Here is a 109237-nt window from a genome sequence, read left to right as displayed (position 1 = left end):
TCACCTAGCGCCCGGCGCGCAAGCCTACTATCTGTATAGCATGCGCTATTTTCGCAGAGTGAACCCCGTCGGGGGCATTTCCGATTTCTGGAGCTATATCCGGCAGCCGCAGCCCTACCGCTGGGCTTTCCTGCTGGTTTCGCTGCTCGCCTGCCTCGGCCTCATCTCCATCCTGACGCATGAACGGGTCTTCATGCCGCCGGAACAGCCCGAGGTAGAATATATACGTACCTTCGCGGCGGATCGCACAGACGAGGAAATTCGCCAGTCGAATCTTGAAAACCAGCGCCTGAAGGAAGAACGCCAGGCCGAACTCGACCGGATCGAACAGGAAAAGCGCGACCTGTATCGCCGCGTCGGCGCAGCAACGGGAATCGACACAACCGAAGCGGAAGCCAGGGCCGAAGCGGAACGCGCCGCTGCCGAGCGGGCCGAACGCGAGCGGTTGGAGCGATTGTTCGGCGAACAGAACCAGGAAACGGATGCAGCGGTTGCCGACGAAGGGGAGTGACATCCGCTGGCTGAATGCGGCAGCGCGTCTGGCTGCGCGCGGTCGACCGGTATCGCACCCCAATCCGGCAGTCGGCTGCCTGATCGTCAAGGATGCACGCGTCGTCGGTCGCGGCTGGACTCAGGCTGGCGGGCGCCCCCATGCGGAAGCCGCGGCACTCGGAGAAGCGGGGGAAGAGGCAAAGGGCGCAACCGCTTTTGTCACGCTCGAACCATGCGCCCACGTCTCGGCGCGCGGACCTGCCTGTGCGGACCTGCTGCGCGAAGCTGGGATCGCGCGCGTCGTAGTCGGCCTGCTCGACCCGGACCCCCGCACGGCTGGCGAAGGGATTGCAAGGCTGCGCGGAGCCGGGATTCCGGTAGACATCGTCACGACGCCGGAAGTGGAATTCAGCTTGGCCGGGTATCTTACGCGCGCGCACCATGGTCGACCCTTTGTGACGCTGAAGCTTGCTGTCTCGCTGGACGGACAGATTGCCACGGCTGCTGGCGAAAGTCAGTGGATCACCGGTGAAGTCGCGCGCGACCATGTGCATTCCCACAGAGCCATCCACGACGCGATCCTGGTCGGCGGTGGCACGTGGCGGGCGGACCAACCGCGCCTGAATGTGCGCCTGGCCGGCCTCGAGCAACACTCGCCGCGCCGGGTATTGCTGTCGCGCGGCATTGCGCCCGACGGCGTCACCGTCATCAACACCCCGTCGCAGATCGACCGGCTGGACCAGGTTCAATATCTTTACGTGGAAGGCGGGGCGCAGACGGCGGGCAGTTTCCTTGGCGAGGACCTCGTCGACCGGATCGAGCTCTACCGCGCTCCGATTCTGATCGGCGAAGGCCGCTCGGCCCTCGGAGACATCGGCCTCGAAAGGCTTGCGGATGCACACGGACGCTGGACCCTGACCGAACGCCGCCAGCTTGGCAGCGATAGCTACGAAGCCTACAGCCGCTCGCGTCCAGAGGAGAATTGACCGCAATGTTTACCGGCATCGTCACGGCGATTGGCACTATCGAGAAGATTGAGAAGCGCCAGGACACGCGCGTCACAGTCGCTTGCCCCTTCGATCCTGCATCGATCGACATCGGCGCCTCGATCGCCTGCTCCGGCGTCTGCCTGACGGTGGTGGAGCTCGCCGGTGAGGCGGGCGCGGCGAAGATCGGTTTCGACGTCTCCGACGAAACCATCCGCCGCACCGTTCCTTCGATGTGGCAGGAAGGCCGCTCTCTCAATTTGGAACCTGCGCTGCGGCTGGGCGACGAGCTGGGCGGCCATCTCGTGACCGGTCATGTCGATACGGTCGGACAGGTCGTGGCGGTCAAGGATGCTGGCGGATCGACCATGCTGGCCATCCGCATCTCGCGAGAGTTTGCACCTTTCGTGGCCGAGAAGGGTTCGATCACTGTCGATGGCGTATCCTTGACGGTGAACGACGTGCGCGACCGCGAGGACGGCGCGTGTGACTTCGCGCTCAACATCATCCCGCATACCGGCGAGGTCACGACGCTGGGCACTCTTCGCCAAGGTGACAGCGTCAATCTCGAGATCGATGTACTCGCCCGCTATCTCATGCGGATGCAAAGCCTGAAGGGCTGACCTCGGTCTGCACCCACACAAAACGGGGCGGCCCATCGGACCGCCCCGCTCGATAAATTCGGTCGAATTCGAAAATTCGATTACAGTCCGTCGACGCTCTTGCTGACGAGAATGTTGACCGAAACGCGGCGGTTCTGCGCCTTGCCTTCGGCTGTGCTGTTGTCGGCCAGCGGATCCGACGCAGCCATGCCGGTCGGGGTCAGCATACGCCAGGGCTGCCAGCCGCATTCCTGCTGGAGGAAGTTGACCACGCGTCCGGCACGCCGTTCGCTCAGTTCCTGGTTGATCTCGTAGCTGCCGGTCGAATCGGTGTAACCGACGACGAGCAGGAGAGCGTTTTCCATCGCGTTCGCCTGGTCGGCTGCTGCGCACAGGTCCTGACGGGCTTCTGCCGACAGGTTGTACTTGCCGGTGTCGAAGAACACGTTCGTCGAACCCTTGATGTTGTACTTGTCGATATCACCCATGCGACCGCGCAGCGACTCGGCAAGGGCCGCGTTCGCATCGATGTCTTCGCGCTGCTCGGCGAACTGCTGCGAAGTGCCGTTGCGGATCATCGCAGCGGTTTCGAGATCGTCGTCCTTCAGGCGAACGTCGGTCGCGATCAGGCCGCGGCCGCCCCACTGGACCGTCTTCACGGTAACCGGCAGGCCGTTAAGCAGCGACGAAGCGGCAAGCTCCTTGCTGCCGAGGCCGAGAAAACCGCCCTTGGCGCGGATCTCGGTGGCTTCGCTGATCACGATCAGGGTGTTCTGGCCGCCAAGCGTGGTCACCTGCATGCGATTGCCGCTGCGGGCGGAAATGAAGCCCTCGACTTCGGGGCCATCGGGCAGACCTTCCAGATCGGTCGGCACGCTGCCCTCGACCACGGTCAGAACTTCGGCTTCCTCGACTTCGGCCTGGGCTTCGCCGACGGGGCGCAGTTCCTGGGCCGAAAGGCTGGCCGAAAGTGGCAGCGAAAGCGCGGCAAGCCAGACAAGCGTCTTCGGCTTCTTGGAAATGGTAGTCATTGCAATCCTCCTTCAAACTCTGACAGCCGACCCCGCGAATACGCCAGTAAGGTCCGTTCGCCCCCTGATGGCGCACCCGGCTATCCTAAATCCATGCGTTTGGCTGTAAGCGCCCCGCGACCCGAATGCCGCATGTCGACGCTATGGATTTCGCCCCCTGTTCAGAGCCACCTTTCGCTCGGGTGAACATTCTCCGCGACTCCCATGAACTGGCAGGCGGTCTGGGCGGAAGGTGCGATGAACCGTTAAATTTCGTCAGAACGAATGCCGTAAACGGGTCGGCAAGAATCGGCCCAATTGCGCCGAATCCGACCTAATCTGCGCCAGCAAGCGGCCCGTTGGCGAAGCTTTCGCGAGTGATCTCATAGACCAGATGGACGATGCGCTTGCCATCGTAGCGCCCCAGTTCATAGCGATCCGTGCGCTCGGCCCCGATCGCCTCCAGCGCATTGCGCGACCGGTAGTTCGTGTCGCCGACGCGGAACTCGACGAGCGCGACATGTGCAAAGGCGTGCTGCAGCAGCGCCGCTTTCATTTCGGTATTGAAGCCTTTGCCCCAGCACGCGCGCTCGAGGTAGGTCCAGCCGATCTCGACCACGCCGCCTTCATCGGGGTCGTATTGATCGAGACGCGTGTGACCGACGATGCGGTCCCTATCCTTTCGGACCACGGCAAGCGCCCCGCCACTTGCGAGGCATTCGTCGAAGAAGCCGTCGAAGACCTCGCGCCTCCAGCGATCATGAATGGGATGCTGCTCCCACACCATCGGATCGCTCGCGACTTCGTACAGGGCGCTGCGATCGTCCTCCTGCAAGGGCCGGAGCAGCAAGCGCTGCGTTTCGATGTCCGGCTGGCGATCCATGCGCGGATCAGCCTTTGGTTACGTCCGCAAGCGCCGCGATGAACTTCTCGGTATTGCCTGCATGAAGCCCGGCCACATTGATCCGGCCCGAACCCGCCATGTAGATAGCGTGCTCTTCGCGAAGCTTTACGATCTGCTCCTTACTCAAGGGGAGCATGGCGAAGAGGCCATTCTGGTCGGCAAGCGATGCGAGGCCGAGGCCGGGCGCGACGCTGTCGGCATCGGCCAGCCGTTCGCGAACGCGGCGCATACGTGACCGCATTTCGTCGAGCTCCTCCTGCCAGACCTTCGTCATGTGATCGTCGCACAGGGCGATCCTGACAGCGGCGCCACCGTGATCCGGCGGCATCGACCAGTTCGCCCGGGCGAGCGCATTGGCGTTGGACGCGATGGCAGCGAGCTGCCCCGGTTCCTTGGCCATCATGTAGAAAGCGCCCACGCGGTCGCGATAGAGACCGAAGTTCTTGTCGCAGCTGTAAGCGATCAGGGCCTCTGGTACGCGATCGAGGACTGTGCGCACGCCCGCGACATCCTCTTCCATTCCCTGCCCCAGCCCCTGATAGGCGATGTCGAGGATGGGCAGCGCTCCGGAGGCGACGAAGGCCTCTGCAATCGCAGTCCACTGCTCGGGAGTGTAATCGATGCCGGTCGGGTTGTGACAGCACCCATGCAGCAGCACCGCGTCTCCGGATCCGGCAGCCTCGATCGTCGCCAGCACCGCATCGAGATCGGCCGTGCCGTCTTCGGTCGAGTGCCGGAAGGTAATGGTCTCCACACCGACATCGTCGAGGATCTGTGCGTGGTTAGGCCAGCTGGGCACGCCAAGGTGCACCCGCCCTACTCCGGCCTTGGCGGCCAGCGCGACCGCAAGGCGGACAGCCCCCGTACCGCCGGGCGTCTGCATGCCCTCGATGCGCTTGGCGAGAGCTTCGTCGTCGCCGAAGATATACGGCATGAGCGCTTTCACGAATCCGCTATCGCCTTCCGGGCCGAGGTAGGACTTGCTGTCCTGCTCGTCGATCAGGCGCTGTTCCGCCAGCTTGATCGAACGGAAAACCGGCGTCGCGCCGTCATTCGTGCGATACACGCCGACACCGAGGTCGATCTTGTCCTCACGCTCGTCGGCTGCATACATCTTGATGAGTGCGAGGAGGGCGTCAGGCGGCTGGGCGTCTAGTCTGTCGAGCATGGAAAGCCCTTTCGCCCAACAAGCTGAAGGCCGCAACCGAAATACGGTTGCGGCCCTTCAAGATCGCCTATTTTTTCCGGAATGCGCCGGATCAGAAGGGGAGCCAGCGCTGCTTCTTCGAAAAGCGGAGATAGCCCGCGTTGACCCCGAGGCGCAGGCCTGCGCCCATGCGGATCGGGATCAGCACCACGTCGCCCTTGCGCACATAGCTCGCGTGCAGGCCGCCGATCACATAGGCCTGGCCTTCTGCGGCCGGGAAGCGTTCGTAAAGTTCCTCGGTATCGTAGAGATTGTAGACCAGCACGAAGGTGCTGCCCGCATTGGCGCCGGCATCGAAACCGACGGACGGGCCCGTCCAGTACACCGGCATCTCGCCCTCGACCTTGTGGAACAGCGTCCCGGAACCGTAACGCGCGCCGACCACGAAGGCACCGCCAGCTTCGCGCCCGACGATGTATCCGTTCGGTTCGCCCTGGTCGGCAAGGAGTTTGCGGATCATGTTGGCGACGCCTTCGGCACCCTTGCCGAACACGCCCTCTGCCGCGCCGATCAGGTCGTCTTCGCGATAGGTCGTCGCCGGATTGTCGACGTCGGCGCCCTCGACCGCCGCAGAGGCGGCTTCTTCGGCCTGCTGCTCGGACCAGACTGGCGGTGCCCCGGCATCGGCCTCGTCCTCGATCCCGTACGCGGGATCCTGAGGCGCGTCGTCGCCCGGTGCCTCGTATGGCGAAGGTTCTCCCGGAGCTTCTTCGAGATCGCCATCGATTGCTGCGTCATAGGCCGCATCCGGATCGACGGTTTCGACCTGCGCGGAAAGCGGGGCTGTCATCAGCCCCAGTCCGGCGGCAAAACTCACCAGGAGCGTGCGTGCGGTGTTCATTTCGAAATCCCTTCCTGTGCCTCGTCGTCGATCGAGCCGACAAGGCTGCGCCGATGAGGAGAATCGCTTTGGAGCAGGCGGGCAATGACAGGGCGATGAACCGAATCGAATTCGCGGCGAAACGAGTCTTTTGCGCGTTAGGCAGATGACGACGGATTCACCCTTGATGGCATTACAACCCCTAGCTATAGCGCGCCCCTCGCAGCCGAGGCTTGCGATGCGGAGACGTGGGTGAGTGGCTGAAACCAGCTCCCTGCTAAGGAGCCATACCTGGTAACGGGTATCGAGGGTTCGAATCCCTCCGTCTCCGCCACTTCCTGATGACCCGGACGGAATCCGGCCTCCATCAAGGTCGCTTCTTGGCATGGCGCCCGGCGGGCGGTATCGAGAGCCGATGGATAGTATCCCATCCAAAGCAGCCCTGAACTTCTGCCAGGCTTGCGCCGTCCGCAATCGCGCCATTTGTGCCGATCTGGACGATGCCGAGATTCGCCTCCTCAATTCCATCGGTCGTCGGCGCCACCTCGATGCGGGCGAGCAATTGTTCTGGGAAGGCGACGAGGCGATCGTGGTCGCCAACGTGATCGAAGGCCTCCTCAAACTGTCGACGCAGACGAGCGACGGCAAGGAACAGATCCTCGGCCTCGCCTATCCGAGCGATTTCATGGGTCGTCCGTTCGGCACCTCCAACCCCTATGGTGTCGAGGCGCTTACCCCGGCCCTCGTGTGCACCTTCCAGCGGTCCGACTTCGACCGCTTTGCCCGCGAACATCCGCGGCTCGAACACAAATTGCTCGAACGCACGCTCTCGGAGCTCGACAGGACGCGGCGCTGGATGCTCCTGCTCGGACGGATGAATGCAGAGCAAAAGCTCGCTACATTCCTGCTCGACATGGCGGACCGCCTTGCGCCCAAGGGCTGCGTGCCTTTCGAAGAGGCAGGGAACTCCTTCGAACTGCCCCTCTCCCGCCAGCAAATCGCGGACGTGCTTGGGCTGACCATCGAAACCGTGAGCCGCCAGTTCACGAAGTTCCGCAAACAGGGCCTGATCGACCTGCCCTCCCGCCGCGAGGCCGTGATCCAGCATCGCGAGCGCCTGGAAGAAATCGCGCAGTAAGCGGGCATTTTGTAGAGATGGTGGTGCCGCTTACGTGACTCGAACACGTGACCCCATCATTACGAATGATGTGCTCTACCAACTGAGCTAAAGCGGCACATTCTCATCGAAGAGAAGTGGAGGCCCGAGCCGGAATCGAACCGGCGTGCAAGGATTTGCAGTCCTCTGCGTAACCACTCCGCCATCGGGCCTCGCCCGCCCTCTCGGAACGGGAAGCGGCCCACTAGCGAGTCTGTGCAGCCTTTGCAATCGGCTTTGCGCGAACGGCCTTCCGTAACGTCAGTCTGGACGCAGGCGCGGCCAGCGGCAATGAAGCGGGCATGAGCATTGCCAGCCTGATCGATCCGATCACTCCCGATGGCGGTCACACCCGCTTCGACAACCTCGACCACTGGTTGCAGGGCCGCACGCTTTACGGCGGGGCGTCGGCGCTGATCGGATATACCGCGGCCGTCCGCGCCTTTCCCGACCTGCCCCCCTTGCGCGCCGCACAGGTGGCCTTCGTCGCCCCGACCGCGCCCGAAGCGGAATTGCGCCGCGAGATCGTGCGCCAGGGTCGTAATGTCGCACAGGTTCGCAGCGAGATCTGGTGCGAGGGCAAGTGCACCCTTACCGCCTTCTGGCTCTTTGGCACTTCGCGCGAGGCGAATGCGACCCACCCGGCCGCACCCATCGCCGACTGGCCCGGACCGCCCGAGGAAGCGGAGACCGCGATGAACGGCAAGGGTCCCGCCTTCATCCAGCACAATTTCGAAATCCGCCGCGCCCAGGACATCCGCGGTCCCGGCGATCCGGTGGTGCGCCGCTGGGCGCGGCTGGAAGACCGCGAGGGCCTCGACCCGGTGAGCGAGCTCATCCTGCTGGGCGATGTCATGCCGCCGGGCGCCATGCGCGCGATGAAGCGCCAGGGCCCGATCAGTTCGATTAACTGGTCCTTCAATTTGCTGGAGCCTGCGCCGACGACGCGCGACGGCTGGTGGCTGTCCGAAAACGCCAGCCAGCACGCCGACGACGGCTATTCGTCGGAACGGCTGCGGTTGTGGAATGCCGACGGCAAGCAGGTGATGGACGGATTGCAGAGCGTCGCCATCTTCGGGTGACGAAGGCGACAGGGTGTCGCCTTCGGTTTCGCCTCCCAAGACGCTGAAAACATGGCGATAATAGAACGCGAGACAGGGTGACACCTGCGCGCCTTGTTTTCTCTCGCCTCATTCGGCGCCTGCCTCTCCATCCTCCTCATACCGCAATTCGAGTTCCGCATCGGCGTCCTCGAGCCAGCTTTCGGGCCCGTGCTCGACCCGGTCGGCGAGCTCACGCACTTCATCGGGTTCATAGGCATAGGCGGGATGGTCGACCCACTCCGGTCGGCGCACGAAGTGGGACCGCATGGCAAGCAGTCCCAATGTCAGGCGTTCGTCGAAACGGCGCGACGTGCCGATCAGCTCGCCCTTGTGGTAATGCGGGACTTCCACGCCGTTCAGCGCACGGTCGAGCGCGGCTTCGGCAAGCACGTCGAAACGCTGGACGAAAGCGGCTTCCCACCCCTTGTCGAACGGCAGTCCGCGCAGGCGCGCCCGCAGTTTGTAGGCGGACTGGCGGCTCATCCCTACCGCCTTCGCGGCAGCAGTCACATTATGCGTCGCCGCCAGTTCGCGCAGGAACGCCGCCTGCCGGGCGGGCGTCCAGCCGTCGTGGCGCTGGGTCTCGATAACAGGGGAGGAAGTTCCGGGCGCGGCGAAGGCTTTGCCTGCCGGCACGAGCGATGCGATGGGCTGATGCTTGGTCATTCACCAGGATAAGGCAAATTCCGCGCGAGTAGGAAAGAGGATAGCTCCGGGAGGAGCTGGGTGCGGTCCCGGTTAGAAGATTGATGTCCCCTAGAGCAGCAATCTATAACACGCGGGAACGTCTGGGAATGGGTCGACAGCTGCCATCGCCTCACGTAGCGTTGCCTCGTGACCAAGACCGCTCCGGAAAGTCCGCATCCTATAGGCAAGAGGCTGCTTCTCACCAGCATCCTTTGTGCCGTCGCCATAGTTTGGGGCATTCCGATTGCAGCATCGATCCTAAATATTGGCTTCGACTACTTTAAGTGGATCGTCGGACCGTTGATGGTAGCTTGGCTCCTCTATTTTGGCATTTCGAGCTTGCTGCTGGCGTGCCCCAGGTGCGGGCGCTCCCTCTTCAAGCGAGGGTCACTTTGGTACGTTCCATGGCCTGCGAAGACCTGTGGGAAATGCGGCACCGACCTTACGGTCAATCAGTAAGCGTAGGTCCGCCAACGGGTCGTTAGCGGCTGGTCCACCTCTGGCACACTGTTAGTTCGGCGAAACTGTCGTCAGATGGGAGGAAAGCTGACAAAAATGGCAGTTAATGATAACGCCTCAGAAATGTCAGAAATGAGAGTTGCGTTCCTGTGTTTCGCTTTAGGTGCGATCTTGATTTGGGGCTCCGCAATATTGATGCTGGGCTGGCACGCCGTGAGCGCAGTCCTGAGTTTTGATTCACCCCTTTATTCTGCGATTATGCTCTCAATCGCCGCAGCGCCGTGGCTGTATCTGCATCATGCGAAGAACAAGCGAAGGTAACGTCCGCAATCGGGTCGTTAGCTGCCCGTCCGTCCACCGCGGCAAACGGACGGGCTTCGCTTGCGGGCTCAGTGATCGTCGAAGTGGACGATGCCGAGGTTGTTGCAATCGAGGTCCGGGTTCCACTGCGCGTACAGCCCGCTCGGATTGCTTTCGTACAGCCAGATATGCAGGTCGTAGTGCGGCATGAAGCCATGGGCTTCGTCCTGCGGTGTTGCCGGATCGTCGGCCATGTAGTCGTATTCGCGGCCGCGGAACTTCGGCGGCTGCTTGGATTCCGCGTGCCATGCCTCGGCAAAAACCAGCAGTTCGATGCCGACCAGCTTTTCGCCGCCATGGCCATCGGGCGCGTAGAGAAGGATGGGCGGAGGATTGACGCCGGTGTAGGTGCCTGTGCCGTTCACGCGTCCGTCCACCGGCGGGGTCAGGCCGAGCAGGTCCGGGCGGACATAATGGAAGCCCATCGCGCCCAGCGTCGGGTGGACTTCGCAGGCAGAGGTTTTGATATACCCCTGGTCCATGGCGTATTCGACGCTCTTGTAGGGTTCGAGCTGCCGGGCCAGTTGCTGGAGAGACTGCTCGGGCTGGTCGCGCGGCACTTCGGCAAGGGCGTTTGTCGCAAGGGCGGCGGACATCAGGCCGCATAGCTTGAGTGTTCTGGTCATTTCGATCTTCCCGTTTGTGGTCAGGTTGCGCGCCCGTTCTTCTCTGGTCTTGGTCTCCGATTTGCGTTGATGCGACTGGCAGCGTCGGCGGTTATTGGGCCGATCGCACCTGCCAGTTCTCGTGGACGATCTCCCGCGATATGAGGCCGTCGCGCATGTGGAACACGTGGACGAGCCGCAGGGCCACGGGACTGCCGATGGGGACCGGCGCCCCGTCCATCCCTTCGCCTGCCAGCGTGCAGTGGACCAGCATGTCGTCGACCACGCGATCTTCGGTGGCGAACCGTTCGAAGGGGATCAGTTCGACGTCCTCGATCGCTTCGAACATGCGGCGATAGTTCGCCTCGATCGCGGATTTCCCTTCAAAGCGTAGCCCGCGCGTGGGGAATTCCTGGACGATGTCGTCGGTATAGAGCGACAGGATCGCTGCCGGGTCCCGCGCCTCGTTTTCGATATGCGCTGCCACCGTCGCCAGGTTCTGTTCGATCGTCGCCATGCCCTATCCCCGGTTTGTTGCCGGAGATAATAGACAGAATGTCTGTCTAATGGCAGGTGCGGCGCATGAGTGATGCCTTGGACCCCCGCATTGGTCGCCTGCTCGGCCAGTCGTACGGCCTCTGGCAGAGGCTGACCTATGCCGGTCTCGCGGACCGGGGTTTTCCGGAAGTCAGGCCTTCGCACTCGCCGGTTTTCCGTCACATCGATGACGGCGGCACGCGGATCGTCGACCTTGCAGAGCGGGCCGGGATCACCAAGCAGAGCATGACCTATCTGGTCCGCCAGCTCGAGGATAAGGGCCTGGCGGAGGTGCGCGAGGATCCGGCAGACGGGCGCGCGCGATTGGTCGCTCTCACCGCTCGGGGCCACGCGGCGTCGCAGGCGCTGGTAGACTCGAGCCTCGCTTTAGAGACCCGGTTCGCCAGCGAGTTCGGGAACGCGAAGCTGGAAAGCCTGCGCATATTCCTGGCAGAGCTGCAGGACTGGAAATTCGGCGAAGAGGGCTGACGCGGGACGCCGAGCCGCCATGGGCGCGCCAGCCCGCCTCTCACACGTCGGTGAATTTCGCTGGGCGCTTCTGCATCCCCGCCATCACCGCCGCGACCTGGTTGGGCTTGCGCATGATGGCGGCCTGTTCGACGCTTTCTTCCATCAGGATGTCGTCACCCGATCTTTCCAGCATGGCTTCGGACAGGCGCTTGGCGCCGCGGATCGCCTCGGGATTGCGATTGGCGATTTCATTGGCGATGTCGTTAGCCTTGCCGAGCGGGTCTTCGCTGACGAAGGTGGCGAGGCCGTATCCCTGTGCCTCTTCGCCGGTGAATTCGCGATTGGTGTAGACCAGTTCGCGCAGCACGTCGTCGCGCACGAGACCGCGCCACAGGTGATAGCCGCCCATGTCGGGCACCAGGCCCCATTTCATTTCCATGATCGCCATGCGGCTGGCGGGGTGGACGACGCGGATGTCCGCGCCGCTCGCGATCTGCATGCCGCCGCCAAAGCATACGCCGTGCACGGCCGCGATGACCGGCACCGGGCACTTGCGCCAGGTCATGGCGACTTCCTGGAAGGTGTTCGCATTGCCATGCGTACGCTCGGTCAGGGGCTTGCGCTCCCCGTCGGGCGCAGCGGTAAAGCTCGACACGTCGAGACCGGCGCAAAAGCTGCGCCCCTCGCCTGCCAGAACGACGGCGCGCAGGCCCTTCATCGTGCGCAATTCCTCGCCCGCGGCGATGATCGCTTCGAACATCGCCGGGTCCAGCGCATTCATCTTGTCCGGACGGTTCAGGCGGACCTGGGCAACGCCGTTATCGGCGAGTTCAATCGTTACGCGTTCGCTGGACATGACACTCCGCAAGGTTTGGCTGATCGGGCCGGCGACCTTGCGACATGGCGGATGCGCTGTCCAGCATGGACCTGCGCTCGCGGGCGAACGCGGGGAAGGTCGAACGCGCTTCGGTGCAGATGAAATACCCGCCATCGATATGGGTCTGGACCAGCCAGCCGAGACCCGAGACGGCCAGCTTGGCCCTGAGGCGCGATACGTGGACTTCGAGCGAATTCGTTTCCGGTTCGTGGCGCAGGCGCCAGACGTCCTTCAACAGGGCTGCCTTGTCGACCCGCTGCCCCGGATGCGCCGCCAGCCGCCATATCAGCGCGAATTCACGCGGGTGCAGCCCGATCCAGCGGCCGTCGACATAGGCATCGCGGTAGAACAGGTCGAGCCGGACGGGGCCGATGACCCGGTATTGCGGGATCATTTCGCGCAAGCCTTCGAGCTTGAGCATCCGCGCGCCCAGTTCGACCAAGGCAACCTGGCTCGACAGCGCATCGGCGAAGCCCTGCTCGATCAGTTCGGCCCTTGTCCGTGCATCGTCGGCACCGACGATAACGGCGCACTTCCTGTCGGCGACTCCGCTCCATTCGGGACAGCGCCCTCCGATGCGCCAGTCGATCAGCAAGGGCTGTCCGCGATGGGTATCGTCGGCGCGGAATGCAGGTGTCATGCGCCAGTCGAGCAGGCGCAAATCCCACCTCCCGGGCGGACTGGCGGACATGGAGAGCCAAGTGAAATTCGGTTGCGACACGGCCCGTCTCCTAAGGCTTCCCGTCGACTTACCCAATATGAAAGGTTCAAGACCCGCCCAATCGGGACGAATACCTAAGAGGGCGGGGCTTATTCGGGATCAGGCCGCGTGTTCGCTGAGGAATTTCTTCACGTTTCGGGCCGCCTGGCGAATTCGTTGTTCGTTTTCGACCATGGCGATGCGCACATAGCCTTCGCCTTCTTCGCCGAACCCTACACCGGCAGCGACTGCGACCTCGGCTTTTTCCAGCAATTGCTTGGAGAATTCGAGGCTGCCCATGTGCTCGAAGCCCGGGGGCAGCTTGGCCCAGGTGAACATGCTGGCAGGCGGCGTGGGGATCGCCCAACCGGCGCGCGTAAAGCTTTCGACCATCACATCGCGCCGGTGCTGGTACCGCGCGCGGTTTTCCGCGATCACGTCCTCCGGCCCGTTGAGCGCGGCACAGGCAGCCGCCTGGACCGGCGTGAAGGCCCCGTAATCGAGATAGCTCTTCACGCGGGTCAGCGCTGCAATCAGCTTCTGGTTGCCGACGCAAAAGCCGATCCGCCAGCCCGCCATGGAGAAGGTCTTCGACATGGAGGTGAATTCCACCGCGACATCCTTCGCCCCGGGCACTTCCAGGATCGATCGGGTCGGCTTGCCGTCGTAATAAAGTTCCGAATAGGCGAGGTCGGACAGTACCCAGACCTCGTTCCTTTTCGCCCAGGCGACCAGCCGTTCGTAGAAATCCAGGTCGACGGTCTCGGCCGTCGGATTGCTGGGATAGTTGCACACGAGCACGGTCGGGCGCGGCACCGTATAGGCCATCGCATTGTCGAGCGCGCGCCAGTAGTGCTCGTCCGGCGTCGTCGGCACGCTGCGGATCGTGGCCCCGGCGATCATGAAGCCATAGGTGTGGATCGGATAGGCCGGACTGGGCGCAAGGATCACATCGCCCGGCGCGCTGATGGCCGTCGCCATCGAGGACAGCCCCTCTTTCGAACCCATCGTGACGACGACTTCCCGTTCGGGATCGAGTTCCACCCCGAAGCGGCGCTGGTAGTAATTCGCCTGGGCTCGGCGCAGGCCGGGAATGCCCTTGGACTGCGAATAGCCATGGGCGTCGGGCTTGGCCGCGACTTCGCACAGCTTGTCGATGACGTGCTGCGGGGGCGGCTGGTCGGGATTGCCCATGCCGAGATCAATGATGTCGCGACCCGCCTGACGTGCCGCGTGGCGCATCGCATTGACTTCTGCGATGACATAGGGCGGCATACGTTTGATGCGGTAGAATTCGTCGGACATTCATTGCTCCTGCGACGCCGGCCGAAATGCTGGCCGAAAGTGATATGCGTCGTCACATTGATTACCTATTCACGATGCAAGCGCAAAGCCGCTCGCTATCACAAGTGTGCGAATTATCGTGTAAGTGACTAAAGACGCGCTTCGACGCCAGAGGATTGCCATGACCGATACGCCCGATCCCTTCACCAACATGTACGAAGGCCCCGCCAAGCTGATGCGCGCCATGTTCGCGCCGATGATGGGCACGATGGATGCGGCAAAAGGGATCGACGGCGCGGTTTCGCCGGAAGATGCGCAGCATTGGGCAGAAGTCGGGGCTAAGCTGCAGGCCATGTGGCTGCAGTACCAATCGGAACAACTCGCCAACCCGCAGGCCCTGGTGCCCTATTTCGATCCCGCGCGCTGGATGGCGCTGGCGACCGACTGGTACCAGAAGATGCCGCTGGCGCAGGCGGAACAGCAGAAAGCCCTGATGGAAGAGGGCATGCGCCTGTGGGAAGACGTGCTGGGCCAGTACGGCCTTGGCCCCAAGGCAGCGGAAAAGCACGGCGGCGAGGTCGAGTTGCCGCGCAAGGACCGCCGCTTCGCCGACGAGAAATGGCGCGCCCATCCCGCCTACGCCCTGATCCACCAGACCTACCTGTTCCTGGCCGAACGCGTCGCGGAAATGGTCGAGAAGGCGGACAATCTCAATCCGCAGCAGCGCGAGCAATTGCGCTTTACCACCAAGGCGATCACCGAAGCGGCGAGCCCTGCGAATTTCCCGCTTCTCAATCCGGTGGTGATGGAGCGCACGCTGGAAACCCGCGGCGACAACCTCGTCAAAGGCATGGAGCACATGCTGGCCGACATGCGCCGGGGCCAGCTGTCGCATACCGATGCAAGCGCGTTCACCCTGGGCGAGAATATCGCCACCACGCCCGGCAAGGTGGTACACGAGACCCCAATCTACCAGCTGATCCAGTATTCCCCCACGACCGACAAGGTCATGGCAACGCCGCTCATCATCTTCCCGCCGTGGATCAACCGGTTCTATATCCTCGATCTCAACGCGAAGAAGAGCTTCGTGAAATGGGCGGTCGACCAGGGCGTGACCGTTTTCATGGTCAGCTGGAAATCGGCCGACGCCAGCATGAAGGACGTGATCTGGGACGACTACGTGCGCGCACAGATCGACGCGATCGACCATGTGCGCGAGCGGCTGGACGTGCCGAGCGTCCATGCGATCGGTTATTGCGTGGCCGGGACCACGCTGGCCGCCACGCTGGCGATCCTCCACCGCCGCGAGCAGGAGGATAAGGTCAAGAGCGCGACCTTCTTCACCGCGCAGGTGGATTTCGAAAAGGCGGGCGAGCTGCTCAACTTCATCGACGACCAGCAGCTGGCCGCGATCAAGGGCCTGTCGCCCGACGGCTATCTGGACGGGCGCTACATGGCCGCGACCTTCAACCTGCTGCGCGGCACGGACCTGATCTGGAATTACGTGGTCAACAATTACCTGCTGGGCGAAGACTATCCGGCTTTCGACCTGCTGCACTGGAACGGGGACGTCACCAACCTTCCCGCCAAGTGGCACCAGCAGTATTTGCGCGACCTCTATCGCGACAACCGGCTCGTCGAGGGCGACGCGCTGACGGTCGACAATACGCCGGTCGATCTTGGCCGGGTGAACACCCCCACCTATGTGCAGGCGGGCAAGGAAGACCACATTGCGCCGGCCGAAAGCGTCTGGCGGATCACCGAACATTTCGGCGGTCCCTTGCGCTTCGTGCTGGCCGGATCGGGCCATATCGCAGGCGTGGTCAATCCTCCCTCCTCCGGCAAGTACCAGTACTGGACGAATGACGGCTCACCGCGCAGCCTCGCCGAATTCCGCGAAGGAGCCGAAGAGCATCCGGGAAGCTGGTGGCCGGACTGGATCGACTGGCTGCGCCAGCAGGACGGCGAAACCGTGCCCGCGACCGGCAAAAGAAAGCCGGGCGGAAAGGGCGACAAGGTCATCGAGGACGCGCCCGGACGCTACGTCGCCACCCGCTGATCGCGGTATAACCTGCTGAAAACACGCCTCGTCGCGACTTATTGTGCACTGCACAAAAAAGCCTTGACTTCGCAGTTGCAATGCCTATTTTGTGCACTGCAACAAAACGAGGTTTCCCATGGCTGACAGCCAGAGCAAAATTGACGCCGCCGCAGAAAAGGCATTCGCCGATGCAGCGGAAAAGAAGACCGCCGACGCGGCCAAGGGCGAAGTGAACGTGAAGGCCGTCGAAAAGGCAGTCGAAGCGGACACGAGCGCACCGGTCAAGACCGACAAGGTCGCCGAGGCCGTTGCCGCACCTGCCAAGAAGAAGCCGGTAGCCAAGAAGAAGGCTGCTCCGGCCAAGGCCAAGAAGGTCGCTGCCAAGAAGGCACCGGCCAAGAAGAAGGCCGCTCCCAAGAAGGTCGCCGCCAAGAAGGCAGCGCCTGCGAAGACCAAGGCCGCAGCCAAGAAGCCCGCGACCGCTACCACCCCGATTTCCAAGTTGAAGGATACCATCATGGCCACTGCCAAGAACGCAAAGACCACCGACTACACCGCCAAAGCGAAGGAAGTTGCTGCCGACGTGCAGACCCGTGCCAAGGCCGCTTACGACAAGGGTGCCGAAATGACCCAGGACGTCGTCGAATTCCAGAAGGGCAACTTCGAAGCTCTCGTCGAATCCGGCAAGATCCTCGCCAACGGCATGCAGGACATGGGCCGCACCTATGTCGAAGAAGCAAAGTCGGCTGCCGAAACCGTCCAGGGCGACGTCAAGAAGTTCGCTGCGATCAAGTCGCCGACCGAACTCTTCCAGCTCCAGGGTGAAATCGCACGTCGCAACTTCGACGCGATGGTTTCGACCACTTCGAAGAACACCGAAGCCATGGTCAAGCTGGCCAACGAAGCTTTCGCTCCGCTTTCGAGCCGCTTCAGCCTCGCTGCCGAAAAGGTCCGCAAGGCTGCCTAAGGCAAACTGACTTCAATCCACCGGGCTCTCTCTCCTCTCTCCCTCGCCCGGTGGTTGGACAGGACGGGTCGGACGACATCACTGTCGTTCGGCCCGTTTCCTTTTTCGTACCGCAAGCGCGCGTTTCGACATTTTCTTAACCCGCGACGGCGCACGGGGCGACTGACGCCTTGCGATTTGGTGAAACGATACGATATTGCCGCTTCTGATGACCGACTACACCGCCCTCCCCGCTATCCGCGCCGCTAATGGCGACGACGACGATACCCGCGAGGGCGAAGGCCAGACCGGTCTCGCGACCAAGACCCGCGCCAAGCCCAAGAAGCCGAGCCAGTACAAGGTCCTGCTACTGAACGACGACTACACGCCGATGGAATTCGTCGTCATCGTGCTGAAGCGCTTCTTCCGCATGAACATGGAAGAAGCGACCCGCGTCATGCTCCACGTCCACCAGAAGGGCGTCGGCGTCTGCGGCGTCTTTCCCTATGAAGTGGCCGAGACCAAGGTGAACCAGGTGATGGATTTCGCCCGCGAGAACCAGCACCCGCTGCAATGCACGTTAGAAAAGGCCTGACAGCCATCTCTCTCCTCCTTTCCGGTAGGGCATGACGTGCGGGTAATTTCTCGCTAGAGCCGCCCGAACGCCAAGAAACCGGAAACCGCGTGCTCAATTTCCTTCCCGCCATCGACCGCTACATCTTCCGGCTGGTGATCGTGCCGATGCTGGGCGTCTTCGCGCTCGCCGCATCGCTGCTCACGCTCGACAAGATGTTGCGCCTGCTCGATTTCGTGGCGGTGGAAGGCGGGCCGATCGGTGTCGTCTTCAAGATGCTGGCGACCCTCGTTCCCGAATATGCCAGCCTCGCGATTCCGCTGGGCCTGCTGCTGGGCATCCTGCTCGCCTTCCGCAAGCTAGCCACCACGAGCGAGCTGGACGTCTTCCGCGCCGTGGGCCTCAGCTACGGCCGCCTGCTGCGGGTGCCCTACATCATCACCATGGTCTTCATGGCCATCAACGTGGCGCTGGTTTTCTTCGTCCAGCCCGTCAGCCGCTTCACCTACGAACGCCTCGAATACGAATTGCGCTCGGGTGCGCTGGGGGCATCGATCAAGGTGGGCGAGTTCACCACGCTCGCCGACCGCATGGCGCTCAGGATCGAGGAAAGCGAAGACGACGGCCGCCGCCTGATCGGCATTTTCGCACGCGTCGCCAACGACAAGGGCCAGGTGCTGTCGATCTCCGCACGCGAGGGTGCGTTTCTCGCCACGACCGACGATCCCGACACGATAATCCTGCGTCTGACCGAGGGCACCATAATCCAGGACACGGGGGGCCAGACCCCCCGCGTACTGACATTCACCCGCCACGACCTGCCCATCGACCTGCCTGCGATCGAGGAGTTCAGGGCGCGCGGAGAGGACGAGCGCGAATACATCCTGCCCGAACTTCTTCGCATCGGCTGGGCCGACAACCAGACCGAGGACAAGCGCGACGCCAGCCAGGCCAGCTTCAATTTCCGCTTGGTCGAAGTGGTCATGATGGCGCTGATGCCGCTGCTCGCTGTCGCACTCGGCATACCGCCCAAGCGATCGACCAGCGCGCTGGGCGTCTTCCTGTCGATCATCATGGTCGTCGCCTACCACAAGATAAACCAGTACGGAGAGGACGTGGCCGCGCTCGGCCTTGCCGATCCCATCCTTGCCCTGTGGGGGCCATTCGTGGTCTTCGCCGCGCTGATATTGTGGATGTACTGGCGCGTGGCCTTCGTGCCGGGCGGGCAAGCGATCGGCGCGCTGGAGAGCTGGTTCGCCAAGATTTCCAAGAGGATCGGCAAGCTATTCAGGCGTAGGCGCCGACCCCATCTCCATACCGACGACGATGAACTGGCGGCGGAGGGCTGATCGGTGCAACTCGACTTTTTCCCCTCGCGCACGCTGACGCTCTACCTCGCGAAACTTTTCGTGGTCCGCATCCTGGCGGTGCTGGTCATGCTGGTGCTGGTGCTGATGATGCTCGACCTGCTGTCGAACAGCGGCAAGATCCTGGCGGTCGAAGGCAATGGCCAGGGCGAACTGCTGACCTATGCCAGCCTCAGGATACCGCAGCTGATCCAGCGCTTCCTTCCCTATTCGGTGCTGCTGGCAACACTGATCTCTTTGGTCACGCTCAACCAGAACAGCGAGGTCATCGCGATGAAGGCGGCCGGATTGTCCGCCCACCAGGTGCTTGCCCCGCTGCTGCTGACTGCGCTGGTCGTAGGAGCCCTCAGTTTCGTCTTCAACGAGCGGCTGGTCACCCGCGCGACCGCAACCCTGAAGGCATGGGAGGCGGCGGAATACGGTCCCATTCCCGAAGAATCCAACGTGCGCGCCAATGTCTATTTGACCGATGGCGAGAATGTCATGACCGCCGCCCAACTGGCCGGACGGGGCAATGCCATCGCCATGCGCAAGGTCACCTTCTATCGCCGCAATGCCGAGGGCGCGATCCTGGAACAGATCGTGGCGGACCGCGCCACCTACGCGGCGCCGGGCTGGAAACTGGAAGACATCGAACGCTTCGAAGTCGCCACGGCGAATTACGCCACGGGTGACGAGATCGTGGTGGGTGAAGGCCTCACCCCCGACCAGATCGACCTAGCCCGCATCGATCCCGATGCCGTGCCTTTCTGGGAGCTCGGGCCGACGATCGACGCCTATGAAGAAGCCGGCAGGCGCACCGGCGAAATGCGCGCCAAGTGGTGGCACAAGCTGTCCGGCCCGCTGTCTTCATTCCTCATGCCTCTGCTCGGCGCAGTGGCCGCCTTCGGACTGGCGCGATCGGGCCAGCTTTTCGTGCGCGCATTGATCGGCATGGCACTGGGCTTTGCCTATTTCGTCGTCGACAACGCTGCGCTGGCGATGGGCAATTTCGGCGGGTATCCGCCCTTCCTCGCCGCTTGGGCGCCCTTCTTCCTCTTCCTCCTGATCGGTGAAACCGTCCTGATCCGGACCGAGGAATGACCGGCTGGAGCATCCGGCTCGCAAAGCCGGACGATGCCGAGGACCTGCCGGCGATCGAACGCGCGGCAGGCAGGCTATTCCTCGAAGTCGAAGGCCTGTCCGGCGTGGCCGGCATGCATGCGATCACCGCGGAGAAGCAGCGCGCCATGATCCGCAAGGGTCATTGCCTGGTGGCCGAAAGCGAAGGGCGCATCGTCGGCTTCCTGTCCACCGAACCACACCGCCGCGAATTGCACATCCGCGAGTTTTCGGTTCTCCCCGCCATGCAGGGGCAGGGGATCGGTGCGGTCCTGTTGCGAGCCATCGGTGTCGATGCGCTCAACAGCGGGTTTGCCGCGCTCACCCTGACGACATTCATCGACGTGCCCTGGAACGCGCCGTTCTATGCGCGACTGGGTTTCGAGACGGTCGAGGATTTCGAGGCCCATCCACGGCTTGCAGCCGAGATCGAGCAGGAGGTCGCGCACGGCCTCCCGCGTGAACGACGCTGCGCGATGATCAGGTTTTTAGGCTAAGGGCGCTCAGCCCTTGCGGCCACCCATCGTGCTGCGGGCAATGCGGGCTACCAGCACGCCCATCCCGGCATGGTTCGCACCGTGATAGGTCGATTCCGTGCCCAGTTCGCGCACGAGGCGGCGGTGCGCTTCGGGCAGCGAGTGGTAGGGCATCGATGGCATGAGGTGGTGCAGCGCGTGATAGCGCAGGCCCACCGGTGCCCAGATTTCGGCGATCACGCCCGGCGGCGGCACATTCACGCTGTCGAGGAACTGCGCGGTGACGGTCATGGCCTCACCCTCGTTCTCCCACAGATGCGCGACCAGCGTGCGCAGCTGGTTGAGCAGTGCGACGACGGAGGCAACGCCCAGGGCGAAGAGGAGCGGCTTCCAGCCGAAAGCGAAGACGCTGCCGATCAGCATCCACGACCACACGAAACCGCCCAGCTCCAGCAGCATGACCCGTGGACGCAGGTCGCCTTCGGGCGGGCGACGGCGGAATTCCGGATTGATCGCCAGCGCGCTGGCACGCTGCCAGGTCAGGCGGCGGATCGGCGGAATGATCGCGCCCAGCGGCACAAGGATCGCAAAGCGGAACAGCAGGGCCACCGGCGCAAGGATTGCGATAATGACGAACAGCGGCAGGCTCCACGGCTTCATCAGGGCGAGAGGGAGATATTCCGGATCCTCGACCGTGCCGTATTGCGTGCGCTTGTGATGCAGCGTGTGAACCTGCTCGTACATGAAGGATGGCGTCAGCATCGGGATGCCGACCAGCGCATTCCACGCTCCGCGGAAACCGGGCAGCGCCCCGTTCCGGAAATGCGAGATTTCGTGGATGAACAGGAGTGCACGATAAAGCGCCAGCACCGATACGATCGCCAGCACGACTGCCAGCGCAGTGCTTTGCGTCAGGATGGCACCGGCGAGCGAGGCGTAACCCAGCAGCGCCGAGCCGACCATGTCGGTCCAGTAGATCGAGGCACGGTGTTCGGCGATATCCTTGGTCAAATCGCGCGCACCGCGCAGCATCGCCTTGTCGTCGGCGATTTGCGAATGCCAGCCGCGCATATCGCGCGAAGGCGCGGGATTTGCAGCAGGAATTGTCTGTTCAGCGTTCATGGTCGTTTCCTGGGGGGAGCCTTAGTGGATCGGCGCGAAAAATGACAGTCTCGGGTCTCGATCATAGTGATCGGTCGCGCGCGATTCCTTGACAAAGATCATGTGCCATACGCAGGGCTAACCCCGGCTGAACAAGGGAAGTGCTGCGTGGCTGACCAGAATATCGTAATCGAAGAGGCAAATGGCAAGAAAGGGCGCGCGGCCTTTGTCGACCTGGGCCGGGAATTTTCCGCGCGGGAGCCGCATTTCGTCCCGCAATTACGCTCCGAGCAGCTGGAACTGGTCAATCCGGCGAAAAACCCGTTTTTCGAGCATGCCGACGTCCAGCTTTTCATTGCCCGCCGCGACGGAAAGCCCGTCGGACGGATTTCGGCCCATATCGACCATCTCGCCCTTGAGCTGCCACGCGAACAGGGCATGGGGCCCGGGACCGGCCTGTTCGGCTATTTCGATGCCGAGGACGAGGCGGTGGCCAGCGCCCTTCTTGCCAAGGCCGAGGAATGGCTGCGCTCACGCGGGATGACGCGCGCCCTCGGCCCGATTTCGCTGTCCATCTGGGAAGAACCGGGCCTGCTGGTCAGCGGCCAAGACCATGCCCCCATGATCATGATGGGGCACCACCCGGCCCACTATGCGCAGTGGATCGAGCAGGCCGGATACGGCGAAGCCAAGCGCCTCCTCACCTACGATCTCGACGTGCAGCAGGAATTCCCGCCCCTGATCCGCCGCATCGTGAAGTCGGGCGAGCGCAACGAGCGCATCCACGTGCGCAAGGTCGACAAGAAACGGTGGGACGAGGAAGTCGAGACGATCCTCCATATCCTCAACGATGCATGGTCGAAGAATTGGGGCTTCATCCCCTTCACCGAAGCCGAGATCGAGCATGCGGGCAAGAAGCTGCGGCCCATCATCCATGAAGATCTCAACATGATTGCGGAACTCGACGGCAAGCCGGTCGCGTTCATGCTCACCTTCCCCGACATCAACCGCCCGCTGAAGGAAATCGGCGGCAAGCTGCTGCCGTTCGGCTGGTTCAAGCTGCTGCGCTGGCTCAAGAAGCCAAAGCAGGCCGATATGCGCGTACCGCTGATGGGCGTGCTGAAGGAACTGCACAACTCGCGCCTCGCGAGCCAGCTTGCCTTCATGATGATCAGCGAAATCCGCGATGTGGCAGCGACCAAGTACAAGGCCCGCCGCGGCGAGATCGGCTGGATCCTCGACGACAACCAGGGGATGAAGGCGATCGCCGATGCGATCGATAGCCAGATAAACCGCGAATACGTGGTCTACGAAAAGGCTCTGTAAGCCCGGAAACGTTGCGCCGGGGCAACTCTGCGTCCGATTGTGTTGCCGGTGGGAACCGGTTGGCCCCTTCGTCCTTTCGGGAATAGGCGCCGAATTCACGGGCCTATCAATCGGGACCGACCATCATCGCACGCGCGCCATCATCTACCTGCAAAATGCCCGAACATGTCCTTGTCGTGGAAGACGAGGCCATTCTTGGCGTCATGCTGGAAGACGCGCTCGAAGCTGCGGGCGTCAAGCAGGTGGAAATCTGTTCGACGACCGACCTTGCGCTCGAGGCGCTGCGCCGCAAACAGCCCGACGCGATCGTTCTCGACGTGCACCTCGCCGACCGCGATGATGGCTGGGCCATAGCGGAGCTGGTGAAGGCACTGGGTCCCGACAGCCCCCGGATCATCTTTTCGACCGGCCAGCCCAAGGACATTCCCGAGCATATCGCCGAAATGGGCAGCATCCTCGAAAAGCCCTATGATCCCGCCGTACTGGTCGATGTGCTGTGCCAGCCCGAAAAGCGTGGCATGATCTCGCGCCTGCGCGGCGCCTTGCGCCCCGGCTAACCTCTCCCTTCCGTTCTACAAAGCGCCCGCGGCAGATCGGACCTGCCTGTTTTTCGCCGTTTGCCTGCTGTCCAAGAAAAAAGGCCTCCGCTCTCTTGGAGCGAAGGCCTTTCGGGATCGTATCACCAGCCGCTTGGACGGGAGGGGGGTCTCGGCGGTGACATAGTAGAAATGTCTCGACGGGAATGGGGTTCCCCGCCCATCGAAATTTTTTGAATTTTTTTCTTCCGCCGGTTCAGACGAAGGGTCGGTGCCCCTTTTCGGACCGCTCGAAACTGGCGAACTGCGCCGCCTTGTCCATGTCCGGAACACAGATTTCGCGAGAGCTCCACTGGACCAGCCCGTCGCGATCGAGCGACTTGATCGTCCGGTTGGTGTGAACGAGCGACAGGCCCAGCATGTCCGCGATCTGCGACTGCGTGATAGCCATCGATAGCTTGTTGCCGTCCCGCGCAATGCCGGTGGCAAGCGCACGGTCGAGCAGCCAGGCAGCAAGGTATACGACCCGCTCGCGCGCGCTGCGCTGGCCGAGGGATACGATATGCCCTTCCAGCGCGTTTTCTTCCTTGGCCGCCAGCCAGGTAATGTCGAAGCCGAGCCGCGGGTGCTCCCTGATAAGATGCACGAAGTCGCTGCGACGGAAACGGCACAGGCGCAGCGGCAGGACCGCCTCGACCGAATGGCTCAGCGGTTCGTCGAAGGCGCCCTGCAGGCCGATGAGATCGCCGGGGAACATGAAGTTGATGATCTGGCGCCGACCGTCCTCCAGCTCGAGATAGCGAATTGCCACCCCGTCCAGGACGGTAAAAAGGTGGTCAGTTTCATCGCCCTCCTTGAGAACGATGTCGCCGCGCTCGCAACTGAACTCGGCATCCTTGACGGACTGCATATATGCCAGCTGTGCATCGTCGAGCGGGCGCAGTCCGGGACAGTCCTGCAGCGGACATTCCTGACACGCATAGGGCTCAGCAATCTCGAACACTCGCACCCCCTTATTAACCCTCTCCAGCGCGCACTTGGTCGCTTCGATTGAAACATTTGTCAAACATCATGATTTCCCGAGCGGAACTAGGAACCGTTCGCTCGGCGGCGCGTTCAATGCGCGCAAACCACGGAAGGGGTTATATGTCGCTTGGTGACCAAATCGCGAAAAACTTGCCTTACCTGCGCCGTTATGCGCGGGCACTTACCGGATCTCAGGCAACCGGTGACGCGTTCGTACGCGCAACCTTGGAAGCTGCTCTGGCAGACGACGACCTGAAGGCGTCGCTGGAGGGTGGCCGCGTCCCCCTCTACCGCGCATTCAACAAAGTCTGGTCGAGCGCCTATCTCGATGTGCAGGAACCGGCCGGAGGTGATCACGAGACTGCCGCTCAGGATCGGCTGAAATCGATCACGCCGCTGAACCGGCAGGCCTTGCTGCTGACCACGCTCGAGGATTTCTCCGTCGAACAGGCGAGCGAGATCATGGAAGTCGAGCCGTCCGAGATCGAGAGCCTCGTGCAGGAAGCGGTCAGCGAAATCGACCGCGAAAGCTCGACCAGCGTCCTCATCATCGAAGACGAACCGCTCATTTCGATGCAGCTGGAAGACCTCGTCACTTCTCTGGGTCACGAGGTGTGCGGTACCGCCGCCACCCGCACGCAAGCACAGGAAGTGGTCGCCCAGAAGACGCCCGGCCTGGTGCTGGCCGACATCCAGCTGGCCGACGGATCTTCGGGCCTCGATGCAGTCGATGATATTCTTGCGATCGACAGCGTACCGGTGATCTTCATCACGGCCTATCCCGAGCGTTTGCTCACCGGCGATCGTCCCGAACCCACCTATCTCGTGACGAAGCCGTTCCAGGAACAGACGGTGCGCGCTGCCATCAGCCAGGCCCTGTTCTTCGGATCGAGCCGCCCGCTGGGCTGATCTACGCCCCAAAAGCAAGACGCCGCCCGGACCCATGTCCCGGCGGCGTTTTTTGTGTCCTGCTCCGGCAAGCCTGCCTGGCCGGGCCTATTGTTCCTCAAGCTGTGTCGGCGGACTTCTCAGCGCAAATTCGCTGGGTTCGCGCACCGGCACCAGCAGCTTGCAGCGCACGCCGGTCGGCAGGAATTCCAGATCGACCGGATGGCGCAGCTCATGGGCCACGATCTTTTCGATAAGGTCCGTGCCGAAGCCGCGCTTGGTCGGCTCTGTTACGCGCGGACCACCGCTCTCGGTCCAGTCGATCCGGGCGAGCCGCTCGTTGACGAGCGTCCAGATAATCGACACCTTCCCGCCCCTGGTGCTGAGCGCGCCGTATTTCGCAGCGTTCGTCGCCAGTTCGTGGATGGCGAGCCCGAGCGACAGGGCATCGTTGGGCGCCAGTTCGACCGGCGGCCCTTCGATCACGAGGTCGTGATCGGCATCGTTGGCATAGGGCGCCAGTTCGACTTCGATGACCGACCGGATCGGGGTGGTGCCCCATTCAGATTGGGTCAGAAGATCGTGGGTTGCCGAAAGGGCCCGGATGCGCTGGTCGATGCCTTCGGCAAAATCGTCGAGATTCTCCGCCCTGCGGCGCGTGAGCGAGACGATGGAAAGCACGTTGGCGAGCGTGTTCTTGACCCGGTGATTGAGCTCGCGCGTCAACGAATTGCGGATCGAGTTCTGTTCGGCGAACCAGTCGAGCGAGCGACTGTCTTCCTGCGCCTGCTGCGTCAGGAGGCGCGCGACGACCAGTAGCAGGCTGGCGACCGCCAGTCCGAACAGGAGCGTGATCATCGAGAGCGATGAGAGCGTGTTGTCATTGCTCGCCTGGACGACCAGCAGCATCTCCCTGCCTGCCAGGTCGACCTGGCGATCGACCGTCGAGCGATCCGGATCCCAGCCCTGCCGCTGTGCCATCAGCACGCGTTCGCCCTCGTCGATATCGAACAAGCGAACAGGCGTTTCTTCGCCCGAGACGAGTTCGGCCGCAGAGGTGAGGAACTGCGATGCGGTAAACGGGCTGTAGACGAAGCCCTTGAGTGTCCTATTTCCGATGCCGCCCTCGAACACGGGCATATAGATCAGGAAGCCCGGCTCCTTGCCGCCCCCTTCCTGCACCAGCGTCACACGGCCCGTTGCGGTCGGTCGCTCGGTACGGGTCGCCTCGTCGAGCGCTTCGCGCCGGACAGGCTCGGAATACATGTCGAAGCCGAGCGCACGCCGGTTGCGCAGGGTATCGGGCTGGAGGAACAGCACCGGGACCAGTTGCGAGCGGGGTTCTTCGACAATGCTCGGTCGGAGACGGAGCGAGCGCAGTTTGCCCTGGTTCAGGACGGATTCGACTTCTGCGACCTGCCCTGAATCGATTGCCGGGGCCCAGCCGATACCTTCCGCGCCGCGATAGTCGGAATCCAGCCTCAGCTCTGCCACGAACTGGCGGAAGGTCTCGGAATCCACTTCGTCCTGCGAGCCGAACAGCGCGCCGGCAGCCCTGAGGAAAGCGGAGTTGGAGTAGGCCCGCCGTTCGATCGCGAACGCCATGGCCTGCGCCTTGCGGGTCAGCTCTGCTTCCTCGCGAATGCGTTGTCCGCTCTCGATCGAAAAAACGCTGAGCGCGGTGACTGCGGCAACGAGCAGAAAAATGGCGAGAGGAACCAAGCGCGGATAGTCGACCAGCCATCGCTGGCGCACCCCCTTGCGCATGAGCCTTTCCTCAACCACCTGTTCTTCCCCGTCTGGTCTTGCGGTCTGCCCCCTAATATCCCTCGCGCACCGGATGGTTCCAAGGCGGCGGGCAGTCCACTTATTTATATGGGCGCGGCTGGAACCCGATCCCGTTTGCGACGTTACGGGTGCACTAGAGGGATCGTAAGCAGCGATGGGGCCGGTACCCACCGGACCGCTTGTTGCGAGGACAAGGACTTATTTTCAGCACGATGACTTCCCCTGCATCTTCCGAAGGAAAGCTGCCCGAAAGCGCAGACCGGACGTCGAAGAGTAAGAGCGAAAGCCAGCCCCAATGGGCGAATGGCTTGCGCCAGCTTTACGATTCCGTTGTCGATGAGCCACTTCCTGATACATTCAAGGACCTCTTGTCGAAGCTGGACTCGAAGGACTGATGGAAAGTGAGCAGCGGACGGCTTCCGAGAAAGCCGATTTCAAACGCGAACTGACTGACGTCGTGCCGCACCTTCGTGCGTTTGCACGCGGGCTTTGCGGCCGTGCGGACATGGCCGACGATCTCGTCCAGGAAACCTTGCTCAAGGCTTGGGCGGCACAGGAACGCTTCCAGCCGGGCACCAGCATGCGCGCCTGGACCTTCGTGATCCTGCGCAATGCCTATCTGACCGACATGCGCCGCAATCGCTTCCGCGGCGAATATGACGAGACGGTTGCCGAACGGGTGCTCACCGCACCTGCCGGACAGGAAGAACCGATCCACCTGTCCGATATGCACCGTGCCTTGCTGACGCTACCACCCGAACGTCGCGAAGCCTTGCTGCTCGTCGGTGCCGGCGGCTTCTCCTACGAGGAAGCGGCCAACATCTGCGGCTGCGCTGTCGGGACCATCAAGAGCCGTGTGGGCCGTGCGCGCGCAACGCTCAATTCGATGCTCGCAGACGGATCGATCCCCAAGCGCTCGATCGACGACGACACGGCCCATCGCGCAATCCTGGAAGAGCTCGACGAAGTCGCCGCCGGCCAGGGCATGGCGTCACGCAACTGACGGGAAAGCCCGAACTTGTCCCGCCGACCGCTGCACGGCACATAGGCCAGACATGACCGACCAGGTGCCTGCCCCGCAAACCCCGCCCCCGGTTCGCCGGCAGGGGCAACGCAATGCCTTTGCGCAGCAGGAACTGCGGCTGATTTCTGCTCTGGTGCTATTGCTGGGCGTCGGCCTTTTCCTCGCCCTCCCCTTCGTTCTCTCGATCGGGGCCATCGTGTTCCTGCCCGTGGTCACGGCCGTGATCCTCACGGTCATCCTTTCTCCGCTGGCGGACAAGCTGAACGGCTGGGGCCTCCCCAATGCGCTCGCCTCGCTGGTCTCGTTGCTGATATTTTTCGCGATCCTGCTGCTGGCGCTCGCGCTCATCCTGCAACCGGCGATCACACTGTTCGACGAGCTGCCGGCTCTGGTGCAGCGCGTGGGCGAACGGTTCGGCGAATTGCAAGAACGCTTTTCATGGGTCGCGCAGGTCAACGACCAGCTGGCCGACCTGATGGCCCGCGAAGGGCAGCCGCGCGAGGTCGTCCTTGCCACTCCGAGCTTCCTCGAAGAAATCGCCTTCGCCACCCCGACGGTGGTGATCGAGGTGATCCTGACCCTCCTTATGGCCTTTTTCATGATCGAATCGCGCATTCGCCTGCGCCAGAAACTGCTGTTCGGCCGGACTAGCTTCGGGACCAGCATCAAGGCGGCGCGCGTATTGCGGGAGGTCCAGGACCGGGTGGCCGCCTACATCCTCACCGTTGGCTGGATCAACGCGGTGGTAGGCGTGATCGTGGCGCTGGGCGCATGGGCGCTCGGCGTGGATGCGCCGATCATGTGGGGCGGGCTCGCGGCCATCCTCAACTTCCTGCCCTATATCGGCCCGACCCTGATGGTCGGCCTCCTCGCGCTTTTCGGGATCGGGACGGCGGACACGGTCCTGCTGGGTCTTGTCCCGGCCCTCGCCTACCTCGGTCTGCATACGATCGAGGCCAACGCTATCACGCCCTCCATCCTGGGCGCGCGCTTCACCATGAACCCGGTCATGATCCTGATCGCCCTGTCCTATTTCACCTGGATCTGGGGCGCGTTCGGCGCCTTGCTCTCGGTGCCGATCCTGCTGATGCTGACCGCCCTGTTCGACCATATCGGCAGGCCGAACCTGGTCGGCTTCATCTTCGGCGAGCCGCTGTTTACTGCCAGCGTGTTCAGCGACGAAAACGACGAGCAAACCGCTTCCTGACACGAAAAAGCCCGCCGCACCGGAGTGCAGCGGGCCTTCCCTGAATCTTGCCGGACTTACGAGGGGTAGGTCCAGGTCGAGCCGCGCGACAGATTGTCGTGCGCGAAGCTCCAGTTCAGCTTGCCGCTGACGGCGTCCAGATAGGCCGGACGCGCATTCTGGTGGTCGAGGTAATAGGCGTGCTCCCACAGGTCGATCACGAGAAGCGGGTTCACACCCTCGTGGTCGGCAAGGGTGTCGCCGTCGTGGGTTTCCTCGATGGACAGCTTGCCGTCCTTTTCGGCGAGCCAGACCCAGCCGCTGGCGAAGTGGCCTGCACCGCGGTCCTTGAGTTTCGACTTGAGTTCATCGACCGAACCGAAGGACGCTTCGATCATGCTCTTGAGTTCATCGGAAATCGACGTTTCCGACGGCGCCATCGAATGCCAGTAGAAACCGTGGTTCCAGCTCTGTGCGGAATTGTTGAACAGGCCCTGGTTGCTGTCACGCGCAGCGGCGATGACTTCTTCCAGGCTCTTGTCCGCAAGATCGGTGCCCTCGATCGCGGCATTGGTCTTGTCGATATAGGCCTGGTGGTGCTTGCCGTGGTGGTAGGACAGCGTCTTGGCGGACACGGCCGGCTCCAGCGCGGTGTCGTCGTAAGGCAGGTCGATCAGCTGAAATGCCATGAATGGATCCCCTTTTCGGTATTCGTGTTGAACTTTCGGTTTGCCCTGACAACGCATGGGCAGGCACGAGGTTGCATAGCGGCTCGGAAAAATGGCGCCATGGCTTTTATTCCGCATCAATCACGGCCAAGAAGCGGTCACAGGCAAGGGAGCGCATAGAAAAATGTCACGCAAATTCTTCGGCACCGACGGCATTCGCGGACGCACGAACGAGGGCGTGATGACTGCCGCCACGGCCATGCGCGTAGGCCAGGCCGCGGGAACACACTTCCTGCGCGGCGGCCACAGGCACCGGGTCGTCATCGGCAAGGACACGCGGCTTTCCGGCTACATGATGGAAAGCGCGCTGGTAGCCGGTTTCACCAGCGTGGGCATGGACGTGATCATGACCGGCCCCCTGCCCACCCCGGCCATTGCCCTGCTAACCCGCGAAATGCGCGCGGACCTCGGCGTGATGATCTCGGCGAGCCATAATCCGTTCGAGGACAATGGCATCAAGCTGTTCGGCCCCGACGGGTTCAAGCTTTCCGACGAGGCGGAGGCATCGATCGAACTGCTGCTCGAGCAGGAACCGCTTCTCGTCCAGGCCGACCGGATCGGCAGGGCCCGCCGGATCGACGATGCGCGCGGCCGCTATATTCACGCGATCAAGCAATCGGTGGCCAGCGACATCCGCTTCGATGGTCTCAAGGTGGTGGTCGATTGCGCCAACGGCGCTGCCTACCAGGTCGCGCCGTCGGCGATCTGGGAACTGGGCGCGGATGTCATCGCCATGGGCGTCGAGCCCGACGGCACCAATATCAACCGCGATGTCGGCTCCACTTCGCTCGATGCAATCAAGGCCCGTGTGGTCGAGGAAGGCGCCGATATCGGGATCGCGCTCGATGGCGATGCCGATCGCCTGATCGTGATCGACGAGAAGGGACGCGCGGTCGACGGGGACCAGATCATGGCCCTGATCGCGTCGCGCCTGCATGCGCGCGGCGACTTGTCGGGCGGCGGTGTGGTTGCGACCGTCATGAGCAACCTTGGTCTCGAGCGCTATCTCGAAGGGCTCGGCCTGACGCTGGAGCGGGCCAAGGTCGGCGATCGCTATGTGCTCGAGAAAATGAAGCAAGGCGGGTTCAACATCGGCGGCGAGCAATCCGGCCACATGATCCTGCTCGACCATGCGACCACCGGAGACGGCACTGTCGCCGCGCTGCGCGTCCTTGCCAGCCTGGTGCGATCGGGCAAGCCGGCCAGCGAGTTGCTACATGTGTTCGACCCCGTGCCGCAGCTTCTCAAGAATGTGCGCTACTCCGGCGGCAAGCCGTTGGAGGCCGACAGCGTCAAAGCAGTCATCGCGGAAGCCGAAAAGGAACTCGAAGGGAGCGGCCGCCTCGTCATCCGGCCTTCCGGCACCGAACCCGTGATCAGGGTCATGGCCGAGGGCGACGATGCAGAGCAGGTCGAACGCGTCGTCGACCGGATTTGCGATGCCGTGAAGGATGCCGCCTGATGCTGGAAATGCGCCCCGACTGCGAACGCTGCGGCGCGGATACGCCAGCCGACAAGCCCGGCAGCTTTATCTGCAGCTTCGAATGCACCTTCTGCACCGAATGCGCGGATGAACTGGACGATCTGTGCCCCAATTGCGGGGGCGAGCTGATGGACCGCCCGACCCGCTCCAAAAAACTGCTGGAAAAATATCCGGCAAGCACCGTGCGAAAGCACAAGGCATGATGGGTGCGCCTCCCCGTATCCTGACCATTGCCGGCTCGGACAGTTCGGGCGGGGCGGGCATCCAGGCCGATATCAAGACGATCACCATGCTCGGCGGCTATGCGATGAGCGCGATCACTGCTGTGACGGCGCAAAACACGCGCGGCGTCCAGGGTGTCGAGGTGATGCACCCCGAATTGGTGATGGACCAGGTCGAAAGCTGTCTTGGCGACATCGGGGCCGATGCGATCAAGATCGGGATGCTGGGATCATCGCAAATTGCAATGCAACTGGCGGAACGGCTGGACACCTTTGCCGGACCGATCGTCTTCGACCCGGTCATGGTTGCCACCAGCGGCTCCGAACTGGCGAGCGAGGCCACTATCGGTGCGTTCGGGGCGCTGATGGAAATAGCTACCATCGTCACCCCCAACCTGCCGGAGCTGGCAGCGTTGACAGGACGCGAGAACATTGCGGACGAGGATGTCTTCGATGCCGCGCGCGAACTGGCGGAAAAGTACGACACCATAGTGCTGGCGAAGGGCGGGCATGGCGAGGGCGACGAGGTACTCGACCGGGTGGTTTCCTCCACCGGCAAGGTCGCCAGCTTCGGCCATCACCGCATCGACACACGCCACACGCACGGAACCGGCTGCACTTTGTCGGCAGCGCTGGCGACTTTCCTCGCCTATGGCCAGCCGACCACCCACGCGATCAGGCTCGCGCGCGGGTTCGTCTATGCAGCGATCGAGAGCGCACCCGAATTCGGCGGAGGCTCAGGCCCGCTCGGGCACCAGGCGGTGCGCAAGCTGGGCTGAGCCTTCCGGTTGGCAGGCCTTAGAGGCCGTAGAAATTGCTGATGTGCTGCCAGGCGTCCTCGGCCGTTTCGCACCAGCGGAACAGGTCGAGGTCCTTTTTCGAGATCGTGCCTTCTTCGGCAATCGCCTCGAAATTGACGACGCGCTTCCAGAAATCCTCGCCGAAGAGAAGGATCGGCATGGGCTTCATCTTGCCGGTCTGGATCAGCGTCAGCAGTTCGAAGAACTCGTCGAATGTACCGAACCCGCCCGGGAACACCGCCACGGCGCGCGCACGCAGCAGGAAGTGCATCTTGCGCAGCGCGAAATAGTGGAAGTTGAGCGAAAGGTAGGGCGTCACGTACTGGTTGGGTGCCTGCTCGTGCGGCAGGATGATGTTGAGGCCGATGGATTCGCCGCCCGCTTCGCTGGCGCCGCGATTGGCTGCTTCCATGATCGAGGGGCCGCCGCCCGAGCACACGACGAATTGGCGTTTGCCGTCTTCGATGATCGACTTTTCGGTCGCCATTTTCGCCAGCTTCATGGCTTCGGCGTAATACTTGCTCTTGGCGACAAGGCTTTCGACCACCTTGCGCTCGTCTTCGGGCAGGTCCTTCGCGCCTTCCAGCGCTTCCTCGGCCGCTTCGGGCGGAGGAATGCGGGCGCTGCCGTACATGACCAGCGTCGAGCCGACACCGGCTTCGTCGAGGATCATTTCGGGCTTGAGCAGTTCGAGCTGGAAGCGGACCGGGCGCAGTTCCTCGCGCAGGAGGAAGTCCTTGTCCTGGAATGCCAGCTTGTAGGAGGGATGTTCGGTCTGCGGCGTGTGCTTTTCGAGGCCCTTCTTTTCGAATTGGGCTTCCTGCTGTGCCGGATAGAATTTGCGATCGGCTAGATCGCGCTTTTGCTTTTCTTCTTCTGTCATGACCCGCGCGATAGTGCGCGGAGCCATCATCGACAAGCCATTGAAGAGGAAATGGCCTTCCCGAGAGGAAATGGCAGGGGTGACAGGATTCGAACCCGTGGCCCTCGGTTTTGGAGACCGATGCTCTACCAGCTGAGCTACACCCCTGCAGCCGAGCGGGCGCATTAGTCGCAACGCGCCCCGCTGGCAAGATGCGTATCGCATATCTGCGCAAACTGTTAGGAACCGCGCACTATGCACGCCCCCGTCCCAGAAACGATTCCCGTCGATCTGCTGCTGCATGCCTATCGCAGCGGCGTTTTCCCGATGGCCGATCACCGGGACGATCGCGAAGTATACTGGGTCGAGCCGCGCGAACGGGCGGTGATCCCGCTGGACGGATTTCGCATGTCGTCGAGCTTGCGCAAGATCCTGCGCCAGAATCGCTTTCGCGTTACCTGCGATACCGACTTCGCCGCAATCATTGCCGCTTGCGCCGAGCCTCGCGAAGAACACGCGGAAAGCTGGATCAGCCACCAGATCGAGGCGAGCTACATCGCCTTGCACAAGGCCGGCCATGCCCATTCGATAGAGGTATGGCGCGATGAAGAACTCGTGGGCGGGCTATACGGTGTCGCCTTCGACCGAGTGTTTTGCGGGGAAAGCATGTTCAGCCGCGCCGACAATGCAAGCAAGGTGGCGCTGGCGTGGCTGGTCGCCGCGATGCGCGAGGCGGGCTACCGCCTGCTCGACTGCCAGTTCATGACCGACCACCTCGCCTCACTGGGCGCGGTGGCCATGCCGCAATCGGATTACCTGCAATTGCTGCGGGCGGCACGCGGAGAACCCCAGGGTTCGATCCCGCAGATCATCGCTGTGGCGAACGCTCATTCTTCGCCCGGGAACTCCATCGCGCAGTCCTTGACCCAGACGTCATAGATCGGGTGCTCGACCACGTTGAGGCTGGGCGAGTTCTTGAACAGCCAGCCGGAAAAAATGCGGTTGAAGTCGTTCTGGCTGCCGCGTTCGCGCACCAGGACCTGCACGAAAGCGCCCGTTTCCTGCGGCATTTCCCACGGAGCGGTCCGCTCGCACGAAGCGAGGCTGATGATGACATCGCCCACGCGCTTCTGGTCGCCCGGACGCATTTCGAGGTCCTGCGTCTCGTTGTTGCGCTTGTTGAGCAGGCCGATGGTCGCCACGCGCTCTTCCAGCGGCGTGCCGATCCCCGCTTCGGCAGCGGCGATTTCGGGCAGCTCGACACGCTGCAATTCCTCGGGAATTTCGGTACTGACGGCTTCCGGCTCGGGCGGGTCCTGCGAGCACGCGCCAAGCACCAGAGCAGCGCCAAGGAGCAGGCCGGTGCGGGCCATGATCAGGCGTCCGGCGACCAGGCTTCGTAATCGCCGACCGCACGCGCCCGCTTGCCGCCACGCTCGAGCGCGCCTTGCGGACGATAGGCATTGCCAGTCCCGGTGGCGTTCGGCGTATAATCGGCTTCCCAGATGCGCGGTGCCGGAAGGAAGCTTTCGGGCACATCGTCGCCCGATCCGTGGAGCCAGCCGTGCCATTCCGCGGGGACGCGGCTGGCGTCGTTTGCACCCTCGTAGATCACCCAGCGGCGTTCGCGCTGGCCTTCGCCCTTCTTCTTGGAGCGGTAATACTTGTTACCCTGCGCGTCGGTGCCGACGTGTTCGCCATTGCGCGAGGACCACAGCATCGTGCCGATGGTGGCACCGTTCCACCAGGTGAAGATCTTTGCGAGAGGATTCATAATCGGCGCGCCTAGCTGATTCCCGCGCGCGCGCCAAGCGCATGCGTAGTGTATTTCGCTCTCACCATTCGACCATGTCGCCGGGTTCGATGCCCAGTTCTTCGGCAAGGCCGCCGCGAATCTCCAGAACGCCGCTTGTCACGCCCACCGAATAGACCGATTCGAGCGAATAGGGCTGTGTCATGGCGGCAATATTGAGGATGCGCCCGTCGGTCCCGATGAAGATGATGTCGAGCGGGATGGGGGTGTTCTTCATCCAGAAGCTGCGCGCGGTCTGCGGCTCGCTCGGGAAGATCATCGCCTCGTCGTCGGCCAGTTCGGTGCGGAACATCAGGCCCTGCGCCTGCGCCTCGCGCGACTTGGCGAGTTCAGCGCGGAAGGTATGGACCGTATCGCCGCTGCTCACGGTAACCGGGATAATCTGCAAGCCGGAAACCGGGTGTACCGCCTCCGCCTGTTGCGACGCGGCGCTGGCCGGTTCCTCGGCGGTCCCGGCAGGCGCACAGGCGGCCATGGCAAGCGCCAGGCAGATTGCGCCGCTGCGCAACACCGGCAAAGCGAATTCGAACTTCATCTCATCAATCCCACAGATCGGCTTCTTCGAGCCATTCTTCCAGCGCCGCCTCATCGGCAGCGGAAAGGATGGCCTGAGCGTGCGCGAAGGTGTGCCCCGCCCTAACCATCGCTGCAAGCTGCTTTTCATTCCGTTTGTGACGCATTTCGCCCGTCTCGTCTGCGGGAGGCGTGGAAAAAGGTCCGAAACGCCTGCGCCGGGCCAGTGCGAGCGCCGCCTCGCGCGCCTCGCGTTCGCCGGGGGCGAGTTCGCTGCGCAACCCCTCGTCGATACCCGCTGCCCGCAGCGTTTCGTCGACCCGCCGCGCGCCATATCCGCGTGACAGCAGGCCGCCCGCCTTCATTTTCCCGTATCCGCGATCGTCGACATAGCCCTTGTCCACGAAATCGGCGACGAGAACATCGACACCGGGATCGCCTTCGTCCTCCCACCCACGCTCGCGCAGCTTGCGCTTGAGGTAGCTTTCCAGCTTGCCCGCACTGGTCGCAAAGCGCGCCACATAGGCCAGCGCCAGGTCGCGCAGCCGCATGCGGTCGAGCGGCTTCGGCTTGCGACGAGTTCGGCGCTGTGTTGCGTTACGATCAACCATCGGCCATATTCGTGCCACAGTCCTTACCGAATGGGAAAGCTCGATATAGCGTTGCGACAGTGATCGTGGCGCATAGGGATCATGAGGGATGCCGCAAGGCTCTGTTATTTCACGGGAATCGCGAAAACTAATGACCGACGCCGCATTGACGCCGACGCCTAATGATTGCGACCTGCCACGGCGCAGGGCCGATTTCGCCACCTTCAACGAGGCGGTGGATTATGCCGCCCGCAGCGAAAAGGGGCTCAATTTCCACGATATGCGCGGCGACCTCGTGCGCCCCTATCCCTTCAGCGAAATGCGCGAGGATGCGCTCAAATTCGCGCGCCAGCTGGCCGCCTACGGCATCGGCAAGGAAGACCGCGTCGCGCTGGTCGCGGAAACCTGCCCCGAATTCGCGGCGCTGTTCTGTGCCTGCACCTATGTCGGCGCCTGGCCGGTCCCGCTGCCCCTGCCCACCGGCTTCGGTGGCAAGGAAGGCTATATCGACCAGCTTGCTGTCCAGCTGCAGAGCAGCGATCCCAAGATCCTGATCTATCCCGAAGAGATCGCGGAAATGGCCAAGGCCGCTGCCGACCGGCAGGGCTGCGACGGGGAAAGCTGGCAGGAATTTGCCCAGCGCCCCGATCCCGAATGCGACCTGCCGCAAGCGCAGCCGAAGGACATTTGCTACCTCCAGTATTCCAGCGGTTCGACGCGTTTCCCGACCGGTGTCGCCGTCACGCACGAAGCGCTGCTGCACAATCTCTTCGGCCACTCGACCGGCGTGGACCTTGGCGTCAACGACCGCGTGGTCAGCTGGCTGCCGTGGTACCATGACATGGGCCTCGTCGGGTGCCTGCTCTCGCCCATCGCGAACCAGGCATCGGTCGATTATCTCAAGACCGAGCATTTCGCGCGCCGCCCGCTGGCATGGCTCGACCTGATCAGCCGGAACAAGGGCAATACGCTCAGCTATTCGCCGACCTTCGGCTACGACATCTGCGCGCGCCGCATCTCCAGCCAGAGCCATGTGGACGAACGCTTCGACCTCTCGCGCTGGCGCACCGCAGGCAATGGCGCCGACATGATCCGTCCCGACGTCATGCAGAGCTTCGTCAACGCCTTTGCACAGGCCGGTTTCAAGGCCAGCGCCTTTACGCCGAGCTATGGACTTGCCGAGGCGACGCTAGCCGTCACCGTCATGCCCCCGGGCGAAGGCATCCGCGTCGAACTGGTCGAGGAAGAACGCCTCTCCGGCCGTCCGCGCAATCTAAACGGCCCCGCGCGCTACCGGGCGATCGTCAATTGCGGCAAGGCGTTGCCCGGCATGGAAGTCGAGATTCGCGACGAGAAGGGCGCGGCCAAGGCCGACCACCAGATCGGCAAGGTCTGGTGCCGCGGCACAAGTGTCATGCACTCCTATTTCCGCAACGAGGAATCGACCGAGGAATGCCTGGTCGACGGCTGGCTGGACACGGGGGACATGGGCTATCAGGCCGATGGCTATCTGTTCATCGTTGGCCGCGCCAAGGACATGATTATCATCAACGGCAAGAATCTCTGGCCGCAGGACATCGAATGGGCGGTGGAACAGCTGCCCGGGTTCAACCACGGCGACATCGCGGCCTTCTCGGTCGATACCGAGAATGGCGAAGAAGCGCCTGCCGTGCTCGTCCATTGCCGCGTTTCGGAACCGGAAGAACGGATCAAGCTGCGCGACCAGATCGCCGACAAGGTCCGCGGCGTGACCGGCATGAGCTGCGTGGTCGAACTCGTGCCCCCGCGCACACTGCCGCGCACCAGTTCGGGCAAGCTCAGCAGGGCCAAGGCCAAAAGGCTTTACCTGTCGGGTGAAATCCAGCCGCTCGAACTGGCTGCCTGAAGCCTCGATACTGTCAACTTGAAGCTTTGTAGCTGCCATCGCGTGATGGCATCTTGAAACTCGTGTTATAGAGACCTAATACAGAGAAGAGTAATCTTCCGGGAGGTCTGCGTAAATTCATGAGTGACGAAAAGCCCCAGGCAGCCGCTGCCACGCCCGCTGCGAAGCCCGCCGCTACCGCCACGATGGCGCCGCCGGAATTCGACCTGACGCCGCCCGATCCGGTACCGGCCGTCGCGCCCGAAAAGGCTGCCGGCCTCGTCCCCGTTTCGGAAGAGGTGAAGAGCAAGCTGGAAAGCAAGGTCGACGGCTTCGTCGACGATTTGATCGCGCAGGACGCGAACTCGCCCGAATTCGGCAAGAAGGTCGACCAGCTCACCAACATGGGCCGCAAGGAAATCATGGCGGCGGCCGGCATGTCGAACCGTTTCCTCGACCGCCCGGTGCGTGCGATGGACAAGGACGAAGGCGTCGGCGCAAACCTTGCCGAACTGCGCCGCGTCGTGGAAGACCTCGATCCGGGCAAGCGCGGCAAGCTTTCGGGTACGCGCAAGATCCTCGGCATCATTCCCTTCGGTAACAAGCTGACCAACTACTTCCGCAGCTACCAGAGTGCGCAGACGCACATCCAATCGATCCTTTCTAACCTTGCCAGCGGCAAGGACGAGCTGATCATGGACAATGCGGCGATCGACGTCGAACGGCAGAAGCTGTGGGAGGCGATGGGTAATCTGGAACAGATGATCCATATCTCCAACACGCTCGACGCGAAGCTGGAGGAGAAGGCCGCCGAACTCGACGCGACCGACCCGGCCAAGGCGAAAGCCGTGCGCGAGACCGCGCTGTTCTATGTCCGCCAGCGCACGCAGGACCTGCTCACGCAGATGGCGGTTAGCGTTCAGGGCTATCTGGCCCTCGACCTCGTGAAGAAGAACAATGTCGAGCTGGTGAAGGGCGTCGACCGCGCCAGCACCACCACGGTCGGCGCGCTGCGCACAGCCGTGACCGTTGCCGAGGCGATGACCAACCAGCGCCTCGTGCTGGGCCAGATCACCGCACTCAACGACACAACCGCCGGCATCATCGATTCGACCAGCACCATGCTGCGCGACCAGACCGGCAAGATCCACGAACAGGCCGCCGCCAGCACCATCCCGCTGGAGACGCTTCAGCGCGCCTTCCAGAACATCTACGACACCATGGACGAAGTCGACGAATTCAAGCTTCGCGCCCTCGATTCCATGAAGCAGACGGTCACGCTGCTTGGCGAAGAGGTCGAAAAGTCGAAGGGCTATATCGCCCGCGCCGAAGGCCAGGCCCAAGCGCAGAAGCAGATGGCGACAAGCGACCTGTTGAGCATCGAGGGATAAGGGAACAACCTTGAGCGACCTCAGCCGAGATTCCGACCGCATCCTTTCCGAAGGCAGGGCCCTCGTGCGCGACAACCAAGAAGGTGGGCGCCATCGCCGCGCTGTATCGATCGGCGAAGGATCGGCCCGGGTGCGCCGCAAAAACTGGACGAAACGGATCACCTATTTCGTCGGTGCCGTTTTCACTATTCTCGTTGCGGGATCGGTCGCCGGGCTGGTGCTCGACGGGATCGGCTTCGTCGGCGTGATGGCGATCGCCCTCGCGGTCGTCGTGGCTGCGGCTGTCTTCGCGAACTACCCCAAGGTGAAGGTCCCCAAGCGGAGCGACATCAACAAGGGCGATGTGAAGCAGATGGTGAGCCGCACCGAGCTATGGCTCGAAGCGCAGCGCCCCGCCCTGCCCCCGCCGGCCGTCAACCTGGTCGACCAGATCGGCGTGCAGCTCGACAATCTCGGTTTCCAGCTCGAGGGGCTGGACCAAAACCATCCCAAGGCCCGCGAAATCCGCAGCCTGGTGGGTGAACAGCTTCCCGAGATGGTCGATAGCTACCGAAAAATCCCGGCGCATCTCCGCACGGAAAAGCGTGCCGGGGCGACCCCCGACGAACAGCTGACGGGCAGCCTGTCCAAGATCAGCGGTGAAATCGATTCGATCACGCGCCAGCTGGCAGAGGGCTCGCTCGACGACCTGGCGATCAAGCACCGGTTCCTCGAATACAAGTTCGGCGAAGGCGCCGAGAACAGCCCGCAATTGGAGCACAAGAGCTGATGCGCGTCCCGATTTCCCACGATCTTCCCAAGGAAGAAGTGCGGCACCGTCTCTCGAGCCGCAGCCATGAGATCGCAGATGTCGTGCCTGGCGGTATGGCAGAAGTCGACGTGTCGTGGCCCGACGAAGACACCATGGCGGTGAACGTCGTCACCATGGGTCAATCGCTGAATTCGCGGGTCCTCATCGAGGACAAGCAGGTGGTGTTCGAAGTCGACCTGCCGATGGCCCTGAGCTTCGTGAAACCGATGATCGAAAGCGCGATCCGCTCCAAGGGCGAAAAGCTGCTGAGCGCCCCAAAAGCCTGACGTTCGAAAAATTTGATCTGCGGCGGGAACCCCCTTATCATTCAATCGCTTGTTGCTGGGGACCGCTATTCTGGCGGCCAATTCGCGTTTGAAAGCCGGACCGCTCCGGCGCCCGAATGCGGCCGTAGGGGGAGCGGACTTGAGACAGAGACTACGGGCAGCGACGGCGACGTTACACGATCAGCTGGACGAAGCAATGGGCGCCATGCCGGTCGGCAACGATGCTTCCTTCGCGCGATTTCTGAAAATACAGTATGCCAGTCGTGAATGCCTCGACGCGGGCTTTGCCGAGCAAGAGCTTGGCCCATTGGGAGCACCTCCCTCGCAACTCGAGTTGCTGGATCGCGATCTTGCATCGCTCGGCCATGAACCGATGCACGCACACGGTGGCGCCTCGTTCCATTCTCCCGCCGCAGCCTTGGGCGCGGCGTGGGTGGTTTCGGGTTCTTCGATGGGTAACCGCGCGATGCTTTCGCAGCGCCGAAAGCATGGGTTGGACCATGCAAATGCCTTTCTCGCCGACTCTCGCATGCCAACCTATTTCCGAACCCTCCTTCCGCTGCTAGCGGGCCAGTTCGACAGCACTGAGCAAGACCAGATGATCGACGGCGCAACGCTCGCCTTCACCGTCTTTCTGGACGTGCTCGCCCGATCCGAATTGAAAGAAGCCGCATGAGCGCCCCCGACTACCAGGTCGATCTGACCAATTGCGATCGCGAGCCGATCCACCATCTCGGGCGTATCCAGAGCTTCGGCGCGCTGCTTGCGGTGAACGCGGACTGGTTCATTGCGCAGCGTTCGACCAACCTCGAAGAACTTCTCGGGCTGGAAACCGAGATCGAAATCGGCTGCAAGCTGAAGGACGTGCTGGCAGAGCAGGCAGTCGACCGGCTGCGCAGCGCGGTCAGCGGACTTGTCGATAACGACCAGATAGAGCGCCTTTTCGGCCTCGACCTGTGCGGTGACGGCACACTGTTCGACTGCGCTCTGCACTGCTCCGGCCCCTATTCGGTCATCGAGATCGAACGGCACAGGCAGGGCGATATAAGCCGCCAGCTTGGCCTTCTGCGTCCTGCCATGCAGCGTCTCGAAAAGCAGGATGACCTCGATACCCTCCTCGAAGAGGCGGCTCGCCAGGTGCGCACGACGCTGCACATGGACCGCGTCATGGTCTACCGCTTCCACGGCGATCTGTCGGGCGAAGTCGTGGCCGAGGCAGCACGCGAGGATCTCGAGAAATTCCGCGGCCTGCGCTATCCGAAATCGGACATTCCCGCCCAGGCTCGCGAGCTTTACGTCCGCAACCGGTTCCGCATCATCAGCGACGTAAACGACGAACCTGTCGCGATCGAACCCGGCATGACCGCGGAAGGCGCGCCGTTCGACCTGTCGATGAGCACGCTGCGATCGGTTTCGCCCATTCATATCGAATACCTGCGCAACATGGGCGTCGAGGCATCGCTTTCGATTTCCATCGTGATCGGGGGGAAGTTGTGGGGCCTGTTCGCCTGCCACCACTATTCGCCCAAATTCCTGCCCTATTCGCAGCGCACCGCGGCCGAACTGTATTCCGAGATGGTATCGCTCTTGATCGAGCGGGCGCTCAACAAGAAGCACGCCTCGTTGCGCGAACGCGGACGCGAGGTTCACGACCGCCTGATGCGCGATCTCGTTGCCGGGCAGAGCCTGCTGCAAAGCCTGCCCACGCTCGACCCCGTGATCGGTCAGATCATCCCGCACGACGGGATCAGCATCTTCGTCGACGATATCTACAAGCTGAGCGGCAAGGGTCCGAACGAGGAAGAATTCCGCGCTATCGTAAAATCGCTCAATGCGGCAGCGACCAGCCGGGTGCTGGCGGTAGACGAGATGGCCAAGCGCTTTCCGCGCGCCGAACGCTTCGCCGATCGCGCCGCGGGGGCGCTCATCATCCCGGTGTCGCGCTCTCCGCGCGACTACCTCGTCCTGTGGCGCTCAAGTCTCGACCAGGTCGTCACCTGGGCGGGCAATCCCGATAAACCCGTGGAGATAGGTCCCAACGGCGCGCGCCTGACACCGCGCAAGAGCTTCGAGGCGTGGCAGGAAACAGTCGAGGGCAAGAGTAGCCCCTGGACCGAAGGCGAAATGCAGATGGCGGAGCAGCTGCGCGTCACCCTGCTGGAAATCATCCTCCGCCTGACGGACAAGGACCTGGAAGAACGCCGCAAGGCACAGGCCCACCAGGAATTGCTGATTGCGGAGCTGAACCACCGCGTGCGCAACATCCTCAACCTGATCCGCGGACTGATCAACCAGTCGCGCGGGGATGCGCGCGATATCGAAACCTTTACCGAGATCGTGGGCGGCCGCGTTTCCGCGTTGGCATTGGCGCACGACAACATCACCAAGGGCAATTGGTCGTCGGCTCCCTTGAGCGAGCTGATCGATAGCGAAGCCAGCGCCTATCTCGCAGGCAAGACGGACAGGTTGCACGTGACCGGTCCCGAGGCCCAGATCAATCCCGAGGCGTATACGGTGCTCGCCCTCGTCATCCACGAGATGATCACGAATTCGGCAAAGTACGGTTCGCTGAGTGACAGTGCGGGACTGCTCGAAATTGCGACCAAGCGTGACTATGACGATTCGCTCATAATCGAGTGGACGGAAAGCCAGGGCCCGCCCGTCAGGCCCCCGTCCCGCCGGGGTTTCGGCTCCACCATTATCGAGCGTTCGATCCCGCACGAGCTAAGCGGCGAAGCGAAGGTCGATTTCAAACTTAGCGGCGTCGAAGCGCACTTCCGAATTCCCGAACGCTTCGTGACCTGGAACGAGAGTGCCTCGAGTGCAGCCACAGCCGCGCAAAACGCCAGTGAAGGCGCGAGTACCGATACTGCTCACGCTCCCAAACCTGCCCCCGGCAGCGTGCTGCTGGTTGAAGACAGCATGATCATCGCCCTTGATGCGGAAGATTGCCTCAAGGAACTGGGCGTGGCGCAAGTGCGTGTGGAAAGTTCCGTTGCGGGAGCGATGGAAGCCCTGTCGAAGCACGAGTTCGAAGCGGCTATCCTCGATTACAATCTGGGCGGTGAGAACAGCGAAGCTATCGCCAAGGAACTGGCAGGGCGTGGAACGCCCTTCTGGATGGCGACGGGCTACGGCGAAATGAAGGATCGCGTGACGGAACTCGGCGCGCGCGGCCTGCTGACAAAGCCGTACGGAAAGAGCGAGCTCGAAAAACTGCTGGCCGACCTGGCCGGCGGTTGACCCACCCTAGTTGAAGAACCGCTGCTGGTAATAGAAAGGCGCCGCGACCGGCTGCCCTTCCGCATTGCGCGCTGGCTCGAAGCGGAGTTGCTGCAGGGCCAGTTCGCACACCTTGGCATCGGTCTCGGGAAACGGGCTGGGTCGATAGATCGAACAGCTCGTGGCGCGTCCTTCTGCCGACACTCGCAGTTTGACGATTACGGACTTGCCGATCCGCGCTTCCCGCCCACCCGGCGGAATGGGAAAAGCACTCGCATCGGTAATCGCGCGCACCAGCACCGGCTTGGTGGCCGCAACGCCGCCTTGTCCGCCTCCGCCACGCCCGGCTCCCGTTCCCGTGCCGCTTCCCGCAGCGCCGGTCCCGGTTCCGCTATCGGTGGCTCCCGAATCGGTTGCCGTACCGGTCGATGAAGCGCGCGGGACCGGTCGGTCTTCGCGAACCTGTTGCCTCGGCGTCGGCGCGGTAACCGGTTGAGGCACCGCCTCGCGCCCCGGATCGCCCTGCGCCCCCTCGTCCGGTTGCGGCTCGACTTCCGGGGTTTCCTCCGGCGGCGCAGTGACGGTTACCGTAAATGCGGACACCACTTCGCGTTCGACAGTCGCGACCACACCCGGTGCCAGGCTACGTATCAGTGCGTAGAAGATACCGATGTGAATCAGCAATATAAGCAGGATAACCCAGCCGTTGGGCCGTCTCTTCTGGGTGCTGAACCGGGAGTTTGCTTCGCTCATTGCCTCTCAACGGGAAAACGGGAGGGCGCGTTCCACGGCCCGGAAGGTTCATTACCGAACCTACGAGGAGATGCCATTATCGCAAGTCTTCCATCGAGTACCGCACTGTTCGGGGGTCTGGCCCTTCCCGACCGCAAGAGCCTGATTACCGGCCTGGTCGGCTTTGCCGGCTTCGCCCTGCTGGCTTTCCTCAGCATCGAACTTACCCGCGGGGACGGTCGCATTGCGGTAGTGTGGTTGCCCAATGCTCTGGCCGTCGCTGCCCTGCTGCGGTTGAAGGTTCGCCACGAGCGAACGGTAGTTGCGGCGCTGTTTGCCGGTAACACCTGCGCCAACCTTTTCGTCGGCGATGCACTTGCGACTGCCATAATGCTGTCCATCGCGAATATGGTCGAGATCGTCATCGCACTGTACCTCGTGCGAAGGCTCGCCAGCGCGCATCCGACAATGGACGACACGAGCGACCTGCTATGGTTCGTACTCGGGGCCGGCCTGATCGCGCCGCTGGCTTCCGCGACCGTCGCATCGCTCGCGCTGGCCGGTGGGAATGGCACTTCGCTTTCGGGAGTCCTGCAATGGGCGGCCTCCGATGCGCTGTCGATGGTGATCATCGCTCCCGCGGTCCTTGTCCTGTGGGATGCGTTGGCGAGCCCGCGCTGGCTTACGCGCAGGGAGACGGGCGAGTGGCTTGTGCTTACCCTGCTCGGCACCTCGATAACCTTGATGGTCTTTGCCCAGACCTCCTACCCGCTGCTCTTCCTCATCCCCCCCATCATCATCTGCCATGCCTTCCGGCTGGGAGCGCTCGGCACGGCCTTTTCGGTGATGAAGGTCGCCACGATCGCCATCCTGGCCACCCAGTGGGGAACCGGGCCGATCAACCTCCTGCCCATGCCCCTGCATGCCCAGTTGCTCGTGCTGGAAGCGTTCGTTGCATCCTCGGTGCTGGTCGGCTTCCCGGTTGCCGCCATCCTTTCGACGCGCAAGCGCCTGACGGACGAGATGGTAGCCGGACGCAAGCAGCTTGCCCTGCTGACCGAGAATATCACCGATGCGATCCTGCGCTACGACCTGCACGGCGTGTGTACCTACGCCTCGCCCTCGGTCGCGCGGGTGCTCGGCGCACCGCCAGCCGATTTCGTCGGCATGACTACCGCAGAGCGTGTCCATCCCGAAGCCCGGAACGTAATCGCCCGGACCGAGGAAAGGCTGCTGTCCGGCAAGAGCAGGAGCGAGCGTTTTACCTACCGCCGTTTCCTCGACGGTCCCGAAGGAGAGCCCGTCTATATCGAGGCAGACTGCGCCATCGCCTATGATCACGCGACCGGCGAGAGGGAAGGTATCGTCGTGTCCGCGCGCGACGTGACCGAGCGGGTGGAGCTGGAGGGCAAGCTGAAGCGCGCCATGCGCCACGCGGAAAACGCAGCGCGGGCCAAGGCCCAGTTCCTCGCCAACATGAGCCATGAAATCCGCACCCCGATGAACGGCGTGCTCGGCTTTGCCGATCTGCTCGCCCGGATGGAGCTGGATCCCGAAGCGGAGCGATATGCCGAACTCATCGCGCGCTCGGGCCGGTCGATGATGATGTTGCTCAACGACATCCTGGACATTTCGAAGATCGAGTCCGGCCAGCTGGTGATCAACTACGAGACCTTCGATTTGCCGCGTCTCGTCGAAGACTGCGCCGGCCTGTACATGTCCGGGGCAAAGGAGAAAGGCATCAAGCTCGGCGTATCCTGTCCTCCCGCCCTTCCCCGGCATATCCAGAGCGACCCGCTGCGACTGCGCCAGATCTTGCTCAACCTCATCGGCAATGCGGTCAAATTCACCGAAAGCGGGGCGGTAACGGTAAGTGTCCTGCAAGAGGAAGGGCGTCTGGCGATCGCGGTCGAAGACAGCGGCATCGGCATCGATCCCAAGCGCTTCGAGCACATCTTCGATCCGTTCATCCAAGAGGAAGCGAGCACGACCCGGCGGTTTGGCGGCACAGGCCTCGGCCTATCGATCTCGCGCCAGCTGGCGGAATTGCTCGGCGGTGATCTGACCGTCGATTCCATGCCGGGCATCGGCTCGCGCTTTATGCTGCGCATTCCCCTGCAGGAGGTCGATCTCGACGGGATGACCGATGAGACACAGGAACGGCGTGCCGCAAACAGGCTCGCTCCGCCGCCGTCGGCCAGCGTGCTGCTGGCTGAAGACCACGATGTGAACCGGATGCTGGTAAGCGCCATGCTCGAACAATTGGGACAGCGCGTGACCGTGGCGCACGATGGTGCGGAAGCGGTGAAGATGACCCTCGACGCAGCGCAAAGCGATGCGCCCTTCGATCTCGTCCTCATGGATATCCAGATGCCGGGCTGCGACGGCTACTCCGCCACGCGGACGATCCGCAAGAACGGCGTCCCGTCCAGCCAGCTCCCCATCATTGCCCTCACCGCAAATGCGTTTCCGGAAGACATCGCGGCTGCGCAGGAGGCGGGCATGCAGGCCCACCTGGCAAAGCCCCTCGTTTTCGAGGAATTGACTGCCGCCCTTGCCCGGTGGCTGCCTGTCCGCATAGTGGCCGATGATCCGGGTCTGCGGCCGCCGCGCCCTAAGGCAGAGCCTGTGCGGAAGCATTCGGCGGAACTGCTGGAACGCTGGAGCGAACGGCGCACCGAAGCGCTGGCGGCTGTCAGCGCAGCCGTCGAGCACAACAAGTTGGAGGGGGTGCACATTGAAGAACTGGCCCGGACGGTACACAAGCTGGCCGGGACTGCCGGCATGTTCGGCGAAGAAACGCTGGGGGAGAAGGCTGCAGCGCTGGAGCGGGCACTGCGTTCCGGCGTCGAACCTGTCGTAAGGCGAAGGCTTGCCGAAGACCTGCTGGCGACCGCCTGAGCGATCGGGCATATCCGAGCGGCAAAGAAAAAGGGCGGCCCCCGCTGTGGGAGCCGCCCTCTTTCGTTAGCGGATCGTCAGGACTTAGTAGCCGATGATCAGCGAGATGCTGCCGGCACGCGGAGCGCCGATCTGGGCGAAGCCGAAGTCGTCCAGCGAACCACCGAAGTAGCCGATGTAATATTCATCGAACAGGTTGGTGAGGTTCAGCTGGATCGCCGCGTCGCCACCGGTGGCGAATTCACCGAGCACGATGCGGGCGTCGAGATCGACCGTCGTGTAAGCCGGAGCCTTCGAACCGTAGTTGTAGCTGACTTCCGAACCGTCGGGACCAAACTCTTCGATCACGTCGAGGTTGGTATCGTTCAGGTAACGCGGACCAGTGTGCTTGAACTGTGCGCCCAGTTCCAGGTCGCCGAAAGCGATCTGGCCGCGTGCACCGAACGAATAGGTCGGCGTACCCGATTCCGACTTCCCACCGGTCGGCAGGAATTGGATGTCGCCAACCGCATTACAGCTGTAGAACTCTCTAGTGACTTCGAACTGGTTGCAGGTGCCGTCAGCCACGTCTTCCGCGATTTCGGAGTCGTTGTACGATCCGAAAACGTAGATGAGCGAGTTACGGGTCGGGCGGTAAGCGATCGAGCCGTCGAGGCCCCACTTATCGACCTTGCCGAGGTTACGATAAACGAATTCACCTTCACCGTTGTTCGCTTCCGGATCGAAAGCGGTCGCGAGGCGGTCGTTGTACTTCGTGTACCATGCGCCGAACTGGGCTTCGATGTCACCGCTCTGGTAACGCAGGCCGAGGTCGAAGCTGTCGGTCGTTTCCGGAACCGGGCGAGCGAACGCATCGTCTGCGAGATACAGCGAGTCGTACAGCGGGTCGGTACCGGGGACCGAAAGGCCCTTCGCGTAGTTGGCGAACACCGACATTTCATTGCTGAAGTCGTAGGTGAAGCCGACGTTCGGCAGCAGCTTGTCGTACTTATAGGTACGCGAGAGCGGTGCCACATAGTCGGGATTCGAAGCCTGATAGACCGAAAGGTCCGAGTTTTCATTCGGACAGTCGACGAAACCACCGGCGGAAGTGGTGAAGCAGTTCTGGTTCAGCTCGCGGGTGAAGAACGGAGCGCGCAGAGCGAGCTTCGCCTGGAAATCACCGAAGCGGCCGACATATTCTGCCGAAACCTGGTGCAGGATCGCGTAGGACAGACGATCGCGCTTGTTCACTTCGTTGCCGTAAACGTCGAGCAGCGGCTTATCGATCGCGAAAACATCAGCCGGTTCGCCGTTCTGCAGCATGGCAGTGATCTGGCCGGTCTGGCGGTGACGCGCGCGGTCCCAGGTGTAGGTGAGACGTGCACGATGATCGTCGGCGATTTCGTAGATTAGGTTGGCGATCACGCCGTAACGCTTGGTCTGCGTCTGGCTGGGATCGTTACCTGCGATTTCGTCGATCAGATCGCTGTCGCCATTGAGGTCGCGACCGAAGTAGTAACCGCCGCCGAATGCACCGGTGAGAGCCGGAGTTCCGTTATCGGTGGTCGTGCAACGACCGAAGTTACGGTTGTTCGGATCGTCGATTACGTAGCAGAAGCCTTCACGAAGATCGTCGGGGCCACCACCGTTTGCTTTGACGTACTGGTAGCTCGGGTCGAAGGTGAACGTCAGCTTGTCGCTGATCGTGAAGCGCGATGCACCGCGGATGTTACCCGTGTCGGACGGGTTGTAACGACGGTAGAACGCTGCACCACAACCGTTGCGGTCATCGTAGTCGATGCCTGCGCCCGGGCTGCCCGAACCGCCGACTTCATAAGCGATGACGTTCGAGTTGCTGGCGCAGGGATATTCACCCGACAGGCGATACAGCTCGAAACGCGATTCCTTGCCGCTCGTGCCGAGGGTAGCCTGGACGAGATCCGCGAGGTCTTCATCGCCGAGGATGATGAGATCGCCAATGCTTTCGGAACCGGCGAAGTTGTTGCGGTTCTGGTTGTAGTGACCCGAAACGGCAACGAAGTCGCCATTCGAACCGATGTCCTGCCAGATACGACCGTTGAACTGCGTCTTGTTGACGCGGCCATACGGGTTGTAGGGAACGCCGTAGGTCGTGTAGCTGACCGAACCGAACATCTTGGTGCCCATGCCGGTCATGTCGCCGCTGTCGAACATCACGAAGCCGCGGGTGTAGATGGTGTCTTCCGCACCGCCGGCGAGCACGTCGCCGAAGGTCATGGTCGCCACAATGCCGGCGTCTTCGCTGGGTTCGCGGGTACGGATATTGATCGTACCGCCGGTTGCCGAAGCGGTCGGGCTATCGACGTCGGTCGTACCGAGGTTGACGTTCACTTCTTCGAGAACTTCGGGGTCGACCTGCTGGTTGGTGTAGAGGGCGTAGTTACCCGAATCGTTCAGCGGCAGGCCGTCGAGCGTCTGCGACACGCGGTCCGCACCGAAGCCGCGGATGGTGAAGCCACCGCCCGAAGAACCCCAGGGGTCGTTGTTCTGGAAGCTGACGCCGGGAACGAGGTTCACGATGTCGTTGACCGTCTGGCCGGGGCGCTGGCGACGGATGATCTCTTCGTTGAGGACCTGCTTCGCCTTGGTGGTGTCGGGAATTTCGACGCCGCCGACGCCATCGTCACCGCGACCGGTAACGACGATTACATCGTCTTCTTCAAAGTCGATCGAGCCGGTCGACTGGGCTGCTGCGGGCATCGCGCCTACCGCTGCGATACCAGCCACCGAGGTGGCCAGGAGATATTTGAACTTCATCGAGAAGACCCCTTCGTCTCTTCGGGTGTGAATTTGCTTTGTTGGAAGCGCAGCCCCGCTAGGCCGTGCATGTTTCCGCAAAGCGTTGGTTTTATGACAGAGTCAAGACAGCCACCCACACCCCTGATTCACCATGGCAACACTCGCCATTAAAGGTCGATAAAACAGTGGCTTAGGTGCGTTGCAAAATTGCACCACCGGGGAAAATTTTATGCTTTGAGGCGCGGCGGCGCAAATCCCGCCCCGAAAATTGCTGCAACGCAGCAATCAGGCCAGATTGATCTCGCGCAGGCGCTGCATGAGGAAATCATGGCTCGATATGGGTTCGGGATGCGCATCGGGGCGCTCGGGATCGATGCAGCTTTCCAGCGTCTCGATCGTGTAATCGGGACGGAAATGCAGGAAGAAGGGCATCGAATAGCGTGCCCGGTACGCCGCTTCACCGCGCGGATTGACCACGCGGTGCGTTGTCGAACGCAGCTTGCCGTTGGTCAGCCGGTCAAGCATGTCGCCGACATTGATGACCAGCGCGCTTTCGGGCACGTCCACGGCCTTCCACTCGTCCTGCTTGGTCAGCAGTTCGAGACCGGCTTCTTCCGCACCCAGCAGAAGGGTAATCGTGTTGATGTCGCCATGTGCGGCAGCGCGGATCGCGCCTTCCGCCTCTTTACCTTCCAGCGGCGGATAGCGCAGCAGGCGCATCACCGAGTTGCCATCCTCCACGGTCGCCGCAAAGAAATCTTGCGGCAGTCCGAGATGCAGCGCAATCGCTTCGAGGACACGGCCGCCCGCTTCTTCGAATGCGGAATAGAGTTCGCTGAAGGTCTGGCGGAAACCGTCGACTTCGCTCGGCCAGACATTGTCGGCCATGTATTGCGAGAGCGGATGACCTTCGGGCAGTTCGCGCCCGACGTGCCAGAATTCCTTCAGGTCGTGAACGTTCGCGTCCTTGGCTTTTTCCGTACCGAACGGCGTATAACCGCGCGCACCTCCGCCGCCCGGGATGTGGTAGGCCTTCTTCACGTCGTCGGGCAAGGCGAAGAACTGCTTCGACAATTCTTCGGCCCGGTCGATCAGGTCCTGCGGGATGCCGTGATCGCGGACGACGGCGAAGCCGTATTCCTGGAAGCTGCGGCCAAGTTCGTCGGCAATGGATGCGAGCGGCTGTGCCAGGGACACAACCGCAATGTCGGTGTTCGAGTCGGTCATAATGAATGCGGCCCTTAATACGGCAGGAATAGTCCCGCCAGTGCTGCGCTCATCAGATTGGCAAGGCTACCGGCGGCAAGCGCGCGGATACCGAGCTTTGCGATCACGGGTCTTTGATTTGGCGCAAGACCGCCCGTCACCGCCATCTGGATTGCGATGGAGCTGAAATTCGCAAAGCCGCAGAGCGCGAAAGTCACGATGGCGCGGCTGCGGTCGGTCAGGATTGCGGCATCCATTGCGCCAAGTTCGATAAAGGCGACGAATTCGTTGAGCACGATCTTCGTGCCGAACAGCCCGCCTGCAGCACCGGCCTGGTCCCAAGGAATGCCGATAAGGTACATGACCGGCGCAAAGACGAAGCCGAGCAATTGCTGGAAGCTGATGTCGGGATAACCGAACCAGCCGCCGATCCCGCCGAGGATGCCATTGGCCAGTGCAACCAGCGCGACAAAGACCATGACCATCGCACCGACGGCTACCGCCAGCTTCACACCCGTCTGGGTACCTTGCGCGGCAGCCTCGATGACGTTCGCCGGCTTGTGGCCTTCTTCGAAAGTCTCGGCCACTTCGACTTCGTGCGGACGTCCGCTTTCGGTGAGCGCTGCCGGTCCATCGCCGCTGATACGGGCATCGGGCAGCTTGACCTCGGCCAGTTCGGCCGCGTCCTTTGCAAGGTCGCTTTCGTCGTCGGGCATGATGATCTTGGCCATCAGGATGCCGCCCGGCGCGGACATGAAGGCCGCCGCGAGGAGGAACGGCACCGCTTCGGCACCGATGAAGCTGGCATAGGCTGCCAGGATCGTGCCCGCGACACCGGCCATGCCGACGCTCATCAGCGTGAACAGGCGGCTCGGCGTCAGCGAAGCGAGATAGGGGCGCACGACCAGCGGGCTTTCCGACTGGCCGACGAAGATGTTCGCCGCACTGCCAAGCGCCTCGACCTTGCTGATGCCGGTGATCCAGCCGATCGCGCCGCCGACCCAGCGCACCAGGCGCTGCATGATGCCCCAATGATAGAGGATCGACACCAGGGCAGCGAAGAAGATGATGACCGGAAGGGCGGCGATCACGAAGGTATTGGTGAAGGGGTTCGCATCCATCGGTCCGAAGATCGCGGTGATACCGGCCTTCGAATAATCGAGCAGGGCAATGACGCCGTTCGACATCGCCTGGATCGCTTCGACACCCCAAGGGGTGCGCAGGACGAGGAGCGCCATCAGCGCCTGGAGCGCGAAGGCGGCCCCGACGACGCGCAGCTTGATGCGCCGCTTGCCCGTCGAAAGCAGGAAGGCGATGAAAAGTATCGCGAGGATACCGAGAGCATTGATAAGGAAAGGCGGCATTGCGGACCCCTTCGCGATGCGACTAGTTGCGGATGAAATTAGCCGCTACCTTGCGCGGCGGCTCCGCTTAGTCAATTTTCGCGCGCTCCGCCAGCTTCGGCTGTCACCAGTTTGTAAAGATCGGCCCCAATCCAGACATGACCGACCACCCGGCCAATGAAACCCGCCTTGCCGCAGCATCCATGCCGCTGGGCCTCTTTGTATTCCTCGTCCTGTATGGCGGCCTGACCGTTATCGCGGGCGTCCTCGCCTTCAAGCAGGTGCAGCTGTGGCCGACCGAGCTGGCGGTGGAATCGGGTATCTTCGCGTTTCTCGGCCTGGTCGTGATTTCGAGCACGATCGCCCAGCTCTACGGAGAGAAATTGGCGCGCAGGCTGGTCTGGTGGGGTTTCCTCCCGCTGGCCGTCTCGGCGGCACTGATCTTTCTGGTTATGTCGCTCCCGGCCTCGCCGGAAATGCTGGAATATCGCAGTGCCGATCTCGACGCGTTCAACACTGTGCTGGCGCAAACGCCGCGCATCATGGCGGCAGGGCCTGCAGCCTATATCGTCTCTCTTCTGCTCAACGTGTGGATATTCTCCCGCCTGCGCGGCACCGGTGAAGCCAATACGCTGGGGCTCATGGCGCGCGGGGCCATCGCATCGGCGCTGAGCCAGGCCATCGATTCGGTGATCTTCGTGACTCTGGCCTTCTACGGCCAGTTCGACATCACGCCGCTCCTGATCGGTCAGGTGCTGGCCAAGGTCGCACTTAGCATCGTCCTGGTGCCGTTCCTCATCACAGGCGGCGTGGCGCTGGCGAAATACCTCGACAAGAAGACGCTCTAGGCTTCCTCGACATCCTGGGTGAGGCGCTCGTCGAGCGTCTCCCCGTGCAGGACCGACACGTCTCCGGTTGCCTCCAGCACGACTGCGCGAACCTCGTCGAAATGCATCACATTTGCCTCGCGCAGCTTCGCGATAAGGTCGCTGTGTGCCACGCGGGTCTTGGCCAAGGCTTCCTCGTCGATCACTCCATCCCGCATCAGGTAAACGGGGCAATTCTGGATCGCGGCCTCGATGGTTTCCGACTGCCGTCGCAGGAGAGCCGCAGCGACTTGCACGACGAACAGCATCGCCACCCCGACTAGGATCTGCACATAGGCGCCCCACTCGGTGACCTGGCTCGCGCTGGCGAGCAGCGAGCCGAGTGCGACGGTCATCACGAAGTCGAAATTGGTCATCTTGGATAGCGAGCGCAATCCGACGATGCGGATCACGAGAACTATCCAGACGAGGGCGAGAGCGGTGAGGATTGAACCGCGCGCGACGATATCGAGCCATTTGTCATCGAAGAACATGGTCCCTCAACGGCCACCGGACAATTTGGCTCCTAGGCAGAACAGCTGGCCCCGCCGAGCACGCAAAACCGAGCGCAATGGGGATGGTTGAGAGGGACCTCCTGCGTCGCCTCTTCAATGGAGGTGCCGAGCAGGAATTCAGGATCGTAAGGGATCAGGGTGCAGGCAGCGACTTCCGGGGCATCCTTGCCCTTGCGATGGACCACCATGCGGCTGGTGGCGCACATGATGTCGGACGGCGATTTCCCGAGAATGTCCCAGCACGCCGTCGTGATCTCCGCGATGTCCTTGCCTGCATCCATCTCGGGAAAGAGGACCAGCCGTGCTAGATCGTATGCGTCGATGGCTATCCCTTTGGCCTCGAACAATCGGGCGTAGGCTATGCGCGCGTCCTGTTCGCCTTCAAGTGGCAGCAGGCGCCCCGCGACAGCGATCGAAAATCCGTTGGCCGATAGCCATTCCAGCCCGGCCATCGCTGGCGCCCAGCTGTTTGCCCCGCGCTCTCCCTCGTGAACGGTCCGCGAGTGATGGTCGAGACTGACGCGCAAGGTCAGCTTATCGCCATAGGCCTCGCGCAGCTTCAGCAGATGCGCCTCGTGCCGCCGCATGGGCCGCATCGCATTGGTGAGGATCAGCACCTCGAAACCGCGGGCGAGGCTGTCTTCCAGCATGGCGGGGAAATCGGGGTTCATGAAGGGCTCGCCGCCGGTGAACCCGATCTCGCGCGTGCCCATCGCCTCCGCTTCGTCGAGGAAGCGGGCGGCATCACTCGCGGCGAGATAGATCAGCGCATCATTGGTCGGGCTGCTCTCGATATAACAGGTCGCGCAAGCGAGATTGCACAGCGTCCCGGTGTTGAGCCACAGCGTATCCAGCTTCGTGAGCGGGACACTCGCGCGCGGCTCGCCCTTTGCCGTCCATTGCGGATCGGAAAACTTTTCCGCCGGCAAGAGGTCGCCCGCCACCGCAAAGGGTGACGGCCCGGCCGGCGCATTGCGCATCCTTGCCTGCTTGCTCATCCCAGTCGGCGCCGCATGGAGGCGAGGAAACCGGCCCATTTCTTCGGGATCGGGCCGAACACGGTCGGCTCCCACGCCTGAAATGCGGTTGCCTTCGTGATCTCGCTACGGGTGGGATAGGCAATGATCGCGGAACCGAGCGCGAAGGTGCTGCTCTTGCCGGTGATCGTCTGGCTGAACGGCAGGAGCAATTCGCCCACGTTCTTGCCCACGAGGCTGGCACCGACCACTTTCTTGCCCTTGAACAGGACCTTCACCTGCCCCTCGTCATTGCCTTCGGTGAGAGCGCGTTCGTTGTCATGGAAGCTTTCGGTCACCACACGGATTGCATCGCCATGTTTTGCCCGCGCTTCGGTTTCGGTGAGGCCGATCTGGGCCACCTCAGGTTCGGTATAGGTGCACCAGGGAAGCGCGGTGTAATCGACCTTGGTGGGCACACCGAGCGTGATTTCGAGCGCCACGTTGGAGCCCTCATAGCCCGATACGTGCGTAAGCCGGGGACCGTCGCGGCAATCGCCGATCGCATAGATGCCTTTCACGGACGTGCGGCGTCGCTGGTCGGTGATGATGCCGCCCTTGCCCATCTCGACACCGATCTCCTCCAGCCCGAAGCCCGTGCAGTTCGCGGTGCGTCCGGTGGCAATCAGGAGATGCGAACCGGCGATCGTTTCGTCACCGAGCGTCAATTCCACCGCACCGGCAGAACCGGTGACGGCCGAAGCAAGCCCTTTGACGAACCGGACGCCCTCGCCTTCCATGGTCTCGCGCACGATAGCGACGCTGTCGCGGTCGTCGCGGCCCATAAGCTCGCCCGGCTCGACCACGGTCACCGCGCTGCCAAGGCGCCGGAAAGCCTGCGCCATTTCCATGCCGATGACGCCGCCGCCCACGATAACGAGATGGTCGGGCAATTCCTCGATCTCGAAGATATTCTCATTGGTGAGATAGGGGACGCTATCGACGCCTTCGATAGGCGGAATTGCAGGCTTGGACCCGGTAGCGATGACGATCCGCGGAGCACTCAGCGTGCGCCCGGCGACCTCGACGGTTTGCGGCCCCGTGACGCGCGCCCAGTCGCGAATGACCTCGCAGCCCATTTCCTCGAACCGTTCTTCGCTGTCGTGCGGCTCGATCGCGGCGATGGCATCGCGGATGTGCTGCTGTACCCCGCGCCAATCGACCTTGGGCGCGGCGAGCGTGATGCCGTAACGTTCGCTTTCGCGCGCCTCGGCAGCACGCTTTGCGGCAGTGATGAGGGCCTTGGAAGGGACGCAGCCGTCGTTGAGGCATTCGCCGCCCATCTTGCGGCCTTCGATCAGCGCCACGTCGAGGCCGAACAGCGCACACCCTCCGGCGGCCGTCAGACCTGCAGCACCGCCTCCGATTACGATAACGTCATGCGTAAATTTCATTGCTTGTCCCGTAACCGAATTTGATCAAGATGCGAACTTTCTCGCAATCTCCTTTCCATTCGGCGGAAAAATCCCATCGGTTACATCTTGCGAAAGCGCGGCACGTGAGAGTGCTGGTCACGGGCGCGGCCGGCCTTCTCGGCGGCGAGATCTGCGCGCGATTGGCGCGTGAGAGGCACGAGGTCACCGGACTGGTACATCGCAATCGCGACATTCGCGCAAACGATGGCTCGCCGGTCGACATTGCGACTGTTGCTGGCGACGTCTCTGTGCCGCGGTTCGGTTGGGAGGAAGGCGAGTTCGCCCGGTTGGCCGCCAGCCACGACCTCCTGGTGCATTGCGCAGCAACGGTACGCTTCGACCTCGACGAGGCGGACTATGCCGCCGTCAATGTGGACGGAACGAAGCACGCGCTGGCGCTTGCCCGGCAGGGCGGGATGGACTTCCTACATGTGTCGACCGCCTATGTTTGCGGCAGGCGCGACGGCACAATCCTGGAAGGCGACCCCTTGCCGGAGGCCGGTTTCGCGAACGGTTACGAAGCGAGCAAGGCCGCCGGAGAGCGGCTCGTGCGCGCTTCCGACCTGCGCTGGGCGATCGCCCGTCCGTCCATCGTGGTCGGCGCGCACGAGAGCGGCGCGATCCGCCAGTTCGACACCACCTACGCCGCCTTCAAGCTGATCGCGGAAGGGCGGGTAAAGCATATGCCCGCGCGCGCTGGCGCAACGCTCGACTTCGTGCCGATCGATCATGTCGCGGCTGGCATAGCGGCTCTGGCGCTCGCGATGGAGCAGGCCGCCGGCCAGACCTTCCATCTCGTTTCGGCCCAGCCTCTGCCGGTCACGGATTTCACCGGCGCGATTGGCGATTTCGCGCAATTTCACGAGCCCGAACTGGTCGAGCCCAGCGCATTCGACCCGGCCACTCTGCCTGCATTGGAGAGGCGCTTGTTCAAGCGTGTAGCCGGCCTCTACGCCAGCTACTTCCAGCGCGATCCCCATTTCGACGATGCGAATGTGCGCGAGGTCCTGCGCATGCAATGCCCGCAAACCGGCCGCGCCTATATCCGCCGCCTCATCGAACACTGCATAGACGTGGGCTTCCTGCCTGCGGACTAACGCACGTCGGGATAGTGTTTCGCCATGCGCGAACGCAGGCCGAATGCCCACAGCATCCCGACCTTGAAGTAGATCCAGTTCGCCTTGAGCGCCCCCCACTCTGCTATGCGCCGGTCGGAGGTGTAGACCCTACGCGGCACCATGCGCACCTTGCCGAGGCGCGCGAACTTCACGCAGAGATCGGCCTCTTCCATCACCGCATCGCCGGGCGTGCAGCCCCCGATGGTGAGAAAGTCGGCTCGCCGGAAAAACATCGCGTGATCGCCGAACAGCAACCGCACGCCTTGAAAGAAGCGATGCGGCCGCGTCAGCAGGGGCGCGTACCAGGTCTTGGCCCAATTATGCACGGTGGTGCCCCAACGGGTTTTTTCGGGTCCGCGAATGACCGGTGTGAAACTGGCAAGGGCAATGCCGCAATCTGCCAAGGTGTTCTCGATAACCTCGACCATATCGCGCGGGGGCAAGGTATCGGCGTGGACGACACATAGGTTTTCGGAAGTCGCCGCTTCGACGCCGGCGTTGATCTGCCTGGCACGCCCCCGTTCGGCGGAAAGGATACGCCATCCCGCGTCTGTCGCGATCTGCACTGTCTCATCGGCGCTTCCGCCATCGACAAGCAGGATTTCGGCCGGACGCGGCTCGAGCTCGGCGAAACGGGCGACCAGCGCCGGGAGGGCCTTGGCCTCGTCGAGCACCGGCACGAGAAGCGTTGTGCTCACTCGTATTCCGGCCAGGCAGCCAGGTCTTCGGCAGTATCGATATCGGCCAGTTCGGGAAGGATGGCCGGACCGATACCGCGTGCCGCCAGCCGCACGAGCGTTTCCGGCAGGACCTTGGGGGTGGACCATTCCATGTTGTCGAAGAGGAACGGCATCCGTTCCCGAAAGCCGATGAGGTAATAGCCACCATCGTTTGCCGGACCCAGGACCACGCTGCGATCTTCGAGCGCCCCGGCCGCCGCCTGCAACAACGGCACGCTGATGCCGGGGCAATCGCTACCGATCAGCAGCGCAGGCCCTGCGACAGCGGCCATTTTATCGCCAAGATCGCCCTTTCCCTGGTCAACCACTGCGATGTCGGTGCCGAACAGGTCGTGGAAGGCCGCGATCTCGCCGCCGGTGACCCGCAGTTCGAAATCCAGGCCGCTGTCCTTTGCAACCTGCACCGTGTGAGCAAGCAAACGCGCATAGATTCGCGCCGCCCCCTCGGGCCCCAATGCGGGAATGAGGCGCGTCTTCACCTCTCCCGGCACAGGCAGGCGGGCGAAGATGGAGAGCTTGGGAGAGAACATCTTCGGTGTCGTAACGAATGCCCGCAATCGAAGGCAAGTAAACGATGACTTGCCGATGATGCGCTGCTAGTCGCCGCGCAATCATGTCGATGATCAATCCCATCATTCTCAGCGGCGGGAGCGGGACGCGCTTGTGGCCGCGCAGCCGCCGCAGCCACCCGAAGCCCTTCCTCCCTCTGCTCGGCGATCGCACGCTGTTCCAGCAGGCGCTGGATCGTGTCTCGGATACTGCCTCTTTCGCACAGCCCATGATCGTCGCCGGCGAAGCGCATACGCGTTTCATTACCGAGCAGGCAGGACAGCACCGCCTCGTCGTCGAACCGGCCGCGAAAAATACAGCGCCCGCCATCGCCCTCGCCGCCAGCCTCCTGCCGCGCGAGGCCATCATGCTCGTGTGCCCCAGCGACCATCACATCGCCGATGAAGCGGCCTTCCTTGCCGGTGCCCGCAAAGCCGCATCGCTGGCCGCTGACGGCAATCTGGTCAGCTTCGGCATCGCGCCCGATCGGCCTGCGACGGGTTACGGCTACATCAAGCTTGGTGACGTATTGGGCGAAGGCCACCGGATCGATCGCTTCGTCGAGAAACCCGACCTCGAGCGCGCACGCGAATTTCTCGCATCGGGCGATTACGTCTGGAACGGCGGGATATTCGCGTTTCAGGCGGGCGCGTTCCTCGACGAGCTGGCGAAGCACCGGCCGGAGATGGCCAAAGCGGTCGCAGCCGCTGTCGAGGGTGGCAGCTGGACGGACGACCGCTTCGATCCCGATGCAGACCGCTTTGCAGCAATCGCTGGCGAAAGCGTCGACTACGCCGTGATGGAGAACACGGCACAGGCTGCAGTCGTCGCAGCCGACATGGGCTGGTCCGACATCGGCGACTGGAACGCGCTTTTCGAAGCTCGCGCGACCCAAGTTGGCGGCGAGAACGTCGTCTCCGGTCCTGCCGAGGTAAAATCGGCGAAGACCGTTATGATCGATACCGACGGCCCGCGCGTTTCGCTGGTCGGTTTCGACAATGCCATCGTGGTCGTCGACGGCGACGAGATACTCGTCCTCAATCGCGATTACGCGCAGGAGGTCGGCAAGCTGGAAGGGGCAACGAACCAATGAGTTCGGGGCATCTGCCGATCAAGAGCGTCGAGAAGGTGTGGGGCATGGACGATCTCCCCGCTCCTTTCCACCAGGACGGCCAATCGGCGCGGATCGGCGAAATCTGGTTCGAGCCGCCGCCATCCATGGCCGGGCTGCTCGTGAAATACCTCTTCACCAGCGAAAAGCTGTCGGTGCAGGTGCACCCGCCCGCCGGAGCCAGCCCTACCGGTCGCGGCAAGGAGGAATGCTGGCTTATTCTCGACGCCGAGCCCGGAGCGAAACTGGCAATGGGCTTCGTGCGCGAAGTGTCCGAAGACGAAATGCGTGCTGCTGCGCTTGATGGGACCATCGAGGAGTTGCTCCACTGGCGCGAGGTCAGCGCCGGCGATTTCTTCTACATCCCCGCAGGCACGGTGCACGCAATCGGTGCGGGACTGACCTTGCTGGAGGTGCAGGAGAACACAGATATTACCTATCGTCTCTACGATTACGGGCGCCCGCGCGAGCTGCACCTCGCCGAAGGCCTGAAAGTCGCCAAAGGACTCCCGTATTCCGACGAGCTGGCACGAACGGTTCCCGCAGATCGCGAGCTGATGCTCGTCGATGGTCCCCGCTTCACCCTCGCGCAGGTCATCGGGCAGCCTTCGCAGTACATCGCGTCCCGCTTTACCGGCACCGTTCAGGTCATGCCGCTGTCCGGGTCGGTCGCAATCGGCGACAGCCGGGTCGAACCCGGCCAGAGCGCGCTGGCCGACACGCTCGACGATGTCGCGTTCGATGACAGCGCACGGGTCATGATCGCACGCGCCGCCTGAACCGGAGCGGCGCTGGCGCCTGGCGAGGCGCTGTCCTCCTTCAGGCCGCTCCCGCAAACTTTTTTCGCAGTCATCGGACACCCCCGGCTTCCCGATAGTTGGGAAAGCAAAGGAGGCGATTGTGTCCGATACTATTTCCGTCAACGGCAAGCAGCACAGCCTGCCGTCAGATCCACGAACCTCGCTGCTCGACTTCCTCCGCCACGATCTCGGCCTGACCGGCACAAAGAAGGGATGCGACCATGGTCAGTGCGGCGCCTGCACTGTCATCATCAACGGTATCCGGATCAACAGCTGCCTGACCCTGGCAGCCATGCATGATGGTGACGAGGTCACGACGATCGAAGGACTGGGCACGCCAGAGAATCCATCGGTGCTTCAGAAAGCTTTCCTCGAGCATGACGGATTCCAGTGCGGCTATTGCACGCCCGGGCAGATCTGTTCGGCAACGGCCATGCTTCAGGAAATCGCCAATAATTGGCCGAGCGACGCGAGCGAAAGCCTCGAAGGTGAAATGGCAGCTACCGGCGAGGAAATCCGCGAACGGATGAGCGGCAATCTGTGCCGCTGCGGCGCCTATGCCAACATCGTCGCGGCGATAAGCGAAGTGGCGGAGGAGAGTGCATGAGACCGTTTTCCTACACTCGGGCGAGGACGCTGGACGACGCCGCGCAGCTTACACATGACGACACCGCCGTTGCCATAGCAGGCGGGACCAACCTCCTCGACCTCATGAAACTGCAGGTCGAAACGCCGGAAACGCTCGCCGACATCAATCGCATTGGCTTTGGCGGGATCGAGGACACTGACGACGGCGGCCTCTCGATTGGCGCCCTGGCGTCCAATACGGAAACCGCCGTTCACCCGCGGGTACGCTCCGACTACCCGGTTCTGGCGCGCGCGATCCTGGCCGGCGCGACCCAGCAATTGCGCAACAAGGCCACCACCGGCGGCAATCTGTGCCAGCGCACACGCTGCTTCTACTTCACGAACATCGACCAGCCCTGCAACAAGCGCGAACCGGGAAGCGGCTGCGGCGCGATCGACGGCATTGCAAAGCTGCACGCGGTGCTCGGGACGAGCGATCAGTGCATCGCAACCTATCCCGGGGACATGGCGGTTGCGCTGAGCGCGCTCGATGCGCAGGTCGAGATTGCAACGCCGAACGGCGATACACGCAGGGTGCCGGTACGCGATTTTCATTGCCTTCCCGGCGACACGCCCTGGCGCGAAAACGTGCTTGAAAAGGGAGAGCTCATCACGGCAGTCACCTTGCCCGCGCCTGTCGGCGGCACCCAGATCTATCGCAAGGTACGCGAACGCTCGTCCTATGCCTTCGCGCTCGTATCTGTCGCAGCCATCATAGAGATCGAGGACGGCAAGTTTACGCGCGCTGACCTCGCATTCGGTGGTCTTGCCCACAAGCCCTGGCATGATCCGCGCATCACCGATGCTCTGGTGGGGACGGTCCCCTCGGACGAAATCTTCGACAAGGCCGCGGACATCCTGCTGGAGGATGCGCGCGGGTTCGGCGAGAACGACTTCAAGATACCGCTGGCCCGGCGAACGCTGCACGCCGTCCTGCAGAATGCGACGGAGGCCGCGGCATGACCGTACATTTCAAGCAAGATAAGCCGGACGACAGCAACCGCCTCGACGGGATGAAACAGGGCGTGCTCGGCAAGCCTCTCCCCCGCGTCGAAGGCATGGCCAAGGTGACCGGCACCGCCCCTTATTCTGCCGAATATCCGATAACCGATTGCGCCGAAGGCGTGCTCGTCACATCGACGATCACACGGGGCAAGGTCCTCTCGATCGACAAGGATGCGGTGCTTTCGATGCCGGGCGTGCTTGCCGTGATCGACGATCCCGCGATGACCACCCGCGCTGCCCAAGGCACCGCCGACGAGGCGCCGCAGCAGGAACCGGGCACGGTTTGTTACTGGGGGCAGCCTATCGCCCTGGTCGTGGCAGAAACCTTCGAACAGGCTCGCGATGCAGCAAAGCATCTCGGTGTCGAATATCGCGAAGATCCCGATGCTCCGCTCGATCCGCAAGCCGTCGATGGGGAAGAGCAAGAGGATGAAACCGTAAGGCAGGGCGACCTCGAACACGCCATGGCGACTGCCGCCCATTCGGTGGACGTTGCCTACACGACCAAGGGGCATGCCTCGGCGGCAATGGAACCACACGCTTCCATTGCGCAATGGGACGGCGACAAGCTGACCGTTTACGCTTCGCTGCAGATGCTGAATTACAATATCAGCGAGCTGGCTGATGCGCTGGGGATGGAAGAGGAGAACATCCGCCTCGTTTCGCGCTTCGTGGGTGGCGGATTTGGGTCGAAACTAGGCGTCAGCGAAGATGTCGTCGCTGCGGCCATCGCCGCCAAGGAAGTCGGGCGGCCGGTGCGCGTCGTCCTGTCCCGGCAACAGGTGTTCCAATGCGTGATGCGCCGTTCGGAAACGAAACAGCGTCTGCGGCTGGCGGCCGATGAGAGCGGCAAGCTGATCGGCTTCGGTCATCACGCGCTAGTCTCCAACTTGCCCGGAGAAACATTTGCAGAGCCGGTCCTGCAATCCTCGCACTTCCTTTATGGCGGCGAGAACCGTGACCTGATGCTCGAAGTCGCGCGGATTCACCGCATGACTGCGGGATCGGTCAGGGCGCCGGGCGAGGCGGTCGGCATGCCCGCGCTCGAAGGGGCCATGGATGTGCTGGCGGAGAAAGCGGGTATCGACCCGGTCGAACTTCGCCTGAAAAACATTCCCGAAGAAGACCCGGAAGAGGGCCTGCCCTTCTCGTCGCACAAGCTGGCCGAGTGCCTCAAGCAAGGGGCCGAAGCGTTCGGTTGGGACAGCGGCCCCCGCAGCCCGCGCCATACGTGCGAGGGCGAGTGGTGGGTGGGCACCGGCATGGCGAGCGCCGCACGCGTCCACAACATCGCCGAGGCCACGGCACGCGTCACGCTGAAAGCCGATGGCAGTGCCGTCGTCGAAACGGACATGACGGATATCGGCACGGGAACCTACACGATCCTCGCCCAGCTTGCCGGGGAAATGCTGGGCCTCGATCCGGCCCAAGTGCTGGTCGAATTGGGCGATACGAAGCATCCGCGCGGGCCGGGATCTGGCGGCAGCTGGGGTGCGGCTTCGATCGGATCGGCGGTTTACATTGCGTGCAAGGCGATCCGCGAAGAACTCGGCCAGCGCCTCGGTGTCGATGAAGCCGAACTCGAACTGAAGGACGGGAAAGCCGCCTCGGGAGAAAACCTGGTCTCGTTGCTCGATGGCAACGACTTGTCCCGCGAAGGGCATTACGAGCCGGGCGACATCAAAGACGATTTCACCGCCTCGGGCTTTGGCGCGTTCTTTGCGCAGGTCAGGGTCAACCGTTTCACGGGCGAAACCCGCGTCGACCGGATGCTGGGTGCCTTCGGGTTCGGCCGTGTGCTAAACCACAAGACCGCTCGCTCGCAATGCCTTGGCGGAATAACATGGAGCATCGGGGTGGCCCTGACCGAAGCGCTGGAATTCGATCCGCGCGACGGGCACCTGGTGAATTGCGACCTCGCCGAATATCACGTCCCTGTCCATCGCGACGTTCCCGACCTTGAGGTAGTCCTTGTCGAGGAGCGCGATCCGGCGGCCAGCCCGATCCAGGCGAAGGGCATTGGCGAACTCGGCATGTGCGGCGGAGCGGCTGCGATTGCGAACGCGATCTACAATGCCTGCGGCGCGCGTATTTTCGACTATCCGATGACGCCCGACCGCGTGCTGGCGGCGATGCCAGACTGATGCTCGACCTAGTTTCCGGGATTGCCCCCCGCAGCGCCGATCACGAAGCGCTGGCTGCTGCTTGCAGACCGGGCGTGGGTCTTTGTACAATCGTGGGGATCGAGGGAAGTTTCTCTCGCAGGATAGGCGCGCAACTGGCAGTGCTGCCCGATGGTTCGACCATTGGCAGCCTGGCTGACGGTTGCCTTGAGGCGCAATTGGCCGCCGACATACTCAAGGCCAGCAAGCCGGAGGTCATCCGTTACGGCGCCGGCTCGGACACAATCGATTTCCGCCTGCCATGCGGCGGCGGTCTCGACATCCTCGTCGACCCGGATCCCGATCGCACCGCATGCCGTAAGGCTATGGAGGGGCTGGAGCAACGCGCTCCGGCGAGCATCGTTTTGCCTGCCAACGGACTGCTTTCCGAGCGCCGCTACCTGCCTTCGCTGCGCATTACCGTCTTCGGCGAAGGGCCCGAGCTGGAATCTCTCGAAGCCTTATCCAAGGCACTCGGGATCGAGCTAATGCCCTACGACAAGTCGGTTCTCCATCTCGGACAAGGTGCAAGCGATTTCCGGGCCGACCGCTGGACGGCCTGCCTGTTCCTGTTCCACGATCACGAGTGGGAATTGCCCCTACTCGAACAGGCGCTTGCTTCCGACGCCTTCTACATCGGTGCGCAAGGCGGAGAAAATGCCCGAATCGCGCGTACGCTCGGGCTGGCGCGCCGCGGCCTGGCGGAAGAGCAGGTCGCGCGCATCCACAGTCCTCTGGGCATGATCCCGTCCTGCAAGACGCCCCAGGCGCTTGCCCTCTCCGCTCTGGGTGAAGTCGTCGCCCAATACGAAAGACTGCATGAAGCCGCCTGATCCCGGCGTCGCACTCATCCTGCTCGCTGCAGGTCGCAGCGAAAGGTTTGGCGGCGACAAGCTCTCGGCCATCTTCAAGGGGCAGCCGCTGTGGACATGGGCTGCGCAGGCAGCCGAAGAGGCGGGATTTCGCGATCTCTATATCGTCACGTCACCTCGCAGTTCGATCAAGCCGGGCGCCCGGTGGAATTGCGTGGTAAATGCCGAGGCAGAGCGCGGCATGGGCACCTCGATCGCGGCGGGAATCGCGGCGGCGCAGGTGCACGACCGCGTCGTCATCGCCCTTGCGGATATGCCCAGGGTGCCCCCGTCGCACTTGCGAGCACTCGCCGATGCTACTGGATCACTCTTCACCCGGCAACCCGATGGCATGGCAGGTTGTCCTGCAGGTTTCGACAAATCGGCTTTCGAGGATCTGCGTCAACTCGACGGAGATCGAGGCGCCCGCATTCTGGCATCTCGTGACGCGGCCATGATCGCGCCGGCGAACGCAGATATGCTCGTCGATATCGACCGCAAAACCGAACTCGACGCTGAAAACGCGCGTTGAATGTGATCAGGCGTTAGTGGCCTCGACCTGCGGCGAGGCGCGATGCGGCCACTGCTTCTCCAGGCACTTGGCGGCACGCCAATAGCAGAAAGTGGCAGCCGGGGTTGCGCAAGCGATACCGAATAGAGCCTGCCAGAGAGACTCCTGCCCGTACTCTGGCGCGAAATAATCCGAGAGGACACCGACCATGGTAGGCCCGAGGCCAAGCCCGATGAGGTTGATGACGAGGATGGCCTCGGCCAGCGCCTCGCGGTTATTGAAATAATACCGCAGGCTGGAAGGCTTGAGGCCGACCGTGGCAACGATATGGTTGAGCTCGAGATCGGCGATCCCGCCAACAGCAAGCGCCTCGGCTCCGGCCTGCAAGATCCGCGATCGTTTCATGCGGGCCTTTTTAGTGCGCTTGGCCGGAAGGCAAAGCCCATCGGCCAAGCCTGGCCCAACCACGTGGCCTCGGGGCCTTCGTCCGCGCCGTTGGAGAGTTTTGCCAGAGGTAAGGGAAAGGGTGGTGAGCCGTGCTGGGTTCGAACCAGCGACCTACTGATTAAAAGTCAGTTGCTCTACCGACTGAGCTAACGGCCCGACCACGAGGGCCACCTAGGCATGCTATCGCGGGTGGTCAAGCATGGTTTCTCCTGTCATCAACCGGAGCGCAATTTAAGCCGTTGCACGGCAGGCAGATGGAGCGAATACAGCTTGGAACCCCTCGACGCCCGAACCGCTCGAAGCCGTGACGGAGGGCCATCTTTCCCGCTCCGCTCACGCGTTCTTCGCGCGATATGGACGGCCTCCTGGTTCCTGTTTGCGCGCTGGACGCCGCCGCCGCTGCATGGATGGCGCGCTTTCCTCTTGCGCTGCTTCGGCGCCAGGCTGGGTCCGAAGTGCCGGGTCCATGCGAGCGCGCGAATATGGTGGCCGGGCAATCTGAGGTGCGGCGCAGGCGTCCTGATCGGTCCCGGCGCCATCATCTACAACCAGGGCCGGGTCGCGATCGGCGAGCGTTCGATCATATCGCAGCGCGCGCATTTGTGTGCCGGCACCCACGACATCGAGGATCCTGACTTCCAACTGGTTCTTGCGCCTATCGAAATCGGCTCTTCCTGCTGGGTCGCCGCCGAAGCCTTCGTCGGGCCGAGGGTGTCCATGGCAGAGGGATCGGTGCTCGCCGCAAGGGGCGTTCTGTTTACGGACACCGAGCGGTGGACCGTCTATTCGGGAAATCCCGCCACCGCCCTCAAGACGCGCGCGCCGCAAGCTGGCGCAACGTCAGCCCGGTAAGCGGATCGCGCCAACGCGGAGCAATCGTTGCTGCAGGCTGCAATACGAAGCTGCGTTGGCGGAACAGGGGGTGCGGTATGGCGAGGTCCGGCGACGCCCACGCTCCGCCGCTCCACAGGATGATGTCGAGATCGAGTTGCCGCCGTCGCCATGGGGGCCCTGTCCGCCGGCGGCGGTAATTGCTCTCTATTCCCTGCAGCTTGAGCAGAACTTGCCTGGGCTCGTCATCGCAAGCCACTACTGCCGCAGCATTGGCGTATTGGCGCTGCGAGGGGCCGATCGGGCGGCTGCGTATGATCGGCGAGAAGCTCTCGAGATGTAACCCTGCCCCTTCGATATCCGTTCGCACTGTTTGCAGGACCCGCCTCGGTCCACCGACCCCTGGAACACGCATGTTCGATCCAAGCGCGATGAGATAGCGGTGTTGCGGGCCGTTCGACTTAGAAGATCGCATTGGGCGCTGCCTTGGCGGAGAAGTCACCGAGCGTGACGCGGCGCCGACGCTTGATGAGACCTTCGATCCCGATCTCGAACGGAACCTCGATATCCTGGCTGTAATTGGCCGCTCGCATCTGCACGCAGAAGTCCTTTTCGGAGACACGGTGCGTGACGATGGCAGCCGCATGGATCAATCCGGTTTCCGCGCGGGGACGAAGCAGGGCGGCGAGGCGATCCTGCACCCCCTCCTTCCCGTCGATGGGTGCGAGGTCGAGCACGGCCAGATTGTGGATGATCCCGCTCGCCCGCAATTCGAAGATCAGCGGGAAGAAGTGGCCGTCCTTTTCGATCCGGGCCACCGCCGCTTCGAGCGCGGAGGTGAACAGGCGGTCAAGCTGACCCTGGTCGATGCCCCCATCGCCCAAGGTCAGATGTCCTCGCAAATCCGTGAATAGAGCTGCGGCCTGCGATCGCGGAAAAAGCCCATTCCCGCACGATGCGTCGCGGCGCGGTCGAGGTCGAGCGTCGCTACCAGCACCCCGTCCTCGTCGCGCCCGTATTGCTCCAGCAGGTCGCCCCACTCGTCGCTGATAAAGCTGTGGCCGTAGAAGCTTTGCTGGCGATCAACCGGCCCTTCGTGGCCGATCCGGTTCGCCGCGGCGACGGGCATGCAGTTCGACACGGCATGGCCGATCATGGCCCGCCGCCACATGCGGCTGGTGTCGAGATCGGCATCGTATGGCTCGGAGCCGATCGCCGTGGGATAGAGCAGGACTTCGGCACCCTTGAGCGCCATGACGCGGGCGCATTCGGGATACCACTGGTCCCAGCAGATACCGACGCCGATCCGGGCAGTTCCGCCGCTGCAGGGCACGTTCCAAACCTTGAACCCGTCGTTCCCGGGCCGGAAATAGTACTTTTCTTCGTACCCCGGGCCATCGGGGATGTGGCTCTTTCGATATGTCCCCATGATGGTGCCATCGGTGCCGATCATTGCCAGCGTGTTGTAATAGTGGTGCCCGTCGCGCTCGAAATAGCTGGTCGGGATCGCCACCTGCAGCTTCGCCGCCAGCTCCTGCATGGCGAGGACCGAGGGATGCTCCGCCGTCGGGCGCGCGCGGGCGAACAGCGCTTCGTCCTCTTCGCGGCAGAAGTACTCGCCGGCAAACAGCTCGGGCGGCAGGATCACCTGCGCGCCCTTGCCTGCCGCCTCCTCCACGAGCGCGGCCACGGCGGCCACGTTCTCGCTCTCGTCCTTGCGGGCAAGGGCAAGCTGGAGGACGGCGACGGTCAGCTGGCGCATGGCGGGTCTCAGGGGCGCTTCTTGAACAGGAGCGTCATGCGGTCGCTCTCGCCCTTATCGGCGAGATCGGCGCGCTTGGTGCTCTGGACCGGGGGCATTTCCCACACGCCGCCTTCATGGTCGGCACTATCCAAGGGGTTGGCGTTGATCTCGCTCGAAGCGACGAGGTCGAAGCCGTTGAGGCGCATGAAATCCACGACGTCCTGCTGGCGCAGGTACCCCTTGGTGCCATTGGCATAGGACCACGGCGCATCGGCTTTCGCGCGGTGCTGGACCACGCCGAGATAGCCGTCGTCCTTGAGCAATTCGCGCATGGCGCGGATCTCGGTATCGGCAATGCCGGCGCGGGTGATGCCGTGGAGGCTGCGGATGACTAGTATCCGGTCGAACGTGCCCTTCTGGTCATCCGGGATCGTCTCCAGCGTCATGCCGGAGAAGTTGTTTGCGGATAGCCCGGTATAGCCCGCCACTTCCTCGCCGAAGCCGGCAGCTGCGGCACGAATGCGGTCTTGGCGTTCCGGGTCGCTGGTGGCGTTGAGCGGGTTTGCATAGATACCGACCAGTTCGCCCTCGCCGCCGAGATAGTGGCCGAGCAGGCGCGAATACCATCCGCCGCCGGGGGCGTATTCGCCCACCTTCATGTGCGGGCCGACGTGGAAGAAGGCGAGCGTTTCGGCCGGATGGCGGAATTGGTCGCGCTGGCTGTCCTCGGCGCGGGTGGGATGCTGGATGGCACCCGACAGGGCCTCGCCGTGGTGCTTCATGAAGGTGGCGGTGTCTTTCACATGCTCGGCCATATCGTGACCGGCGTGATGACCCTTGTGCTCTCCCTTGCCGTGACCGTCGGCAATGGCAGGCGCTGCAATCGCCAGGGTGGTTGCGGCGGCAGCGGCGGCAAGCAGTGTACGCATCATGTCTCTCCTAGAAACTGTCCCGCGCCTCCTGCCTGCACACGCACAGGATGACAAGCGGGGAGAGGCTTCCTATCTCGCAGTCCAACAAGGAGAATGACTATATGGCGCAGCAACAGGCGATTGTCGCAGGCGGATGCTTCTGGTGCACCGAAGCGGTGATGAAGGACGTGATCGGCGTGAGCGAGGTCGAGAGCGGATACATCGGCGGCGACAAGCCGAACCCCACCTACAAGGAGGTCTGCACCGGCACGACCGGCCATGCCGAAGGCGTGCGCGTCACCTTCGACGACGAACAGCTTGCGCTGGGCGATCTCTACGACGTCTTCCTCGGCACGCACGACCCGACCCAGCTCAACCGCCAGGGCGGCGACATCGGCACCCAGTACCGCAGCGCCATCTTCCCCTTGGACGACGAGCAGCGCGCAGAGGCCGAAGCGGCGATCCAGCGCTGGAACGACGACCACGCCGGGCAGAGCGCGGTGACCACGATCGAGACCGGCGAATGGTACCCGGCAGAAGACTACCACCAGGAGTACTGGGATGGCGAAGGCCAGCGCAATCCCTACTGCCTCGCGGTCATCCCGCCCAAGCTGATGAAGCTGAGGAAGAGCTTCCAGAAGTACCTCAAGCCCGAAGCCTGAGCCCCCCATTCCCGTTGTAGGACGCAGGTAGGATTGCCCCCTGCCTGCCCTACAGAGTGGAACGGGTGGAACACGGTCCTGGGGGAGAAATTGCCGACCACGCGCAAGCGTGGAGTGCCCCTCACGGGAGATGTCTCTCTCGAATTGGACGTCCGGGCTTTGCATGCCTTGAAGGCTGCCACGAAGGACTAAACGTAGGAAAGGTGCGAGTGTCGGCTAACGACCCGGTTGCGGACTTTGAGGGCTGCTGCGAATGTTCGCATATGAAGTATGATGATGCGTCATGGCACTACGGCGGTGACTTCCCGACCGGGTTGCCCCCCGAATCTGGTTCCACACACATCGCAATGTTCGTTGCGTGGGCCGTCCTCAACGGTTTGGCAGGTGATTATCACACCGAAGATACTGCCGAAGACCTTGCGCTCCTCAAGTCGCGCGAGGTTACTCCAACCCAATGGTTCATCCGTGTATGCGACGAGAAGTTTACCAATGAAGATCTGAGTGACGAGGGTAACTCGTTCGCGACGAGTTATTATGGTAGCGGAGAGGGCTTGCACAGTAGCGCTGGTTCGTACCTTGATGATTATTGCGAGGCGTTCCCAAACGCTGTGTCACTCTACGACGTGGACGATAGCTGGGCCTCGTTCGAAGCGCTTTCCCCAAGACTCCTCGGCCGCTTAGAGGCTTGGCGCGCACGCCGACGCTGAGGTCCGTCCGCTTTCCACCCATTCTCAGACATCGAGCTAACTAGCTGCTAGCCCGCCCGCCAGCGCGCCATGAAAAAGCCGTCGAGGCCGCCATGGTCGGGCAGCATTCCGGGATCGGTGCGCAGCCAGCCTGCGGGAGTGGGTGACAGGCCCTCCGGCAGTTCGGCCTGCGTGATCGGCAGTGGCTGCAGCCCCACGCGTTCGGCCTGCGCTTCGCCTTCCTCATCTTCCAGCGAGCAGACAGCGTAGACCAGCGTGCCGCCGGGCTTCAGCCAGCCCTGGGCGCGCTCCAGTAGTGCGGACTGGAGCTCGGCCATTTCCTCGATCTGGCGCTGGCCGATGCGGTGGAGCACGTCGGGGTGGCGGCGGCAGGTGCCGGTTGCGGTGCAGGGCGCATCGAGCAGGATCGCGTCTAACAGGTGCTTCGGCTCCCACGCCAGGGCGTCGGCGCGCACGGTTCCGGCCTTCAAGCCAGTGCGTTTCAGGTTCTGTTTCAACAGGTCGAGGCGCCGCTTGGAAATATCGAGCGCGGTGACCTTCCAGCCCTGCGCTGCCAGCTGCAGGGTCTTGCCGCCCGGCGCCGCGCACAGGTCGAGCACGTGGCGTCCCTCGCCTTCGCCCAGCAGGCGCGCAGGAAGGGAAGCTGCAAGGTCCTGCACCCACCACGCGCCGCCGCCGTCTTTCGTGCCGAAGCCTGCCAGCTTCTCGACATTCTCGCCGCGCGGAAGGCGCAAGTGGCCCGTCATCAGGCTGTCGGCGGCAAGCTTCGCCTTGAAGATCTCGGTCTCGTCCGCATCCTTCAGCGTCAGGTCGAGCGGGGGCGGTTCGGCGAGGCCGCTGGCGATCGGCCCGGCCCGCTCTCCCCATCGCTCCGCCACATCGGCCGGCAGCGTCGGCGCTTCGGGCAGTGCCAATTCCTGTTTGGTCAACGTCGAGAATACACCGTGAGCAAGCCGGCGCGGGCCGCCAGCCAGCAGCGGGAGTCCCGTCGCCAGCACCGCATGCGGCGGCGTCTCAAGCCGCAGCCACTGGGCCAGCATCATGCGCAGCACCATGCGCGCCTTGGCATCGCTGGGCAGGTTACTCTTCGTCGCGCTGTCGATCGCCGCGTCGAGATCGACCATCCAGCGCAGCACTTCGCTCGCGATGGCGCGCGCAAGCGCCTTGTCCTCGAACTTGCGCACGTCTTTCGTGGCCGCGCCGAAGGCGGTGTCGAGCGTCTCGCCGCGGCGCATGATTGCATCGAGCAGGCGAAGCGCGGCCTTGCGCGCGTGAATTCCGGGGGGCTGTGCCATGGGCGATGCGCCTACCCGCTCTTGAAACCGTGCGCCAGCCTGCGCATTTCATAGGCATGACCAAACGCGCGACCAAGCGGCCCGAGAAATTCGAGAAGCCCGAACACTGGAGCAGCGAACCGCCGCCCAAGCCCGAGAAAGGCAAGGTCGACGAGGACCTCAGTCCCACGCGCTATGGCGACTGGGTCAAGGACGGCATCGCGATAGATTTTTAGTGGTCCGACCCGATCCGCTTGAATCGCAAGAAGCGCCGCAGGACCTTCGCTACATCCTCGCCAGCTTAAGCGGCGGCGCGGCACTTCTGACCGGTCTGGCGATCAGCTGGAATGTCATCCAGGGTGGCACCTTCACTGGCAACGTCGGCAGCGAGATGTCCTTTTCCGAACGGCTCGCAACCGGGATATTCATCGCCCTTCTCGGTGCAGGCCTGCTTAATTACGCGGTGCGTGGAATGCGCCGGATCAAATCGCCTTCAGACGAATCTTGAGCCCGTCCTTGGGCTTGGGGATCGGCCAGGCCTGCCAGTCGGGATCGCCGCCAGCCAGTTCGATACGGTAGCGCGGCAGCATCTGCGCCATCAGCACCTTCACCTGCATATAGGCAAAGTGCAGGCCCAGGCACATGTGCGCACCACCGCCGAAGGGAATCCATGCGTATTTGTGACGCGCCTTCACCGCTTCGGGCGTGAAGTGCATGGGATTGAATTCGTGCGGCGTTTCCCAATGCTCTTCCTCGTGGTGGACGAAGTGCGCATTGATCCCGACATGCGCGCCCGCCGGGATACGGTACCCGCCATATTCGAACGAGCGTAGTGCGCGGCGCGGGGTAGAGGGCACCGGCGGCACCATGCGCAGCGCTTCCTTGAACGCCATTTCGGTGAGTTCGAGCTTGCCGAGATCCTCGTAGGCAAGATCGCGCGGCTTGCCCGAAGCGTCGAGCCCGCCGGTCACACTTTCGATCTCCTGCCGCAGCTTTTCCTGCCATTCGGGGTTCTTCGCCAGCAACCAGACGAGCGAGGTCGCGCTGGAGGTGATCGTGTCGTGCGCGGCCATCATGAGGAAGTTCATGTGGTCTACCACCTCATCGACCGGCATGAGCGAGCCGTCGTCATATTCCGCCGTGGCGAACTGGCTGAACATGTCCTGCCCGCCCCCTTCCGCGCGGCGGCGATGGGTTTCCTTCGTGAAATAGTCGACCAGGAATTCGCGGCCCTTCACGCCCTTGCGCATCAGGGTGAACGGCAGCGGTTTGCGCACCGGCGCGACGCTGGCCTGGACCATGTAGACGAAGGCCTCGTTGATGCGGTCCGCTTCCGGGCCCCACGGGATGCCGATGAAGCTGTCTGCAGCGAGGTCGAGGGTCAGTTCCTTGATCGCCGGATAGAACTGCAGGTTGCCTGCGCCCCATTCATCCATTCGCTGCGCGATGCCGCGGTTGAGGCTGCCGGAATAGTGGCGCATCGGACCGGGCTTGAAGGCGATGGAAAGCGCCCGGCGGTCGACGCGGTGATGGTCGAAATCCATCAGCATCAGCCCGCGCGGAAACAGCTGGTCGAGGATCGGTCCCCAGCCCTGTTCGCTGCTGAACAGCTTCTGGCGATCGAACAGCACCAGCTCGTTTGCATCCGCTCCGATCAGCGCGATATTCCAGCCGCCGAACGCCTTGTTCTTGTAGACTCGGCCGTACTTCTCGACCGCGCGGCGCGTGAAACCGTGCGGATCGGCCAGCATCTTGAAAGTGTTGCCGACGACCGGCCAGCCGCCCTCGCCCGGGATATGCGCCAGTTCGTCGGACGAAGGATTGCCTTCGGTCCAGTGAGTGGGTGCGATTTCAGCCGGTTGGTGCGGTGCGAGGGTGGCCATAATTAGGTTGCTCCTGACTACTTACCTCCTTGTAAGTAATCGCGCAGCCTAAATCCAGCCCGACAATTCCCTGCGTAAGATATGTTCGAGCATGTCGAGCCCGGCATCCGACGCATTGAGGCAGGAAAGGGCGGCGAATTGCTCGCCTCCCGCCCCGGTAAACTGCTCCTTGCCCTGGATTGCGAGCTCTTCCAGCGTCTCGAGGCAGTCGGCCGAAAAGCCCGGCGCCGCAATGGCGAGCCGCTTGGTCCCGGCCTGTGCTTCTTCTTCCAGAACAGCATCCGTCGCAGGCTCCAGCCACTTGGCAGGGCCGAAACGCGACTGGAACGTCGTGCGGAAACGAAGGCCCGTCCCGGCGAGCTTTTCCTGCAAGAGACGCGAGGTCTTGTGGCAATGGCAGTGATAGGGGTCGCCCAGTTCCAGCGTGCGCTGCGGCATGCCGTGAAAGCTGAGCAGGAGAACCTCGGGCTCGAAATCGAGCGCATCCAGCTGGCGGGTCAGATCCACTGCGAGCGCATCGATATAGGCCGGATCGTCGTGATAGGGCGGCAGGGTCCGCAAGCTCGCCTGCCAACGCATTTCCCGCAGCTTGTCCGCAGCCTTGTCCACAACCGTCGCCGTCGTTGCGCCGCTATATTGCGGATAGAGTGGGGCCAGGAGGATGCGTTCACAGCCCTGGTCCATCAGCGCCTGCATCCGCTCGGGGATCGACGGCGTGCCGTAGCGCATGGCCCAGTCGACGATCACGCCATCGCCCAGCCGCGCCTGCATCGCTTCGGCCTGCTTGCGGGTGATTACCGCGAGCGGTGAGCCTTCTTCGGTCCAAACCTGCGAATAGGCATGCGCGCTCTTCTTGGGGCGCGTGTTGAGGATGATGCCGCGCAGGATCGGCTGCCAGGCGATCGCCGGGATTTCCACCACGCGGCGGTCCGACAGAAATTCGGCAAGGTAGCGCTTCACCGGCCCCTTTTCCGGCGCATCGGGGGTGCCGAGGTTCACCACCAGCACGCCGATCTTGCCCGATTTCACGGGGAGATGATCATGGGGAAGCTTCTGATCCTGCCAGGTCAAAACGAACCTCTCACAAACCTTCTGACAACAACGGGAGGCGCCGCATCCTGAGACCGGTCGCCGCAAAAAGGGCGTTGGCGATGGCGGGCGCCGCCACGGCTACACCAAGTTCTCCCGGATCGAAGGGTTCCGCATCGCTCGAAATGAAATCGACCACGATGTCCGGGCAATCGGCAAGGCGCGGCAGGCCGAGCGCGCCCATGTTACGCGGCACCGGGTGGCCGTTCTCGAACCTGACCGAAGAACCGAGCGCCAAGGAAAGTCCGAAGACCAATCCACCCTCGATCTGCTGGCGGGCAATATCGAGATTGACGATCCGGCCGATGTCGACCGTGGCCGACAGTTTTGTCACCCGCGCACCGCCGGCACCCATGCCGGCCTGCGCGACGCAGGCAATATGACCTGCCGTCTGCGGATCGTTGCCCATGCGGACCATGGCAACGCCCTGCCCGCTGCCCGATCGGGCGCCGTCCCATTCGCCCAGCCTCGTCGCACGGCGCAGGCATTCCGCCATGCGCGGTGCGCCGCCCAGCAACGCCATGCGATAGAGGAAGGGATCGCGTCCGGCCTCCGCCGCCAGTTCGTCGATGAAGCATTCGGTGAAGAATGCCGTCATCGCCTCCGCCCCGCCGCGCATCCGCGTGACGGGAAGGCGAATGCTGGCCGGGACGTGATCGACCGCCACATCCGAGATGCCGTAGGGCGGCATCCCTCCGGCCACTGCCAGCGCGTCCGCCTCGCCCCTGCTTTCCGCGCGCGCCGCCTCGGGCACGAGGTTGTCGAACAGGCGGTGCCCCATCTCGCGCATGAAGGGAGGGGTTGTGATCCGTGCGCGCCATGCCAGCGGCTGGCCGTCCGCGCCTGTCCTAGCTGCCATGTCCGCCGTTGCCGGAGCGCGCGGGGGTACGGCCTGCAGGTCCTGCACCCGCGACCATGTCAGCTGGACGGGTCGGCCGATCTCCACCGCGATCTGGGCGATTTCGATGGCATGCTGTTTCTCCAGCCGCGCGTCGAAACTGCCTCCTGCGGCGACGGGATAGAGCACCACGTCTTCGGCCGAGATACCGATCGCCTTTGCCGCACCCTCGCGCGCCAGCGAGGGCACCTGCGAGGCCATCCACAATTCCAGCCGCCCGTCGACGAAGCGCGCAGTCGCGCTCGCCGTTTCGAGCGGGGCATGGACCGCAGGCGCAATCTCATAGCGGCGGACAAACGCCGCGTTGACGAGCATGGTGTCGGGATCGCCGACCTCCACGATCCGCTCTGCCAGTTCCTCGCGCTGCTCAGACGCGCGTTCGAGATCGGTGTCGAGCACGGCCTGTTCGAGCGCGCCCGGACCGGTGAAATGGGCGCGCATTCGCGAAAGCGCCTGGTCCGCGATCCACCAGCTTTCCGCGACGGCGGCCAGCCAGCGCTTCGATTTGACGACCCCAACCAGCCCGCGCATGCCGGCAGCTGCATCGGCGTCGAACCGGAAAAGTTCGGGCAGGCCGACCGGCCCGTGCCGGATAGAGGCGAAGACCATGCCGGGCAGGCGGATGTCGCCTGCGAACAAATGGCTGCCGTCGACCTTGGAAGGCAGGTCGATACGCGGGAAACTGGTCTGCGCGTCCGCTTCCCCGAATACGGGCTGTTCGAAAGCAGCCTGCGGGCGCAGCGGCGCGGGATCGGGCGGATCGAGTTCGCGGGCCTCGTCCACCAGTTCGCCGAACCGCAGCGCACCGCCGGTCGAGTGGCGTACGAAACCGTCTGCAACCTCGCATTCTTCGGGCACGACGTCCCAGCGCTCGGCAGCGGCGCGCACCAGCATGTCACGTGCGCTGGCGGCAGCGATGCGCAGGGGCATTTCGTAGGCGGCAAGACTGGTGCCGGCGACGGTCGCATTGAAGGCCTGCGCGGAAGCGAAGCGGTCGACCAGCCAGGCGTCGGGCGTATCGGCCAGCGAGGGGAAGTTCGCCCACAAAGGTGCCCAGTCCGCGGCCAGCGGCAGGTTCGGGAATAGGCCCGAAGGCATGACCGGCTCTGCCCCTACCTGGCGCCAGTCCGCGCCGAGTTCTACGGCAGCGACCTGGGCAAGTAGCGTCGTGATGCCCTGACCCATTTCGAGCTGCGGGATAGCGACCGTCACCACCCCGTCGCGCCCGATCGTAAGCCATCCGCCGAAGTCGGCCTCATTCGCGCCCGGAACCAGCGTAGTTGCGTAATCGCGCGGCCAAAGTGTCCAGGCGAGCAACAGGCCGCCCGCCGCCGCGCCGCCGACCAGCAGTTGGCGGCGGGAGACATCGGGCAGCTTTACCCGGTCCTTGGCGGAAATCAGCTTCTCGCGGAAATCCATCCGGCCAACCTGTCGGCGATTGCGTTGAATGGTGCTGCCAGCTCGGTGTCCCCGGCAGCGGGAGGATCGCCCGCGTCGCTGCCCTGCCTGATTGCAAGGTCGAGCGGTATACGCCCGAGGAACGGCAGTTCCAGCCTCTCCGCAGCAGCTTCCACGCCGCCTGCACCGAAGGGATCGGACACTTCGCCGCAATGGGGGCAGGCATATCCCGCCATGTTCTCCACCAGCCCGATGACCGGCACTCCGGCTGCCTCGAACAGCTGCCCGGCGCGCGCGGCGTCGATCAGCGCAAGATCCTGCGGTGTCGAAATCAGTACGGCGCCGGCCGGCTTGTATTTCTGGAGCATGGTCAGCTGCACATCGCCCGTGCCCGGCGGCAGGTCGATGAGGATGACCTCGCGGTCGCCCCAATGTGCGTCGATCATCTGCGACAGGGCATTGCCGACCATTGGCCCGCGCCATGCGATTGCCCGGCCTGGCTGTACGAGGTGCCCCATGGAGAGCATCGGGATGTCGAAGCGGCTTTCCACCGGCACCAGCTTGTTGTCGCGTGCTTCGGGCTTGGCATCGGCTGTCCCGAAAATCACCTGCTGCGACGGACCGTATATATCGGCATCGACCAGCCCGACCTTCATGCCGCGACGGGCCAGCGCGATGGCGAGGTTCGCCGTCAGCGTGGATTTGCCCACGCCGCCCTTCCCTGATCCGACTGCGATCAGCAGCGGTCCGCTACGTTCTGCCGTCATGACGACGCGCACTTCGTCTACATCGTCGCGCGCGGTCAGGCGCTGGGTGATGTCGCGCTCCAGCGCAGCGCGCTGTTCTTCACCCAGCCCTGCGGCATCCAGCACCAGTGTCGCGCGCCCTTCCTTCAGTGTCGCACCGCTCACGCGGTCGGCAAATTCAGGGGGCAGGTTGTCGGTTAAATCGCTCGTCGCCATGCTGGTGGCTGCTGTAGCATCGAATTACAGGCCGCAACCCCTGTTTTTCCCGCAAAGGCTACCTATAAGACATTTATGAGAATTATGGACGGGTTTGGAAAAAGGATCGGCCTCGCAATGGCTGGTGGCAAGAATCCCTGGGGATCCAAGGGCGGATCTTCCGGAGACGGTGATGGCGATGCGCCCAAGGGCGGCAAGTCGAACGGGCCGAAGAACCCGTGGCTCCCGCCAGGCAGCGGAGGCAGCGACGGCGACCGTCGCGGTCCCAATATAGAAGACATCTTCAAGAGCCGCGGCCCCGAAGGCCCGCGCCGCACCGGCGGTCCCGGCGGCCCCAATTTCCGCATGCCTCAACGCCCCGGCGGCAAGAGCTGGTTCCCGGTCGCCGTGGTGGCGATCATCGTGCTGGGCCTGCTGGCAACCAGCGTCCACCTGATCGGCCCGCAGCAGGCAGCGGTGGTGAAGACACTGGGGAATTATACCCGATCGATGGAGCCGGGCCTCAATTTCTCGGCCCCCTTCCCGATCGAGACTGTCGACGTGGAAGACGTGCAGGGCGTCCGCGTCGTGCGTGTTCCCGAAGGCAGCCAGCAGGTGAAACTGATCCTCACCGGCGACCAGAACCTGGTCGATCTCAGCTTCATCGTGCGCTGGAACATCAAGAACCTGGAAGACTACAAGTTCGAACTGGTCGATCCGGTCGAGACCGTGAACGAAGTCGCCGAAGCCGCCATGCGTGCTGCGGTTGCGGAAAAGGAACTGGACGAGACCTTCTCGGGCCAGGGCCGTGCCGCCATCGAACTGGACGTGCGTGAGCGGATGCAGCGCACGCTGGACAGCTATGAAGCGGGCGTCCGCGTACTCGGTGTCGAAATCGAAAAGGCCGACCCGCCCGCAGAAGTCGTCGACGCCTTCCGCGACGTGCAGGTCGCCGAACAGAACGCCGACGCGGCGCGCAACCAGGCGCGCGGTTACGCGCAGCAGGTGCTGGCGCAGGCAGAAGGTGAGGCGGAGGCCTTCGACAAGGTCTACGAACAGTATCGCCTCGCCCCCGAAGTGACGCGCCAGCGTCTCTATTACGAAACCATGGAGCGCGTGTTGTCGAAGACCGACAAGACCGTGGTCGAAACCGGCGGGGTGCAGACCTACCTGCCGCTGCCCGAACTGAGGCGTCGTGCCCAGCAGGCCAACCCGACCACAACTGTCACCGCGCAGGAGGGCCAGTAACATGGCCGTGAACATGCAACGCATCTGGGAAGATCATAAGGCGACCCTCGTCGTCCTCGGCCTCGTACTCGTCGGCCTCATGATGAGTGCCTATGTCGTGCCCGAAGAAGAACAGGTCGTCATCGTCCGGACCGGTGAGCCAGTCGGCGTGGTCAATACGCCCAATGGCAACACCGGCGCGGGCCTTTACTTTCGTGTACCTTTCATCGACCGCGTCGTACGCATCGAGAAGCGCCTGCTCGACCTCGAAATGAGCGACGAGGAAGTGTTGTCGAACGACCAGCAGCGCCTGCTCGTCAATGCCTATGCGCGCTTCCGCATCACCGACCCGGTGACCATGGTCGAACGCGCAGGATCGACCGACGGGGTGCGCAACGCGCTCGAGCCGATCCTCAACTCGGTCCTGCGTCAGGAACTCGGTCGCCGCACCTTCCAGTCCATGCTGACCGCAGAGCGCGGCAGTGCGCTGGAGAATGTGACCGCCAATCTTGATCGGCAGGCACGCCAGTACGGTGCCGAGGTAGTGGACGTGAAGATCACCCGGACCGACCTGCCGGACGCGCCGCTGCAGTCGGCATTCCGCCGCATGGAGTCGGACCGCGAACGTGAAGCGCGCACCATTCGTGCACAGGGTGGCCGCGATGCACGGATCATCCGCGCCGAAGCGGACGCCGAAAGCGCGCGGATCTACGCCGAAGCCTTCGGCAAGGATGCGCAGTTCTACGACTTCTACCGCGCCATGCAGAGCTATGATGCCACCTTCGCACCCGAGAACGGCGATGCGGAAAGCAGCATCATCCTGTCGCCGGACAATGAGTATCTGAGGCAGTTCCGCGGACGGCGTTGACCGTTCGTCGAACCGCCCGTGCGGCGTTCAAGGGGCATTCAGCGCCCCTTTGCACTCTCTTCTTTCCGGAACCGCAGGCGCGGGACCGCATAGAAGAGATGCGTGCCGCGCGCAGATAATATCGAAGAGGAAATGAAGGACGTGAAGCCAGTGCGATATGCCTATTCCGTAACCGCCGCCCTGCTTGCCGGAGGCGCAGCCCTTTCGCTCGCAGGCTATCCCGCAGGTGCCCAGGTCGCCCAGAACGACGACATGCGCATGTCCAACGTCGTGCCGCGTGCCGGAGCGCCCGCAAGCTTTGCCGACCTGACCGAGCAATTGCAGCCCGCCGTGGTCAACATTTCGACCCGCCAGCGGATCGAGGTGCCGACGAACAACGGCAATCCTTTCGCCGGCACTCCCTTCGAAGACCTGTTCAACCGCCGCAACGGGGGCCAGGAACGCGAACCGCAATACCGTGAAGGCCAGTCGCTGGGTTCGGGCTTCTTCATTTCGGCAGACGGTTATGTCGTCACCAACAACCACGTCGTCAGCCCCTCGGGCCGCGGCACGGTGGAAGAGATCACCGTGACCCTGCCCGATGGCAGCGAATACGAAGCCGAACTGGTCGGCACCGATGCGCAGTCGGACCTCGCCGTCCTTAAGGTAAGCCGCCGCGAAGATTTCCCCTTCGTTCGCTTCGGCGATTCCAGCCAGGCCCGCGTGGGTGACTGGGTGGTCGCCATCGGCAACCCCTTCGGCCTTGGCGGAACCGTGACGAGCGGCATCGTCTCGAGCGTGCTGCGCAACACCGGCGCGGGCGCATACGACCGCTACATCCAGACCGATGCCGCCATCAATCGCGGCAACTCGGGCGGTCCGCTGTTCGACATGCAGGGCAATGTCATCGGCATCAACAACGCCATCTATTCGCCGTCGGGCGGCAGCGTGGGGATCGGTTTCGCAATCCCGGCAGAGACCGCAGCCCCCATCGTCGCGAAGCTTCGTGAAGGCGTGGAGATCGAGCGCGGGTATCTGGGCATCCAGATCCAGCCGGTCACCGAAGACGTGGCCGCATCGCTCGGCCTGCAGCGCAATCGCGGCGAATTCGTACAGTCGGTCCAGCCCGGCCAGCCTGCCGAGGAGGCCGGACTGGAACCGGGCGATATCGTCCTGTCGGTCAACAACCGCGCAGTGACGCCCGACCAGACGCTGTCCTATCTCGTCGCGAATATCGCGCCGGGCACGACAATTCCGCTCGAAATCTTCCGCGAGGGTGAACGTCGCCGTCTCAACGTGACGGTCGGCAAGCGCCCCAGCGAAGAGGAACTTCGCCAGAGCCAGATGTTCGATCCGGACGCCGAGCCCGAAGAAGACATGGGCCCTGCCGACAGCGAGATCATCGAAGACCGCCTGGGTCTCCAGGTGCTCGAAATCACGCCGCAGATCGCCCGCCAGCTTGGTGCAGGTGCGGACACGGACGGTCTCGTCATTGCCGCCGTCAACCAGAACTCCGATGCGGCCCGCAAGGGCCTGCAGCGCGGCGATATCATCCTGAGCGCGAACTATCGTGCGGTCACCACCGTCGCCGATCTGGAAGGCGCGGTCCGCACGGCACAGGCAGAAAATCGCGAAGCCGTTCTCCTGCGCGTCCAGCGTCGCGGTCGTCCGGCCCAATATGTGGCTGTCCGCCTCAGCCGCTAAGGCCGAGGACGCAGCCACAGAAAAGGCCCTCCCGGTTCGCGCCGGGAGGGCTTTTTTCTTGCCCGACGACCTACGCCGCTACTGGCGCGGCCTGTCGCTTTGCTGGCGCGGCTGGTTCCGGCCCGTTGCCCGGTCGAGAAAGTCGTCCCCGATCGCCTGCGGAGCGCCGTCCGCACCGCGACCGGTGGCCGGTTGCTCACGCAAGGGCGGGCGCGTCGGGTCGGTGGGCTGCGGGCGCGGCTGGGGCTGCATCTGCGGTTGCTGCTGAGGCATGCCTTCGCCATCTACCGGGAAGGGTAGCTGCCCCTCCGGCCCGCCGGGTTGCCGTCCCGGCTCGATCAGATTGCCCTGCTCGTCGATGTAATAATAGTCGTCCGGATCGCCGAAGAAGTATTCGTCATCCTCCTCGATCTGCCAGTCGGGCAGCTTGAGGTCGGTGTCGAATTCCTCGACCGGGCGATCCTTCACGGCATAGCGCATATAGGCGGAGAACGCCTGAGCGGGTGCCCGGCCACCCTGCAAGCCTCCTACGCGGCGGTTGTCGTCCCGGCCCATCCAGACCCCGGTCGTGATGCCGGAGGAGAAGCCGACGAAATAGCCGTCCTTGTTGGAACTGGTCGTGCCGGTCTTGCCTGCCACGGGCCGCCCGATCTGGGCAGCACGCCCGGTACCGGTCTGGACCGCTGCCTGCAGGAGATCGGTGATCCCGGCGGCCACATGGTCGGGCACGAGCTGCGAACTGCGGGCAGGCTTGTGTTCGTAAAGCGTTTCGCCGTCCGCCGTCGTTACCTTGACGATGCCATAGGGTTCGACCGAGGCGCCCTTTGCCGAAATGGCCGCGAAAGCACGCGTCATGTCGATGAGACGCACTTCGTTCGATCCGAGCACCATGGCGGGATAGGTGTTGATCGGCGTGGTGATCCCGAAACGGCGCGCCATCGATGCAACCGAGCCAAAGCCGACTTCGTTGCCGAGTTGTGCCGCCACCGTGTTCACCGAATAGGCGAAGGCGGTACGCAAGTCTGTCTCGCCGATATTGCGGCCGTTGGAATTGCGCGGGCTCCAGTCGCCGATTTTTACCGGCGTATCCACCACCCGGTCGTCGGGCGTGTAGCCTGCCTCCAAGGCGGCAAGATAGACGAACAGCTTCCAGCTCGATCCCGGCTGGCGCAGCGCATTGGTGGCGCGGTTGTAATTGGTCTCGACATAATCGGTGCCGCCCACCAGCGCGAGGATAGCCCCGTCGCGGTCGAGGCTTACAAGCGCGCCCTGGCTGCCTTCTGGTACGTTTGCTTGAACGGCGGCAGTGGCAGCGCGCTGCATCCCGACGTCGAGCGTGGTCCAGACCTCGATCGGCTCGAAGGTTTCCGGGAGCAGCAGGTCGAGCTGCGGAAGCGCCCAGTCGGTAAAGTAGCGGACCGAGTTCTGGCCCACCTCTTCCTTCAGATTGACTGCCGAGACATCCACGCGGGCCTGGTCCGCGGTAATGCGGCCCTGTTCGCGCATGAGGCGCAGCACCACGCTCGCGCGGCCGACTGCCGCATCGACATCGGCGGTGGGCGAATAGCGGCTGGGTGCCTTGACGAGACCGGCGATGATTGCGGCCTCGGCCACCGACAATTCGCTTGCGGGGTGGCTGAAGAACTTCCGGCTCGCTGAATCGATGCCATAGGCGCCGCCGCCAAAATAGACCTTGTTGAGGTATAGCTCGAGGATCTGGTCCTTCGAAAACTTCCATTCCAGCGCCATGGCAAGGACGGCTTCGCGCAGCTTGCGGTCGACCGTGCGGTTGGAATTCAGGAAGACGTTGCGCGCCAGCTGCTGCGTTATGGTCGAGGTCGCGCCCAGCCGGTTCTGCCCGGTCGCCCAGACATAGACGGCACGGGTCAGGCCGTACGGGTCGACGCCGGGATGCGAATAGAAGCGCCGGTCCTCGACCGAAATCATCGCATCCTTCATCACCTGCGGAATTTCGTCGGACGACAGCCACTTGCCGTAGCTGGGCCCGAGCTCGACAATTTCCGTGCCGTCGCGGGCACGCACGACGATAGTCTGCGCGTTCTGGGTCGCCTTCAGCTGGTAGTAGCTCGGCAGCGATCGCGCGGCAAAGCCGACCGCGATGGCGAGGAATATCGCGCCGAGGACTGCGGCGACGGCGCCCCACAGGAACAGCCGCTTGGTCCAGCGCCAGAACCTGCTCGGCGGATTGCGGCCATCGGCCTCGGCACGTTTCGCCCGCTCTGCGCGCGTTGCCTTCTTGCGCCGGCTGCCTCGTTTATCCATCCGTCGAAAATTCCCTCATGCGGCAAGCCGTGCCTCATAGATGCCGCAATTTTGCATGGCGACCCTCAACCCCGGCTGAACGCACGGTTATCTCCGCCACCAGCGCCTAGCCTTCCGGTTCTTCCGGTTCGAAATCCAGCGCTGCGGAGTTGATGCAGTAGCGCAGGCCCGTTTCACCCGGCCCGTCGGGAAAAACGTGGCCGAGGTGGCCCTCGCAATTGGAACACACAACCTCGGTGCGGATCATGCCGTGGCTGGTATCGCGGTGCTCCTCGACGGCGGTATTGTCTGCCGGAGCGGTGAAGGCCGGCCAGCCGCAGCCGCTGTCGTATTTCTCGTCGCTTTCGAAGAGCAGCTGCCCGCACGCCGCGCAATGGTATTCGCCGTCCTGCGCGTTCTTGTCGTACTTGCCGGTAAAGGCGCGCTCGGTGCCCTTCTCCCTAAGGATATGGTATTGTTCGGGCGTGAGCTCTTCGCGCCATTCGGCGTCGGTCTTGATCAGCTTGTCGGTCACGTATTGTCCTTTCGCATACCCTTCCCATATAATGGCAACAGGAGGCGGTGCACGCGGTTCCTCGCCCAGGGACGATCGCCGCGACACGCCGGGCTGGACGATATGCTTGACGATTCGCACGCCCGCCGCTAAGTGCGCCGCTTTCCGGCGGGGCATCCGCCTCTTTCGACACGACCAAACAGATTTCCGCCGCAAGATTGATGCGGCCCGACCGAGGACAGACATGGCCAATACGCCGCAAGCCAAAAAGCGCATCCGCCGCAACGAACGCCGCGCCGAAATCAACGGTGCGCGCATGAGCCGCATCCGCAACTTCGTGAAGAAGGTCGAAACGGCCTGCGAAGCTGGCGACAAGGATGCCGCCAAGACCGCCCTCCAGGCAGCCCAGCCCGAAATGGCTCGCGGCGTTGCTCGCGGTGTCCTGCACAAGAACACGGCCTCGCGTAAGCTGAGCCGTCTTACGAAGCGCGTCGCTGCGCTCTGATTCGCGGCCCCGGCGGTGACGCCGGACACGAAATTGACAAAGGGGTCGACGCCGCAGGTGTCGGCCCCTTTGACACATCTGGGGTCCATCGGCGGATTTGCGTGAGAGCCTCTCGCAGGCCCTTCAGGCAAAAGTGAGCGTTTCCAACGATTCGCCTTCGCCGGACAGGCATATCGACGGAAAAACAGGGGTTTGAACGGCGGTCTGCGGCCTTCGGCGAGTCAACAAGTTTATTTCAGATTTTTTGCAGTTATCCCCCTTGCGACTCATCCCATCTGGGACCTATCAAATGGGTCTGCCTGGGGGGGACAGCCCAGGCCAATTACATCGACGGTCGAATTGGGGGGATGCCCGTGAATCATGCGATTCCGGGCAACGGCGGAGCCGTGCCGCCCCCGCGACGAAAACAGAATTTTCCGCCCTCGGACGGGGCCGGATACGGGGGGTTGAATTCACATGGTCAAATCGGGTGACCTCGCCAATAAGCGGAAAGCGAAAGACGATATGGAGGATCTGGAGGCAGTAAACCTGGCAGCCGACTGGGCTGACATCAGCCAGGGGCTGCGCAAGGATCTCGGTCATCAATTGCACAGCCAGTGGATCAAGCCGATCCAGGTCGGGAAGATCGATGCCGAAACCGGCACGCTCGACCTTTTCCTGCCGACGGAGTTCAGCGCCAACTGGGTGAAGGACCGGTTCGCCGACCGCCTCAGCCTGGCCTGGAAGATCGCCCGCAGCGAAGTGCGCAAGGTGAACATTTCGGTCCATCCGGGACGCCGCCAGGTCGCCGACCTGCGCCTTCACGGCGATGGCCGTCGCCCCGCCAACGACAGCGACACTTCGATGATGGCTATCGGCGCCGATACGCTCGGCGATCAGGGCTTCACCTCCAGCGTCGGCCTCGATGCCTCGCTCAGCTTTGCCGCTTTCGTTACCGGCGAGGCGAATATCCTTGCGTTCAACGCAGCTCAGCGCATGGCCGCGACCGAAAAGCCGCAGTTCAGCCCGCTCTACCTCAAGGCCGCGACCGGCCAGGGCAAGACGCACCTGCTTCACGCCATCGGTCACACCTTCCTGAAGACCCACACCCGCAGCCGCATCTTCTACTGCAGCGCGGAACGCTTCATGGTCGAATTCGTCCAGGCCCTGAAAGCCAACCGGATGATCGAATTCAAGGCGCGCCTGCGCAGCTTCGACCTGCTGCTGGTGGACGATATCCAGTTCATCATCGGCAAGGCTTCGGCTCAGGAAGAGCTGCTCTACACGATCGATGCGCTGCTCAACGAAGGCAAGCGTCTGGTCTTTGCCGCCGACCGCGCACCGCAGGCGCTCGACGGGGTGGAACCACGCCTCCTCAGCCGCCTGTCGATGGGCCTGGTGGCAGACATCCAGCCCGCCGACATCGAGCTGCGCAAGAAGATCCTCCACTCCAAGCTGAGCAAGTTCGCTCCGCTTGCCGTGCCGGAAGACGTGATCGAGTTTCTCGCCCGCACCATCACGCGCAACGTGCGCGAGCTGGTCGGCGGCCTCAACAAGCTGATCGCCTATGCCCAGCTGACTGGCCAGGAAGTTTCGCTGCAGTTGGCCGAAGAGCAACTGACCGACATCCTGTCGGCCAACCGCCGCCGGATCACTATCGACGAAATCCAGCGCACGGTCTGCCAGTTCTACCGGATCGATCGCTCGGAAATGAGCAGCAAGCGCCGTGCCCGCGCAGTGGTACGCCCGCGCCAGGTTGCCATGTACCTCTCCAAGGTGCTCACCCCGCGCAGCTATCCCGAAATCGGGCGCAAGTTCGGCGGACGCGATCACTCGACCGTGATCCATGCCGTGCGCCTGATCGAGGACCTTCGCGAACGCGACGCCGACATGGACGGCGACGTGCGCAGCCTGCTCAGACAGCTGGAAAGCTGACGGCGGACACCGCCGCAGCCCTTCGGATCGCTCCACAACCAGCACACCGCTTGTCGACACCCTGTTCACAGGGTTGTCGACAGCGCGTGTCTTAGGGGGCAAAGGCTCCGCATGCCCCTCGACGATCCATCGGCCAAGCGCCCCGACCTGCCCGCCTCGATCTGGGAGACGCTGCTCCGCGGAGCGCGCTGCCGCTGCCCACGGTGCGGTGATGGGAAAATCTTCCGCCGCTGGCTGAAGCCGGTGGACACGTGCCCCTCCTGCCGGCTGGATATCTCGGGCCAGCGGGCAGACGACTTTCCCGCCTACATCGCGATCTTCGTCACCGGCCACCTCCTCGCACCCGTCATCATCGCCCTGGCTTCGAGCGAGAACCTGTCCGCGTGGGGCGTGCTCGCCATCGTCATACCGCTGGCGGTCGCCATGATGATGCTCATGCTCCAGCCGTCCAAGGGCGCGGTTATCGGGCTCCAGTGGTGGAACGGGATGCACGGCTTCCGCAAGGAGCGCCTGCCAGAAAGCAGCGAGGACACGACACAGTGAGCCTCGACGAACAGCGCCTCGAACGTTTTGCCCGCCATATCGTACTGCCCGAAATCGGCGGCGCAGGACAGGTAGCGCTGGCGGACAAGCACCTCGTCCTGGTCGGCCTCGGCGGGATCGGCTCTCCCGCATTGCAGTATCTCGCCGCCGCCGGGATCGGCAGGCTGACACTGGTCGACGACGACAAGGTCGATGCGAGCAACCTACAGCGACAGACGCTCTATAACGAGCGCGATATCGGCTATGGCAAGGCCACCTGCGCCAAGCGCTGGGTGAAGCTGTTCGACCCCGTCCTGGAGGTGGAGATCAGCGACCGCCGGATCGATGCGGACAATGTCGATGCGCTGGTGGCAGGGGCGGACCTCGTGATGGACGGGACCGACAATTTCGCCACGCGGCTGGCGGTCTCCGACGCCTGCGTCAGGGCGAGCGTGCCGCTGCTTTCTGCCGCAGTGGGCCGCTTCCAGGGACAGGTCGGGGCTTTTGCCGGACATCTGCCGGACCAGTCATGCTATCGCTGCTTTGTCGGCGATGCCTTCGATGCCGAGGATTGCGACACCTGCGCGGAAGACGGAATGCTGGGGGCTATGGCGGGCTGGGTCGCCAGCTTCGCCGCCATGCACGCGGTCCGTATCCTGCTCGACGGGGTGAGCGCCTTCGGACGGTCGGACTGGGGGAAAGTCTACCTGCTGGACGGACTAAACCCGGGTCTCAGGGCTTTTTCCATCACCAAGGATCCGGCCTGCAAGGGCTGCGGCTAGCGCCACCACTCCTGGCGGCGCTTCTCATTGGCCTGCTCAAGCGCCGATTTCTTGCGTTCGGGATCCGTCCTGCAACGCACGCTCGACCCGTTGGGGCTTTCCTCGCATATCCGCCCAAGCCGGTCGCGACCGGGCTCCGGCGTATCGAGCACCCACCACACCATTCCGGCCAGCAGCAGCCCGCCGCTGATCAGTGCGCGTAGGCCGTAATAGGCGCAGCCTCCGCTTTTCGCTGCACTCGCATAATCGTGCTGCGCGAGGCTCGCTTTCGTATTGCGACGCGCGCTGACGAAAGCAGTGCCGCCTGCAAGCACCATCACGAGCGGGGTCAGCACCAGGAGGGCCAGCGTGTAGAAGATCACGTCACCCGTGAGCAGGCCTCTTTCGGACGAAAGGATCTCCCACCACAAATAGGCGACATAGAGATATGGCAGCACCAGGATGGCACAAATGATCTTGGCTCTCCGCGACATGACCCCTCTATAGCCGCGAAACCTTGAGAAATTACCCAGTGCCGAGCACTTCATCGACCCAGTCGGGGACCAGCTTGCCGGCCGGTCCCTGGCGCGATTCGTGGAACCAGTGCGATCCCTCGCTGCGTTCGAGGTTGAGTTCGAGCGTCTTTACGCCAAGCTCGCGCGCGTCGCTGACGAAGCCTGCGGCGGGATAGACCGCGCCGCTCGTGCCGATCGACACGAACAGGTGCGCGCTCCGCAAGGCGGCATAGATGCGGTCCATCTGGTAAGGCATCTCGCCGAACCAGACGACATCGGGCCTGAGCGAGCGCGCCTCGCAACTGGGGCATTCCGGGCGATCGATGAGGGGGCCGGTCCAGCGGTGGCGACGCTCGCACATCGGGCATAGCGCGCTAAGCAATTCACCGTGCATATGGACCACGCGGCTCGCCCCGGCGCGCTCGTGCAGATCGTCGACATTCTGGGTGACGATCAGCAACCCGCCTTCCCATTCCCGGTCGAGCCGCGCCAGCGCCTCGTGCGCCGGATTGGGCGCGACTTTCTGCACCGCCTCGCGGCGCGCATCGTAGAAGCGCTGAACAAGCACCGGATCACGCTCGTAGCCCTGCGGCGTAGCCACATCTTCGACCCGGTGCTTCTCCCACAGACCGCCTGCGTCGCGGAAGGTATCGATCCCGCTTTCGGCGGAAATGCCGGCCCCGGTCAGGACGACAATGTTGCGTAGCTCGGCCATAGGTTCCATGAACCACACAACTGCAAGGAGGGGCAATGGCAAGTTTCGGCGTAATCGGCAGCAAGGGTGCGATGGGCGAGGCGCTGAAGCGCGTCATCGAGGCATCGGGCCACACCTATGCGGGCGGGATCGACAAGGGCGGCGATCCGTCGGCGCTTGCCGATGCCTGCGATGCGCTGATCGACTTTTCCGCACCCGGCGCGCTGGCCGCCAACCTCCACGCAGCCGTCGGGGCAGGCGTGCCCATCGTGATCGGCACCACCGGCCTCGAACAGTCACATCATGAAGCGATTGACGAGGCGGCCCGTGCGACAGCGGTCTTACAGACCGGCAATACCTCACTGGGCGTCACCCTGCTGGCATACCTGGTGCGCGAGGCGGCAGAGCGCCTTGGCGACGACTGGGATATCGAGATCGTCGAGATGCATCACCGCCGCAAGGTTGATGCGCCTTCCGGTACAGCCCTGCTGCTGGGCGAAGCTGCGGCCAAGGGCCGCGGGATCGATCTTGCCGACAAGCGCGAAAGCGGGCGCGACGGACAGACCGGCGCACGCGCTCGCGGGGCCATCGGCTTTGCCGCCCTTCGTGGCGGGACCGTTGCCGGCGAACACAGCGTCATCCTTGCCGGAGAGCAGGAGCGCCTGACGCTGTCGCACAGCGCCGAAAACCGCGAGATATTCGCGCGCGGCGCGGTGAAGGCCGCCGAATGGCTGCTGTCGCGCGAGGCAGGGCGCTACACCATGGAGGAGGTCCTCGGCCTCTGACACGATGAACCTGCGGCAGTTCCTCTACCACCAGCTTCATATCGGCGCGAAGACCGATGGCCGCCTGACGCTGCTGAACATCGTGCTGGTCTGGGTCATCATCGCCGCCGTCGTCACCGCGATCATGTCGACCGAGGTCGAGTTCGACCGCCAGTGGCACGACGAAATCCTGATGGCGGAGCTGGCGTTCGGGATCGTCTTCCTCGCCGAATATGCGGCGCGTATCTATGCCGCGCCGGAACATCCCGGCCTTGGCTCGGCCCTGTCGAAACGGCTGCGCTTCATGCTCTCGCCGCTCGGGGTGATCGACCTCGTGGTCATACTCGTCACCTTCGCCCCGTTCTTCATCGCCAATGCCGCAGCCCTGCGCGTCGTGCGCCTGCTCAGGGTCATCTCGATCATGAAGTTCGGCCGCTTCACCGCGGCGACGAAGGAAATGGCGATGGCCATTCGCGAGCGCAGTTATGACCTGCTCGTCTGCATCGCTTTCGCTTTCGTTTTTCTGCTCTGCGGAGCAAGTGCGCTTTACTGGATCGAGGGCGAATTGCAGCCCGAAGCATTCGGCAGCATCCCGCGTGCGCTGTGGTGGGCGGTCATAACTTTTACCACCGTGGGCTATGGCGATGCCTATCCCATTACCTCGGCGGGCCGCGTCGTCGGATCGCTGGTGGCGATCACCGGCGTGCTGCTGGTGGCGCTGCCGACTGGCATCGTCGCCGCCGCCTTCAGCGATGCGATGCAGCACCGCCGCGAAGAAATCCAGAAAGCCCTCGAGAAAGCCCGCGAGAAGGGCGAACTCGACGACGAAGACACCCGCGAGGATACGTGACCAAGGACCAGATTTTCGAATTCTTCCGCCGCCTGGCGGAGGACAACCCCTCGCCCGAGACCGAGCTGGAATACGGCAATTGCTACCAGCTGGTGGTGGCCGTGGCCCTGTCAGCGCAGGCGACCGATGTCGGCGTGAACAAGGCCACCCGCGCCCTCTTCCGCGAGGTCGAGACGCCGCAGCAGATGCTGGAGCTGGGCGAAGAGGGCCTGAAAGAGCACATCAAGACCATCGGCCTGTTCAATTCCAAGGCGAAGAACGTGATCCTGCTCAGCCAGCTGCTGGTCGACGAATATGGCGGCGAGGTTCCGGACACGCGCGATGACCTCGTCCGGCTGCCCGGCGTGGGCCGCAAAACTGCGAACGTCGTGCTCAATTGCTGGTTCGGGCAGGAAACCTTCGCGGTCGACACGCATATCCTGCGCGTCGGCAACCGAACCGGCCTCGCCAAGGGAAAGACGCCCGAGCAGGTCGAGGCGAAACTCGAAAAGCGCGTGCCCCAGCCCTTCCGCCTCGGCGCGCATCACTGGCTGATCCTGCATGGGCGATATGTCTGCAAGGCACGCACTCCCGAGTGCTGGCGCTGCAAGGTGGCTGATCTGTGCAGCTACCAGAAGAAGGTGCTGGAGAAGCCGAAGGGGCGGTGAGGCTACCTTTGCCTGATGGCTTCTAACGCGGTGTCAACGAGGCGCTGCTGTTCCGCACGGTCTTGGCCGTAGTCGGTAGCGGTAATACTGTATTTCCACGTACACCCCGCAGACCAGTCGCAATTATTGTCAAATTTGTGCTGCACCAAGACCGTAACGTCGTCGTTCGAGAGCAAAAACATCGGAAGGCTGTCATTATCTTCCTGTAGGTCCCGCACAGGGGCTTTTATCGATGACGATATTTCTTCAATTTCACGATCAAGTGAAGCCCGATTTTCGACCTCCACCAAACCCTCTCGGCTGTAGAGCTTCTCTCCTGCCGATGGACCACAAGCCGCCAAGAAGATCGGCAACAGAAGGGTAGGCTTAAACATCGTCCGCCGAGACCATCTCGGCCTTGTCGATCTCGCCCGTCATCACTGCCACGGTCGTCGCCACGGCAGCATCGCCGCTGACGTTGGTCGTGGTGCGCATCATGTCCATGATCCGGTCCACGCCTGCCACGAAGGCGATGGTTTCCAGCGGCACGCCGACCGCGCCGAAGACCAGCGCCATCATGATGAGGCCTGCGCCCGGGATACCCGCCGCGCCGACTGCGCCGAGCGTCGCCAGGATCGAGATTAGGAAGTAGTCGCCCCATGACAGGTCGACCCCGAAAATCTGCGCCCCGAACAGCGTGGCGAGGCCGAGGTACATGGCCGTGCCGTTCATGTTGATGGTCGCGCCGAGGCTGATCACGAAGGCCGCGACCGAGTTCGATACGCCCAGATTGCGCTCTGCACAGCGCAGCGTCACCGGCAGCGTGGCGTTGGACGAAGCGGTCGAATAGCTCACCGCCATCGCGTCCACGATACCGCGGAAGAAGTCGCGCACCGGCAGCTTGGCGAGGAATTTGATCATGCTGCCGTAGATCAGGCCGATGATCAGCAGGCAGCCGAGGTAATTGAGACCCACCAGCTTGGCGAGGCTGACCAGCGCATCGAGGCCGAGCGTGCCCGCCACCCAGGCCATCAGCGCGAAGACGCCGAAGGGGGTCAGTTCCATCACGATCATCGTGACTTTCTGCATGACCACTGCGCCGCTATCGAAGATCTTCTGGACCGGCTCGCCCTCCTTGCCGGCCATCAGGATGCCGATCCCGATGAGGAGCGAGAACACGATCAGCGGCAGCACCGCGACATCGGCCATCACCTGCACCGGACTTTCAGGCACGATGGACAGGATCATGTCCACCGCGGTCGTCTCGTTCGGCACCGGCGTCTCGCCGCGCGCGATGGCGCTGGTGTCGACGCCTGCACCGGGCTTGACCAGCGTGCCCAGCGCCAGGCCGAGCCAGACCGCGATCTGGCCGGTTACGACGAAGAGCAGCATGGCCCTGCCTCCGACAGCGCCCAGTTTCCTGAGGTCGCCGATGGCAGCGACACCAGCCACCAGGCTGAAGAAGATCAGCGGGACGACCAGCATCTTGATCGACTTGATGAAGAAGTCGCCGATCCACTTGATGCTTTCCGCATCCGGGCCCCAGCTATAGCCGGTCAGCACGCCCAAGATCAGGGCGGTCAGCACGCGCTGCCAAAGCGGAATTTCGAACCAGACCTTCAGCATTTCAATCCCCTACCCTCCCGGTCTTACTGCCGGCGTGTCTTATCCCAGCGCGTCTTTCGCGATCGCCGTGTAGATGCGGCTTAGCGTGGAAAGGTCCTCGATGGCTACCGCTTCGTCGCGCTTGTGCATCGTCGCGTTGCAAAGGCCGAATTCGATCACCGGACAGACGGCGCGAAGGAAGCGCGCATCGGAAGTGCCGCCCGTGGTCGAGGGTTCGGGATCGATGCCCGTTTCCGCTTTCACGGCGCGGGCGATGATGTCCGAAAATTCGCCCGGCGGCGTCAGGAACGGCTCGCCGGAAATGATCGGGAGGGCCTTGCCGCCGTGCTTTTGCGCGATCGCGCCGATCTTTTCCGACAGTGACGCGCCGGAATGCGTGTCGTTGAAGCGGATGGAGATACGCGCCTTGGCCACCGCAGGAATGACGTTGTGCGCATCATTGGGCACGTCGACTTCGGTGATCTCGAGATTGGACGGCTGGAACCAGTCGGTCCCCTCATCGAGCACCAGCGCATCGAGTTCGGCCAGCATGGCGACCAGCTTCGGGATCGGATTGTCGGCAAGGTGCGGATAGGCGACATGGCCCTGCGTGCCCTCGACCTCGAGCCAGATGTTGACCGAGCCGCGCCGCCCGATCTTCATCATGTCGCCGAGGCGATTGACGCTGGTCGGCTCTCCGACAAGGCAGAGGTCGGGCTGGTGGCCCTGTTCGCGCATGAAATCGATCAGGGCGCGGGTGCCGTGGAGCGCGGGGCCTTCCTCATCGCCCGTGATGATGAAACTGATGGTACCGGCCTCTGCGGGGACATTCGCGACGGCATCGACCATGCAGGCGATCGAGCCTTTCATGTCCACCGCCCCGCGTCCGAAAAGCAGGTCCCCCCTGATTTCCGGTTCGAAGGCATCGCTGGTCCAGCCATTGCCGGGCGGCACCACGTCGAGATGTCCGGCGAAGGCGAAGTGCTTCGAGCCTTCCGGACCGCGGCGGATGGCGAACAGGTTTTCGACCGGCGCTTCGGGCGAGCGCGGCTCGCCGTCGCCGCGGGTGAAGCGGGTGATCTCGAACCCCAGCGGCGCGAGCATCGCTTCCATCGCGTCGAACACGGCCCCCGTTGCCGGGGTGACACTGGGAGCGGCCATCAGGCGCTTGGCGAGTTCGAGGACTTCGGTCATGCTGTGTCCGCTAGCAGGAGTGAGTGCCAATGCCCAAGCTCGATCTCGACGCCATCCCCCAGACCAATGCGACCGGCTACCCGCCGCCCTTCGATGCCGACGTGGCGGGGCGCAACTATCGCCGCCTCGCACCGGTCGCCGGGCTCACGAAGCTTGGCGCGAGCCACGTGGTGCTGGACCCGGGTGCCTATTCCTCTCAGCGGCACTGGCACGAGGGGCAGGACGAGCTGGTGATCATGCTCCAGGGCGAGGCCGTCCTGATCGAGGACGAGGGCGAAATTCCCGTCGGCCCCGGCGATATCCTGGCCTGGCCCGCAGGAGAGCCGAACGGCCACCAGCTCCACAACCGCGGCGATATTCCCTGCGTTTTCATCGCCATCAGCGGGGGCGACAGGGATGCGGACAGGGGTGAATATCCCGACATCGACATGGTGTTCACGCCCGATGGCTATTTCAAAAAGGACGGCACGCCCTACCCGACCAGTCGCGTACCCTAGTCGCGCTCCGGCTCCGGCAAGGGGCCCGGCGCGAAGGCGGCATCGAGATATTCGGCCATGCGAATACCCGCCTGCACGACACGGCGCTGCGAAATCGGGATCGCGCGCTCGATATCTTCCTGCGTCAGCGCCGTTTCCTCGGGCAGGTCCGCACCTTCGCACGGGGGGCGGTCGAAGGCATTGGGATAGACGAAATCGCGGCTTGTCTCCCAGCTCTCGCGGCCCCAGTCGGCAGGCGTCCCGCCGCCCAGCTCCGCGCGTTCGTCGGCGCTGTAGCGACGCACCAGCGGAGTGGGCGAGGAGGTGATGGCGCGTTCCGCCAGCGGGCCGTCCCAGATCCAGTGCAGGTTCAGTCCCGGCGCGATGCCATAGGCGGTTTCGATATCGTTGCCCCCGCGATCCTCGTGATCGCCCGAATGCAGCGGCATATGCACGTCGCCGATGAAGTGGACGAGGAAAGCAAGCGCTTCCAGTCGGACATTCGCCGGCAGGCCTTCGTCGGCAAGGATCCGCTGGTTGCGTTCGATCTGGGCGAGGATGCAGTTCTGTCCCGAGCAATTCTTGCGCGGCTCATACGCCTCGCACACCGGCGTGGTGCGATAGTGCCAGGCGAAAGTGTAACCCCAGCGCCAGTAATCCTTGCGCAGGCAATCGGGCCAGACGCTCGCGTCCTCAAGCGTAGCGAGGTCGCAACCGGCGACACCCAGTTCCGGCGCCGCGCGCAGCAACTTCACGATGCCGGCGCGCGTTTCCGGACGGATGTTCTCGTTCGCGATCTCGGCCGTGGTGCGGTGGGCGTAAAAGCCCCACGCGCTCGCTTGTGCCGGAAGCAGCGCGGCCAGCGCCGTCAGTGCGGTCAGGAGACCGTGTCGTATTGCTCGATAGCCCATTCTTCGCTTTCCGATGCCGAAATCCATGCCTGCATCCACTCGTGCTCCCACAGCGCCTGCATATAGGACGCCGCGAAGCCGGGGACCGCTATCTGGTAGCTGATGAACCGGCTGACAACAGGCGCGAAGAAGATGTCCGCCGCCCCGAAGGTGCCGAACAGGAACGGCCCGCCGCTGCCGAAGCGGCTGCGCGCTTCCGCCCATAGGCCGAGGATGCGCAGGATATCATCCTTGCAGGCCTCGCTCGGCTCGAAACCGTCGAAGCGCTTGCGCACGTTCATCGGGCATTCGCTGCGCAATGCGGCGAAGGAGGAATGCATTTCGGCAACCATCGAACGCGCCATGGCGCGGGCCGCGTCGTCCTTGGGCCAGAAGCGGTCGCGCCCGACCTTGTCCGAAAGATATTCGAGAATGGCGAGGCTGTCCCACACGACGACCTCGTCGTCCCACAGGATCGGCACCTTGCCGCTGGAGGGGCGGATTTCCCCGCCCTGCTTGGTGGCTTCCCAGTTTTCGCCGAACAGGGGCACGACGATCTCTTCGAACGACAGTCCCGATTGTTTCGCGGCCAGCCAGCCGCGCAGCGACCAGCTCGAATAATTCTTGTTACCGACGATGATCTTCATGCGGGCTCCACCATTGCCTTGCGCCATGCGGGGTAGGCGTTCAGCAACCTGCTGTCGAGCCTGAATGAGCGACGCGGGGGCGGGTGACGAAGGCGACACTCTGTCACCCGGGGTTCAAGGACTATTCCGATTTTAATTCATGGCCTTATGCAATTGGTGATAGGGTGACACTCCTCCCGCCGCACCGTGCACCAGCCGACGCTTTCGGTAACCGGTCATGCACAGCCACTGCCGCGTAGGAAAACCTTTATTGCAGGCGGTCGGTCCACTATCCTTGGGCCATGAGCCTGCGCCCCTTCCACCTCGCCTTTCCCGTCCGCGACCTTGCAGAGGCACGCGCTTTCTACGGCGGGTTGATGGGCTGCGCGGAAGGACGATCGAGCGAGGAATGGATCGACTTCGATTTCTACGGCCACCAGATCGTGGCCCATACCGGCGGCGAAGCAGGTGATCGCGCGAGCAATCCGGTCGACGGGCATGACGTGCCGGTGCCGCATTTCGGCGTGGTGCTTACGATGGAGGACTGGCAGGCGCTGGCCGACCGTCTCGTCGCGGCAGGGGTCGAATTCGCTATCGAGCCGACGATCCGTTTCAAGGGGCAGCCGGGCGAACAGGCGACGATGTTCTTCCGCGATCCCAGCGGCAATGCGCTGGAGATGAAGGCCTTTGCCGACGATGCGATGCTGTTTGCGACATGACCGCGCGCCCACAGCTTTTCCTTTCTACGTAATTGTAGGCTAGGCACGCGCGGCAATGCCCGAACTACGCGAATACGAGAGCCCGAGCGCCCAGACCTTCAGGGACGAGATATACCCCGCCGCCCGCCCGGCGATCCTGCGACAAGTGGCCGCAGACCTCGCGCCCGTGCAGATGGCGAAACGCTGCACGGGCGAGCTGGCCGACTATCTCAAGCAGGCGATCGGAGAGCGTGCGATCAACGTGCTCGCCTCCAATCCCGATGCAGGCCCGACCTTCTTCTTCGACGGCGATGTCTCGCGCCTCAATTTCCAGCGCGGCAATATGCCGTTCTCGCGCTTCATCGACAGAGTCCTGTCACCCGTCAGGGGCGACCAGATGCTTTACCTGGAATCGACCAAGGTGGCAGACCTCAGCCAAGAGCTGGCGAGCGCGCTGCACCTGCCGATCCTGTCAACGCAGGTCCAGCCGCGCGTCTGGATGGGCAACAATACCGGCACACACACGCATTTCGACGTGATGCAGAACGTCGCCTATGTCCTCAGCGGCAAGCGGCGCTTCACCCTCTTCCCGCCCGACCAGACGCCCAATCTCTACATGGCTCCTTTCGAGGCGTCTCCATCGAATGCGCCGGTGTCGATGGTCAAGCTGGAAGATCCCGATTTCGAGCGCTTCCCGCGCTTTCGCGAGGCGCAGGAACAGGCGCTGGTCGCAGATCTCGAGCCGGGCGACGGTATCTTCATTCCCTATATGTGGTGGCACCATGTGAAGGCCGAGGGCGATCTCAACGTGCTCGTGAATTACTGGTGGAACGAGCACGAGGGTATGGGCACCCCGCTCGATGCCATGCTGCATTCGATCCTCGCCGTGCGCGACCTGCCCGAACCCATGCGCAATGCGTGGCAGACCATGTTCGAGACCTTCGTGTTCAAGCAGCATGGCGAGCCGATGGACCACGTCGAACCGCACCTAAGGGGCGGTCTCGGCCCGCATACCGAACAGAGCCGGGTGCAGATGTGGCAATCGCTGGGGGCGGGTCTATCGAAGACGATGGAGAAGGTCTTCAACCCGCGTTTCCGTCGCTAGGCCATCGCGCGACAAGCCGCTGGTGTTGTCCGGCCCTCTCCGGTAGATATGACGGTCAAGTGAACCGCCATCGGAGAGTTCGCAGTACTAGATCGCGCCGCAAACCTGGATACGGGTGTGACAGTCAGCTACGCGCTGCCTGCTCCTGCCTTGCGGCCTTACGTCTCCACCTACTCGCTGACCATCGTCGATCCGGACACCCCGAAGATATTCGACCAGGTCTATCCGGAATGGCCGAATATCCGCATGTCGGTGGGTGGCGACATGGCAGCCTGCACCGGTCCCGGCCCCTTGGTCGATTGCAACCCCATCTGCGCGATTGGTCCGACCACGCACGCCACGCATTTCTCGCTCGCGCCGGGCCGCTACTGGTCGATCAGCCTGCTGCCGCTCGGCTGGGCGCGGTTCCTCGACCTGCGCGCAAACGAGTTCGCCGACTATTGGGAGGTGATCGGCGATGACAGCCCGTTTGCCGATTTCGCCCCGCTGCTCGAATGCGACCGGCGTCACCAGAGCCTTCCGAAAGTGGCCGCGCGCATCGACAAGCACCTGCTCGCGATGCTGGATCGTCCGGCGCACAGGGAAGAGGTGATCTACAAGGCGCATCGCGCCCTGCTCGATCCGGAGGTCAATTCCGTCGCTGCGCTCGCGGAGCAGACGGGGATCGGGGTGCGGGCGCTGGAGCGGCTCTCGCTTGCCGTCTTCGGGTTCAGTCCCCGGCTGCTGCTGCGCCGCCAGCGTTTCCTGCGCAGCCTTGCGCAATTCATGCTCGACCCGTCGCTGGCGTGGATCGACACGCTCGACAGCCAGTATGTCGACCAGGCGCATTTCATTCGCGACTTTCGCCGGTTCATGGATACGACGCCCAGCGCCTATGCGGCCCAGCCTCATCCGGTGCTGTGGGCCGCCGCCAAGGCGCGCACGGAGATTGCCGGCAAGCCGATGCAGGTGCTCCAGCCGCCAAGCGGCTTCATTTCCGACGAGGAATGACAGCCGGCGGCAATGCCGGGTCTTAGATGCCGGCGTCCTGAAGCAGTGCGGCGCGCAATTCGCCGATGCCCATGCCTTTTTCGCTGCTGGTCACATGGATCTGCGGATAGGCGGCGACGTGGGTCTTCGCCTCTGCCTCGACCGCGGCCACGGTCTTGGCCAGTTCGCTCGCCTTGATCTTGTCCGCCTTGGTCAGCACCACGCGGTAGCCCACGGCCGCCTCGTCGAGCATTTTCATCATCTCGCGGTCGACGTCCTTCAGCCCGTGGCGGGCATCGACCAATACGAGGTTGCGCACCAGCACCTGGCGGCCGCGCAGGTATGTGCGCACCAGGTTCTTCCATTTCTCGACGACCTTCACCGGCGCCTTGGCAAAGCCGTAGCCGGGCATGTCGACGAGGCGGAACTGGGTCGGCTCGCCCACTTCGAAGAAGTTGAGTTCCTGCGTGCGGCCCGGCGTCACCGAAGCGCGCGCGATCGAGCGGCGACCGGTGATCGCATTGAGCAGCGAGCTCTTGCCCACGTTCGAACGGCCCGCAAAGGCGATTTCGGGCACGGTCGGCTCGGGCAGGAATTTAAGCTGCGGAGCCGAGAGGAGGAACTCCACCCGGCCCGAAAACAGCTTGTTCGCGCGCCGTTCCAGCTGGGCCAGTTCGGCGGCTTCTTCGTCGGTCATCGTCTGCCCAATCAGCCCTTGGCCTTGGCCGCCGCAGCGGCTTTCTCGGCCTTTTCCTTTTCAGCCGCGGCTTTGAGCTGCGGATGCTTGGAGTAGAGGTATTTCTGCTGCGCCAGCGTCAGGATGTTCGACGTTACCCAGTAGAGCAGCAGGCCTGCCGCGAACGGGGCCATGATGAACATGAGCACCCACGGCATGATCGAGAACACCTGCTGCTGGATCGGGTCCATCGCCGACGGGTTCAGCTTGAACGTCAGCCACATGGTGACACCCAGCAGCACGGCCAGCACGCCGATGGCAAGGAAGCTGGGCGGCGTGAACGGCAGCAGGCCGAACAGGTTGAGGATGGTCGCCGGATCGGGCGCGGACAGGTCGTCGATCCACAGGAAGTCGCGGTGACGCATCTCGATCGCGAGGTAAAGCACCTTGTAGAGCGCGAAGAAGATCGGGATTTGCAGCAGCAAGGGCAGGCAGCCGGCCAGCGGATTGACCTTCTCTTCCTTGAACAGCTTCTGCATTTCCTGCTGCTGCTTGACGCGGTCTTCCTTGTACTTTTCCTGCAGCGCTTTCATTTTCGGCTGGATGGCCTTCATCGCAGCCATGGAAGCGAACTGCTTCTGCGCGATGGGGAACATCACGCCGCGCACCACGATGGTGAGGCCGATGATCGCCACGCCGAAATTGCCGACCAGGTCGTAAAGGTTCTTGAGCAGCCACAGCAGCGGCTTTTCGAACCAGCGGAACCAGCCCCAGTCGATAGCGAGGCCGAACTTTTGGAGGCCGGCATCTTCGTAAGCGTCGAGGATGGTGGAATCCTTGGCGCCCGCATAGAGGCGCGAATCCGTCGTGTACTTGCGGCCGGCCGGAATGGTCACCGGATCGTAGATCATGTCGGCGCGATAGGTATCGTTGCCCAGCGCGCGGAAAGTCGCCTCGGGCGCGGCGCCGTCCTGCGGCACGAGGGCCGAGAGCCAGTAGATGTCGGTAAAGCCGAGCCATTCGGCGCGGCCTTCCGGATTGGCCGGACCGTCATCGTCGAGATCGCTGTAGTCGAAGTCGTAATTCGCGCTGTCGCCGAACACGCCGATGGGGCCGGAATGCGCGATGAAGAAGTCGGCGCTGGCCGTGTCCGACGTGCGGCTGACGAGGCCATAAGGCTGCGCCACGATGGGCACGCCCGAACGGTTGGCGATGCTCTGCTCGACCGAGATCATGTAGTTCTCGTCGATCGAATAGCGCAGCTGCAACTCCAGCCCGTTGCCCGCATCATGCGTGAGCGTGACGGGGCTTCCGACCGACAGAACTTCTCCATCGGCACTCCACACGGTCTCGTCCGGCACCTTCTGGCCGTTCACGAGGAAACCGTATTGCGCGAAATGCTGTGCGGGGGTGCCGCGCGGCGAATAGAGGCGCACGGGGCCGCTATCCTTGTCAGTCGTCTCGGCGTAATCCTTGAGCACGAGGTCGTCGACGACCGCGCCCACGAGATTGATCGACCCTGCGACCTTGGGCGAATCGATGGCAACGCGGTTGCCCGACGTGAGCGCCGTGTCGAGATCGGCCACTTCCTGCGCGATGGCCGCCGGATCGGTCAGCCCGCCGGTGCGCGAATGCACGACTTCGCCGCCTTCGACCGGAGTCGTGGCCGTCTCTGCCGCCACCACGGGTTCGTCCGGCTGCGGGTAGAAATAGTTCATCGCAGCGTCCCAGCCCAACAGCAGGGCCATCGAGAGCACGACTACGAAGATGATATTGCGCGAGTTTTCCAAGGTCGATCCCGGGTTTGATTTCGATTCAGATGGGAATGGTGTGTTATCTAGTCAAGACAGTAGGCGGTGCTTACGGTACTGGGTCGTGCCCGCAGCCCCCCCATGGCTGGCAGCGCAATAGCCGCTTGAGGGCCAACCATCCACCCTTGATCGCCCCATATTTTTGTAGCGCCTCGATCGCATACTGGCTGCACGAGGGGGTGAAGCGGCACGTCGGCGGGAGGATGCGGCTGGGCCCGAGCTGCCAGGCGCGCGCGATCCAGATCAGCGGATACTTCATGCGCGCGGGCTCCGCCGCTTGCGGGGGCCGCGCGCGCGGTCGCCCTTGCCTTCGCTCGCTCTCGACAACGCTGCCTCGAGTTCCTGCGTCATCGCGGCGAAATCGCGCTCGACCGAACCGTCGCGGCCGATGAGGATGTGGTCGTGATCGGCAAGGCCGTGTTCCGGCAGCGCGGCCCAGAGCAATTCGCGAAACCGGCGCTTGATGCGATTGCGGACCACCGCATTGCCGACCTTCTTGGTCACGGTGATGCCATAGCGCTTGCCCTTGCCCTCGTTCGGCCGCGTCAGTAGCACGAAACCGGGCTTGGCATTGCGCAGCCCACGGTTGGCAGCAAGGAAGTCACTGCGTTTGCGGATGACGGAAAGACCGTGGGGCATGGGTAGCAGATACGCAAAACGGGCCGAGGAGTCTTTGTTTTCCGCACTCGCATCCGCGAGCGCGATATCCTCGCTCATGCGACCTGAAGGTCGCGTCGCTGCGGGCGGCCGGTTGGCCTTGCCTTCGCTGCGCTCCGGTTGATTGCGCTTTTCCATGAGGCTCAAACCAGAACGGGCTCCCGCCTGGGAGCCCGCAAGGGCGACTGCCCGTCGCGGCTATTGCCGCGAAGCCAAGAAGCGCGGATGCGCGCCGCCCGGCGTCTGAGAGTCTATAAAGTTAAGCGCAGAGGTTCTTGCGGCCGCGATTACGGCGAGCGCGAAGCACCTTGCGGCCACCCGGGGTAGCCTTGCGCGCAAAGAAACCGTGGCGACGGGCGCGCACGAGGTTCGAGGGCTGGAAAGTCCGCTTCATCGGATGGTCCTTCAAAAAATTCGTTGTTCGTCGGGCAACACGCGAAGAGGCGAATCGCGCCAACAAAAAGGGCCGCCGCTTCCGGCGACCGCATTGGTGGAGGGGCGCTTAGGCCAAAGCCAGGTGTCGGTCAAGTCCTTCAAGGCGCTCAAAACGCGGCATGGGCAATCTGCGCAGGACGCGGCGCTCCGCCGATCCAGCGCCGCATTTCGCGCGCACCCAGCCAGCGCGCTTCGCGATGCGGGACCGAGTTGGTGAAGCTGTAGAATGCGCGCGCGTCACCCTCGCTCATGCCCATCTCGCGATAATAGCTCAGATAGCGGCGGTTCTGCGGCGCATCCATGGCAAATTCGTGCGCCTCGCGGCCCTGCTCGTCCATCCAGCTGTGCACTGCGAACTCGGCGCCCTCCGCGATTTCGCGCACCGCGCCCGCCAGGAACAGCTCGACCGCACCCGAGCGCACCGAGCCGCGCCGCGGAACGTAGGTCGAAAGGCCAGCGGAACGGATCATCCGGCCCAGCTGCAGATTGGCGATATCGTCCCGCGTCCCGGGGCATTCGACCATGTCGATCTGCGAAAGGCCGGGATGGTTGCGCAGCATGACGCGAAACCAGCGCGGGCTCTCGCGGTCGGTCTCGCCCACCAGCGCGACGCGGTTCTCGTCGATCACCCGGAACGGGCCATATTGCGCGATACCCCCCGCATAGCTGCGCGCGCTGGTGTCGATCGACGGCAGGCGATGCGCCACGGCAGAATAGGGTTTTGCCATTATCACCTGTGGCTGCGGCACGGGACGCGGCACGAAGCGCGTGGTGGCGGCGGGCGGCGGCGGTGCGAGGACAAGCGTATCTGCGCTGACCGGGGCCTTGTGCGGTGCCACCTGCGCGATGGCACCAATCGCTACCTTGTGCACGGGCGGCTGCCCGACGAAGGCAGCTGGCAGCTTCACGAGGCCCAACGACTGCGCCACAACAGGGGAGGCAAATCCAGAGGCAAGCATGGCTAGCAGAAGGAGGGCCGCGCGAAGCATGGGCAACCCAATGCGCCCGGCTCCCTTTCCGACCTGCCAAGGGTCATGGTCAACGCCGCGTTAACCGCACCTCTTGCCCACGCCTTTTCGCGTGCAAGCCTCGACAATCAAAGGCTTTCTTGCCAGTGCCTGCGGACGAATACTCAGGCGGGGGTTAAGCGTGGTCGCATTGGTCCGGACGGTGGCCTATCTCGGGCTGGAGGCGCGCAGCGTGGAAGTGCAATGCTCCCTCGCGCCGGGCCTTCCCAACTTCAATATCGTGGGCCTGGCCGACAAGGCGGTCGGCGAAAGCAAGGAGCGCGTGCGCGCGGCGCTTGCCTCGATGGGCCTCGCCCTGCCGCCCAAGCGGATCACCATCAATCTCTCGCCTGCCGACCTGCCCAAGGAAGGCTCGCATTACGACCTGCCCGTGGCGCTTGCCGTGCTGGCGGCGATGGGTGTCACCGATGCCGAGCATCTGGGGGACTGGGTCGTGGTGGGCGAACTGGCGCTCGACGGGCGCGTCGCTCCTTCGCCTGGCGTCCTTCTCGCCGCGCTGCATGCTAGCGAAGCGGAAAAGGGCCTCATCTGCCCCGCCGCGCAAGGGGCGGAGGCGAAATGGGCGAGCGATGTGCCCGTCCTTGCCGCACCCGACCTCGTCAGCCTGCTCAATCATCTCAAGGGTACAGCCCAACTCGCCGAACCCGACCGCGGCCTTATCGAAGAGCCCGCGCCCTTCACCGATCTCAAGCAGGTGAAGGGACAGGAAACCGCCAAGCGCGCGCTGGAGATCGCGGCGGCGGGCGGGCACAATTTGCTGATGGTCGGCCCTCCGGGCGCCGGCAAATCGCTGATGGCGAGCTGCCTTCCCGGCATACTGCCAGAGCTGACCCCGGCAGAGGCGCTGGAAGTGAGCATGGTGCAATCGGTGGCGGGGATCCTCGAAGAAGGGCGCATCAGCCGCGCGCGCCCGTTTCGCGCGCCGCACCATTCGGCGAGCATGGCGGCGCTGACCGGCGGCGGATTGCGGGTCAAGCCGGGCGAGGTGAGCCTGGCGCATCTCGGCGTCCTCTTCCTCGACGAATTGCCGGAATTTCAGCGGGCCGTGCTCGATTCGCTGCGCCAGCCGCTGGAAACGAACAAGGTCGATGTCGCGCGGGCCAATGCGCACGTTACCTTCCCCGCCAATGTCCAGCTGATCGCGGCGATGAACCCGTGTCGTTGCGGGCACCTGGGCGATCCGGCCCTCGCCTGTTCGCGTGCCCCCAAATGCGCCGCCGACTACCAGAGCAAGGTTTCGGGCCCCATGCTCGACCGCATAGACCTGCACGTAGAGGTCGATCCCGTCAGCGCGGCCGACCTCGCCCTGCCGCCTCCGTCAGAAGGCAGCGCCGAAGTCGCAGCGCGGGTGGCAGCCGCCCGCCAGCGCCAGACCGCGCGCAAGGAAGAGACGGGCGTGCGCACCAATGCGGAATTGCAGGGCGACGCGCTCGACCGTTTCGCCGCGCCGGACGAGGACGGGCGGGCGCTATTGTTGCAGGCCGCCACGGCCATGCGCCTCTCCGCGCGCGCCTATACGCGCATGCTGAGGGTGGCGCGCACGATTGCGGACCTCGCAGGCGCGGAGCAGGTCGGGCGGATCCATGTGGCGGAGGCGCTGAGCTACCGCCGGCAACCACCGCGCGCCTGATGCGTTATGTCCTTCTATCGGAAGGAGAAATGCAATGCTTGCTGCAGGGTCGAAGACGCTTCTCTCTACAGCCATTGTCGCCTTGATGGCGGGCTGCACGACGCCGCCAGCGGACACCTCTGGCGCAGAGGAACCGGCAGCCGTCACCGAGCAGCGCGATGGCGCCATGGCGCTCCTGCCGGTGCTGGATGCCGAGGCCGGACCGGAAGAGAATGTGGTCTTCTCTCCTGCCAGCATAAACCTTGCATTCGGGCTGCTTTACGAAGGGTCGGGGGGCGACACCCGCGCCCAGATCGGCCGCATCCTGCCGCCGCCTGCCGACCCGCTCGGCTATGCGAGCGACGAGAAGGACGTCGAGGTCAGCGTGGCCAATGCCCTGTTCCTGGATCGGGACTTCCGGTTCCGCGACAGCTACGTCAGTCGCACGCGCCGGGCCTATGATGCTGCTGCCATTGCGGTCGACTATTCCGATTCCGTCGCTTCGGCCAAAACGATCAATGATTGGGCGGACAAGGCGACGCGGGGGCTGATCCCCAATGTGATCTCTCCTCCGGCGATCGACGAATCCATGATCGCGGTCCTTGCCAACGCCCTTTATTTCGAGGGGCTGTGGAAGACGAAGCTGCTCTATCGCAAACAGCATCCCTTCCTGTTCGGCAACGGAGCGGAAGAGCCCTTCACTTTCGTCGGCCAGACGTTCGACGTAGCCTATGCCAGCAGGGGCGACTGGGAGGCGATCCGCCTGCCCTATCGCAACGAACGCTATGCCATGGACATCGTGATGCCGCGCAATCGCGAGGTAATGGAGCGGGCCGCATCCGCGCAATTGCTGGAAAGCTTTGCCGGCGACCTGGCAAAGGCAAAGCCCGACCTCGTCGAGGTCGAGATACCCCAGTTCGAGACCGATTATTCGCAAAGCCTGGTCGCGCCGCTCAAGGCGATCGGCCTCACATTACCTTTCACGAAAGGCGAGGCGGATTTCTCGGCCATGGTGGAACCGGGCCAGCCGCCCGTGGTGGTGAGCGACGTTCGCCACCTTACCAAGCTGCAGGTCTATGACGAGGGGACCAAGGCAGCGGCAGTGACGACCGTTACGATCATCACGACCGGCGCGCGCATCCTGCCCAAGGAGCCGCGCCGGTTCCGCGCCGACCGGCCTTTCATGATCGTGTTGAGGGACCTCGAGCAGGATGCGATCCTTTTCGTCGGCCGGATCGCAGATCCACAGCCGTTCGAACCCGAAGTCGAGGAACCCTGATCGCTCAGCTTTCCGACAGGTCGAGATTGAGCCTGGTCGGCTCGTGCTCTGCGTCGCCTTCGAATTTCTTCAGGAAATCCTCGATCGGGACGGCCTGCGCCTTGTCGACCATGGGGTTCGACTTGGCCATTTCGACCGCCTTCAGTTCGTCCGGCGTCATGCGGACGTGGATGTAGGGCATCCAGACTTCGCCGAAATCGGCCTGCTGGTACCATACGTCGAGGATGTCGTAGGACGCCCACGATCCGCCCGGTTCGCGCAGCCGTATGCCCTCGCCGATGCGCGGCACCGCGACGGTCTTGATCCGGAAGACCGATTGGTGGGTCTCGTTCTGAACTTCGATTTCGATCACATTATGGCCCGGCTTGTTGGGGAGTGAATCCCGTGTGCAGCCACCGCAATGACAGCAAGGCGTTGAGATCGTTTTAACGATGACGTCACGGAGCCACCTTGGAAAGTGACGTCACTTTTGCGCGTAGGGCGTGTTCTTCACCAGGTGCCGGTTGTAATCGGGGGCGCCATCGTCCCACCACACGGGCCCGCGTTCGCCCAGCGCCACCTTGGCTTCATGCACCTGCTGGCGGGCGGCACGTTCTGCCGCTTCGTCTTTATCGCGCAGCGCCGCACCGACTGCACGGCGCGCATCCATTAGCTGAGCGACGAGACGCGCTCGCTCGCTTTCCGGCAAGTGGGGATTGGAGGCACGCCACAGCCGGCCGCGAACGATGATGTAGCGCCCGTCTGCGGTGCGTTCGACGGAATCGCTCAGGCGGCGTCCTTGGCCTTGCGCGCGGTGGCGATGTCCACCACCGAGCCGTTCTTGAGCGTCATGACCGGGCTGGCGGTCGAGCCGTCGGCGCGCACGCCGAGGTTCTTGCGCTCGACGAGAGCGAGATCGGCCGGGCCGAGGATGCGCCCGTCATGACTGAGGATCGAAGTCGGCCCGATCGGCAGGCGGTCGATCTCGTCGACCAGTACGGGGTTTTCGACGATCTCTCCGCCGTATTTCTGGCCCCACTGGCGCAGCGCCACCATAGCCGGCAGGAGGTCGAAGCCCTTGTCGGTCAGGCGATATTCGATTTTTCGGCGGTCGTCCGGGCAGGGATCGCGCTTGAGGATGCCGTGTTCCACCAGCTTGGCGAGGCGGTTCGAAAGGATATTGCGCGCAATGCCCAGCTCGCTGAGGAATTCCTCGAAGTGATGCAGGCCGTTGAAGCTGGCGCGCAGGATCATGAAACTCCAGCGTTCGCCCATGAC

Annotated in this window: 116 protein-coding genes and 5 tRNA genes (2 of these 121 only partly in view); 61 read left to right on the top strand and 60 right to left on the bottom strand. The window is 63.3% G+C overall.

Annotated features, from left to right (window positions below; genetic code table 11):
* The 4 genes in view from K3179_RS07705 to K3179_RS07690 are tightly spaced (at most 32 nt apart) and all read left to right on the top strand, a layout consistent with a single transcriptional unit that may run on beyond the window.
* Positions 1 to 8: the 3' portion of a M48 family metallopeptidase gene (locus K3179_RS07705; RefSeq protein ID WP_221563708.1), read on the top strand. The gene continues 715 nt to the left of window position 1, outside the view; only the last 8 of its 723 coding nucleotides appear in the window; its start codon lies off the left edge, out of view; the stop codon is at positions 6 to 8.
* Positions 9 to 40: 32 nt separating this feature from the next.
* Entirely contained in the window at positions 41 to 511 is a 471-nt protein-coding gene (locus K3179_RS07700) for a hypothetical protein (RefSeq protein WP_221563706.1), read from the top strand.
* A complete protein-coding gene (ribD, locus tag K3179_RS07695; RefSeq protein WP_221563704.1) occupies positions 483 to 1478 on the top strand; it encodes a bifunctional diaminohydroxyphosphoribosylaminopyrimidine deaminase/5-amino-6-(5-phosphoribosylamino)uracil reductase RibD in 996 nt (331 codons plus the stop codon). The genes K3179_RS07700 and ribD overlap by 29 nt, the downstream gene beginning before the upstream one ends.
* A 5-nt stretch (positions 1479 to 1483) precedes the next feature.
* The gene (locus tag K3179_RS07690) at positions 1484 to 2101 is read left to right on the top strand and encodes a riboflavin synthase (protein ID WP_221563702.1); all 618 of its coding nucleotides are present in this window, start codon (positions 1484 to 1486) and stop codon (positions 2099 to 2101) included.
* An 80-nt stretch (positions 2102 to 2181) separates the two neighbouring features.
* Here the strand turns inward: K3179_RS07690 and K3179_RS07685 are convergent, their stop codons facing one another.
* The 4 genes from K3179_RS07685 to K3179_RS07670 form a co-directional block, all read right to left on the bottom strand.
* Complete coding sequence (locus tag K3179_RS07685) at positions 2182 to 3111, bottom strand: OmpA family protein (RefSeq protein WP_221563700.1); 930 nt, start codon at positions 3109 to 3111, stop codon at positions 2182 to 2184.
* A gap of 313 nt (positions 3112 to 3424) precedes the next feature.
* Positions 3425 to 3973: a GNAT family N-acetyltransferase gene (locus tag K3179_RS07680; protein ID WP_221563698.1), complete on the bottom strand. Its 549-nt coding sequence runs from the start codon at positions 3971 to 3973 to the stop codon at positions 3425 to 3427.
* A gap of 7 nt (positions 3974 to 3980) precedes the next feature.
* A complete protein-coding gene (locus K3179_RS07675) occupies positions 3981 to 5162 on the bottom strand; it encodes an amino acid aminotransferase (protein ID WP_221563697.1) in 1182 nt (393 codons plus the stop codon).
* A gap of 91 nt (positions 5163 to 5253) precedes the next feature.
* Positions 5254 to 6042 (bottom strand): DUF1134 domain-containing protein, encoded by a 789-nt coding sequence (locus K3179_RS07670; protein ID WP_221563695.1) that lies wholly within the window; start codon positions 6040 to 6042, stop codon positions 5254 to 5256.
* 221 nt (positions 6043 to 6263) lie between these two features.
* Here K3179_RS07670 and K3179_RS07665 point away from each other — a divergent pair.
* A tRNA-Ser gene (locus tag K3179_RS07665) sits at positions 6264 to 6355 on the top strand.
* A gap of 81 nt (positions 6356 to 6436) precedes the next feature.
* Positions 6437 to 7159, top strand: coding sequence for a Crp/Fnr family transcriptional regulator (locus tag K3179_RS07660; protein WP_221563693.1), 723 nt, complete (start codon positions 6437 to 6439; stop codon positions 7157 to 7159).
* A 21-nt stretch (positions 7160 to 7180) separates the two neighbouring features.
* Here K3179_RS07660 and K3179_RS07655 read toward each other — a convergent pair.
* Positions 7181 to 7256 (bottom strand) — tRNA-Thr (locus K3179_RS07655).
* Positions 7257 to 7276: 20 nt separating this feature from the next.
* A tRNA-Cys gene (locus tag K3179_RS07650) sits at positions 7277 to 7350 on the bottom strand.
* 129 nt (positions 7351 to 7479) lie between these two features.
* Here K3179_RS07650 and K3179_RS07645 point away from each other — a divergent pair.
* Positions 7480 to 8259, top strand: a complete 780-nt coding sequence (locus K3179_RS07645; protein ID WP_221563691.1) for an acyl-CoA thioesterase — start codon at positions 7480 to 7482, stop codon at positions 8257 to 8259.
* Positions 8260 to 8367: 108 nt separating this feature from the next.
* Here the strand turns inward: K3179_RS07645 and K3179_RS07640 are convergent, their stop codons facing one another.
* From K3179_RS07640 to K3179_RS07630, 3 genes are all read right to left on the bottom strand, one after another.
* A complete protein-coding gene (locus tag K3179_RS07640) occupies positions 8368 to 8946 on the bottom strand; it encodes a hypothetical protein (protein ID WP_221563689.1) in 579 nt (192 codons plus the stop codon).
* A gap of 869 nt (positions 8947 to 9815) precedes the next feature.
* Positions 9816 to 10412, bottom strand: a complete 597-nt coding sequence (locus tag K3179_RS07635) for a hypothetical protein (RefSeq protein WP_221563687.1) — start codon at positions 10410 to 10412, stop codon at positions 9816 to 9818.
* 91 nt (positions 10413 to 10503) lie between these two features.
* Positions 10504 to 10908, bottom strand: a complete 405-nt coding sequence (locus K3179_RS07630; protein ID WP_221563685.1) for a nuclear transport factor 2 family protein — start codon at positions 10906 to 10908, stop codon at positions 10504 to 10506.
* A gap of 65 nt (positions 10909 to 10973) precedes the next feature.
* On the opposite strand from K3179_RS07630, the gene K3179_RS07625 reads away from it, so the two are divergent.
* Entirely contained in the window at positions 10974 to 11417 is a 444-nt protein-coding gene (locus tag K3179_RS07625; RefSeq protein WP_221563683.1) for a MarR family winged helix-turn-helix transcriptional regulator, read from the top strand.
* A gap of 40 nt (positions 11418 to 11457) precedes the next feature.
* Here the strand turns inward: K3179_RS07625 and K3179_RS07620 are convergent, their stop codons facing one another.
* The 3 genes from K3179_RS07620 to K3179_RS07610 form a co-directional block, all read right to left on the bottom strand.
* A complete protein-coding gene (locus tag K3179_RS07620) occupies positions 11458 to 12255 on the bottom strand; it encodes a crotonase/enoyl-CoA hydratase family protein (protein WP_221563681.1) in 798 nt (265 codons plus the stop codon).
* On the bottom strand, positions 12230 to 12997 hold the full coding sequence (locus tag K3179_RS13580; protein WP_221563679.1) for a winged helix-turn-helix domain-containing protein: 768 nt from the start codon (positions 12995 to 12997) through the stop codon (positions 12230 to 12232). The genes K3179_RS07620 and K3179_RS13580 overlap by 26 nt, the downstream gene beginning before the upstream one ends.
* Positions 12998 to 13096: 99 nt before the next feature.
* Positions 13097 to 14281 carry an LL-diaminopimelate aminotransferase gene (locus K3179_RS07610; protein WP_221563677.1) on the bottom strand — a complete coding sequence of 395 codons (1185 nt, stop codon included), beginning with the start codon at positions 14279 to 14281 and terminating at the stop codon, positions 13097 to 13099.
* A gap of 160 nt (positions 14282 to 14441) precedes the next feature.
* On the opposite strand from K3179_RS07610, the gene K3179_RS07605 reads away from it, so the two are divergent.
* From K3179_RS07605 to K3179_RS07580, 6 genes are all read left to right on the top strand, one after another.
* The gene (locus K3179_RS07605) at positions 14442 to 16319 is read left to right on the top strand and encodes a PHA/PHB synthase family protein (RefSeq protein WP_221563675.1); all 1878 of its coding nucleotides are present in this window, start codon (positions 14442 to 14444) and stop codon (positions 16317 to 16319) included.
* A 118-nt stretch (positions 16320 to 16437) separates the two neighbouring features.
* Positions 16438 to 17268, top strand: a complete 831-nt coding sequence (locus K3179_RS07600; RefSeq protein ID WP_221563673.1) for a phasin family protein — start codon at positions 16438 to 16440, stop codon at positions 17266 to 17268.
* A 208-nt stretch (positions 17269 to 17476) separates the two neighbouring features.
* Positions 17477 to 17842 (top strand): ATP-dependent Clp protease adapter ClpS, encoded by a 366-nt coding sequence (clpS, locus tag K3179_RS07595; RefSeq protein ID WP_160595538.1) that lies wholly within the window; start codon positions 17477 to 17479, stop codon positions 17840 to 17842.
* Between the two features lie 89 nt (positions 17843 to 17931).
* Complete coding sequence (locus tag K3179_RS07590; protein ID WP_221563670.1) at positions 17932 to 19170, top strand: LptF/LptG family permease; 1239 nt, start codon at positions 17932 to 17934, stop codon at positions 19168 to 19170.
* A 3-nt stretch (positions 19171 to 19173) separates the two neighbouring features.
* Entirely contained in the window at positions 19174 to 20271 is a 1098-nt protein-coding gene (lptG, locus tag K3179_RS07585; RefSeq protein WP_221563668.1) for an LPS export ABC transporter permease LptG, read from the top strand.
* Positions 20268 to 20786, top strand: a complete 519-nt coding sequence (locus K3179_RS07580) for a GNAT family N-acetyltransferase (RefSeq protein WP_221563665.1) — start codon at positions 20268 to 20270, stop codon at positions 20784 to 20786. The genes lptG and K3179_RS07580 overlap by 4 nt, the downstream gene beginning before the upstream one ends.
* A gap of 6 nt (positions 20787 to 20792) precedes the next feature.
* On the opposite strand, the gene K3179_RS07575 is transcribed toward K3179_RS07580, so the two are convergent.
* A complete protein-coding gene (locus K3179_RS07575; protein WP_221563662.1) occupies positions 20793 to 21887 on the bottom strand; it encodes a fatty acid desaturase family protein in 1095 nt (364 codons plus the stop codon).
* Positions 21888 to 22034: 147 nt separating this feature from the next.
* On the opposite strand from K3179_RS07575, the gene K3179_RS07570 reads away from it, so the two are divergent.
* Both K3179_RS07570 and K3179_RS07565 read left to right on the top strand, forming a co-directional pair.
* Positions 22035 to 23192, top strand: coding sequence for a GNAT family N-acetyltransferase (locus K3179_RS07570; protein ID WP_221563660.1), 1158 nt, complete (start codon positions 22035 to 22037; stop codon positions 23190 to 23192).
* Between the two features lie 155 nt (positions 23193 to 23347).
* Complete coding sequence (locus K3179_RS07565) at positions 23348 to 23749, top strand: response regulator (RefSeq protein WP_221563658.1); 402 nt, start codon at positions 23348 to 23350, stop codon at positions 23747 to 23749.
* A 235-nt stretch (positions 23750 to 23984) separates the two neighbouring features.
* Here the strand turns inward: K3179_RS07565 and K3179_RS07560 are convergent, their stop codons facing one another.
* Positions 23985 to 24731, bottom strand: coding sequence for a Crp/Fnr family transcriptional regulator (locus K3179_RS07560; RefSeq protein ID WP_221563656.1), 747 nt, complete (start codon positions 24729 to 24731; stop codon positions 23985 to 23987).
* Between the two features lie 143 nt (positions 24732 to 24874).
* Here K3179_RS07560 and K3179_RS07555 point away from each other — a divergent pair, with 143 nt between their 5' ends.
* Positions 24875 to 25663, top strand: coding sequence for a response regulator (locus K3179_RS07555; RefSeq protein WP_221563654.1), 789 nt, complete (start codon positions 24875 to 24877; stop codon positions 25661 to 25663).
* 87 nt (positions 25664 to 25750) lie between these two features.
* On the opposite strand, the gene K3179_RS07550 is transcribed toward K3179_RS07555, so the two are convergent.
* Positions 25751 to 27409: a CHASE domain-containing protein gene (locus K3179_RS07550; RefSeq protein ID WP_221563652.1), complete on the bottom strand. Its 1659-nt coding sequence runs from the start codon at positions 27407 to 27409 to the stop codon at positions 25751 to 25753.
* 233 nt (positions 27410 to 27642) lie between these two features.
* Here K3179_RS07550 and K3179_RS07545 point away from each other — a divergent pair, with 233 nt between their 5' ends.
* Genes K3179_RS07545 through K3179_RS07535 form a run of 3 tightly spaced genes read left to right on the top strand, consistent with a single transcriptional unit; the run spans position 27643 to position 29661 of the window.
* Positions 27643 to 27825, top strand: coding sequence for a NepR family anti-sigma factor (locus K3179_RS07545; RefSeq protein ID WP_221563650.1), 183 nt, complete (start codon positions 27643 to 27645; stop codon positions 27823 to 27825).
* Entirely contained in the window at positions 27825 to 28433 is a 609-nt protein-coding gene (locus tag K3179_RS07540) for a sigma-70 family RNA polymerase sigma factor (RefSeq protein ID WP_221563648.1), read from the top strand. Before K3179_RS07545 ends, K3179_RS07540 begins: the two co-directional genes overlap by 1 nt.
* Before the next feature lie 52 nt (positions 28434 to 28485).
* Positions 28486 to 29661: an AI-2E family transporter gene (locus K3179_RS07535; RefSeq protein ID WP_221563646.1), complete on the top strand. Its 1176-nt coding sequence runs from the start codon at positions 28486 to 28488 to the stop codon at positions 29659 to 29661.
* 56 nt (positions 29662 to 29717) lie between these two features.
* On the opposite strand, the gene K3179_RS07530 is transcribed toward K3179_RS07535, so the two are convergent.
* On the bottom strand, positions 29718 to 30329 hold the full coding sequence (locus K3179_RS07530; RefSeq protein WP_221563644.1) for a superoxide dismutase: 612 nt from the start codon (positions 30327 to 30329) through the stop codon (positions 29718 to 29720).
* A 163-nt stretch (positions 30330 to 30492) separates the two neighbouring features.
* Between K3179_RS07530 and glmM the strand changes: the two genes are divergently transcribed.
* From glmM to thiD, 3 genes are read left to right on the top strand one after another with little or no spacing between them, the layout of a single operon-like run.
* On the top strand, positions 30493 to 31830 hold the full coding sequence (gene glmM / locus K3179_RS07525) for a phosphoglucosamine mutase (protein WP_221563642.1): 1338 nt from the start codon (positions 30493 to 30495) through the stop codon (positions 31828 to 31830).
* Positions 31830 to 32054 (top strand): DUF1272 domain-containing protein, encoded by a 225-nt coding sequence (locus K3179_RS07520; RefSeq protein WP_221563640.1) that lies wholly within the window; start codon positions 31830 to 31832, stop codon positions 32052 to 32054. Before glmM ends, K3179_RS07520 begins: the two co-directional genes overlap by 1 nt.
* Entirely contained in the window at positions 32051 to 32851 is an 801-nt protein-coding gene (gene thiD / locus K3179_RS07515) for a bifunctional hydroxymethylpyrimidine kinase/phosphomethylpyrimidine kinase (protein WP_221563638.1), read from the top strand. The genes K3179_RS07520 and thiD overlap by 4 nt, the downstream gene beginning before the upstream one ends.
* 19 nt (positions 32852 to 32870) lie before the next feature.
* Here thiD and K3179_RS07510 read toward each other — a convergent pair whose 3' ends face one another.
* Entirely contained in the window at positions 32871 to 33755 is an 885-nt protein-coding gene (locus K3179_RS07510; protein ID WP_221563636.1) for an LOG family protein, read from the bottom strand.
* Between the two features lie 71 nt (positions 33756 to 33826).
* A tRNA-Trp gene (locus K3179_RS07505) sits at positions 33827 to 33902 on the bottom strand.
* 87 nt (positions 33903 to 33989) lie between these two features.
* Between K3179_RS07505 and aat the strand changes: the two genes are divergently transcribed.
* Entirely contained in the window at positions 33990 to 34673 is a 684-nt protein-coding gene (aat, locus tag K3179_RS07500; protein WP_221563633.1) for a leucyl/phenylalanyl-tRNA--protein transferase, read from the top strand.
* Here the strand turns inward: aat and K3179_RS07495 are convergent.
* The 4 genes from K3179_RS07495 to K3179_RS07480 form a co-directional block, all read right to left on the bottom strand.
* Positions 34622 to 35107: a DUF2155 domain-containing protein gene (locus tag K3179_RS07495; RefSeq protein WP_221563631.1), complete on the bottom strand. Its 486-nt coding sequence runs from the start codon at positions 35105 to 35107 to the stop codon at positions 34622 to 34624. The two genes, aat and K3179_RS07495, sit on opposite strands and share 52 nt — an antisense overlap.
* A 2-nt stretch (positions 35108 to 35109) precedes the next feature.
* A complete protein-coding gene (locus tag K3179_RS07490) occupies positions 35110 to 35508 on the bottom strand; it encodes an NADH:ubiquinone oxidoreductase subunit NDUFA12 (RefSeq protein ID WP_090476298.1) in 399 nt (132 codons plus the stop codon).
* Between the two features lie 61 nt (positions 35509 to 35569).
* Positions 35570 to 36082, bottom strand: a complete 513-nt coding sequence (locus K3179_RS07485) for a DUF192 domain-containing protein (RefSeq protein ID WP_221563629.1) — start codon at positions 36080 to 36082, stop codon at positions 35570 to 35572.
* Positions 36083 to 36086: 4 nt separating this feature from the next.
* Positions 36087 to 36671 carry a regulatory protein RecX gene (locus tag K3179_RS07480; RefSeq protein ID WP_221563627.1) on the bottom strand — a complete coding sequence of 195 codons (585 nt, stop codon included), beginning with the start codon at positions 36669 to 36671 and terminating at the stop codon, positions 36087 to 36089.
* A gap of 130 nt (positions 36672 to 36801) precedes the next feature.
* On the opposite strand from K3179_RS07480, the gene K3179_RS07475 reads away from it, so the two are divergent.
* From K3179_RS07475 to K3179_RS07450, 6 genes are all read left to right on the top strand, one after another.
* Positions 36802 to 38535, top strand: coding sequence for a fatty acyl-AMP ligase (locus tag K3179_RS07475; RefSeq protein WP_221563625.1), 1734 nt, complete (start codon positions 36802 to 36804; stop codon positions 38533 to 38535).
* A 119-nt stretch (positions 38536 to 38654) separates the two neighbouring features.
* A complete protein-coding gene (locus K3179_RS07470) occupies positions 38655 to 39905 on the top strand; it encodes a toxic anion resistance protein (protein ID WP_425594742.1) in 1251 nt (416 codons plus the stop codon).
* A 10-nt stretch (positions 39906 to 39915) separates the two neighbouring features.
* Positions 39916 to 40674 (top strand): hypothetical protein, encoded by a 759-nt coding sequence (locus K3179_RS07465; protein ID WP_221563623.1) that lies wholly within the window; start codon positions 39916 to 39918, stop codon positions 40672 to 40674.
* Complete coding sequence (locus K3179_RS07460; RefSeq protein ID WP_221563621.1) at positions 40674 to 40982, top strand: polyhydroxyalkanoic acid system family protein; 309 nt, start codon at positions 40674 to 40676, stop codon at positions 40980 to 40982. Before K3179_RS07465 ends, K3179_RS07460 begins: the two co-directional genes overlap by 1 nt.
* A 196-nt stretch (positions 40983 to 41178) precedes the next feature.
* Entirely contained in the window at positions 41179 to 41658 is a 480-nt protein-coding gene (locus K3179_RS07455) for a heme oxygenase-like domain-containing protein (protein ID WP_221563619.1), read from the top strand.
* Entirely contained in the window at positions 41655 to 44225 is a 2571-nt protein-coding gene (locus K3179_RS07450; RefSeq protein WP_221563617.1) for an HWE histidine kinase domain-containing protein, read from the top strand. Before K3179_RS07455 ends, K3179_RS07450 begins: the two co-directional genes overlap by 4 nt.
* A 6-nt stretch (positions 44226 to 44231) precedes the next feature.
* Here the strand turns inward: K3179_RS07450 and K3179_RS07445 are convergent, their stop codons facing one another.
* The gene (locus tag K3179_RS07445) at positions 44232 to 44957 is read right to left on the bottom strand and encodes an energy transducer TonB (protein WP_221563615.1); all 726 of its coding nucleotides are present in this window, start codon (positions 44955 to 44957) and stop codon (positions 44232 to 44234) included.
* On the opposite strand from K3179_RS07445, the gene K3179_RS07440 reads away from it, so the two are divergent.
* The gene (locus K3179_RS07440; protein ID WP_221563613.1) at positions 44877 to 47837 is read left to right on the top strand and encodes an ATP-binding protein; all 2961 of its coding nucleotides are present in this window, start codon (positions 44877 to 44879) and stop codon (positions 47835 to 47837) included. The two genes, K3179_RS07445 and K3179_RS07440, sit on opposite strands and share 81 nt — an antisense overlap.
* Positions 47838 to 47921: 84 nt before the next feature.
* On the opposite strand, the gene K3179_RS07435 is transcribed toward K3179_RS07440, so the two are convergent.
* The 3 genes from K3179_RS07435 to K3179_RS07425 form a co-directional block, all read right to left on the bottom strand.
* Positions 47922 to 50615, bottom strand: a complete 2694-nt coding sequence (locus K3179_RS07435; RefSeq protein ID WP_221563603.1) for a TonB-dependent receptor — start codon at positions 50613 to 50615, stop codon at positions 47922 to 47924.
* A 267-nt stretch (positions 50616 to 50882) separates the two neighbouring features.
* Positions 50883 to 51824: an isopenicillin N synthase family dioxygenase gene (locus K3179_RS07430; protein ID WP_221563601.1), complete on the bottom strand. Its 942-nt coding sequence runs from the start codon at positions 51822 to 51824 to the stop codon at positions 50883 to 50885.
* 14 nt (positions 51825 to 51838) lie between these two features.
* Entirely contained in the window at positions 51839 to 53167 is a 1329-nt protein-coding gene (locus tag K3179_RS07425; RefSeq protein ID WP_221563599.1) for a NupC/NupG family nucleoside CNT transporter, read from the bottom strand.
* Positions 53168 to 53304: 137 nt separating this feature from the next.
* Here K3179_RS07425 and K3179_RS07420 point away from each other — a divergent pair, with 137 nt between their 5' ends.
* A complete protein-coding gene (locus K3179_RS07420; RefSeq protein ID WP_221563589.1) occupies positions 53305 to 53994 on the top strand; it encodes a queuosine precursor transporter in 690 nt (229 codons plus the stop codon).
* Here the strand turns inward: K3179_RS07420 and K3179_RS07415 are convergent.
* From K3179_RS07415 to K3179_RS07405, 3 genes are read right to left on the bottom strand one after another with little or no spacing between them, the layout of a single operon-like run.
* Entirely contained in the window at positions 53991 to 54506 is a 516-nt protein-coding gene (locus K3179_RS07415) for a DUF421 domain-containing protein (RefSeq protein WP_221563587.1), read from the bottom strand. The two genes, K3179_RS07420 and K3179_RS07415, sit on opposite strands and share 4 nt — an antisense overlap.
* 32 nt (positions 54507 to 54538) lie before the next feature.
* Entirely contained in the window at positions 54539 to 55525 is a 987-nt protein-coding gene (locus tag K3179_RS07410) for a radical SAM protein (RefSeq protein ID WP_221563585.1), read from the bottom strand.
* A complete protein-coding gene (locus tag K3179_RS07405) occupies positions 55522 to 56937 on the bottom strand; it encodes a dihydrolipoyl dehydrogenase family protein (RefSeq protein WP_221563583.1) in 1416 nt (471 codons plus the stop codon). The genes K3179_RS07410 and K3179_RS07405 overlap by 4 nt, the downstream gene beginning before the upstream one ends.
* 104 nt (positions 56938 to 57041) lie before the next feature.
* Between K3179_RS07405 and K3179_RS07400 the strand changes: the two genes are divergently transcribed.
* Positions 57042 to 58055 (top strand): SDR family oxidoreductase, encoded by a 1014-nt coding sequence (locus K3179_RS07400; protein ID WP_345722363.1) that lies wholly within the window; start codon positions 57042 to 57044, stop codon positions 58053 to 58055.
* Here the strand turns inward: K3179_RS07400 and K3179_RS07395 are convergent.
* Entirely contained in the window at positions 58052 to 58774 is a 723-nt protein-coding gene (locus tag K3179_RS07395; RefSeq protein ID WP_221563581.1) for a glycosyltransferase, read from the bottom strand. The two genes, K3179_RS07400 and K3179_RS07395, sit on opposite strands and share 4 nt — an antisense overlap.
* Positions 58771 to 59346 carry a TIGR04282 family arsenosugar biosynthesis glycosyltransferase gene (locus K3179_RS07390; RefSeq protein ID WP_221563579.1) on the bottom strand — a complete coding sequence of 192 codons (576 nt, stop codon included), beginning with the start codon at positions 59344 to 59346 and terminating at the stop codon, positions 58771 to 58773. Before K3179_RS07390 ends, K3179_RS07395 begins: the two co-directional genes overlap by 4 nt.
* Before the next feature lie 83 nt (positions 59347 to 59429).
* Between K3179_RS07390 and K3179_RS07385 the strand changes: the two genes are divergently transcribed.
* The 7 genes from K3179_RS07385 to K3179_RS07355 all read left to right on the top strand — a co-directional run bounded on the left by K3179_RS07385 (position 59430) and on the right by K3179_RS07355 (position 66453).
* Complete coding sequence (locus K3179_RS07385) at positions 59430 to 60458, top strand: mannose-1-phosphate guanylyltransferase (protein WP_221563577.1); 1029 nt, start codon at positions 59430 to 59432, stop codon at positions 60456 to 60458.
* Positions 60455 to 61255, top strand: a complete 801-nt coding sequence (locus tag K3179_RS07380; RefSeq protein ID WP_221563575.1) for a class I mannose-6-phosphate isomerase — start codon at positions 60455 to 60457, stop codon at positions 61253 to 61255. The genes K3179_RS07385 and K3179_RS07380 overlap by 4 nt, the downstream gene beginning before the upstream one ends.
* 121 nt (positions 61256 to 61376) lie before the next feature.
* Positions 61377 to 61883 (top strand): 2Fe-2S iron-sulfur cluster-binding protein, encoded by a 507-nt coding sequence (locus tag K3179_RS07375; RefSeq protein ID WP_221563573.1) that lies wholly within the window; start codon positions 61377 to 61379, stop codon positions 61881 to 61883.
* Positions 61880 to 62866: an FAD binding domain-containing protein gene (locus K3179_RS07370; RefSeq protein WP_221563571.1), complete on the top strand. Its 987-nt coding sequence runs from the start codon at positions 61880 to 61882 to the stop codon at positions 62864 to 62866. Before K3179_RS07375 ends, K3179_RS07370 begins: the two co-directional genes overlap by 4 nt.
* Positions 62863 to 65052 carry a xanthine dehydrogenase family protein molybdopterin-binding subunit gene (locus K3179_RS07365; RefSeq protein WP_221563569.1) on the top strand — a complete coding sequence of 730 codons (2190 nt, stop codon included), beginning with the start codon at positions 62863 to 62865 and terminating at the stop codon, positions 65050 to 65052. Before K3179_RS07370 ends, K3179_RS07365 begins: the two co-directional genes overlap by 4 nt.
* A complete protein-coding gene (locus tag K3179_RS07360) occupies positions 65052 to 65903 on the top strand; it encodes an XdhC family protein (RefSeq protein WP_221563567.1) in 852 nt (283 codons plus the stop codon). The genes K3179_RS07365 and K3179_RS07360 overlap by 1 nt, the downstream gene beginning before the upstream one ends.
* Entirely contained in the window at positions 65890 to 66453 is a 564-nt protein-coding gene (locus K3179_RS07355) for a nucleotidyltransferase family protein (protein WP_221563565.1), read from the top strand. The genes K3179_RS07360 and K3179_RS07355 overlap by 14 nt, the downstream gene beginning before the upstream one ends.
* Positions 66454 to 66459: 6 nt before the next feature.
* Here the strand turns inward: K3179_RS07355 and K3179_RS07350 are convergent, their stop codons facing one another.
* Both K3179_RS07350 and K3179_RS07345 read right to left on the bottom strand, forming a co-directional pair.
* Entirely contained in the window at positions 66460 to 66837 is a 378-nt protein-coding gene (locus tag K3179_RS07350) for a TetR/AcrR family transcriptional regulator (protein WP_221563563.1), read from the bottom strand.
* 122 nt (positions 66838 to 66959) lie between these two features.
* A tRNA-Lys gene (locus tag K3179_RS07345) sits at positions 66960 to 67035 on the bottom strand.
* A 267-nt stretch (positions 67036 to 67302) separates the two neighbouring features.
* Between K3179_RS07345 and K3179_RS07340 the strand changes: the two genes are divergently transcribed.
* Positions 67303 to 67731 carry a putative colanic acid biosynthesis acetyltransferase gene (locus tag K3179_RS07340; RefSeq protein WP_247712908.1) on the top strand — a complete coding sequence of 143 codons (429 nt, stop codon included), beginning with the start codon at positions 67303 to 67305 and terminating at the stop codon, positions 67729 to 67731.
* Here K3179_RS07340 and folK read toward each other — a convergent pair.
* The 4 genes from folK to K3179_RS07320 are packed head-to-tail and all read right to left on the bottom strand — an operon-like array spanning position 67688 to position 70386.
* On the bottom strand, positions 67688 to 68185 hold the full coding sequence (gene folK, locus K3179_RS07335; RefSeq protein WP_221563559.1) for a 2-amino-4-hydroxy-6-hydroxymethyldihydropteridine diphosphokinase: 498 nt from the start codon (positions 68183 to 68185) through the stop codon (positions 67688 to 67690). The genes K3179_RS07340 and folK overlap by 44 nt on opposite strands.
* Positions 68172 to 68594, bottom strand: coding sequence for a hypothetical protein (locus K3179_RS07330; protein ID WP_221563557.1), 423 nt, complete (start codon positions 68592 to 68594; stop codon positions 68172 to 68174). Before K3179_RS07330 ends, folK begins: the two co-directional genes overlap by 14 nt.
* Positions 68595 to 68596: 2 nt before the next feature.
* A complete protein-coding gene (gene aguB, locus K3179_RS07325) occupies positions 68597 to 69472 on the bottom strand; it encodes an N-carbamoylputrescine amidase (RefSeq protein WP_221563555.1) in 876 nt (291 codons plus the stop codon).
* 8 nt (positions 69473 to 69480) lie between these two features.
* Complete coding sequence (locus K3179_RS07320; RefSeq protein ID WP_247712907.1) at positions 69481 to 70386, bottom strand: class I SAM-dependent methyltransferase; 906 nt, start codon at positions 70384 to 70386, stop codon at positions 69481 to 69483.
* A gap of 101 nt (positions 70387 to 70487) precedes the next feature.
* Here K3179_RS07320 and msrA point away from each other — a divergent pair, with 101 nt between their 5' ends.
* Positions 70488 to 71027: a peptide-methionine (S)-S-oxide reductase MsrA gene (msrA, locus tag K3179_RS07315; protein WP_221563553.1), complete on the top strand. Its 540-nt coding sequence runs from the start codon at positions 70488 to 70490 to the stop codon at positions 71025 to 71027.
* A gap of 263 nt (positions 71028 to 71290) precedes the next feature.
* Positions 71291 to 71734, top strand: a complete 444-nt coding sequence (locus K3179_RS07310) for a DUF7832 domain-containing protein (protein ID WP_221563551.1) — start codon at positions 71291 to 71293, stop codon at positions 71732 to 71734.
* A 47-nt stretch (positions 71735 to 71781) separates the two neighbouring features.
* Here K3179_RS07310 and K3179_RS07305 read toward each other — a convergent pair whose 3' ends face one another.
* Complete coding sequence (locus K3179_RS07305) at positions 71782 to 73029, bottom strand: RsmB/NOP family class I SAM-dependent RNA methyltransferase (RefSeq protein ID WP_221563549.1); 1248 nt, start codon at positions 73027 to 73029, stop codon at positions 71782 to 71784.
* Between the two features lie 56 nt (positions 73030 to 73085).
* Between K3179_RS07305 and K3179_RS07300 the strand changes: the two genes are divergently transcribed.
* Both K3179_RS07300 and K3179_RS07295 read left to right on the top strand, forming a co-directional pair.
* Positions 73086 to 73244, top strand: a complete 159-nt coding sequence (locus K3179_RS07300; protein WP_221563547.1) for a DUF1674 domain-containing protein — start codon at positions 73086 to 73088, stop codon at positions 73242 to 73244.
* Positions 73244 to 73516, top strand: coding sequence for a hypothetical protein (locus tag K3179_RS07295; RefSeq protein ID WP_221563545.1), 273 nt, complete (start codon positions 73244 to 73246; stop codon positions 73514 to 73516). The genes K3179_RS07300 and K3179_RS07295 overlap by 1 nt, the downstream gene beginning before the upstream one ends.
* Here the strand turns inward: K3179_RS07295 and K3179_RS07290 are convergent.
* The 4 genes from K3179_RS07290 to K3179_RS07275 are packed head-to-tail and all read right to left on the bottom strand — an operon-like array spanning position 73491 to position 79043.
* Complete coding sequence (locus K3179_RS07290; RefSeq protein ID WP_221563543.1) at positions 73491 to 74891, bottom strand: cytochrome P450; 1401 nt, start codon at positions 74889 to 74891, stop codon at positions 73491 to 73493. The genes K3179_RS07295 and K3179_RS07290 overlap by 26 nt on opposite strands.
* A gap of 48 nt (positions 74892 to 74939) precedes the next feature.
* Positions 74940 to 75962, bottom strand: coding sequence for a ferrochelatase (gene hemH, locus K3179_RS07285; protein WP_221563532.1), 1023 nt, complete (start codon positions 75960 to 75962; stop codon positions 74940 to 74942).
* A gap of 10 nt (positions 75963 to 75972) precedes the next feature.
* On the bottom strand, positions 75973 to 78297 hold the full coding sequence (locus K3179_RS07280) for a xanthine dehydrogenase family protein molybdopterin-binding subunit (RefSeq protein WP_221563530.1): 2325 nt from the start codon (positions 78295 to 78297) through the stop codon (positions 75973 to 75975).
* A complete protein-coding gene (locus K3179_RS07275; protein WP_247712972.1) occupies positions 78276 to 79043 on the bottom strand; it encodes an Mrp/NBP35 family ATP-binding protein in 768 nt (255 codons plus the stop codon). The genes K3179_RS07280 and K3179_RS07275 overlap by 22 nt, the downstream gene beginning before the upstream one ends.
* Positions 79044 to 79355: 312 nt before the next feature.
* Between K3179_RS07275 and hflK the strand changes: the two genes are divergently transcribed.
* The 3 genes from hflK (at position 79356) to K3179_RS07260 (ending at position 82995) form a co-directional block, all read left to right on the top strand.
* Positions 79356 to 80465 carry a protease modulator HflK gene (gene hflK, locus K3179_RS07270; RefSeq protein ID WP_247712906.1) on the top strand — a complete coding sequence of 370 codons (1110 nt, stop codon included), beginning with the start codon at positions 79356 to 79358 and terminating at the stop codon, positions 80463 to 80465.
* A 13-nt stretch (positions 80466 to 80478) separates the two neighbouring features.
* Positions 80479 to 81312 (top strand): protease modulator HflC, encoded by an 834-nt coding sequence (gene hflC, locus K3179_RS07265; RefSeq protein ID WP_221565436.1) that lies wholly within the window; start codon positions 80479 to 80481, stop codon positions 81310 to 81312.
* Positions 81313 to 81444: 132 nt separating this feature from the next.
* Entirely contained in the window at positions 81445 to 82995 is a 1551-nt protein-coding gene (locus K3179_RS07260; RefSeq protein ID WP_221565433.1) for a Do family serine endopeptidase, read from the top strand.
* Positions 82996 to 83073: 78 nt separating this feature from the next.
* Here K3179_RS07260 and K3179_RS07255 read toward each other — a convergent pair whose 3' ends face one another.
* Both K3179_RS07255 and msrB read right to left on the bottom strand, forming a co-directional pair.
* A complete protein-coding gene (locus tag K3179_RS07255; RefSeq protein ID WP_221563525.1) occupies positions 83074 to 85278 on the bottom strand; it encodes a transglycosylase domain-containing protein in 2205 nt (734 codons plus the stop codon).
* Positions 85279 to 85384: 106 nt separating this feature from the next.
* Positions 85385 to 85792, bottom strand: a complete 408-nt coding sequence (msrB, locus tag K3179_RS07250; RefSeq protein WP_221563523.1) for a peptide-methionine (R)-S-oxide reductase MsrB — start codon at positions 85790 to 85792, stop codon at positions 85385 to 85387.
* 223 nt (positions 85793 to 86015) lie between these two features.
* Here msrB and rpsT point away from each other — a divergent pair, with 223 nt between their 5' ends.
* The 4 genes from rpsT (at position 86016) to K3179_RS07230 (ending at position 89494) form a co-directional block, all read left to right on the top strand.
* A complete protein-coding gene (gene rpsT / locus K3179_RS07245) occupies positions 86016 to 86276 on the top strand; it encodes a 30S ribosomal protein S20 (protein WP_221563521.1) in 261 nt (86 codons plus the stop codon).
* A gap of 456 nt (positions 86277 to 86732) precedes the next feature.
* Positions 86733 to 88190 carry a chromosomal replication initiator protein DnaA gene (dnaA, locus tag K3179_RS07240; protein ID WP_221563518.1) on the top strand — a complete coding sequence of 486 codons (1458 nt, stop codon included), beginning with the start codon at positions 86733 to 86735 and terminating at the stop codon, positions 88188 to 88190.
* A gap of 111 nt (positions 88191 to 88301) precedes the next feature.
* A complete protein-coding gene (locus K3179_RS07235) occupies positions 88302 to 88733 on the top strand; it encodes a DUF983 domain-containing protein (protein ID WP_221563516.1) in 432 nt (143 codons plus the stop codon).
* Positions 88730 to 89494: a HesA/MoeB/ThiF family protein gene (locus tag K3179_RS07230; RefSeq protein WP_221563514.1), complete on the top strand. Its 765-nt coding sequence runs from the start codon at positions 88730 to 88732 to the stop codon at positions 89492 to 89494. The genes K3179_RS07235 and K3179_RS07230 overlap by 4 nt, the downstream gene beginning before the upstream one ends.
* Here K3179_RS07230 and K3179_RS07225 read toward each other — a convergent pair.
* Together K3179_RS07225 and K3179_RS07220 are read right to left on the bottom strand one after the other, a co-directional pair.
* Entirely contained in the window at positions 89491 to 89967 is a 477-nt protein-coding gene (locus K3179_RS07225) for a hypothetical protein (RefSeq protein ID WP_221563512.1), read from the bottom strand. The two genes, K3179_RS07230 and K3179_RS07225, sit on opposite strands and share 4 nt — an antisense overlap.
* A gap of 31 nt (positions 89968 to 89998) precedes the next feature.
* Positions 89999 to 90703 (bottom strand): NAD-dependent deacylase, encoded by a 705-nt coding sequence (locus tag K3179_RS07220; RefSeq protein ID WP_221563510.1) that lies wholly within the window; start codon positions 90701 to 90703, stop codon positions 89999 to 90001.
* Positions 90704 to 90738: 35 nt separating this feature from the next.
* Between K3179_RS07220 and dapB the strand changes: the two genes are divergently transcribed.
* Genes dapB through nth form a run of 3 tightly spaced genes read left to right on the top strand, consistent with a single transcriptional unit; the run spans position 90739 to position 92943 of the window.
* Positions 90739 to 91467, top strand: a complete 729-nt coding sequence (dapB, locus tag K3179_RS07215) for a 4-hydroxy-tetrahydrodipicolinate reductase (protein ID WP_221563508.1) — start codon at positions 90739 to 90741, stop codon at positions 91465 to 91467.
* A 4-nt stretch (positions 91468 to 91471) separates the two neighbouring features.
* Complete coding sequence (locus K3179_RS07210; protein WP_221563506.1) at positions 91472 to 92296, top strand: ion transporter; 825 nt, start codon at positions 91472 to 91474, stop codon at positions 92294 to 92296.
* Positions 92293 to 92943 carry an endonuclease III gene (nth, locus tag K3179_RS07205; RefSeq protein ID WP_221563503.1) on the top strand — a complete coding sequence of 217 codons (651 nt, stop codon included), beginning with the start codon at positions 92293 to 92295 and terminating at the stop codon, positions 92941 to 92943. Before K3179_RS07210 ends, nth begins: the two co-directional genes overlap by 4 nt.
* Positions 92944 to 92945: 2 nt before the next feature.
* Here nth and K3179_RS07200 read toward each other — a convergent pair whose 3' ends face one another.
* Genes K3179_RS07200 through dapE form a run of 3 tightly spaced genes read right to left on the bottom strand, consistent with a single transcriptional unit; the run spans position 92946 to position 95721 of the window.
* Entirely contained in the window at positions 92946 to 93317 is a 372-nt protein-coding gene (locus K3179_RS07200) for a hypothetical protein (RefSeq protein ID WP_221563501.1), read from the bottom strand.
* A complete protein-coding gene (locus K3179_RS07195; protein ID WP_221563499.1) occupies positions 93310 to 94548 on the bottom strand; it encodes a dicarboxylate/amino acid:cation symporter in 1239 nt (412 codons plus the stop codon). The genes K3179_RS07200 and K3179_RS07195 overlap by 8 nt, the downstream gene beginning before the upstream one ends.
* A 39-nt stretch (positions 94549 to 94587) precedes the next feature.
* Positions 94588 to 95721, bottom strand: a complete 1134-nt coding sequence (gene dapE, locus K3179_RS07190; protein ID WP_221563496.1) for a succinyl-diaminopimelate desuccinylase — start codon at positions 95719 to 95721, stop codon at positions 94588 to 94590.
* Between the two features lie 29 nt (positions 95722 to 95750).
* On the opposite strand from dapE, the gene K3179_RS07185 reads away from it, so the two are divergent.
* Positions 95751 to 96218, top strand: coding sequence for a cupin domain-containing protein (locus tag K3179_RS07185; protein WP_221563494.1), 468 nt, complete (start codon positions 95751 to 95753; stop codon positions 96216 to 96218).
* On the opposite strand, the gene K3179_RS07180 is transcribed toward K3179_RS07185, so the two are convergent.
* Together K3179_RS07180 and K3179_RS07175 are read right to left on the bottom strand one after the other, a co-directional pair.
* Positions 96215 to 97108: a S1/P1 nuclease gene (locus K3179_RS07180; RefSeq protein WP_221563492.1), complete on the bottom strand. Its 894-nt coding sequence runs from the start codon at positions 97106 to 97108 to the stop codon at positions 96215 to 96217. The genes K3179_RS07185 and K3179_RS07180 overlap by 4 nt on opposite strands.
* Positions 97075 to 97734, bottom strand: coding sequence for a glutathione S-transferase family protein (locus K3179_RS07175; RefSeq protein ID WP_221563490.1), 660 nt, complete (start codon positions 97732 to 97734; stop codon positions 97075 to 97077). Before K3179_RS07175 ends, K3179_RS07180 begins: the two co-directional genes overlap by 34 nt.
* A gap of 281 nt (positions 97735 to 98015) precedes the next feature.
* On the opposite strand from K3179_RS07175, the gene K3179_RS07170 reads away from it, so the two are divergent.
* The 3 genes from K3179_RS07170 (at position 98016) to K3179_RS13575 (ending at position 100506) form a co-directional block, all read left to right on the top strand.
* Complete coding sequence (locus K3179_RS07170) at positions 98016 to 98432, top strand: VOC family protein (protein WP_221563488.1); 417 nt, start codon at positions 98016 to 98018, stop codon at positions 98430 to 98432.
* Positions 98433 to 98487: 55 nt separating this feature from the next.
* Positions 98488 to 99516, top strand: a complete 1029-nt coding sequence (locus K3179_RS07165) for a cupin-like domain-containing protein (protein ID WP_221563485.1) — start codon at positions 98488 to 98490, stop codon at positions 99514 to 99516.
* 117 nt (positions 99517 to 99633) lie between these two features.
* Positions 99634 to 100506 carry a helix-turn-helix domain-containing protein gene (locus tag K3179_RS13575; protein WP_221563483.1) on the top strand — a complete coding sequence of 291 codons (873 nt, stop codon included), beginning with the start codon at positions 99634 to 99636 and terminating at the stop codon, positions 100504 to 100506.
* Positions 100507 to 100528: 22 nt separating this feature from the next.
* Here the strand turns inward: K3179_RS13575 and yihA are convergent, their stop codons facing one another.
* The 6 genes from yihA to K3179_RS07130 all read right to left on the bottom strand — a co-directional run bounded on the left by yihA (position 100529) and on the right by K3179_RS07130 (position 104972).
* The gene (gene yihA, locus K3179_RS07155) at positions 100529 to 101182 is read right to left on the bottom strand and encodes a ribosome biogenesis GTP-binding protein YihA/YsxC (protein ID WP_221563481.1); all 654 of its coding nucleotides are present in this window, start codon (positions 101180 to 101182) and stop codon (positions 100529 to 100531) included.
* An 11-nt stretch (positions 101183 to 101193) separates the two neighbouring features.
* On the bottom strand, positions 101194 to 102951 hold the full coding sequence (gene yidC / locus K3179_RS07150) for a membrane protein insertase YidC (protein ID WP_221563479.1): 1758 nt from the start codon (positions 102949 to 102951) through the stop codon (positions 101194 to 101196).
* Between the two features lie 70 nt (positions 102952 to 103021).
* Positions 103022 to 103231, bottom strand: coding sequence for a membrane protein insertion efficiency factor YidD (gene yidD / locus K3179_RS07145; protein ID WP_090476411.1), 210 nt, complete (start codon positions 103229 to 103231; stop codon positions 103022 to 103024).
* Positions 103228 to 103611 carry a ribonuclease P protein component gene (gene rnpA, locus K3179_RS07140; protein ID WP_221565424.1) on the bottom strand — a complete coding sequence of 128 codons (384 nt, stop codon included), beginning with the start codon at positions 103609 to 103611 and terminating at the stop codon, positions 103228 to 103230. Before rnpA ends, yidD begins: the two co-directional genes overlap by 4 nt.
* A 277-nt stretch (positions 103612 to 103888) precedes the next feature.
* Positions 103889 to 104023, bottom strand: coding sequence for a 50S ribosomal protein L34 (gene rpmH / locus K3179_RS07135; protein ID WP_090478272.1), 135 nt, complete (start codon positions 104021 to 104023; stop codon positions 103889 to 103891).
* A 148-nt stretch (positions 104024 to 104171) separates the two neighbouring features.
* Positions 104172 to 104972, bottom strand: a complete 801-nt coding sequence (locus tag K3179_RS07130; protein ID WP_221563477.1) for an alpha/beta hydrolase — start codon at positions 104970 to 104972, stop codon at positions 104172 to 104174.
* Positions 104973 to 105213: 241 nt separating this feature from the next.
* On the opposite strand from K3179_RS07130, the gene K3179_RS07125 reads away from it, so the two are divergent.
* Positions 105214 to 106722 carry a YifB family Mg chelatase-like AAA ATPase gene (locus K3179_RS07125; RefSeq protein ID WP_221563475.1) on the top strand — a complete coding sequence of 503 codons (1509 nt, stop codon included), beginning with the start codon at positions 105214 to 105216 and terminating at the stop codon, positions 106720 to 106722.
* A 34-nt stretch (positions 106723 to 106756) separates the two neighbouring features.
* Positions 106757 to 107980, top strand: a complete 1224-nt coding sequence (locus tag K3179_RS07120) for a serpin family protein (RefSeq protein ID WP_221563473.1) — start codon at positions 106757 to 106759, stop codon at positions 107978 to 107980.
* 4 nt (positions 107981 to 107984) lie between these two features.
* Here the strand turns inward: K3179_RS07120 and K3179_RS13435 are convergent, their stop codons facing one another.
* The 3 genes from K3179_RS13435 to K3179_RS07105 all read right to left on the bottom strand — a co-directional run.
* On the bottom strand, positions 107985 to 108332 hold the full coding sequence (locus K3179_RS13435; RefSeq protein WP_247712905.1) for a hypothetical protein: 348 nt from the start codon (positions 108330 to 108332) through the stop codon (positions 107985 to 107987).
* A gap of 111 nt (positions 108333 to 108443) precedes the next feature.
* On the bottom strand, positions 108444 to 108629 hold the full coding sequence (locus K3179_RS13570) for a hypothetical protein (protein ID WP_345722337.1): 186 nt from the start codon (positions 108627 to 108629) through the stop codon (positions 108444 to 108446).
* A gap of 116 nt (positions 108630 to 108745) precedes the next feature.
* A protein-coding gene (locus tag K3179_RS07105; protein WP_090476423.1) for a winged helix-turn-helix transcriptional regulator crosses the window boundary here: on the bottom strand, positions 108746 to 109237 show its 3' portion. It continues 63 nt past the right edge of the window; the window shows 492 of its 555 coding nt (coding positions 64-555); the start codon falls outside the window, past its right edge; the stop codon is at positions 108746 to 108748.

Origin of the sequence: Qipengyuania intermedia, assembly GCF_019711615.1 — a bacterium.
Classification (GTDB): Bacteria; Pseudomonadota; Alphaproteobacteria; order Sphingomonadales; family Sphingomonadaceae; genus Qipengyuania; species Qipengyuania intermedia.
This window is presented reverse-complemented; position numbering and strand designations above follow the sequence as displayed.

What these genes read in the sequence shown, in the direction of transcription:
- yidD (WP_090476411.1), bottom strand. Translation starts at nt 103,231, where the DNA reads ATGAAGTATCCGCTGATCTGGATCGCGCGCGCCTGGCAGCTCGGGCCC.
- rnpA (WP_221565424.1), bottom strand. Translation starts at nt 103,611, where the DNA reads ATGCCCCACGGTCTTTCCGTCATCCGCAAACGCAGTGACTTCCTTGCT.
- K3179_RS07485 (WP_221563629.1), bottom strand. Translation starts at nt 36,082, where the DNA reads ATGAAGTTCGAATTCGCTTTGCCGGTGTTGCGCAGCGGCGCAATCTGC.
- thiD (WP_221563638.1), top strand. Translation starts at nt 32,051, where the DNA reads ATGATGGGTGCGCCTCCCCGTATCCTGACCATTGCCGGCTCGGACAGT.
- K3179_RS07280 (WP_221563530.1), bottom strand. Translation starts at nt 78,297, where the DNA reads ATGGATTTCCGCGAGAAGCTGATTTCCGCCAAGGACCGGGTAAAGCTG.
- K3179_RS07385 (WP_221563577.1), top strand. Translation starts at nt 59,430, where the DNA reads ATGTCGATGATCAATCCCATCATTCTCAGCGGCGGGAGCGGGACGCGC.
- dapE (WP_221563496.1), bottom strand. Translation starts at nt 95,721, where the DNA reads ATGACCGAAGTCCTCGAACTCGCCAAGCGCCTGATGGCCGCTCCCAGT.
- glmM (WP_221563642.1), top strand. Translation starts at nt 30,493, where the DNA reads ATGTCACGCAAATTCTTCGGCACCGACGGCATTCGCGGACGCACGAAC.
- aat (WP_221563633.1), top strand. Translation starts at nt 33,990, where the DNA reads ATGCACGCCCCCGTCCCAGAAACGATTCCCGTCGATCTGCTGCTGCAT.
- K3179_RS07555 (WP_221563654.1), top strand. Translation starts at nt 24,875, where the DNA reads ATGTCGCTTGGTGACCAAATCGCGAAAAACTTGCCTTACCTGCGCCGT.
- K3179_RS07450 (WP_221563617.1), top strand. Translation starts at nt 41,655, where the DNA reads ATGAGCGCCCCCGACTACCAGGTCGATCTGACCAATTGCGATCGCGAG.
- clpS (WP_160595538.1), top strand. Translation starts at nt 17,477, where the DNA reads ATGACCGACTACACCGCCCTCCCCGCTATCCGCGCCGCTAATGGCGAC.
- K3179_RS07355 (WP_221563565.1), top strand. Translation starts at nt 65,890, where the DNA reads ATGAAGCCGCCTGATCCCGGCGTCGCACTCATCCTGCTCGCTGCAGGT.
- K3179_RS07320 (WP_247712907.1), bottom strand. Translation starts at nt 70,386, where the DNA reads ATGATGCGTACACTGCTTGCCGCCGCTGCCGCCGCAACCACCCTGGCG.
- K3179_RS07670 (WP_221563695.1), bottom strand. Translation starts at nt 6,042, where the DNA reads ATGAACACCGCACGCACGCTCCTGGTGAGTTTTGCCGCCGGACTGGGG.
- K3179_RS07605 (WP_221563675.1), top strand. Translation starts at nt 14,442, where the DNA reads ATGACCGATACGCCCGATCCCTTCACCAACATGTACGAAGGCCCCGCC.
- K3179_RS07475 (WP_221563625.1), top strand. Translation starts at nt 36,802, where the DNA reads ATGACCGACGCCGCATTGACGCCGACGCCTAATGATTGCGACCTGCCA.
- dnaA (WP_221563518.1), top strand. Translation starts at nt 86,733, where the DNA reads ATGGTCAAATCGGGTGACCTCGCCAATAAGCGGAAAGCGAAAGACGAT.
- K3179_RS07220 (WP_221563510.1), bottom strand. Translation starts at nt 90,703, where the DNA reads ATGGCCGAGCTACGCAACATTGTCGTCCTGACCGGGGCCGGCATTTCC.
- K3179_RS07630 (WP_221563685.1), bottom strand. Translation starts at nt 10,908, where the DNA reads ATGGCGACGATCGAACAGAACCTGGCGACGGTGGCAGCGCATATCGAA.
- K3179_RS07300 (WP_221563547.1), top strand. Translation starts at nt 73,086, where the DNA reads ATGACCAAACGCGCGACCAAGCGGCCCGAGAAATTCGAGAAGCCCGAA.
- K3179_RS07535 (WP_221563646.1), top strand. Translation starts at nt 28,486, where the DNA reads ATGACCGACCAGGTGCCTGCCCCGCAAACCCCGCCCCCGGTTCGCCGG.
- K3179_RS07225 (WP_221563512.1), bottom strand. Translation starts at nt 89,967, where the DNA reads ATGTCGCGGAGAGCCAAGATCATTTGTGCCATCCTGGTGCTGCCATAT.
- K3179_RS07390 (WP_221563579.1), bottom strand. Translation starts at nt 59,346, where the DNA reads ATGTTCTCTCCCAAGCTCTCCATCTTCGCCCGCCTGCCTGTGCCGGGA.
- K3179_RS07255 (WP_221563525.1), bottom strand. Translation starts at nt 85,278, where the DNA reads ATGGATAAACGAGGCAGCCGGCGCAAGAAGGCAACGCGCGCAGAGCGG.
- K3179_RS07460 (WP_221563621.1), top strand. Translation starts at nt 40,674, where the DNA reads ATGCGCGTCCCGATTTCCCACGATCTTCCCAAGGAAGAAGTGCGGCAC.
- rpmH (WP_090478272.1), bottom strand. Translation starts at nt 104,023, where the DNA reads ATGAAGCGGACTTTCCAGCCCTCGAACCTCGTGCGCGCCCGTCGCCAC.
- K3179_RS07675 (WP_221563697.1), bottom strand. Translation starts at nt 5,162, where the DNA reads ATGCTCGACAGACTAGACGCCCAGCCGCCTGACGCCCTCCTCGCACTC.
- K3179_RS07600 (WP_221563673.1), top strand. Translation starts at nt 16,438, where the DNA reads ATGGCTGACAGCCAGAGCAAAATTGACGCCGCCGCAGAAAAGGCATTC.
- K3179_RS07645 (WP_221563691.1), top strand. Translation starts at nt 7,480, where the DNA reads ATGAGCATTGCCAGCCTGATCGATCCGATCACTCCCGATGGCGGTCAC.
- K3179_RS07445 (WP_221563615.1), bottom strand. Translation starts at nt 44,957, where the DNA reads ATGAGCGAAGCAAACTCCCGGTTCAGCACCCAGAAGAGACGGCCCAAC.
- K3179_RS07360 (WP_221563567.1), top strand. Translation starts at nt 65,052, where the DNA reads ATGCTCGACCTAGTTTCCGGGATTGCCCCCCGCAGCGCCGATCACGAA.
- K3179_RS07680 (WP_221563698.1), bottom strand. Translation starts at nt 3,973, where the DNA reads ATGGATCGCCAGCCGGACATCGAAACGCAGCGCTTGCTGCTCCGGCCC.
- K3179_RS07210 (WP_221563506.1), top strand. Translation starts at nt 91,472, where the DNA reads ATGAACCTGCGGCAGTTCCTCTACCACCAGCTTCATATCGGCGCGAAG.
- K3179_RS07165 (WP_221563485.1), top strand. Translation starts at nt 98,488, where the DNA reads ATGCCCGAACTACGCGAATACGAGAGCCCGAGCGCCCAGACCTTCAGG.
- K3179_RS07690 (WP_221563702.1), top strand. Translation starts at nt 1,484, where the DNA reads ATGTTTACCGGCATCGTCACGGCGATTGGCACTATCGAGAAGATTGAG.
- K3179_RS07510 (WP_221563636.1), bottom strand. Translation starts at nt 33,755, where the DNA reads ATGACAGAAGAAGAAAAGCAAAAGCGCGATCTAGCCGATCGCAAATTC.
- hflK (WP_247712906.1), top strand. Translation starts at nt 79,356, where the DNA reads ATGGCTGGTGGCAAGAATCCCTGGGGATCCAAGGGCGGATCTTCCGGA.
- K3179_RS07660 (WP_221563693.1), top strand. Translation starts at nt 6,437, where the DNA reads ATGGATAGTATCCCATCCAAAGCAGCCCTGAACTTCTGCCAGGCTTGC.
- dapB (WP_221563508.1), top strand. Translation starts at nt 90,739, where the DNA reads ATGGCAAGTTTCGGCGTAATCGGCAGCAAGGGTGCGATGGGCGAGGCG.
- K3179_RS07420 (WP_221563589.1), top strand. Translation starts at nt 53,305, where the DNA reads ATGACCGACCACCCGGCCAATGAAACCCGCCTTGCCGCAGCATCCATG.
- K3179_RS07260 (WP_221565433.1), top strand. Translation starts at nt 81,445, where the DNA reads ATGAAGGACGTGAAGCCAGTGCGATATGCCTATTCCGTAACCGCCGCC.
- K3179_RS07625 (WP_221563683.1), top strand. Translation starts at nt 10,974, where the DNA reads ATGAGTGATGCCTTGGACCCCCGCATTGGTCGCCTGCTCGGCCAGTCG.
- K3179_RS07425 (WP_221563599.1), bottom strand. Translation starts at nt 53,167, where the DNA reads ATGCCGCCTTTCCTTATCAATGCTCTCGGTATCCTCGCGATACTTTTC.
- K3179_RS07120 (WP_221563473.1), top strand. Translation starts at nt 106,757, where the DNA reads ATGCTTGCTGCAGGGTCGAAGACGCTTCTCTCTACAGCCATTGTCGCC.
- folK (WP_221563559.1), bottom strand. Translation starts at nt 68,185, where the DNA reads ATGCGATCTTCTAAGTCGAACGGCCCGCAACACCGCTATCTCATCGCG.
- K3179_RS07480 (WP_221563627.1), bottom strand. Translation starts at nt 36,671, where the DNA reads ATGGTTGATCGTAACGCAACACAGCGCCGAACTCGTCGCAAGCCGAAG.
- K3179_RS07415 (WP_221563587.1), bottom strand. Translation starts at nt 54,506, where the DNA reads ATGTTCTTCGATGACAAATGGCTCGATATCGTCGCGCGCGGTTCAATC.
- rpsT (WP_221563521.1), top strand. Translation starts at nt 86,016, where the DNA reads ATGGCCAATACGCCGCAAGCCAAAAAGCGCATCCGCCGCAACGAACGC.
- K3179_RS07565 (WP_221563658.1), top strand. Translation starts at nt 23,348, where the DNA reads ATGCCCGAACATGTCCTTGTCGTGGAAGACGAGGCCATTCTTGGCGTC.
- K3179_RS07640 (WP_221563689.1), bottom strand. Translation starts at nt 8,946, where the DNA reads ATGACCAAGCATCAGCCCATCGCATCGCTCGTGCCGGCAGGCAAAGCC.
- hflC (WP_221565436.1), top strand. Translation starts at nt 80,479, where the DNA reads ATGCAACGCATCTGGGAAGATCATAAGGCGACCCTCGTCGTCCTCGGC.
- K3179_RS07470 (WP_425594742.1), top strand. Translation starts at nt 38,655, where the DNA reads ATGAGTGACGAAAAGCCCCAGGCAGCCGCTGCCACGCCCGCTGCGAAG.
- K3179_RS07290 (WP_221563543.1), bottom strand. Translation starts at nt 74,891, where the DNA reads ATGGCCACCCTCGCACCGCACCAACCGGCTGAAATCGCACCCACTCAC.
- K3179_RS07635 (WP_221563687.1), bottom strand. Translation starts at nt 10,412, where the DNA reads ATGACCAGAACACTCAAGCTATGCGGCCTGATGTCCGCCGCCCTTGCG.
- K3179_RS07700 (WP_221563706.1), top strand. Translation starts at nt 41, where the DNA reads ATGCGCTATTTTCGCAGAGTGAACCCCGTCGGGGGCATTTCCGATTTC.
- K3179_RS07410 (WP_221563585.1), bottom strand. Translation starts at nt 55,525, where the DNA reads ATGAGCAAGCAGGCAAGGATGCGCAATGCGCCGGCCGGGCCGTCACCC.
- K3179_RS07180 (WP_221563492.1), bottom strand. Translation starts at nt 97,108, where the DNA reads ATGGGCTATCGAGCAATACGACACGGTCTCCTGACCGCACTGACGGCG.
- K3179_RS07305 (WP_221563549.1), bottom strand. Translation starts at nt 73,029, where the DNA reads ATGGCACAGCCCCCCGGAATTCACGCGCGCAAGGCCGCGCTTCGCCTG.
- K3179_RS07195 (WP_221563499.1), bottom strand. Translation starts at nt 94,548, where the DNA reads ATGCTGAAGGTCTGGTTCGAAATTCCGCTTTGGCAGCGCGTGCTGACC.
- K3179_RS07455 (WP_221563619.1), top strand. Translation starts at nt 41,179, where the DNA reads ATGGGCGCCATGCCGGTCGGCAACGATGCTTCCTTCGCGCGATTTCTG.
- K3179_RS07495 (WP_221563631.1), bottom strand. Translation starts at nt 35,107, where the DNA reads ATGGCCCGCACCGGCCTGCTCCTTGGCGCTGCTCTGGTGCTTGGCGCG.
- K3179_RS07610 (WP_221563677.1), bottom strand. Translation starts at nt 14,281, where the DNA reads ATGTCCGACGAATTCTACCGCATCAAACGTATGCCGCCCTATGTCATC.
- K3179_RS07490 (WP_090476298.1), bottom strand. Translation starts at nt 35,508, where the DNA reads ATGAATCCTCTCGCAAAGATCTTCACCTGGTGGAACGGTGCCACCATC.
- aguB (WP_221563555.1), bottom strand. Translation starts at nt 69,472, where the DNA reads ATGCGCCAGCTGACCGTCGCCGTCCTCCAGCTTGCCCTTGCCCGCAAG.
- K3179_RS07175 (WP_221563490.1), bottom strand. Translation starts at nt 97,734, where the DNA reads ATGAAGATCATCGTCGGTAACAAGAATTATTCGAGCTGGTCGCTGCGC.
- K3179_RS07370 (WP_221563571.1), top strand. Translation starts at nt 61,880, where the DNA reads ATGAGACCGTTTTCCTACACTCGGGCGAGGACGCTGGACGACGCCGCG.
- K3179_RS07430 (WP_221563601.1), bottom strand. Translation starts at nt 51,824, where the DNA reads ATGACCGACTCGAACACCGACATTGCGGTTGTGTCCCTGGCACAGCCG.
- K3179_RS07365 (WP_221563569.1), top strand. Translation starts at nt 62,863, where the DNA reads ATGACCGTACATTTCAAGCAAGATAAGCCGGACGACAGCAACCGCCTC.
- ribD (WP_221563704.1), top strand. Translation starts at nt 483, where the DNA reads ATGCAGCGGTTGCCGACGAAGGGGAGTGACATCCGCTGGCTGAATGCG.
- K3179_RS07170 (WP_221563488.1), top strand. Translation starts at nt 98,016, where the DNA reads ATGAGCCTGCGCCCCTTCCACCTCGCCTTTCCCGTCCGCGACCTTGCA.
- K3179_RS07540 (WP_221563648.1), top strand. Translation starts at nt 27,825, where the DNA reads ATGGAAAGTGAGCAGCGGACGGCTTCCGAGAAAGCCGATTTCAAACGC.
- K3179_RS07310 (WP_221563551.1), top strand. Translation starts at nt 71,291, where the DNA reads ATGAAGTATGATGATGCGTCATGGCACTACGGCGGTGACTTCCCGACC.
- K3179_RS07545 (WP_221563650.1), top strand. Translation starts at nt 27,643, where the DNA reads ATGACTTCCCCTGCATCTTCCGAAGGAAAGCTGCCCGAAAGCGCAGAC.
- K3179_RS07235 (WP_221563516.1), top strand. Translation starts at nt 88,302, where the DNA reads ATGCCCCTCGACGATCCATCGGCCAAGCGCCCCGACCTGCCCGCCTCG.
- K3179_RS07575 (WP_221563662.1), bottom strand. Translation starts at nt 21,887, where the DNA reads ATGAACGCTGAACAGACAATTCCTGCTGCAAATCCCGCGCCTTCGCGC.
- K3179_RS07275 (WP_247712972.1), bottom strand. Translation starts at nt 79,043, where the DNA reads ATGACGGCAGAACGTAGCGGACCGCTGCTGATCGCAGTCGGATCAGGG.
- K3179_RS07580 (WP_221563665.1), top strand. Translation starts at nt 20,268, where the DNA reads ATGACCGGCTGGAGCATCCGGCTCGCAAAGCCGGACGATGCCGAGGAC.
- yihA (WP_221563481.1), bottom strand. Translation starts at nt 101,182, where the DNA reads ATGACCGACGAAGAAGCCGCCGAACTGGCCCAGCTGGAACGGCGCGCG.
- K3179_RS07520 (WP_221563640.1), top strand. Translation starts at nt 31,830, where the DNA reads ATGCTGGAAATGCGCCCCGACTGCGAACGCTGCGGCGCGGATACGCCA.
- K3179_RS07200 (WP_221563501.1), bottom strand. Translation starts at nt 93,317, where the DNA reads ATGTTTAAGCCTACCCTTCTGTTGCCGATCTTCTTGGCGGCTTGTGGT.
- K3179_RS07185 (WP_221563494.1), top strand. Translation starts at nt 95,751, where the DNA reads ATGCCCAAGCTCGATCTCGACGCCATCCCCCAGACCAATGCGACCGGC.
- K3179_RS07550 (WP_221563652.1), bottom strand. Translation starts at nt 27,409, where the DNA reads ATGCGCAAGGGGGTGCGCCAGCGATGGCTGGTCGACTATCCGCGCTTG.
- K3179_RS13570 (WP_345722337.1), bottom strand. Translation starts at nt 108,629, where the DNA reads ATGGATGCGCGCCGTGCAGTCGGTGCGGCGCTGCGCGATAAAGACGAA.
- K3179_RS07530 (WP_221563644.1), bottom strand. Translation starts at nt 30,329, where the DNA reads ATGGCATTTCAGCTGATCGACCTGCCTTACGACGACACCGCGCTGGAG.
- K3179_RS07685 (WP_221563700.1), bottom strand. Translation starts at nt 3,111, where the DNA reads ATGACTACCATTTCCAAGAAGCCGAAGACGCTTGTCTGGCTTGCCGCG.
- K3179_RS07350 (WP_221563563.1), bottom strand. Translation starts at nt 66,837, where the DNA reads ATGAAACGATCGCGGATCTTGCAGGCCGGAGCCGAGGCGCTTGCTGTT.
- K3179_RS07620 (WP_221563681.1), bottom strand. Translation starts at nt 12,255, where the DNA reads ATGTCCAGCGAACGCGTAACGATTGAACTCGCCGATAACGGCGTTGCC.
- K3179_RS07380 (WP_221563575.1), top strand. Translation starts at nt 60,455, where the DNA reads ATGAGTTCGGGGCATCTGCCGATCAAGAGCGTCGAGAAGGTGTGGGGC.
- K3179_RS07435 (WP_221563603.1), bottom strand. Translation starts at nt 50,615, where the DNA reads ATGAAGTTCAAATATCTCCTGGCCACCTCGGTGGCTGGTATCGCAGCG.
- msrA (WP_221563553.1), top strand. Translation starts at nt 70,488, where the DNA reads ATGGCGCAGCAACAGGCGATTGTCGCAGGCGGATGCTTCTGGTGCACC.
- K3179_RS07405 (WP_221563583.1), bottom strand. Translation starts at nt 56,937, where the DNA reads ATGAAATTTACGCATGACGTTATCGTAATCGGAGGCGGTGCTGCAGGT.